The 115,343-nt window shown below is 53.6% G+C and carries 106 protein-coding genes and 1 other annotated feature (2 of these 107 only partly in view); of the genes, 44 read left to right on the top strand and 62 right to left on the bottom strand.

The window, feature by feature from the left end:
- The 10 genes from ACRDCA_RS19100 to ACRDCA_RS19055 form a co-directional block, all read right to left on the bottom strand.
- Positions 1–17 carry the start of an efflux RND transporter periplasmic adaptor subunit gene (locus ACRDCA_RS19100; RefSeq protein WP_438690935.1) on the bottom strand. 1,330 nt of this gene lie to the left of the window's left edge, so the window shows 17 of its 1,347 coding nt (coding positions 1–17); its start codon is at positions 15–17; the stop codon falls past the left edge of the window.
- A 35-nt stretch (positions 18–52) separates the two neighbouring features.
- Complete coding sequence (locus ACRDCA_RS19095) at positions 53–1,042, bottom strand: hypothetical protein (RefSeq protein WP_438690934.1); 990 nt, start codon at positions 1,040–1,042, stop codon at positions 53–55.
- Positions 1,043–1,102: 60 nt separating this feature from the next.
- The gene (locus tag ACRDCA_RS19090) at positions 1,103–2,149 is read right to left on the bottom strand and encodes a hypothetical protein (protein ID WP_438690933.1); all 1,047 of its coding nucleotides are present in this window, start codon (positions 2,147–2,149) and stop codon (positions 1,103–1,105) included.
- A complete protein-coding gene (locus tag ACRDCA_RS19085) occupies positions 2,130–4,535 on the bottom strand; it encodes a nitroreductase family protein (protein WP_438690932.1) in 2,406 nt (801 codons plus the stop codon). Before ACRDCA_RS19085 ends, ACRDCA_RS19090 begins: the two co-directional genes overlap by 20 nt.
- Positions 4,536–4,573: 38 nt before the next feature.
- Entirely contained in the window at positions 4,574–5,245 is a 672-nt protein-coding gene (locus ACRDCA_RS19080; protein WP_438690931.1) for a hypothetical protein, read from the bottom strand.
- 58 nt (positions 5,246–5,303) lie between these two features.
- Entirely contained in the window at positions 5,304–6,647 is a 1,344-nt protein-coding gene (locus tag ACRDCA_RS19075) for a YcaO-like family protein (RefSeq protein ID WP_438690930.1), read from the bottom strand.
- Positions 6,644–7,582 (bottom strand): thiopeptide-type bacteriocin biosynthesis protein, encoded by a 939-nt coding sequence (locus ACRDCA_RS19070; RefSeq protein WP_438690929.1) that lies wholly within the window; start codon positions 7,580–7,582, stop codon positions 6,644–6,646. The genes ACRDCA_RS19075 and ACRDCA_RS19070 overlap by 4 nt, the downstream gene beginning before the upstream one ends.
- Positions 7,579–8,694, bottom strand: coding sequence for an ABC transporter permease (locus ACRDCA_RS19065; RefSeq protein WP_438690928.1), 1,116 nt, complete (start codon positions 8,692–8,694; stop codon positions 7,579–7,581). Before ACRDCA_RS19065 ends, ACRDCA_RS19070 begins: the two co-directional genes overlap by 4 nt.
- A gap of 96 nt (positions 8,695–8,790) precedes the next feature.
- On the bottom strand, positions 8,791–9,738 hold the full coding sequence (locus ACRDCA_RS19060) for an ABC transporter ATP-binding protein (protein ID WP_438690927.1): 948 nt from the start codon (positions 9,736–9,738) through the stop codon (positions 8,791–8,793).
- Positions 9,739–10,187: 449 nt separating this feature from the next.
- A complete protein-coding gene (locus tag ACRDCA_RS19055) occupies positions 10,188–12,653 on the bottom strand; it encodes a hypothetical protein (RefSeq protein WP_438690926.1) in 2,466 nt (821 codons plus the stop codon).
- A 758-nt stretch (positions 12,654–13,411) separates the two neighbouring features.
- On the opposite strand from ACRDCA_RS19055, the gene ttcA reads away from it, so the two are divergent.
- Positions 13,412–14,353, top strand: a complete 942-nt coding sequence (gene ttcA, locus ACRDCA_RS19050) for a tRNA 2-thiocytidine(32) synthetase TtcA (RefSeq protein ID WP_438690925.1) — start codon at positions 13,412–13,414, stop codon at positions 14,351–14,353.
- A gap of 142 nt (positions 14,354–14,495) precedes the next feature.
- Positions 14,496–14,894, top strand: a complete 399-nt coding sequence (locus ACRDCA_RS19045) for a VOC family protein (protein ID WP_438690924.1) — start codon at positions 14,496–14,498, stop codon at positions 14,892–14,894.
- A gap of 301 nt (positions 14,895–15,195) precedes the next feature.
- Here ACRDCA_RS19045 and zntB read toward each other — a convergent pair whose 3' ends face one another.
- The 3 genes from zntB to ACRDCA_RS19030 form a co-directional block, all read right to left on the bottom strand.
- Entirely contained in the window at positions 15,196–16,179 is a 984-nt protein-coding gene (gene zntB, locus ACRDCA_RS19040; RefSeq protein ID WP_438690923.1) for a zinc transporter ZntB, read from the bottom strand.
- Positions 16,180–16,319: 140 nt separating this feature from the next.
- Positions 16,320–17,954 (bottom strand): peptide ABC transporter substrate-binding protein, encoded by a 1,635-nt coding sequence (locus ACRDCA_RS19035; RefSeq protein WP_438690922.1) that lies wholly within the window; start codon positions 17,952–17,954, stop codon positions 16,320–16,322.
- A 162-nt stretch (positions 17,955–18,116) separates the two neighbouring features.
- Positions 18,117–18,467, bottom strand: a complete 351-nt coding sequence (locus tag ACRDCA_RS19030) for a hypothetical protein (RefSeq protein ID WP_438690921.1) — start codon at positions 18,465–18,467, stop codon at positions 18,117–18,119.
- Positions 18,468–18,615: 148 nt separating this feature from the next.
- Between ACRDCA_RS19030 and mpaA the strand changes: the two genes are divergently transcribed.
- Positions 18,616–19,323, top strand: coding sequence for a murein tripeptide amidase MpaA (mpaA, locus tag ACRDCA_RS19025; RefSeq protein WP_438690920.1), 708 nt, complete (start codon positions 18,616–18,618; stop codon positions 19,321–19,323).
- Here the strand turns inward: mpaA and ycjG are convergent.
- Positions 19,320–20,291, bottom strand: a complete 972-nt coding sequence (gene ycjG / locus ACRDCA_RS19020; protein ID WP_438690919.1) for an L-Ala-D/L-Glu epimerase — start codon at positions 20,289–20,291, stop codon at positions 19,320–19,322. The genes mpaA and ycjG overlap by 4 nt on opposite strands.
- 167 nt (positions 20,292–20,458) lie before the next feature.
- Between ycjG and tpx the strand changes: the two genes are divergently transcribed.
- Positions 20,459–20,962, top strand: coding sequence for a thiol peroxidase (gene tpx, locus ACRDCA_RS19015; RefSeq protein ID WP_025119164.1), 504 nt, complete (start codon positions 20,459–20,461; stop codon positions 20,960–20,962).
- A 64-nt stretch (positions 20,963–21,026) separates the two neighbouring features.
- Here tpx and tyrR read toward each other — a convergent pair whose 3' ends face one another.
- On the bottom strand, positions 21,027–22,598 hold the full coding sequence (gene tyrR, locus ACRDCA_RS19010) for a transcriptional regulator TyrR (RefSeq protein ID WP_438690918.1): 1,572 nt from the start codon (positions 22,596–22,598) through the stop codon (positions 21,027–21,029).
- Between the two features lie 355 nt (positions 22,599–22,953).
- Here tyrR and ACRDCA_RS19005 point away from each other — a divergent pair, with 355 nt between their 5' ends.
- A complete protein-coding gene (locus ACRDCA_RS19005) occupies positions 22,954–23,319 on the top strand; it encodes a hypothetical protein (RefSeq protein WP_438690917.1) in 366 nt (121 codons plus the stop codon).
- Between the two features lie 44 nt (positions 23,320–23,363).
- Here the strand turns inward: ACRDCA_RS19005 and ACRDCA_RS19000 are convergent, their stop codons facing one another.
- From ACRDCA_RS19000 to pspA, 8 genes are all read right to left on the bottom strand, one after another.
- Entirely contained in the window at positions 23,364–24,647 is a 1,284-nt protein-coding gene (locus ACRDCA_RS19000) for an MFS transporter (RefSeq protein WP_438690916.1), read from the bottom strand.
- Between the two features lie 143 nt (positions 24,648–24,790).
- Complete coding sequence (locus ACRDCA_RS18995; RefSeq protein WP_438690915.1) at positions 24,791–25,978, bottom strand: M20 aminoacylase family protein; 1,188 nt, start codon at positions 25,976–25,978, stop codon at positions 24,791–24,793.
- Positions 25,979–26,212: 234 nt separating this feature from the next.
- Entirely contained in the window at positions 26,213–27,271 is a 1,059-nt protein-coding gene (locus ACRDCA_RS18990; RefSeq protein WP_438690914.1) for a TIGR01620 family protein, read from the bottom strand.
- On the bottom strand, positions 27,268–28,665 hold the full coding sequence (locus ACRDCA_RS18985) for a YcjX family protein (protein WP_438690913.1): 1,398 nt from the start codon (positions 28,663–28,665) through the stop codon (positions 27,268–27,270). The genes ACRDCA_RS18990 and ACRDCA_RS18985 overlap by 4 nt, the downstream gene beginning before the upstream one ends.
- Positions 28,646–28,912, bottom strand: a complete 267-nt coding sequence (gene pspD, locus ACRDCA_RS18980) for a phage shock protein PspD (protein WP_438690912.1) — start codon at positions 28,910–28,912, stop codon at positions 28,646–28,648. Before pspD ends, ACRDCA_RS18985 begins: the two co-directional genes overlap by 20 nt.
- Positions 28,913–29,000: 88 nt before the next feature.
- Entirely contained in the window at positions 29,001–29,429 is a 429-nt protein-coding gene (gene pspC / locus ACRDCA_RS18975) for an envelope stress response membrane protein PspC (protein ID WP_438690911.1), read from the bottom strand.
- Positions 29,429–29,656 carry an envelope stress response membrane protein PspB gene (gene pspB / locus ACRDCA_RS18970; RefSeq protein WP_021182064.1) on the bottom strand — a complete coding sequence of 76 codons (228 nt, stop codon included), beginning with the start codon at positions 29,654–29,656 and terminating at the stop codon, positions 29,429–29,431. The genes pspC and pspB overlap by 1 nt, the downstream gene beginning before the upstream one ends.
- 57 nt (positions 29,657–29,713) lie before the next feature.
- Positions 29,714–30,379 carry a phage shock protein PspA gene (pspA, locus tag ACRDCA_RS18965; RefSeq protein WP_025119173.1) on the bottom strand — a complete coding sequence of 222 codons (666 nt, stop codon included), beginning with the start codon at positions 30,377–30,379 and terminating at the stop codon, positions 29,714–29,716.
- Between the two features lie 184 nt (positions 30,380–30,563).
- Between pspA and pspF the strand changes: the two genes are divergently transcribed.
- Complete coding sequence (gene pspF, locus ACRDCA_RS18960; RefSeq protein ID WP_438690910.1) at positions 30,564–31,568, top strand: phage shock protein operon transcriptional activator; 1,005 nt, start codon at positions 30,564–30,566, stop codon at positions 31,566–31,568.
- Here the strand turns inward: pspF and ACRDCA_RS18955 are convergent.
- Positions 31,565–32,458 (bottom strand): LysR family transcriptional regulator, encoded by an 894-nt coding sequence (locus tag ACRDCA_RS18955; RefSeq protein ID WP_438690909.1) that lies wholly within the window; start codon positions 32,456–32,458, stop codon positions 31,565–31,567. The two genes, pspF and ACRDCA_RS18955, sit on opposite strands and share 4 nt — an antisense overlap.
- A gap of 88 nt (positions 32,459–32,546) precedes the next feature.
- On the opposite strand from ACRDCA_RS18955, the gene ACRDCA_RS18950 reads away from it, so the two are divergent.
- From ACRDCA_RS18950 to sapF, 6 genes are all read left to right on the top strand, one after another.
- Positions 32,547–33,323 carry an NAD(P)H-dependent oxidoreductase gene (locus ACRDCA_RS18950; protein WP_438690908.1) on the top strand — a complete coding sequence of 259 codons (777 nt, stop codon included), beginning with the start codon at positions 32,547–32,549 and terminating at the stop codon, positions 33,321–33,323.
- 348 nt (positions 33,324–33,671) lie between these two features.
- Positions 33,672–35,327 carry an ABC transporter substrate-binding protein SapA gene (sapA, locus tag ACRDCA_RS18945; RefSeq protein ID WP_438690907.1) on the top strand — a complete coding sequence of 552 codons (1,656 nt, stop codon included), beginning with the start codon at positions 33,672–33,674 and terminating at the stop codon, positions 35,325–35,327.
- Positions 35,324–36,289, top strand: coding sequence for a putrescine export ABC transporter permease SapB (sapB, locus tag ACRDCA_RS18940; protein ID WP_438690906.1), 966 nt, complete (start codon positions 35,324–35,326; stop codon positions 36,287–36,289). The genes sapA and sapB overlap by 4 nt, the downstream gene beginning before the upstream one ends.
- On the top strand, positions 36,276–37,166 hold the full coding sequence (gene sapC / locus ACRDCA_RS18935; RefSeq protein WP_438690905.1) for a putrescine export ABC transporter permease SapC: 891 nt from the start codon (positions 36,276–36,278) through the stop codon (positions 37,164–37,166). The genes sapB and sapC overlap by 14 nt, the downstream gene beginning before the upstream one ends.
- The gene (sapD, locus tag ACRDCA_RS18930; RefSeq protein ID WP_021806551.1) at positions 37,166–38,158 is read left to right on the top strand and encodes a putrescine export ABC transporter ATP-binding protein SapD; all 993 of its coding nucleotides are present in this window, start codon (positions 37,166–37,168) and stop codon (positions 38,156–38,158) included. Before sapC ends, sapD begins: the two co-directional genes overlap by 1 nt.
- Position 38,159: 1 nt before the next feature.
- Positions 38,160–38,972, top strand: a complete 813-nt coding sequence (sapF, locus tag ACRDCA_RS18925; protein WP_438690904.1) for a putrescine export ABC transporter ATP-binding protein SapF — start codon at positions 38,160–38,162, stop codon at positions 38,970–38,972.
- 310 nt (positions 38,973–39,282) lie between these two features.
- On the opposite strand, the gene ACRDCA_RS18920 is transcribed toward sapF, so the two are convergent.
- Complete coding sequence (locus tag ACRDCA_RS18920) at positions 39,283–39,432, bottom strand: hypothetical protein (protein ID WP_438690903.1); 150 nt, start codon at positions 39,430–39,432, stop codon at positions 39,283–39,285.
- 100 nt (positions 39,433–39,532) lie between these two features.
- On the opposite strand from ACRDCA_RS18920, the gene ACRDCA_RS18915 reads away from it, so the two are divergent.
- Positions 39,533–40,711 (top strand): CMD domain-containing protein, encoded by a 1,179-nt coding sequence (locus ACRDCA_RS18915; RefSeq protein WP_438690902.1) that lies wholly within the window; start codon positions 39,533–39,535, stop codon positions 40,709–40,711.
- On the opposite strand, the gene ACRDCA_RS18910 is transcribed toward ACRDCA_RS18915, so the two are convergent.
- On the bottom strand, positions 40,669–41,586 hold the full coding sequence (locus tag ACRDCA_RS18910; protein ID WP_438690901.1) for a LysR family transcriptional regulator: 918 nt from the start codon (positions 41,584–41,586) through the stop codon (positions 40,669–40,671). The genes ACRDCA_RS18915 and ACRDCA_RS18910 overlap by 43 nt on opposite strands.
- A 201-nt stretch (positions 41,587–41,787) precedes the next feature.
- Here ACRDCA_RS18910 and ACRDCA_RS18905 point away from each other — a divergent pair, with 201 nt between their 5' ends.
- The 3 genes from ACRDCA_RS18905 to ACRDCA_RS18895 all read left to right on the top strand — a co-directional run bounded on the left by ACRDCA_RS18905 (position 41,788) and on the right by ACRDCA_RS18895 (position 48,518).
- A complete protein-coding gene (locus ACRDCA_RS18905; RefSeq protein WP_438690900.1) occupies positions 41,788–44,094 on the top strand; it encodes an FdhF/YdeP family oxidoreductase in 2,307 nt (768 codons plus the stop codon).
- Between the two features lie 181 nt (positions 44,095–44,275).
- On the top strand, positions 44,276–46,210 hold the full coding sequence (locus tag ACRDCA_RS18900) for an exoribonuclease II (RefSeq protein ID WP_438690899.1): 1,935 nt from the start codon (positions 44,276–44,278) through the stop codon (positions 46,208–46,210).
- Positions 46,211–46,451: 241 nt separating this feature from the next.
- Entirely contained in the window at positions 46,452–48,518 is a 2,067-nt protein-coding gene (locus ACRDCA_RS18895) for a carbon starvation CstA family protein (protein ID WP_438690898.1), read from the top strand.
- Between the two features lie 159 nt (positions 48,519–48,677).
- Here the strand turns inward: ACRDCA_RS18895 and fsa are convergent, their stop codons facing one another.
- Positions 48,678–49,343 carry a fructose-6-phosphate aldolase gene (fsa, locus tag ACRDCA_RS18890; RefSeq protein WP_438690897.1) on the bottom strand — a complete coding sequence of 222 codons (666 nt, stop codon included), beginning with the start codon at positions 49,341–49,343 and terminating at the stop codon, positions 48,678–48,680.
- A 147-nt stretch (positions 49,344–49,490) separates the two neighbouring features.
- Between fsa and ACRDCA_RS18885 the strand changes: the two genes are divergently transcribed.
- Genes ACRDCA_RS18885 through ACRDCA_RS18875 form a run of 3 tightly spaced genes read left to right on the top strand, consistent with a single transcriptional unit; the run spans position 49,491 to position 53,625 of the window.
- Entirely contained in the window at positions 49,491–50,393 is a 903-nt protein-coding gene (locus ACRDCA_RS18885) for a glycyl-radical enzyme activating protein (RefSeq protein ID WP_438690896.1), read from the top strand.
- 4 nt (positions 50,394–50,397) lie between these two features.
- Positions 50,398–52,830, top strand: a complete 2,433-nt coding sequence (locus ACRDCA_RS18880; RefSeq protein ID WP_438690895.1) for a formate C-acetyltransferase/glycerol dehydratase family glycyl radical enzyme — start codon at positions 50,398–50,400, stop codon at positions 52,828–52,830.
- Positions 52,831–52,878: 48 nt separating this feature from the next.
- Positions 52,879–53,625 carry a DeoR family transcriptional regulator gene (locus ACRDCA_RS18875; protein WP_438690894.1) on the top strand — a complete coding sequence of 249 codons (747 nt, stop codon included), beginning with the start codon at positions 52,879–52,881 and terminating at the stop codon, positions 53,623–53,625.
- Between the two features lie 32 nt (positions 53,626–53,657).
- Here ACRDCA_RS18875 and araD read toward each other — a convergent pair whose 3' ends face one another.
- Entirely contained in the window at positions 53,658–54,353 is a 696-nt protein-coding gene (gene araD, locus ACRDCA_RS18870) for an L-ribulose-5-phosphate 4-epimerase (protein ID WP_438690893.1), read from the bottom strand.
- Between the two features lie 502 nt (positions 54,354–54,855).
- On the opposite strand from araD, the gene osmB reads away from it, so the two are divergent.
- Positions 54,856–55,074 (top strand): osmotically-inducible lipoprotein OsmB, encoded by a 219-nt coding sequence (gene osmB / locus ACRDCA_RS18865; protein WP_025119192.1) that lies wholly within the window; start codon positions 54,856–54,858, stop codon positions 55,072–55,074.
- Between the two features lie 152 nt (positions 55,075–55,226).
- Here osmB and yciH read toward each other — a convergent pair whose 3' ends face one another.
- On the bottom strand, positions 55,227–55,553 hold the full coding sequence (gene yciH, locus ACRDCA_RS18860) for a stress response translation initiation inhibitor YciH (protein ID WP_024529279.1): 327 nt from the start codon (positions 55,551–55,553) through the stop codon (positions 55,227–55,229).
- Between the two features lie 10 nt (positions 55,554–55,563).
- A complete protein-coding gene (gene pyrF, locus ACRDCA_RS18855; protein ID WP_438690892.1) occupies positions 55,564–56,292 on the bottom strand; it encodes an orotidine-5'-phosphate decarboxylase in 729 nt (242 codons plus the stop codon).
- A 328-nt stretch (positions 56,293–56,620) separates the two neighbouring features.
- Between pyrF and bhsA the strand changes: the two genes are divergently transcribed.
- Complete coding sequence (bhsA, locus tag ACRDCA_RS18850; protein WP_438690891.1) at positions 56,621–56,881, top strand: multiple stress resistance protein BhsA; 261 nt, start codon at positions 56,621–56,623, stop codon at positions 56,879–56,881.
- A 36-nt stretch (positions 56,882–56,917) separates the two neighbouring features.
- Here the strand turns inward: bhsA and ACRDCA_RS18845 are convergent, their stop codons facing one another.
- Complete coding sequence (locus ACRDCA_RS18845; protein ID WP_438690890.1) at positions 56,918–57,868, bottom strand: LysR family transcriptional regulator; 951 nt, start codon at positions 57,866–57,868, stop codon at positions 56,918–56,920.
- 163 nt (positions 57,869–58,031) lie between these two features.
- Here ACRDCA_RS18845 and ACRDCA_RS18840 point away from each other — a divergent pair, with 163 nt between their 5' ends.
- Positions 58,032–58,319, top strand: coding sequence for an Arc family DNA-binding protein (locus ACRDCA_RS18840; protein WP_438690889.1), 288 nt, complete (start codon positions 58,032–58,034; stop codon positions 58,317–58,319).
- Positions 58,320–58,459: 140 nt separating this feature from the next.
- Here ACRDCA_RS18840 and lapB read toward each other — a convergent pair whose 3' ends face one another.
- The 11 genes from lapB to ACRDCA_RS18785 form a co-directional block, all read right to left on the bottom strand.
- Positions 58,460–59,632: a lipopolysaccharide assembly protein LapB gene (gene lapB, locus ACRDCA_RS18835; protein ID WP_438690888.1), complete on the bottom strand. Its 1,173-nt coding sequence runs from the start codon at positions 59,630–59,632 to the stop codon at positions 58,460–58,462.
- A 6-nt stretch (positions 59,633–59,638) separates the two neighbouring features.
- Positions 59,639–59,941, bottom strand: a complete 303-nt coding sequence (locus tag ACRDCA_RS18830) for a LapA family protein (protein ID WP_438690887.1) — start codon at positions 59,939–59,941, stop codon at positions 59,639–59,641.
- 346 nt (positions 59,942–60,287) lie between these two features.
- A complete protein-coding gene (locus ACRDCA_RS18825) occupies positions 60,288–61,085 on the bottom strand; it encodes a glucose 1-dehydrogenase (RefSeq protein ID WP_438690886.1) in 798 nt (265 codons plus the stop codon).
- Complete coding sequence (locus tag ACRDCA_RS18820; protein WP_438690885.1) at positions 61,082–62,605, bottom strand: FGGY family carbohydrate kinase; 1,524 nt, start codon at positions 62,603–62,605, stop codon at positions 61,082–61,084. Before ACRDCA_RS18820 ends, ACRDCA_RS18825 begins: the two co-directional genes overlap by 4 nt.
- On the bottom strand, positions 62,598–63,662 hold the full coding sequence (locus ACRDCA_RS18815) for an ABC transporter permease (protein ID WP_438690884.1): 1,065 nt from the start codon (positions 63,660–63,662) through the stop codon (positions 62,598–62,600). The genes ACRDCA_RS18820 and ACRDCA_RS18815 overlap by 8 nt, the downstream gene beginning before the upstream one ends.
- Before the next feature lie 10 nt (positions 63,663–63,672).
- Positions 63,673–65,172, bottom strand: coding sequence for a sugar ABC transporter ATP-binding protein (locus tag ACRDCA_RS18810; protein ID WP_438690883.1), 1,500 nt, complete (start codon positions 65,170–65,172; stop codon positions 63,673–63,675).
- A gap of 9 nt (positions 65,173–65,181) precedes the next feature.
- Positions 65,182–65,799 (bottom strand): DUF2291 family protein, encoded by a 618-nt coding sequence (locus ACRDCA_RS18805; protein WP_438690882.1) that lies wholly within the window; start codon positions 65,797–65,799, stop codon positions 65,182–65,184.
- A 58-nt stretch (positions 65,800–65,857) separates the two neighbouring features.
- Positions 65,858–66,781 carry a D-ribose ABC transporter substrate-binding protein gene (locus ACRDCA_RS18800; protein ID WP_438691014.1) on the bottom strand — a complete coding sequence of 308 codons (924 nt, stop codon included), beginning with the start codon at positions 66,779–66,781 and terminating at the stop codon, positions 65,858–65,860.
- Between the two features lie 71 nt (positions 66,782–66,852).
- A complete protein-coding gene (locus ACRDCA_RS18795) occupies positions 66,853–67,653 on the bottom strand; it encodes a GolD/DthD family dehydrogenase (protein WP_438690881.1) in 801 nt (266 codons plus the stop codon).
- A 10-nt stretch (positions 67,654–67,663) separates the two neighbouring features.
- Positions 67,664–68,572, bottom strand: coding sequence for a transketolase family protein (locus tag ACRDCA_RS18790; RefSeq protein ID WP_438690880.1), 909 nt, complete (start codon positions 68,570–68,572; stop codon positions 67,664–67,666).
- A gap of 2 nt (positions 68,573–68,574) precedes the next feature.
- Positions 68,575–69,378, bottom strand: coding sequence for a transketolase (locus ACRDCA_RS18785; protein WP_438691013.1), 804 nt, complete (start codon positions 69,376–69,378; stop codon positions 68,575–68,577).
- 380 nt (positions 69,379–69,758) lie between these two features.
- Between ACRDCA_RS18785 and ACRDCA_RS18780 the strand changes: the two genes are divergently transcribed.
- Positions 69,759–70,553, top strand: a complete 795-nt coding sequence (locus ACRDCA_RS18780) for a DeoR/GlpR family DNA-binding transcription regulator (protein WP_438690879.1) — start codon at positions 69,759–69,761, stop codon at positions 70,551–70,553.
- A 14-nt stretch (positions 70,554–70,567) separates the two neighbouring features.
- Here the strand turns inward: ACRDCA_RS18780 and pgpB are convergent, their stop codons facing one another.
- A complete protein-coding gene (gene pgpB / locus ACRDCA_RS18775; RefSeq protein WP_438690878.1) occupies positions 70,568–71,326 on the bottom strand; it encodes a phosphatidylglycerophosphatase B in 759 nt (252 codons plus the stop codon).
- A gap of 276 nt (positions 71,327–71,602) precedes the next feature.
- Between pgpB and ribA the strand changes: the two genes are divergently transcribed.
- Positions 71,603–72,193 (top strand): GTP cyclohydrolase II, encoded by a 591-nt coding sequence (gene ribA, locus ACRDCA_RS18770; protein WP_438690877.1) that lies wholly within the window; start codon positions 71,603–71,605, stop codon positions 72,191–72,193.
- Positions 72,194–72,249: 56 nt separating this feature from the next.
- On the opposite strand, the gene acnA is transcribed toward ribA, so the two are convergent.
- The 3 genes from acnA to topA all read right to left on the bottom strand — a co-directional run bounded on the left by acnA (position 72,250) and on the right by topA (position 79,096).
- The gene (gene acnA, locus ACRDCA_RS18765) at positions 72,250–74,922 is read right to left on the bottom strand and encodes an aconitate hydratase AcnA (RefSeq protein WP_438690876.1); all 2,673 of its coding nucleotides are present in this window, start codon (positions 74,920–74,922) and stop codon (positions 72,250–72,252) included.
- Between the two features lie 232 nt (positions 74,923–75,154).
- Positions 75,155–76,129, bottom strand: a complete 975-nt coding sequence (gene cysB, locus ACRDCA_RS18760) for an HTH-type transcriptional regulator CysB (protein WP_438690875.1) — start codon at positions 76,127–76,129, stop codon at positions 75,155–75,157.
- Between the two features lie 360 nt (positions 76,130–76,489).
- On the bottom strand, positions 76,490–79,096 hold the full coding sequence (topA, locus tag ACRDCA_RS18755) for a type I DNA topoisomerase (protein WP_438690874.1): 2,607 nt from the start codon (positions 79,094–79,096) through the stop codon (positions 76,490–76,492).
- A 425-nt stretch (positions 79,097–79,521) separates the two neighbouring features.
- Between topA and ACRDCA_RS18750 the strand changes: the two genes are divergently transcribed.
- Positions 79,522–79,773, top strand: coding sequence for a YciN family protein (locus ACRDCA_RS18750; protein WP_438690873.1), 252 nt, complete (start codon positions 79,522–79,524; stop codon positions 79,771–79,773).
- Positions 79,774–79,811: 38 nt separating this feature from the next.
- On the opposite strand, the gene sohB is transcribed toward ACRDCA_RS18750, so the two are convergent.
- Complete coding sequence (gene sohB, locus ACRDCA_RS18745) at positions 79,812–80,858, bottom strand: protease SohB (protein WP_438690872.1); 1,047 nt, start codon at positions 80,856–80,858, stop codon at positions 79,812–79,814.
- 383 nt (positions 80,859–81,241) lie between these two features.
- Between sohB and ACRDCA_RS18740 the strand changes: the two genes are divergently transcribed.
- Together ACRDCA_RS18740 and cobO are read left to right on the top strand one after the other, a co-directional pair.
- Complete coding sequence (locus ACRDCA_RS18740) at positions 81,242–82,003, top strand: YciK family oxidoreductase (RefSeq protein WP_438690871.1); 762 nt, start codon at positions 81,242–81,244, stop codon at positions 82,001–82,003.
- Between the two features lie 13 nt (positions 82,004–82,016).
- On the top strand, positions 82,017–82,607 hold the full coding sequence (cobO, locus tag ACRDCA_RS18735; RefSeq protein ID WP_438690870.1) for a cob(I)yrinic acid a,c-diamide adenosyltransferase: 591 nt from the start codon (positions 82,017–82,019) through the stop codon (positions 82,605–82,607).
- Positions 82,608–82,786: 179 nt separating this feature from the next.
- On the opposite strand, the gene rluB is transcribed toward cobO, so the two are convergent.
- From rluB to rnm, 3 genes are all read right to left on the bottom strand, one after another.
- Positions 82,787–83,695, bottom strand: coding sequence for a 23S rRNA pseudouridine(2605) synthase RluB (gene rluB, locus ACRDCA_RS18730; protein ID WP_438690869.1), 909 nt, complete (start codon positions 83,693–83,695; stop codon positions 82,787–82,789).
- Between the two features lie 151 nt (positions 83,696–83,846).
- On the bottom strand, positions 83,847–84,467 hold the full coding sequence (locus ACRDCA_RS18725; protein WP_021181255.1) for an L-threonylcarbamoyladenylate synthase: 621 nt from the start codon (positions 84,465–84,467) through the stop codon (positions 83,847–83,849).
- 48 nt (positions 84,468–84,515) lie between these two features.
- Entirely contained in the window at positions 84,516–85,403 is an 888-nt protein-coding gene (rnm, locus tag ACRDCA_RS18720) for an RNase RNM (RefSeq protein WP_438690868.1), read from the bottom strand.
- 258 nt (positions 85,404–85,661) lie between these two features.
- Positions 85,662–85,766: a sequence feature (Trp leader region), on the top strand.
- Between the two features lie 28 nt (positions 85,767–85,794).
- Between rnm and ACRDCA_RS18715 the strand changes: the two genes are divergently transcribed.
- The 7 genes from ACRDCA_RS18715 to ACRDCA_RS18685 all read left to right on the top strand — a co-directional run bounded on the left by ACRDCA_RS18715 (position 85,795) and on the right by ACRDCA_RS18685 (position 92,893).
- Complete coding sequence (locus ACRDCA_RS18715) at positions 85,795–87,354, top strand: anthranilate synthase component 1 (RefSeq protein ID WP_438690867.1); 1,560 nt, start codon at positions 85,795–85,797, stop codon at positions 87,352–87,354.
- Positions 87,354–87,935 carry a glutamine amidotransferase-related protein gene (locus ACRDCA_RS18710; RefSeq protein ID WP_438690866.1) on the top strand — a complete coding sequence of 194 codons (582 nt, stop codon included), beginning with the start codon at positions 87,354–87,356 and terminating at the stop codon, positions 87,933–87,935. Before ACRDCA_RS18715 ends, ACRDCA_RS18710 begins: the two co-directional genes overlap by 1 nt.
- Positions 87,936–87,951: 16 nt before the next feature.
- On the top strand, positions 87,952–88,950 hold the full coding sequence (gene trpD / locus ACRDCA_RS18705; RefSeq protein ID WP_438690865.1) for an anthranilate phosphoribosyltransferase: 999 nt from the start codon (positions 87,952–87,954) through the stop codon (positions 88,948–88,950).
- Between the two features lie 3 nt (positions 88,951–88,953).
- Positions 88,954–90,315: a bifunctional indole-3-glycerol-phosphate synthase TrpC/phosphoribosylanthranilate isomerase TrpF gene (gene trpCF, locus ACRDCA_RS18700; protein WP_438691012.1), complete on the top strand. Its 1,362-nt coding sequence runs from the start codon at positions 88,954–88,956 to the stop codon at positions 90,313–90,315.
- Between the two features lie 38 nt (positions 90,316–90,353).
- The gene (trpB, locus tag ACRDCA_RS18695) at positions 90,354–91,544 is read left to right on the top strand and encodes a tryptophan synthase subunit beta (protein WP_438690864.1); all 1,191 of its coding nucleotides are present in this window, start codon (positions 90,354–90,356) and stop codon (positions 91,542–91,544) included.
- Complete coding sequence (trpA, locus tag ACRDCA_RS18690; protein WP_438690863.1) at positions 91,544–92,350, top strand: tryptophan synthase subunit alpha; 807 nt, start codon at positions 91,544–91,546, stop codon at positions 92,348–92,350. Before trpB ends, trpA begins: the two co-directional genes overlap by 1 nt.
- A gap of 228 nt (positions 92,351–92,578) precedes the next feature.
- Positions 92,579–92,893, top strand: a complete 315-nt coding sequence (locus ACRDCA_RS18685; protein ID WP_438690862.1) for a BON domain-containing protein — start codon at positions 92,579–92,581, stop codon at positions 92,891–92,893.
- Positions 92,894–92,938: 45 nt separating this feature from the next.
- Here ACRDCA_RS18685 and ompW read toward each other — a convergent pair whose 3' ends face one another.
- The gene (ompW, locus tag ACRDCA_RS18680; RefSeq protein ID WP_438690861.1) at positions 92,939–93,571 is read right to left on the bottom strand and encodes an outer membrane protein OmpW; all 633 of its coding nucleotides are present in this window, start codon (positions 93,569–93,571) and stop codon (positions 92,939–92,941) included.
- A gap of 284 nt (positions 93,572–93,855) precedes the next feature.
- Here ompW and ACRDCA_RS18675 point away from each other — a divergent pair, with 284 nt between their 5' ends.
- Both ACRDCA_RS18675 and ACRDCA_RS18670 read left to right on the top strand, forming a co-directional pair.
- Positions 93,856–94,296, top strand: a complete 441-nt coding sequence (locus ACRDCA_RS18675; RefSeq protein WP_438690860.1) for a YkgJ family cysteine cluster protein — start codon at positions 93,856–93,858, stop codon at positions 94,294–94,296.
- 31 nt (positions 94,297–94,327) lie between these two features.
- Positions 94,328–95,122 (top strand): YciC family protein, encoded by a 795-nt coding sequence (locus tag ACRDCA_RS18670; RefSeq protein ID WP_438690859.1) that lies wholly within the window; start codon positions 94,328–94,330, stop codon positions 95,120–95,122.
- Positions 95,123–95,171: 49 nt separating this feature from the next.
- Here the strand turns inward: ACRDCA_RS18670 and ACRDCA_RS18665 are convergent, their stop codons facing one another.
- Positions 95,172–96,875 carry a SulP family inorganic anion transporter gene (locus ACRDCA_RS18665; RefSeq protein ID WP_438690858.1) on the bottom strand — a complete coding sequence of 568 codons (1,704 nt, stop codon included), beginning with the start codon at positions 96,873–96,875 and terminating at the stop codon, positions 95,172–95,174.
- A 222-nt stretch (positions 96,876–97,097) separates the two neighbouring features.
- Between ACRDCA_RS18665 and ACRDCA_RS18660 the strand changes: the two genes are divergently transcribed.
- Complete coding sequence (locus ACRDCA_RS18660) at positions 97,098–97,637, top strand: septation protein A (RefSeq protein ID WP_025119233.1); 540 nt, start codon at positions 97,098–97,100, stop codon at positions 97,635–97,637.
- Positions 97,637–98,059: an acyl-CoA thioester hydrolase YciA gene (gene yciA / locus ACRDCA_RS18655; RefSeq protein ID WP_438690857.1), complete on the top strand. Its 423-nt coding sequence runs from the start codon at positions 97,637–97,639 to the stop codon at positions 98,057–98,059. Before ACRDCA_RS18660 ends, yciA begins: the two co-directional genes overlap by 1 nt.
- 103 nt (positions 98,060–98,162) lie before the next feature.
- Here the strand turns inward: yciA and tonB are convergent, their stop codons facing one another.
- Positions 98,163–98,909, bottom strand: a complete 747-nt coding sequence (gene tonB, locus ACRDCA_RS18650; protein WP_438690856.1) for a TonB system transport protein TonB — start codon at positions 98,907–98,909, stop codon at positions 98,163–98,165.
- A gap of 294 nt (positions 98,910–99,203) precedes the next feature.
- Here tonB and ACRDCA_RS18645 point away from each other — a divergent pair, with 294 nt between their 5' ends.
- Complete coding sequence (locus ACRDCA_RS18645) at positions 99,204–99,500, top strand: YciI family protein (RefSeq protein WP_438690855.1); 297 nt, start codon at positions 99,204–99,206, stop codon at positions 99,498–99,500.
- Positions 99,501–99,613: 113 nt separating this feature from the next.
- Here ACRDCA_RS18645 and ACRDCA_RS18640 read toward each other — a convergent pair whose 3' ends face one another.
- Positions 99,614–100,171, bottom strand: a complete 558-nt coding sequence (locus ACRDCA_RS18640) for a TetR family transcriptional regulator (protein WP_438690854.1) — start codon at positions 100,169–100,171, stop codon at positions 99,614–99,616.
- Between the two features lie 121 nt (positions 100,172–100,292).
- On the opposite strand from ACRDCA_RS18640, the gene ACRDCA_RS18635 reads away from it, so the two are divergent.
- Together ACRDCA_RS18635 and ACRDCA_RS18630 are read left to right on the top strand one after the other, a co-directional pair.
- Positions 100,293–101,783, top strand: coding sequence for an MFS transporter (locus ACRDCA_RS18635; RefSeq protein ID WP_438690853.1), 1,491 nt, complete (start codon positions 100,293–100,295; stop codon positions 101,781–101,783).
- A 154-nt stretch (positions 101,784–101,937) separates the two neighbouring features.
- The gene (locus tag ACRDCA_RS18630) at positions 101,938–102,429 is read left to right on the top strand and encodes a Dps family protein (RefSeq protein ID WP_438690852.1); all 492 of its coding nucleotides are present in this window, start codon (positions 101,938–101,940) and stop codon (positions 102,427–102,429) included.
- Positions 102,430–102,477: 48 nt separating this feature from the next.
- Here the strand turns inward: ACRDCA_RS18630 and ACRDCA_RS18625 are convergent, their stop codons facing one another.
- Entirely contained in the window at positions 102,478–102,654 is a 177-nt protein-coding gene (locus ACRDCA_RS18625) for a YciY family protein (RefSeq protein ID WP_004945296.1), read from the bottom strand.
- 235 nt (positions 102,655–102,889) lie between these two features.
- On the opposite strand from ACRDCA_RS18625, the gene cls reads away from it, so the two are divergent.
- On the top strand, positions 102,890–104,350 hold the full coding sequence (cls, locus tag ACRDCA_RS18620; protein WP_438690851.1) for a cardiolipin synthase: 1,461 nt from the start codon (positions 102,890–102,892) through the stop codon (positions 104,348–104,350).
- A gap of 56 nt (positions 104,351–104,406) precedes the next feature.
- The gene (locus ACRDCA_RS18615) at positions 104,407–104,730 is read left to right on the top strand and encodes an HI1450 family dsDNA-mimic protein (RefSeq protein WP_021181235.1); all 324 of its coding nucleotides are present in this window, start codon (positions 104,407–104,409) and stop codon (positions 104,728–104,730) included.
- 60 nt (positions 104,731–104,790) lie between these two features.
- On the opposite strand, the gene oppF is transcribed toward ACRDCA_RS18615, so the two are convergent.
- The 7 genes from oppF to ACRDCA_RS18580 all read right to left on the bottom strand — a co-directional run bounded on the left by oppF (position 104,791) and on the right by ACRDCA_RS18580 (position 113,465).
- Positions 104,791–105,789: a murein tripeptide/oligopeptide ABC transporter ATP binding protein OppF gene (gene oppF, locus ACRDCA_RS18610; protein ID WP_025119241.1), complete on the bottom strand. Its 999-nt coding sequence runs from the start codon at positions 105,787–105,789 to the stop codon at positions 104,791–104,793.
- Positions 105,786–106,778, bottom strand: a complete 993-nt coding sequence (locus tag ACRDCA_RS18605) for an ABC transporter ATP-binding protein (protein ID WP_438690850.1) — start codon at positions 106,776–106,778, stop codon at positions 105,786–105,788. The genes oppF and ACRDCA_RS18605 overlap by 4 nt, the downstream gene beginning before the upstream one ends.
- Before the next feature lie 11 nt (positions 106,779–106,789).
- Positions 106,790–107,695, bottom strand: a complete 906-nt coding sequence (gene oppC, locus ACRDCA_RS18600; protein ID WP_025119243.1) for an oligopeptide ABC transporter permease OppC — start codon at positions 107,693–107,695, stop codon at positions 106,790–106,792.
- A 15-nt stretch (positions 107,696–107,710) separates the two neighbouring features.
- Entirely contained in the window at positions 107,711–108,631 is a 921-nt protein-coding gene (oppB, locus tag ACRDCA_RS18595) for an oligopeptide ABC transporter permease OppB (protein ID WP_021181231.1), read from the bottom strand.
- An 82-nt stretch (positions 108,632–108,713) separates the two neighbouring features.
- Positions 108,714–110,351, bottom strand: a complete 1,638-nt coding sequence (gene oppA, locus ACRDCA_RS18590) for an oligopeptide ABC transporter substrate-binding protein OppA (RefSeq protein WP_438690849.1) — start codon at positions 110,349–110,351, stop codon at positions 108,714–108,716.
- A 151-nt stretch (positions 110,352–110,502) separates the two neighbouring features.
- Entirely contained in the window at positions 110,503–112,140 is a 1,638-nt protein-coding gene (locus ACRDCA_RS18585; protein WP_438690848.1) for an ABC transporter substrate-binding protein, read from the bottom strand.
- A gap of 680 nt (positions 112,141–112,820) precedes the next feature.
- Positions 112,821–113,465, bottom strand: coding sequence for a YchE family NAAT transporter (locus ACRDCA_RS18580; RefSeq protein ID WP_021181228.1), 645 nt, complete (start codon positions 113,463–113,465; stop codon positions 112,821–112,823).
- Between the two features lie 519 nt (positions 113,466–113,984).
- On the opposite strand from ACRDCA_RS18580, the gene adhE reads away from it, so the two are divergent.
- On the top strand, positions 113,985–115,343 hold the 5' portion of the coding sequence (gene adhE / locus ACRDCA_RS18575) for a bifunctional acetaldehyde-CoA/alcohol dehydrogenase (RefSeq protein WP_438690847.1). It continues 1,317 nt past the right edge of the window; the window shows 1,359 of its 2,676 coding nt (coding positions 1–1,359); it begins with the start codon at positions 113,985–113,987; its stop codon lies off the right edge, out of view.

The raw sequence follows: 115,343 nt of genomic DNA, 5'->3' as shown, positions 1-115,343 counted from the left end.
CCTACCATTTCATTCATGATGTGTACCATACTTTACCAAGACAACATGCCGGTTATTCTTCATGAGCAGCCACAAAGACCAATTCCGTATCCATACCCGGCAAACTGAACATTTTGCCTGGTGCGACTCTTACTTTAGACGATTGATTGACAACACTATTAGTTTCAACCCCTAAATCAATACGAAAAATTCCTTCACCATACTGGCTTAATCGCTTACTAATGCTATCAGAGAGTTTGGCGTAGCTTGGCGATACCACCTTGAGTTGAGTATCCCCGATTTGAAAGGCTATTAATCCATTCTCATCCTGATCCTTACTTATCAACCCTAGCCAAAAAAAGCGCTTTTCTAAGTTTTCGATTGATTTTACGGCAAACCAAACGGTATTGATCGAAGTCACGCCATTTTTTTGATCCTGCCATGGCCGATCATCAAACTCAGGGCGTTCCTGCCTGACTTTGGCTATCTCGTCTTCAAAACGCTTTATAAAATATATGCCGTTGAAGGCGTACCATGGTGAGTTGATAAACTGCAACTCAAACATCTTTCTTTGTTTTGGATCCCCGCCAACATGTACCGGAACGATAGGAAAAGGCGATAATGCAGAGAGCTGTAAAGAAGCGGCCAACTGATCCATATCGTTAACTTGAATTCCTACCATAAGCGCTTTCACATCGTCAATAGGGAATTGTGTATACGAAGGACTCCAACTGATAATTTCTATTGCTTGTCCCCCCTTGAGCAATACAGAATAAATCTCTTCCCCGCTGGGAAGAGCCCCTAACGACCATACCTTAAATCCCAGCTCCTCACGGAATCTTGTGGCCAGTTGACCCGGATTTTTCGCAATCAACCGCACTGCAGCAATTTTCTGATGATTACCTTGCGATAATGAAGGCGCATTACTTCCTTCGACCTGTAATAAGTCGAGTCTTTGTTTTTCTTTCGAGATAATAGGATTTCCTGCCGTCACAACCGTTGCCCATAAACCTAAAAAAATCATTAAAAAAAACGTCACCCCACACTTTATTATACCTTTCATATTTGCATCCTTATATGATAATCAAGAAAATCAAAGAGGTACCTATATACACTAAAGGTTTCAGGTAAGCATGAATGGAAGTGCCACCTGAAATACCACTGAGATAACTAGCGTAATAAAAATCAGAACATAACAGAAAATAACGATCCGATAGTGCCCTACCACTGCGGCATCTTGCCTGTCATGGTTTATTTTCATCATTGCCTTTCGTCGCAATTCCGGATCGCGTGCAATCGCTTGTAGCATCAAAGCCAGGTCGCTCTCTTTACAAGGGTTTATATTTGACATCAGCATAATCATTCCAAAGATGATAATAAGATGTACGCCACCAGGTAGAACCGGAAGAAAAAGTTCAGCCCCTAACAATAACGCCAGTATAAATACATCAAACAGAGGTCCAGCTAGTGCGATCTGAGCATGCTTCCATCGATCAATAACCCAGGCTCGTCTCGTATCGACAAACGGCAAGGGCAACATTCCCCCGAATCGCTTAACACCCCACGCAGATATGCTTACACCGTGGGTTCCAGCAAAAAATATATGAGCCAACTCGTGCACAGCCAGCCATGAAAAGACTCCGATAATCAATACAATAATGTCGGCTATATCAGGTGCGCTGGCTAATTTCACCTCACTAATATTGATGTTGAACATCAACAGTCCCCATACCAAGAGAAACAGGGTAATACAGCTTGATAGCATCCCTAAATAGAGGCCGCGCCCGGACTGGCTTTGGACATTGCGCATAGCTGTTCTTACGAAAACCTGATTAATGCTGGAAAGCAACCAGCCATTTCCTTCATGAGTCTGTTGTTCCTCTGATAGAAAAAGATTGCGACGAGTTAATTCTGCCAGCAATCTATTAATCATGTTCCTGGCATCGCACTTATCAGTGTACTGTCTTTTCAAATCCTCTTCTATTGCATCGAATGACAGGCCGAGATAGATACCACGAACAATATTAGCCGGAGGACCGCTGATCTTTAACATCTGTTCCCCTAAATGGGGAATAATAAATACTAAATCCCCCTTCTGCATGACTACTGTTCCAACGCAAAACAACGGTAAATGCTGTTGTGCCGCAGCATTACTTTTCCGGATATCCAAAACAAATGGCCCCTAAAGGTTGATATTCATTGTCAGAATCAGGTAAAAGAGCGGCGAAATTTTCTGCGATCACCCCCCCGGCGATACAGGATTTATACCCTTTATGCTCTAAAACCAATCCACAGTGATGAAGCGCTGCGCCAGCACATTGATAAGCCACTTTCAAACCTGCGGCCCCCAGTTCGCTGGCAAGTGCTTTGATGTTGGTGCCAACGATCAATGCAGCAGGTGCACGGAGAAATAACTCTTGATTGAAAATGCGTTCGGAACCCAAGGGAGAATGTATCAATTGTGCAGTACTGACATCGTAGCGGCATAGCTGCTTACGCTGATTGTCGATAGTCCAATAAAACAGATGGTTCACAGCAATTTTTACATAATGTTGGCTCGCAGCTCGCAGCGCCTCGACCAGTAGACTAGCTAGTAATGACTCAGGGAGTGTGCATTCCGCAAACTGGCGAAAACTTCTGCGTGATTTAATCAGCGAAATAAAGTCATTGAGAACTGGAGTTGAGGCAAGTTCCGTAGTTTGAACAGGGGCTTCGGGCAGAGAGCATTTCGCTCTTTCCAACAGGCAGCGAGTGACATGAAAGCTGTTGAACTCCTCGACCTTCCATACGTTATCTGCAAACAATATTCCGCTGTTGTGGTTTAATCGCTGTTTATTCGCTCTCCGTTGCAGGGTGCCAGCACAGCTATTGTTGCGATCTGTGATTTGTAACAGTATGGCCGTAGAGTAACGCCCTTCCCCCCATGGCAAGGGAAGTTCATCCTCTAATTTGGCCAGATCGATCTCAGGTACAGTGGTGATATCTACGCAACAATAATCAGACGCCCAACGCATTGCACTGGAAGCGACACCCACATCCAAGTTGATAATTTTAAACGCCCCTGAGTAGTACTTTTTATAGACCCGCTGAAAAAGCGATACCTGTAGAAAGTGCGCATAGACATGTTGCATTTGGCCAAACTCATGGGGCAAATCGGCCAGCCTTTCTAAGCAATGGTGTTCTGGCCGGTAGCGATAGACACCTGGTATAAACGCATATGTTGAAGATGTGCACGCCTTATCGTTAAGGAAGACAATGAGTTCCGTTGACCCCAGTCCTCCTCCTGTAGGAGTTAAGCGCTTGTCATTATCTTTACCAAAACCACTGTAGCAAAGTATCGATAAACGATGCTCAGGCATCAAGGGGACTGACTGACTTTGCTCTATGCTGGGCAGCTTAACTATCGGCACACCATAAAATTGTTCCCGTGGGCTATTCGTCAACTTAATATTCTGTGCAAAATAATGTTTACGATGTACCCGTGGCGACGTGTACTTCGCGGGTAACATTTCACCGGCACTGAATGCTGCCCCGGTCAGCAGTATTTCACATGCCCGATCTTCGTCATCAGTCTGTTGCCAATCTCTTGGGCCGAAGTAAGACGATACGGCATAAAATTGCTGTTCAACACCAGCACCACCTGCATCAAAAGTTATCATGCTGACAGCTTCATAAATAGTTACGTCACCGATACCTGTAACAATATTAAACAATGCAGATGCAGCATATACTGCTCTCAGATCTCCACTTGCAGGGTCGGTTAGATAAGCTGGTCGACAACGGTTGATATACCAGGGCAACCAATCAATAAATTTTTCGGCACGTCGATGATGAGTTATGGGGCCGAAGAGTAGATGCTGATTAATAAAACCAACAAACAGCACATCTCGTTCTAGAGTAGTGCATTCACTTAAATTATTTATACAGGTTAACGTGTGATAAGCACTTTTTAGTTCAGCTTCATTTTCATAGAGCACTATTAATAATGTTGCCTCTTTCGCATCCACCAGTTGGATACCCGCCTCAGTTAAGTATGATGCAAAATGGGGTAACCAGGTGTCACTGCCCAAAAGGGTGACACGGGTGGCAGAGAGCTGTTGCCACATAAATTGACGATTAGGGTATAGCCCGCTGGCTGCACACATTCTGCCAAGAAATGCCCGTGTATTGACGGAGATATTACCGGGCATTTCCTGTAGCTGCTCGTTACCCTCTTCCAACAGACCCAAGTCATGTAAACTACAAATTAACTCAGCAATGCTGTCATAACTGAATTCATACGGTTTCAGGCGCGAAACCGCCTCTGCCTCAATCTGGTTAATTTCGCGTGTGCCATTCATCAACCCCAGAAGATAGCGAAAACTGGCAATATCCAAACTACTTTTGATCGCATGCCGCTCCACAGAACCGAGTACCAGAAACGTATCCTGGCCAAATGGAATAACGTAGTATTCGACCGGAAAAATCGGCTTAACCGGTACAAAACGCCTAAGTTCCGCATCTTCTCTATAGCGTTTTAAAATATCGGAAGATTTGTTGGTCGTAACGATACTCATGATTATCCCCTCACCAAAAGATCCATTGTTTTAGATAACTACGCTGTGGGTTGCGCCTTGTCAGGTTGAGAGCATAAGCTCTGTAATCGCCGATAATATCTCTCTGCATCCACCTCATTATTCCGACACTGACAACCATGTAATGGAAGAATATCGCTCGTATTGATAGAATGAGTCACTGCTGAAACATAAAACGCTTGGTTTATATAGGGATCAGGTTTTGCGATAACTTTTAAAAGATGCTCGACCGCCATGCTTGGGAACAAAGGTGGATAACCTGATACGCCTTTTGAAGGATCCGCAGCCAGATGTCGCTCTATCGTTTTCTCCCACGATGCCAGGTTGCTATCCATCAGATGTGTCATCCTTCGGTGTCGGAAACACTCATAACATCCAGGACTGTCCAGCCTAAAGTTTGGGCCAAGAAAGAGCGAATTTTCCAGCAATAAAACAAAATGCAACCAAACAGAACACTTTCGTAATCGCTGATACAATGTGGTATTCAGCTCAAACAATTCTGTTTGGCTCGATACAATGACATGCTCAAAATCACTCAATGACTGCGGTATCTCCAAAAGACCATCATTAACGGATACTATAGAGTATTGCCAGTTGAGCCTCTCACTGTTCATAATACGCTCTGCGAATTTATCAACCACTGCAGCAGCAAAATCTCCATTGTGTAATAGTAGTATGTTCTTTTTTTTCATTTACCCCATTCTCCTTCCCATAACTTACGCGATACCTTTATTATCCTGTCGCCAAAACCTAAGCAAAAGGCTGCGGATATGGATTTAAATCCGTCACTTTGGGTCGACCAAAGCCGGCTTTTTCGGGATAGTCATACAGCCGATCATGCCCCTTAAAACGAGTCGCTGGAGTAAAATCCAAGGGCATCAAATCCGAACAAATAGCCCGGAACACAGTTAAACCCGCATCCTTGAGATCGTCGGTGGTCAATTCAACCAGAACCAACTCGAAATTTAACGCACGAAAACGCTCCACTAACCACAATAACCGCTCTTGCGGTGAGTTGATTGGTGGCGCTTTCATCTGGCTAATCGGGATAGAGTTACCTGATGACAATAGAAAATTGAACGCCTCGTGCTGGCTGGCTTGCCCCATGTAGTGGGCTCCATCTTCCAGTGAATAAAATTGATCCGGTTGTTCGGGGACTTTACGTTCAAACTCTAGACTGGTTCGGCCATTGATTGCTTCCCTAATCACTTTGTTGCAAGCGTCCCAAGGATTGAATTCAACACTGCAGGCCACGAAATTTGACGCTTTTGGATGCCCTTCCATGATCTGTAGCGAATAAACAATGGGAATGCCAAAATCTGTCGTAGCATCAAAAAAACACTGCTGTAATGGCATACGCTCAAGCGTCCTAAACTCAGCTGCAGTACTTGCTGGCGGCACAGTATCAAATTCAATACGCGAAAGAGGTAGTTTGGCGAGCCACGTTAACGCAATAGCATCTCGCTCAATTAATTCACATATTGCGTTCACCGCAGCCTGATAGGGATCTGTATGTGCGGCCACCCCTGTCGTGATGGGTAGCCAAAACATCTCGTCAATGGCTTGATCATAAACGATATGGCTCATCACTAACGGTACCCAAAGGGGTCGCTTTGCAATTGCAGAATATCCACGTATCCAGCGGATTGGTTTGTTTGGATCAAATGGACGTAGTAAAGCATGTGGATTAGCATACTCCTGCGCGCTACATTTTGGAAAACGACGATAGTCTATTGCCTCGTTGCCGAGTTCCTGTGCGGTGGCGATACAGACCTCATCGGGAACAAAGACAGAAGTGGCATACCGTTCTGCGGCTTCGGCTACTGCGCGCACACAACCGGTATAAGGATCATTGCCGCTACCAGCACCACCAACAACGTCGGTACCAATATTGCTTCCATCGTTTCGCCGTATCCATGGATAGCTCAAGCTTAGATCGCCTAAATTAGCGAACATTCCATGATAAGACGGCACACCGAGCTCGCGGGTTTCAATTTGGGAAAATCGCCCTACAATCCCCCCCAGTGGATCAATAATTTTTGCAAAAGAGCAATGGCGGCGGAATTGGTAAGAATCAAATATCCAGTAACTCATATGCGGCGTCCATAAAAATAAGCTGTCACCCGAGCAATGTATGCCTCTTCAATCACAGAAAACCCCAAGCGATTAAATAATAAATGTGACATATTGAAAATCAGGTTATCGCGTAAATTACGACTTTTCCCAATGTCTTTTTTTGTCGAGCTAAGTACGGCGCGTAACGAACCGCGCCACTGCTCAAGCAGTGCGCATTCCTGAGGCAAAAGATGAGACAGCGCAGTGGGATCAAACTGTTCTGATTCAACGCGTTGAATATTGCGATCAAAATCAGGCAAATACTCAGCACCGTTTAACATAGAATAGAGCCAGAAATCTGTGTAATCCTTAAGAAAATCGGCTGCTTCACGATGTATACTAATGGCCTTAACCACTTCTAGCATTAAAGGGCAGGCAATCCATTTTCTCGATCGCTCTTGATATAATTCAGCATAAATAATCTCTTGGGCAATTTTACTGGACAAATCGAAATGGCTTTCAATCAAAGATAACATATCGCCATGGCCATATTTATCAAATTCAGGCTCATACATTGCTTCCACTAAACGTGGAGCGGGTAGTCCAGAGTGAATAATGCTTTTATCATGATCACCTAACATTGACGTATAGGTACTTTCTGGAATCAGTGGAAACTCATAGATGGCATTCTGTAAGATATTTGCAAGTTGTTTTGCAGTCTGCTCTCTCACAGCAATGCTATCGGTTAAAAAACGGACTCGAAGCTCTAACCCGTCATTTTCCAGAATGCGCACAAAAAAACACTTCTTAAATCTGACATTTTTTGAAATCAAAGGTAATACATTACAAATGACGTGGTCACAAACATAATAATACCTGCCAAATAGCACTCTGAAATATACCCAACAAGGATCCGCTTCATCACGTTCCCTGTGGTTAAACTCCGTATTGTCCATACGTGAAAATTTATTCATAGTTCACCATGAAGATCATATTTAAAGGTTTTAATTGAAAAAGTAACCAAACATAAAGTCCAGGCAAGCAAAACGGAAATATTCATAAACAAAGAAAAGCTGCCTTCAACTCCTGTCACTGCAGTCTTCAAACCATCAACTAGATATCCTATAGGTAACGCATATGAAATTACGCCTGCCCACCCCTCATAGTTACTGGTAATGAAAATACCTCCAAACCCGAGCATTAAAAAATTCAAAATAAGGATAAAGAAGGTTCCAACCTGGGCATTACGCATAAAGCCACCAATCGCGAATCCCATAGAAACAAAACATAAAGTGCCACACATCAACAACATGACAAACCAAAAAACACTGCCATCAATAGTAAGCCCAAGAAAGTAATGACCGATGAGAAACATCACCAACATCTGAAGAGCGGCCATGATTAAACGTACAATCAGTAATGAGGAAATCAAAGTTACTGAGGAAATAGGCATAATCATAAAGTGGCGTAATACGGAATTAGCCCGCTGCTGTAATAAGGGTGCTGAAGTACCAAAAAGACCGATTTGTAGCAGTGCCATGGCAAAAAACGCAGGCAATAACTGATAAACAACCGGCTTATCTGGCTGCAAAAGTTGCCATTGGTACTCAAATGCAGGTTTGCTATCTAAATAAATAGTTTCCGCTGCCTGGAACGCTGTTTTGAGATACCCATCCAAGGCTCGCCAACCTAATACCTGTACCACCAACTTACCATGATCGTCAGTAGTAAAATGGATAACAGCGGCGTCACTCGCAGCAAGTACGTTTTGCCGCATCGCCGTCTGGTCCGAGGTTACGTTATTACGAACAGTAACGACGTTGTATAGGCTGAATACCGGAACGTCTCTTAATGCCTTGATGACTTCTTGCGCTTGCGAATTCTCAATTTGTCCAGATATTTTAATTCGCATTTTTTGTGGCGTTGATTGTGAATTACCCGTTGCAGAGAAAATAACAATGAATATTAGTGGAAAAATAAAGGTAAAGAAAGCCGAGGTAAAATCCCTAACGTATTCGAGTATGTTATTTTTAACCATAACAACTAACACTGACAATTGATGATTGCGAAATAACAGTTGTAACATATGAGTCAACCACCTATTCATATTAATAGACGTTAATTTTAAACCCAATGGTTTATAATCTCAGATTTGACACATCAGACCGCAGAATCACAAAAATTAATTCAAATCAACTCCGGTTACCGCAATAAAAACATCCTCTAGCGTGGGCACATATTCACGTTGTCGTTCTATAGCAAAACTATCATTGCCTATCAACTTTGTTACCTGGGCTAAACGATCCTTGGTATAAACAACATGAGCCCCATCGACACTCAATTCGGAAATCAGCGATGGTCTGAGGACATCATCTAAAGTTGACAACTTATCTTTAAAAAGATCCATATTTTTAATGGGCACGCTTATCTGGTGTTTGGGACAATGTTCGTTTATCAACTGCTTCGGCGTCCCCTGTGCCACAATACTCCCTTGATGCACAATCAGTACCTTGTCACTTAACTCTGTTGCCTCACGCATATCATGACTTGACAGTAATACTGCCGAAGGCCGAGTAGACTGCAAACACAATCTTTTAAGATCGTTCCAGACGCAAAGCCGTGCATAGGGATCAAGGCTGCTCGTTGGTTCATCCATGATTAACAATTCCGGCTTAGACAATAACGCTGCATAAACAACCACCTTTCTCAGTTGCCCACCTGATAACTGGCCTATCTTGGTATTCCATAGCTGATCGATATCCAGTTTTTCGCTGAGGTCGCTCTTTTTTGCGTGAATATTATAAGCTGTAGCAATAAGCTTAAGGTATTCGCCCACTTTCAATTTAACGGGTAGCCCCTGGGATTGAAGGACAACGCCCATACGCGCTCTCATTTTCTGATCCAACTGATTGGATTGCTGCCCAAGAACGGTGATCGTCCCCTTATCAACTGTGCGGATACCTAAAATCATTTCTAACAGCGTGGTTTTCCCTGCTCCATTTGGGCCTAGCAGGCAAATAAATTCGCCAGGGTGCACTGTAAAAGATATTTCTTTGATAACCTGATGGTTGCCATAGCTTTTTATCACTCGGTCTAGTGATAAACTTGTTTTTATCTGCAAAGCATTCATGCCACTCTTCCCAAACCATTCTTCATTGTCATTACCTATATGTCGGTTATCACTTCCATGCAGCCTTGTCTATAAATCAGATGGGCAATAGGTATCGGTTCTGATAGATTTCATATTGCAGCCTGAGAGGCTGCAATATGAAAAACCAAAGATATATATTGCCAAAAACAGCAGGGTTTAAAGAAGTCCGTTAACGCTAATGACAGCCATCACAACCACCACCGCCGCCGCCTCCACTTCCGCCAGTGCTGGCTACACTACCCACACTTGAAAATGACCCTATGCACCCTCCTGCCGAAGCAAATGAACTTGCCGATGATAAGCAATCACTTGTGGATGCTCTACTATGAGAAATATCAATTTCCTCTATATAGAGCTCAAACTCTACAGAATGGCTTTTATCTATATCCAGAATATGCCTCATACATCTCTTCCTTTAAATTGATGGGTTAACGATCCAACAACGATAGTTCCTCACGCGTTAGTACGGGTGTTTCAAAAATAAAGGTCACGGCTATACTTAATAGCGCTACTGCAACCATTGAAGCCGCAATAGAAAACACCACGTAATAATCAAGAATAGAAATTCGATATGAAAAATTACCCAACCAAAAAACACTCATTACGATGGAACTGGGTACAGAAAACAGCGCCCCCAAGCAAATCGGCCAAGAGAAACATTTAAGGTAAAATGGAAGAAGCTGACTCACTTTAGCCCCCGTCAAACGGCGTATAGCAATTTCCCTTTTGCGACTCAGAGTTAAAAAACGCGTAGCCCCATATATTGCAGCAAGAACACCTAATAATGCTATACAACAACTCAGAAGTACCAGACGGCTTACTACCCACATGCTTTTGTTGTAACTCTTATAATAATCAGCCAAGAGATATTTTTTATACTGTATCGTCGGTAGCGTAGCATTCATTACTCGGTCTATCTCACCACTCATTCCCTGTGCATACCTACCATCATATTGTATGACCAGTTTGTTATAAAGCTCAGGTCGTTGATAAATGAGCAACGGAGCAATGGGTTCAATCGGCGGCAGATAGTGGAAATCTTCAACCACTCCACGAATACGTAAGGCAAGATTAATATCATCTGAGTTAAATATTGCCAACGGTTGTTGAACTGTTTCGGCCGGGTTATCAAACCCCAACAGGGTCGCTGCGCTACGATTAATAACAACATTATTTGTCGTCTTTTGCGTTTTACTAGTATCATTCGATACGTACTCCCCAACAAGTAGCTCGACACCTAGCATCGATAGTAACTCAACCTCTGCCGCAACAGCCTGAACCCGATGATTTCTTAAATTAGTGCGGTCATACTGACGCATTTCAATAAATTCAAATTCGTTATCACCCGGGATACTTTTCGTCGCAGCCACTGCATTGACGCCAACAATTGACCTCAACTCACGTTTAATAAGCTCGAGCCGTGGGGCCAGTATGCTACGATCATCAATATCCACAACATACTTATTGTTTAAATTAAAACCCAATGGTTTCTTGACAAGATACTGCTGCTGCATAGCAAAAACGACCAACACCCCTGTCGCAAACAGTCCGCTGGCGAATGCCAAACTACTGAGTACCTTTTGGACTCGCTGTTTAGACACCTTATTGGCACCATACAGACCGACCATTGAAGCAACGATCAGAGATAAACTTACCACGAACACAAAGTAGAATTCAAATTCAAAACCAATGTTATAGTTGATGCTCATTAATCCAAAATATTTGGAAAGCAATGGCGATACCATTTTTCCGAGGAGGATACCAATTAATACTGTCAGCGGTAAAAATATAATAGTCAACCCTATAAATAAACGATAGAAGTAGAATCTAGGTATCCCTATCCTTGTCAGGGAGTTAAACAAGGCCTCCAGTGAGGTGCCAGTTATCGCAAAGCAAAAACAGACAACAACAATACTGGATATGACTAGTAGTATCATCACCGTTGCCAACAACATCAGTGCCGAGGGTGTCACGATTTCAGATAGATTATCATAAATACCTGCTGTCAAACGCGCTTCAATCGCCGAACGTGCAATAAATTCAGGTTGCCACCCACCCAAATTTGGAACGTTTTTTACTAAACTTCCCATAAGAATTGACATATCGCGTTCCTGATTACGAAATGCCCAACGGCTCAATAGACGATTCGTAGGCTGACTATCTGCTGCTTGTTTTATAAAGGTATAAACATTTGGTTTAAACCATTCAACAGGTATTCCCCGCAAACCATCACGATGTATTGTAGACAGGTTTCCTTTCTGGGCATCAACGATTACGATAAGCTTTGGTTGAAATAACGCATTGCCAGGAAATGATTTTATCACTGTTCCAACAGTAAATGTCTTCTCTTTTTTTTCAAGGTTAATTTTAAAGCTTTTTCCCAGCACCGACTCGTTACCTTTGCCAAACAACCTCTCCGCTTCCTCCTGAACAATCAGTGCTTGCCCAGGTTGCAGAAACTTGGGTTGCTTACCTGCAAGCACATCCCAGTTAAATACATCCAGCGTTGTGCCTTCATTTGAGAATGCTGCATCCCGGGTATGGAAAATTTCATCAACCTGAATGTTAGAGCGGATCGGCATAAAAGATGAAACCAGAAAACTCCCCTCAAAACCAGAACGGATCATTGCCGCTAACGGTGCAGGACTGGTAGCCCAAATGCCACTTTCACCACTGACTGGAGAAATCCAACGTGTTTCAATACGCCAGATAGAGCACTGCTGTTTCCGATAACATCCATCGTCCAATTGATAGGCGAGATAGGTAGCCAAGTTAAAAGCCCCGGCAATACAAACAATGGCCGCCACTACCAACACGAATAATAGCCACTGCACATTGATTAAACGTCGGTAGATGAGCGTTGCTGTGCTCTGAAGCAAATTTAAATAAATCATGACTTATCTGGATTTTCCTTATGGTGAATTTTTTCAATATCCTATTGAACTAGATTCATGGACCCATCTCAGTACTCACCATGAAAAGCATTCGCTACCAAATTCACTCGCCCCTGCATCTCAAAAAGAAATTTTACCGCTAACTATATATGGAACACTCTATCTGTTGACTGTTATTTATTCTATTTTACCATCACATTGAATACAAGTGATAATCATTACCATTAGCGTTTTAGTGGGTTTGATCACACTTTTCCATTTTGGTTCACTATTGTGTCAGTGACATAATAATAAACGGCGGCCAATTCATTTATTATGTGAATAAATCATCTTAATTTAACTCGCTTTAATTATACAACGCGTGCCAATCACCCTCATAAATGATCAATGTTCACACGCTTTTGCACACAACATAACGCCCAACGGCCAGCAACAAAAATCATTCTAAAACAAGGCGTATTTATCGTCATAACGCCTTCAGTAACAACGATGCGGACAACCGTAGTGGGTTAGGATAAAGCGCACTTCGCCAGGAAAGGAATACGCTTGTAAGCACTCCGGGTCATACTAACCCAAGCTGAGACCATTAAACCGATGTTAGCCTCCAGGCTGTGATAGAACGTAGAGGGCCTTGGAAGATGGCAAATATGCAGCGATCAAATGAATAATGAACAGATCCCCCCAGAGAATGCTAAACTTGCCCGCTAAAAGTGTCATACCGCCAATGCGCACCCAATTTGAGAACGAGTACGATTTAAATGTCAGAAAATCAAACGATTAGCCAAAAAGAGCAGTACAACCTCAACAAATTGCAAAAACGCCTGCGCCGTAACGTGGGTGAAGCGATCGCGGCCTACAACATGATTGAGGAAGGCGATCGCATCATGGTTTGCCTGTCTGGCGGGAAAGACAGCTACACCATGCTGGAGATCCTGCGCAGTCTGCAAAAAAGCGCTCCGGTGAACTTCTCACTGATCGCGGTAAATCTCGACCAGAAGCAGCCCGGCTTCCCTGAGCATATCCTGCCCGCCTATCTGGAAAGCCTGGGGGTGGAATACAAGATCGTCGAAGAGAACACCTACGGCATCGTGAAGGATAAAATTCCAGAAGGTAAAACCACCTGCTCCCTGTGCTCGCGTCTGCGCCGCGGTATCCTTTACCGTACCGCTACCGAACTGGGTGCTACCAAGATTGCCCTTGGCCATCACCGCGACGACATTCTACAAACGCTGTTCCTTAACATGTTCTACGGCGGCAAGCTGAAAGGTATGCCACCCAAGTTGATGAGCGACGATGGCAAACACGTGGTGATCCGTCCGCTGGCCTACTGCCGCGAGAAAGACATCGAGCGTTTCTCGGTTGCGAAAGAATTCCCGATTATCCCGTGCAACCTGTGTGGTTCTCAGCCTAACCTGCAACGTCAGGTGATCGGCGATATGCTGCGCGACTGGGACAAACGCTACCCAGGCCGTATTGAAACCATGTTCAGCGCCATGCAGAACGTGGTGCCTTCGCACCTGTGCGATACCGAGCTGTTTGACTTCAAAGGTATTCACCACGGCAGCGAAGTGGTCGATGGTGGCGATTTGGCTTTTGACCGTGAAGATATTCCGCTGCAACCGGTAGGTTGGCAGCCGGAAGACGCGGATGATAACGGTTCACCCACGTTTGAACGCCTGAACGTGTTGGAAATCAAATAGTCCCGTCCCTTCTCCGCCTGCCCCGCAGGCGGAGGTTTTCCCCACGCAATTTTCGATCCTGTTCACAATTCACACATAAAATACCTGACAGTGCGGTTTTTACCTTATACTGTGTTTTTATACAGCCATAAGGAGACCGACGATGAACATCACCCCTTGCCTTTCCCACGTATCGCTGGGAACCAACAACTTTGATGCCGCTGCACAATTTTACGACCAGGTTCTTGGCGCTCTGGGCTGTCGACGTGTAATGGAACATCCTGGTGCTATCGGTTATGGCCGTGACTATCCCGAGTTTTGGCTGCAAGTGCCGATAGACGGTAAACCCGCCTGTACCGCCAACGGCGTGCATATTGGTTTCTTCGCCACCAGCAAACAGCAGGTTGATGAGTTTTATCAGCAGGCGGTCGCCGCTGGGGCACAGGGCGACGGTGAACCGGGTTCACGCCCCCATTACGGTGCCGCCTATTACGGCTGTTTTGTGCGCGATCTGGATGGGCATAAGATAGAAGCCAGCTTCTGGGATGAAAGCGCAGCTTAATCTGATAAGGGCGCGGATCGGGCGCAGCATGTGAACTGACCCCAAGTGGTTAATGGAATTACGAAGCTTAGGAAGGATAGAACGAAGGAAAAAGCATAAAAAAATGCCGGTGGTTAGACCGGCATCGTATTGAATTAAATGTGCTATGCAATAATTCTAAAAATAAGAAAGTAAAACAATTATGGAGCGCAACGCCCATCGCTTGACGTTGCATTCACCTGCGAGAGTAAGGATGCCGCAGTTCGCGTTAGCAAATGTTGATACTGCTCAACTTTACTCGTGTTATCGCCACTAATTGTGTTTATAGCCAGCGGCTACGCCGCAGCCACCAGGCAACGCCCCCCACCAATGCCACCAGCATAAAGCAGAAAGAGGCAAACGCCAGTGGGCTACCACTGCCCGGGATGCCCCCCAGGTTGACTCCAAACAGCCCGGTCAAGAAGGTGGTTGGCAGAAAAACCATCGCCATCAGGGACATGGTGTAAGTACGGCGGTTCATGGCCTCGGCCATTACGGTGGTAATTTCATCGGACATGATGGCGGTACGGGCAATGCTGCCATCCAGATCGTCCAGCCCACGCCCCAGGCGGTCGGCTATGTCCTGCATGCGGCGGCGCTCATCGTCATTCATCCAGGGCAGGCGTTCGCTGGCCAAACGTGAAAATACGTCACGCTGCGGTGCCATGTAGCGGCGCAGAACGATCAGTTGTTTACGGATCAGTGCCAGTTGTCCACGCTCTGGAGTCTGCTGTTCCAGCAACGCATCTTCCAGATCGATGATCTTGTCGTGCAGATCCTCGATGAATTCGCTGGTGTGGTCGGTGAGTGCATCTGCGATCTCTACCAGCCAGCTACCGCAATTGGTTGGCCCCCGCCCATTCTGCAATTCATTGACCACCTCATCAATAGAATAAACCTTGCGATGCCGGGTGGAGATAATCATCTTGTCGGTGATGTAGACACGGAACGTCACCAACTGATCGGGCCTTGAATCCGCATTGAAGTTGATGCCACGCAGCGTGATCATGGTCCCTTCACCTAGCCGATACACGCGCGGGCGAGTGCTTTCGCCTGAAAGCGCCTCTCTGACCAAATCAGGGATCAGTGGTGTGGTCGCCAGCCAATCGGCGCTGGCTGGGTGGGTATAGTCCAGATGCAGCCAGCACGGCTCTTCGCTGGTGATCTTATCGGCAGCATCAATAGACGTAGTACCGCCCTTGCCGTCGAGTTGATAGGCATAGACCGCGTCAGGCACCTGTAACTCGCGCCCCTCAATGACATCCATTCAAAACCCTCATTATTTTACCATTGCTACAGAGTCTAGCGTTATTGACCAGGGGATCACAGCAACAAAGCCATAACTGGATCTGAAAATAAAAACCCCCGCGTTGGCGAGGGCTTTGGCAGGCAACATTGCGCTGAACATTAGTGTTTCAGGATGTACATTTCCTGGCTATAGGCAACATCTTCAGGGTTAGTGATCGGATAACCTTTCACCCAAGGTTTGATCAGACGCCCGTTGGTATATTGATAGATTGGGGCAATCGGTGCTTCGGCGGCGATCATCTGCTCGGCCTTGTTATAATCGGCGGTTAACGCCGCAGGCTTGGTCTCGCGGCTGGCGTCGGCCAACAGTTGATCGTATTGCGGGTTGTTGAATTTGGCGATATTCCCGCTGTGTGAAGAGGTCAGCAGCGACAGGAAGGTCGAAGCCTCGTTGTAATCGCCAACCCAAGAGGCACGCACCACGTCGAAATTACCGGTGTTGCGGCTGTCGATATAGGTTTTCCACTCCTGATTTTGCAATTTAACATCTACACCCAGGGTTTTCTTCCACATCGACGCCACGGCAATGGCAATCTTTTGGTGGCTCTCCGAGGTGTTATACAGCAGGGTCAACTTCAGGGGATGGTTCGGGCCGTAACCCGCCGCCTGCATCAGAGCCTTGGCTTGCTCGTTCAGCTCTTCCTGAGACTGTTGCTGCAACAGGCTGGTTTCCGGCTTAAAGCCAGCGGTGACATCCGGCGTGAAGTGATAGGCCGGTTTCTCGCCGGTACCTAACACTTTCTCAGCAATGACCTTGCGATCGATAGCGTAAGACAACGCTTTACGCACCCGTACGTCATTGGTTGGCGCGCGCTGGGTATTGAAGGCGTAGTAATAGGTGCCGAGCTGATCCGGTGTGTAAACCTGGTCTGGAATATCCTTCAACAGTTTCTGGTACATGTTTTTCGGGAAGGATTCGGTAATATCGATGTCACCAGCCTGATAGCGCTTGGTCGCGTTGGATTCCTGGTTGATGGGCACAAAGGTCACCTTGGTCAACACGGTGTGCTTATGATCCCAATAATGGTTGTTCGGCACCAGCACCAGCTTTTCGTTAACCACGCGCTCTTGCAGTTTGAATGCGCCGTTACCGACCAGATTGCCCACCTTGGTCCAATCGTTGCCATATTGCTCAACCACGGCTTTAGGCACGGGGAACAGGCTGAAATTCGCCGTCAGGCTGACAAAGTAAGGCACCGGCTTGTTCAGTTGAACTTTTAACGTATGGTCGTCCACCGCCACCACGCCCAGCTTATCAATGGGCAACTTGCCGGCGATAATCTCTTCGGCATTCTGGATGCCGGCTAGCTGGGCAAACCAGGCAAATGGCGACAGGCTTTTCGGATCGACCAACCGCTGCCAGCTGTAAACAAAGTCTTTCGCCGTGACAGGGTCACCGTTTGACCAGCGGGCATCTTTACGCAGGGTGAAAATATAGGTTTGGTTATCCGAGGTTTGCCAACGCGTGGCAACGCCAGGGATCACTTTGCCATGCGCATCCTGATTCACCAGCCCTTCAAACAGATCGCGGGCAACCTGCGCTTCTGGCAGGCCTACGGCCTTGATCGGATCGAGCGAAGCTGGCTCATCTTTGATATGCCGCACGATCTCCTGTTTCTCCGCCAGCACGGTACCTGGGGGAACCTGGGCAGCCACTGCGCCGCCAATACTTGCGCTGATGGTGAGTGCGCAAAGCGTTAAACGAAAACTCGCCACAATTGTTTTTCTCGTCATTATTGATATGCCCCAGTTAACCCTATGAATTTTTTATCATATAGCACAAGGCTGTCCGCCACCTATAGCCCGACGTAACAAGAATGTAAAAAGTGGATGTTTGATCCAAAAAAAAAGCCCACAGGCGTTATCGGCACTGTGAGCTGATGTGGTCAGACGAGATCAGTCGTAAAGATGAATACTGGCGATCTTGTAGCTGAACTCTTCGCCTTCTTCTTCATCGAAGATGGTGAAATAGCCTTTCTCTACCAGCGGGTTGAGCTGGATATCGGTCTTTTGCAGCTGGCGGGATTCGGCGTCGTCAAAACCATAGTCGAGGTAAAACTCCCCTTTCTGATGATCCACGTGCAGGGTGAACGGATAGTTGGACTCGTCACCGCGTCCGTCGTCGTTTTTCACCACACCAAACCACTCACCCTGACGGATCTGGTTTTCTTCATCCACGCCGCACAGTAGGGTGATGGTGTCTTTTTCGTTTTCGCTGTAATGCGCAACTACTCTGGCAACTGGCATGTTAAATCCTCTTTATTGTTAGCTATCTGCCGATAGTATAACAATCGGCGTCACTTTATTCGCTTAACCCACTGGGAAAGATCGCCCAAAGCGTAATAGACTGAATCACATCGCAATCATTTCTGACTTTGGCATACAGGGAACCCCCATGATCCAACACAGACCGCGCAGTGAGCGTGGCCAACTGGCAGTTGCAGGTGAAACTTACGGTAAATCGATGTTAGGTGCCCCGCTGTTGTATTTCCCAGCGGCCAAAAGCGGTCCGGATACCGGGTTGGTGATTGCAGGCACCCACGGTGACGAAACGGCCGCCGTGGTAACGTTATCCTGCGCATTACGCAGTATCTCCCCCGCCCAACTGCGCCATCATGTGATCCTGGCGGTCAACCCGGATGGTTGCCAACTGGGGTTGCGCTCCAATGCCAACGGCGTCGATCTGAACCGCAACTTCCCGTCTGCCAACTGGCGATCTGGCGATACGGTCTACCGTTGGAACAGTGCAGCAGAGGCTCGCGACGTGCGGCTGTCAACCGGTGGCAGGCCCGGTTCAGAACCGGAAACTCAGGGGCTGTGCCATTTGATCCATCGCCTGAAACCACGCTGGGTGGTGTCCTTCCATGAGCCATTGGCCTGCATAGAAGATCCGGATAGCTCCGCGCTGGGCGTCTGGCTGGCCCACAAGTTTGCCCTGCCGCTGGTGACCAGCGTCGGCTATGAAACGCCGGGTTCATTCGGTAGCTGGTGTGCAGACCTGTCGTTGCCCTGCATTACCGCCGAATTCCCACCGATTTCTGCCGACGCCGCCAGTGAAAGCTACCTTGCCGCCATGGTGGAGTTGCTGACCTACTCAGACTAGCGTGAAAGCTCGATCACGCCGCATTCGAAGGCCAAACCTGGTTCTACATCTTTTGCCAGCCAGGTTGGGCCATCGAGATCGACAAAGCGGGCGCCAGGCACCAACGGCAGCGCCGCAGTAATGGCTCTGGAGGTGCAAAGCATGCAGCCAAGCATGATCTCGAAGCCTTGTGCCCGCGCCTGTGCGGCAAGCTGTAGCCCTTCGGTCAGCCCGCCGGTCTTATCCAGTTTGATATTGACCATCTGATATCGCCCCACCAACCGAGGCAGATCGCCGCTGGTGTGGCAACTTTCATCGGCACAAATCGGCAATGGATGGATGAAGTTTTCCAAGGCGCTGTCGTTGCTGGCGGATAAAGGTTGTTCAAGCATTGCCACGCCTAAATCTGCCAGCAGCTGGCAACGCGATGCCAGCCCTTCTGGTTGCCAGGACTCATTGGCGTCGACGATCAGCGTCATTTGTGGCACCGCTGTGCGGATCGCGATCAGCCTTTCGCTGATCAGGTGATCGTCGAGCTTGATTTTCAGCAGCATCGCGCCCTGTTGTTCCAGCTCTTTGGCGGCAAACGCCATCGCTTCCGGCGAGCCGATGCTGAGCGTTTGCGCCATCACAACGCGTTCAGGTGCGCTCATCCCACTCAATTGCCACAGATCTTTGCCAGCCAGGCGACATTCCAAGTCCCACAGCGCCGAATCGACCGCGTTGCGGGCCGCACCGGCAGGCATCAGGCGTTGCAGTTCTTGTCGTGTTGCCCCTTGCGCAATGGCCGTTGACACCTCGGCCAATTGCTCCATCACCGAGGTTTCGCTCTCACCATAACGCGGATACGGAGTGCACTCACCGACACCACGCATACCCTGCTGTTCAATCTCTACCACCACCACTTTGGCTTCAGTCCGGCTGCCGCGTGCGATCACAAAGGCGGTGTGTAACGGCCAGGCTTCAGGGAAAAAACGCATGCTTCTCATAACGGCTCCCGAGCGAAAAAAGCACATAAAGTCAGTCCACTATACCTGCAGTTTACAAACTTTATCTATCCAAGGTGCGATTGTTGACATAAACTGCTTCGAGATTGTGAACCCGGTGTTAATCGGGTTTGCATCATTGTATAAACATCGTAGAAAGGAACCGAGCAATGACTCAGACCGTACATTTTCAAGGCAACCCTGTCACTGTAGCAGGCAAACTGCCACAGCAGGGCGAGCAGGCAAAAAGCTTTACCCTGGTTGCCAAAGACCTGTCAGACGTTGCACTGAGCAGCTTCGTGGGTAAACGCAAAGTCCTGAACATTTTCCCAAGCATTGATACCGGCGTTTGTGCCGCATCGGTGCGTAAATTCAACCAGTTGGCAAGCGGCCTGGATAACACCATGGTGCTGTGTATCTCTGCCGACCTGCCGTTTGCCCAGTCCCGTTTCTGTGGTGCAGAAGGCCTGAACAACGTGGTTACGTTGTCTACCCTGCGCGGCGGTGAATTCAAGCAGGCTTATGGCGTAGAAATCGCCGAAGGTCCATTGGCTGGTCTGACTGCGCGCGCCGTTGTGGTGCTGGATGGTCAGGACAACGTGCTGTATAGCGAGCTGGTGAACGAAATCACCACCGAGCCAGACTATGATGCCGCATTGGCAGCGCTGAAATAAGTCTATAGCAGTCAAAAGCCCGGTGGTTAAGCCGGGCTTTTTTATGTCTGAAAAACGGTGGGGGTTATTCTTCGCTCTCATCGGTGAGCTTGCGGTTGCTCAGCCCATATTCCCGCAGCTTGTTGGCAATTGCCGTATGCGAGACACCGAGGCGTTTAGCCAGTTTGCGGGTGCTGGGATAAGTGCGGTACAGACGTGTCAGCACCGAGCGTTCAAAGCGCTTGCTGATATCATCCAGCGAACCTTCCATCACTTCATCCCCCAGCGCTATCTCCACCTCAAAATCAGGCAGAATGATGTCTTGCGGACGCAGTTCGTAACCATCCGTTTGGGTCAACGCGCGATAAATGGCATTCTTCAATTGCCGCACGTTACCCGGCCAGCCGTATTTGCACAGGAAGCTGTTGAGATCGCTGGCCAGTTTCGGCCTGGCGACCCCTTGCTCATCGGCAAAGCGCGCCACAAACAGCTCGGTGAGTGGCATGATATCCTGCGGGCGTTCGCGCAACGGCGGGATGGTGATGGTCAGCACGTTCAACCGGTAATAGAGATCTTCACGGAATTCACCACGCTGCACCAGTTCGGTCAGGTTTTTCTGTGTGGCACAGATCACCCGCACGTCCACATGCACCTCATGCTCTTCCCCTACCCGGCGGAAGGTACCATCGTTGAGGAAACGCAGTAGTTTGGTTTGCATGCGTGGCGACATCTCGCCAATCTCGTCCAGCAGCACCGAGCCGCCGTTAGCCTGCTCAAAGAAGCCCTTCTTGCCTTCCAACGCATTCGGGTAAGCGCCTGGCGCATGGCCAAACAGTTCACTCTCCATCACCTCGTCCGGCAATGCGGCACAGTTAAGCGCCAGGAACGGTTGTTTACCACGCGGGCTACGCAGGTGGCAGGCTCGCGCCAGAATATCTTTCCCGGTGCCGGTATCGCCAACAATCAGCAATGGGGCATCCAGCATGGCCAGTTTGCGCGCCTGCTCCAGCACGTGGCGCATTTTCGGGCTGACGGCGACAATATGGTCAAACTCGGTATCGTCATTCACCGACAGGTTCTGCAACTGGCGGCCCATGCGGGCGGTGGATTTAAGCATCACCACGGCCCCCACGGTGGCATTCTGCTGCTGTTCGTCTTCCAGATAGATCGGGGTGATATCCATCAGGAAATCCTGGCTGCGGATCACCACCCGCTCGGAATGCGGCTTAGTCTCTTCGCTTTCCAGCCAGCGGTTGAAGTTATATCCACCTATCAGTTGAGTTGCCGTCTGATTGCGGATCTTGTCTTCACTGAAGTTGAATAGCGTCTGTGCCGCCGGGTTGGCCAGTTCCACCTTGCCTTTCATATCGATGGAAAATACCGGTTCTGGCATCGATTCCAGCAGCGCACGCAACGCACGGTGCTCACGCTCGGAAGGCATAAAGTTAACGGTGCGCACATCGGTCACACCGCTGATCCGCCGGATTTCTGCCATCAGCGCGCGGAAGGTATCAAAATCCAGCTGGGAAAAATTCAGGTAAATACGGCCGATAGGATCAATTTCGATACCGCGCAGATCGATACCGCGCGAGACCAAAAGATCGAGTAATTCTCGAGTGAGACCGAGACGGTCTTCGCAAAATACTTCCAAACGCATCAGTATTGGCCTTATCTCTGCAAGTGCGGGGGAGGTCTGGTGATGATGATACGCTCTCCCCACGGACGGAAGAAGCGATCTGTCAGCAAAAGTTGACAGAGCTCCAGTTTATCACTGCTTTTGGCGGTTTTAAACGCTACCCAATAACACCATCAGCGTAATTTTAGCCCATTTCCAGAGAGTTATCACATTCAGGATTATTTTGGCAGCGGATTATAATGTCGTCACAGGGGGATATTCTTTCGTCAATCTGTGGTTACAAACCGCGAAAGGGTCACTCGATGGTTACAAATGATAGTAATTCTCGTCTGACTGTTTTATAGTTGCGCGGCGTAACTATAACGGAAAATTAACCATGCGTAGAAAGCATATACTGGCAGCATTCTGCTGCACCACGCTGTTGTTGAGTGCCCCAACCCTGGCGCTGGATCTCTCCTACCAGACACCGGAGCCCAGCATTAAACCTGCACCCGCTCCCAAAAGCACACTGGGGCCCGCAGAAAAGACAGCCAAGCCACCTCTGGCCTGGTCAGAATCAGAAGAGGAAACCGGCTTGCGTGTTGATCTTGAATGCGACCACCCAAGCTGTAGCCGCCCGCACGACAAATCCTATTCGACGCTTAATCGCCCAGTGAAAAAAACCGATCGTCGTCGTCAGTCCGATCCCTACTCCACCAATCAGGATCCTGATTACAGCGTAAACATGGGCTATAAGTGGTAATAGCACTTTAGCCCCTCTCACTGAATAAGGAGAGGGCGGGATAATTAATTGAGCGGCTGCTGGCTGGTTTCCTTGATGTACAGGAAGGCAAACAATGATAAAACGCAGCCTGCAATCACATAGAACGCAGGAGCCGTAACATTGCCGGTTAACTTGATCAGGTAGGAGGAAACCGATAAGGAGAAACCGCCAAAAATCCCTACCGCAACGCTATACACCAGCGAGAGTCCGGTCGTTCTTACCCGTCGTGGGAATATTTCTGGCAGAATGGTGATGGATGGTGAAGCACCAATAATATTGACGATGCTCAATATAATCATAATCACCAACAGCATTTCGACGCTGGGGTGGCTACTGAGTAAATAGAAGGCCGGGTAAATCAGCACAATGATCGCTATTCTTGCCCCACCAATCAGGCGGAGCCTGCCGATCTTATCGGACCACATGCCCGCCAACGGCCCGCCGATCAGCGTAATCAAACCGGCAATGGCACCAATTAACATGCTATAGCTGGTATCCAGCTTTAATATGCTGATGGCATAATTGGGAATATAGAACATGATGATCATATGCGGGATGGTTCCCCCCATCGTCAGCAATATCCCCGCCAAGGTTTCTTTATAATAAGTAGTGATAACTTCCAACAGGGGGATTTTACTGACGCTTTTACTGGCCGTAGGTAAGGTATGAGTGGCGGTTTCTTCCAGTTTAAAGCGAATATACAGCCCCACCGGAACAATCACGATGCCAAACAGGAATGGGATGCGCCAGCCCCAGGCTTGCACACTCGCCTCTGGCATGCAACTGACCAGGATCACCAAGGTCATCGCGGCAAATACGTTACCTGCCCCCTGGCTCGCCACCTGCCATCCGCCGTAAAACCCCCGGTTATGGGGTTTGGCATACTCCACTAACAGAGTGGTTGATGCGCCTAACTCGCCACCAGCGGAAAAGCCCTGTATCAGCCTGGCAAAGCTAATGATGATCGGGGCTGCAATCCCGATACTGTCATAGGACGGGGTGATGCCAATGGTCAGGGTGCTGAGCCCCATCAGCAGGAACGTCAGCGTCATTGCAGGCTTACGCCCTTTTTTATCGGCATAATGCCCGATAACCAATGCCCCCAACGGCCTGGCCAGATAGCCCATACCAAAGATCAGGAAAGTTGTCGCCATGCTGACTAACGGATCGTCGGCAGGAAAATAAGCCTTTGCTATGTAGGTAGCAAAAAATGCGTAGAGCACCAAATCGAAAAACTCTAATCCATTCCCCAACGTCGTCGCCACAATGGCCCTTGCCGGGGACTTTCTTTCCTTGACGCTATCCATGGCCTTTCCTTTTCTGTAGGGGGTTCAGCGCTACGCCCATTTGATTCATACCGCGCCGTCCAGATAAGCGATATTAATTCAGGGTCGAACATACTCGACCCCTACAAATTCAGCAGTATCAGCAAATGATTATTGGCCGAGATTTATTCCTTTAAAAACTCCTGCGCCAGTGCGCTCCAATAGGCGATCCCTCTGATAATGATCGCATCATTAAAGTCGTAGCCAGGGTTATGCACCATGCAGCTATTTTCCCCCTGCCCGTTACCTAATAATAAATAACTGCCCGGACACTGGTTGAGCATAAAGGCAAAATCCTCGCTGCCCATCAAGGGTTCAGGAATATCGATAACCTGCTGCTGATGGTTTTCGCCGATTAGGTTTTGCGCCACCTGCTTGGCAAAGCGGGTCATTTCCGGCTGGTTGACCAATACCGGATAGGTATGATCGTAATCAATATCGATGCTGGCACCAAATGAGGCCGCCTGGGCCGCCACCAGCGTCTTGATGCGCTCTTCCAATCGTTCCCGGACTTGCGGATCCAACGCGCGTACGCTTAATTTTAATACCGCATCGTCGGCGATAACGTTGCTGGCAATGCCGGACTGGAATGAACCGACGGTGATCACACCCGATTCTTGCGCTCCCAGATTACGAGCAATAATCGTCTGCAACGCCATCACGATGCTGGCACCGACGACCACGGCATCAACGGTGCCCTTAGGCATCGCGCCGTGTCCCCCTTTGCCGTGAATGGTGATGGTGACCGTATCGCTGGAAGCCATAAACGCGCCCTCACCAAACACAAACTGCCCTTGCGGGAATCCCGGCATGTTATGCATGGCAAAAACGGCGTCACAAGGGAACTGCTTAAACAACCCATCGTCGATCATCTTCTGGGCACCGGCCAGCCCCTCTTCTGCGGGTTGGAAAATGACGTGCAGAGTGCCATCGAAAGCAGAGTTATCGGCCAGATAATGTGCCGCTCCGAGCAACATGGCAGTGTGTCCGTCATGCCCGCAGGCATGCATGACGCCATCGTGCTGGCTGCTGTAAGGTAATTGCGTATTTTCCAGGATCGGCAGGGCATCCATATCAGCCCGGATGCCCAGCGTGCGGGGGCTACTGCCTCTTTTTAACGTACCCACCAGGCCGGTGATGCCCAGCCCGCGCGTCACCTTATAGCCCCACTCCTCAAGCTTTCTCACCACCAGATCGGCGGTTTGCCGTTCCTCAAACCCTAATTCTGGGTACTGATGAATATGCTGGCGGAGGGTTTGGCTTTCTGCGGCATAGGGTTGGAAGGTTTCTAAATTTGGCTCACGGTGCGACATTTCGCTGCCTCCTGTCCTTGGGATAAGTAATATGCAGATTAACGCTTGGATTGAATATACCGCTTTATCTCACGCTGTCTGCGGCATTTTTCGTGACCTGTCGCTCAAATTAAACATGCAAGCAACCTTTTATTAACAAGTTGTAATCCTTTGATATCTGAGCGGGGAAGTTTTGCCAGCAATCCGAAAGGTTGCCGTGAGGTGGCTGCGCCGCGCTGGCGCAGCCTAGAGGAGTCAGGCTTTGCTTTGGCCCTTTTTCATGGTGTCTTTCAGTTGGTTGACCAATTGGCCACGAAAATCACCCAGTTTTGGCTTGTCGCCTTCTAACCAGGGTAATGGGCGGCATAATTCCATCGCCTTGATGCCCAGGCGCGCCGTCAACAAACCGGCCCCAATGCCTTGCGCGGCTCGTGCTGACAACCGCGCCGCAATATCCTGTGACATCCAATCCATGCCCACTTCCCGCACCAGTTCGGAGGCACCGGCAAAGGCGATATTCAACAATACCAGCCGGAACAGGCGCAGACGGCTGAAATAGCCCAGTTCGATGCCATACAGGGCCGCAATGCGGTTAATCAGGCGAATATTGCGCCAGGCGATAAAGGCCATATCCACCAAGGCCAACGGGCTGACGGCAATCATCAACGTCGACTCTGCGGCCGAACGGCTGATTTCGCGCCGCGCCTGATTATCCAGCACCGGCTGCACCAGCTTGGCATACAGCGCGACCACTTCACGGTCGTTCTGGGTCTCATGCAATGACGCCTGCCAGCGTTGCAATGCCGGGTGCCCTTGATCCAATCCGGCCTGACGCGCCAGCTTTTCACAAAACTCGCGCCCTCTGCCCAAACCGTGGCTGTGCAACAGTTCACGGGCTTCATCGCGTTCTTCCGCCCGTTGGCGTAAGCGATACAGCCTGCGCCATTCCCCCACTACCGAACCGATGCCTGCGAAAACGATCAGCCCACCAGCGATCCCACCACCTAGCGCGATCCAATCCTGCTGCACCCAGGAGGTATGCACCCACTGGACGCCTTGTGCCACCACGCTGACGCCAAACAGCATCAGCCCGGCGTTGACCATTTTGCGCCACAGGCTGCGCTTAGGCTTCAACGCGGCGTTAACGATCCCTTCCGCGCGCCCTTCTTCTTCTTCCTGTTCCAGCTCCGGTGCCGCCGGGTAGAATTTTTCGGCCTGTAATTCGTCAAACTCCAAGCCAGCACGCAGTACCGGTTCTTCCAGCGGCAGCAACGGCTCTGCAAAATCGATACGCGGTTTTAACGGCTCGCTCATCGTAATTTATCTCCCAATAAAAACTCCATCACCGCATCCAGACGGATATGCGGCAACGGGCTGTCAACGCTCATCTGCCGTGGGCGGAACTGGTCAAAGTGGAATCCTTGCTGCTGCCAGAATGCCGGCCCAGGCAAGCGTGCAGGCACTTCGCCGGGGAACACCGTCAACGGCGCACCATCATCCAGGCGATGGCCTTTCAGGGCCGGGATCGGCTGCCCATGATGATCGACAATACCGCTTTCGGTCGCCTGCACCGAGGCCAGTCCGACGCAGTCCATGCTGATGCCTTCAAACGCGGCGTTCTGCCAGGCTTCCTGCACCAGTTGCTGTAACAGTGAAACCAGATTGGCGTGCTGATCGGCGGTTATGTGATCCGCCTTGGTCGCCGCAAACATCAGTTTGTCGATGGTCGGCGAGAACAGGCGGCGAAACAGCGTGCGCTTACCGTAGTGGAAGCTCTGCATCAGCTGTGTCAGCGCTAATCGCATATCGTTGAACGCCTGCGGCCCGCTGTTGAGCGGTTGCAGGCAGTCCACCAGAACGATCTGGCGATCAAATCGCACAAAGTGCTCTTTATAAAACGCCTTGACGATCGACTGGCAATAATAGTTAAAGCGAGCGCGCAGCATGCCAGCGTTGGTCTGCTTGTCTGCCTGTGCCAGGCGAGATTCCCCTACCGCATCGACGTTTGGCCAAGGGAAGAACTGCAACGCCGGCGCACCGGCCATATCCCCCGGCAACACAAAGCGCCCAGGTTGGATAAAGTGCAGCCCCTCGGTCTTGCAGCGCAGCAGATAGTCGGTATAAGCCTGGGCGATCGCCGCCAGCTTGTTTTCATCCGCCGGGGCCAGCGGATCGAGATCTTTGCACAATGCCAGCCAAGGCTCGGCCCAGCGTGCGCGGTCACCCTGCAATAGCCCGGCCATCTGCCGTGACCAGGCCAGGTAATCCTGTTCCAGCATCGGCAAATCCAGCAGCCATTCGCCGGGATAGTCGACAATTTCCAGATACAGCGTGGAGGTTTCTTTAAAATGGCGCAGCAGCGAATCGTTGGAACGGTAGCGTAGCGCCAGGCGGATTTCGCTGACTCCTCGCGTTGGCGTTGGCCAGCTTGGCGGATCGCCATACAGCTGTGCCAGACCTTCGTCGTAGGTAAAACGCTGAATACCGAGATCGCGTTGAGGGATACGCTTCACGCCCAGCAGGCGTTCTTCCCGCACCGGGGAAAACAGCGGCATACGCGCGCCGCTGTGAACATGAAGTAATTGATTGACCAATCCGGTGATAAACGCCGTCTTACCGCTACGGCTCAAGCCGGTCACTGCCAGACGCAGATGGCGATCCATCCCGCGATTGACCAGCGACGTTAACTCATTTTGCAGTCGTTTCATTTTTCTCCTTCGCATAACGCCCGAAAACCTTGTTCAACCCTTTGCGAAACAGCGGTTCCAGCAACAGGGCCAGCACGTAACGCAGCGGCTTGCGGCTGACGGTTTTCAGCAGCCAGGCGGTTGCACCCGCCGGGCCATAGCTCATTAACGCTATGATGATGACTTTAGACAAGGTCTTCAACAATGCACCGACTCCCCACTTTGGTGAAGCGCTTTTTGGCGCATTAATCGCAAAGGATTTACTCATGGCGGATGCCCTCTGGCAAATGTTGGGGGAAAATTCGGTGCAATGCCTGACCTGCGGCTCGCGCAGGCCCATGCATCGTCAAGTGAGGTTACAGATGGCGAAAGCGGCTCTGTACGCCGAAGGTATCAGACGTGACGTAGCGTTCGACTTTGCGCAATTGCTGCTCCCCGCTACTCAGTTCATATTCCAGCCTATCGAGCAACTGGCGAGGTGTCGTTTGATGTTCGTCTTGATAACGGCTGGCTGGAGCTTCATCGAGCACGAAAACCAGGGCGATATAGGCGATCACCGTGATGAAAAACAGCCCGAAGAACAGCGACAGCACGGCAATCACCCGAATCAAACGCACGGGGACGTCAAAATAGTGGGCAAGGCCAGCGCAAACGCCCTTCACCATGCCTTCTTCTGGCACACGGTACAGTTTTTTACTGCCTAGCGTGTTGCCCTGGAATGAACGGCTATCATCGCTGTAGTGAGCACGATCGCCATACTTTCCACGGTCCTGGTCTCTTCTCATTACGACTGCCTCCAATTCGGGTGTTCCGCATCAAGAATGTCTTCCAACGCCTGAATACGATCGCGCATCCGTGAGGCCTGTTCCGCCAGTTGCGTCAGACGTTGCATCTCCTGATGACTCAGTTGAACGCCGCTCTGTTGCCGGTTGCTATAATGCAACCAAAGCCAAATCGGTGCGACAAACAACACGAAGATTGTCAACGGGATGGCAAGTAATAGAGCACTCATTTCAATTCCTTCTTGTTGGCCGTAGTGTGGCGGCCACGCTGGGTGGCCGCTTGAGCATTATTCCGGGCGGTTCATCTTGGCTTTCATTGCCGCCAGTTGCTCACTGATGGCGTCGTCCGCTTGCAGTTCGGCAAACTCCTGATGCAGGCTTTTCTTTTTGCCTATGCTGACGCTTTCCGCCTCGGCTTCCATATGGTCGATACGGCGCTCAAACTGCTCAAAACGCGCCATCGCCTCATCCAGTTTACCGCTGTCCAGTTGGCGGCGCACATCCCGTGAAGAAGAAGCTGCCTGATGGCGCAGCGTTAATGCCTGCTGGCGTGCACGCGTTTCGGTCAGCTTGTTTTCCAGCTCGCCAATTTCACTCTTCATACGGGCCAGCGTTTCTTCTACTGTAGCCACTTCCTGGCTCAGGGTGGCGATCAAGTCGGCCACTTTCTGTTTTTCGATCAACGCCGCTCGGGCCAGATCTTCTTTATCTTTACGCAGCGCCAGTTCGGCTTTTTCCTGCCAGTCGCTGATCTGGTTTTCACCCTGCTCAATGCGACGCAGCAGCTGCTTTTTCTCCGCCAGGGCACGCGCTGAGGTAGAGCGCACTTCAACCAGCGTGTCTTCCATTTCCTGGATCATCAACCGCACCAGCTTTTGCGGATCTTCTGCTTTATCGAGCAGAGTATTGATGTTGGCGTTCACGATGTCGGCAAAACGAGAAAAGATACCCATAATTTACTTCCTCTTGGTTCTGAAGGCGTCTGAAGCGCCGAGTTAAGTTATACAACTTGCCCAGATAGTTAATCAAGAAGCGTGCCAACTTTTATTTTATTGAAAAACAACGATTATTTATTTTTGACTCTCGCCACGCTTGCTGTAGAGTGAGTGTTTTCACCAAACATTGGCAAATTTCATCATGAGCGAACCGTTAGAGAACCTGTTGGGCGAGGCCAATGCCTTTGTTGAGGTGCTGGAGCAAGTTTCACAACTGGCCAAACTCAACAAACCGGTATTGGTGATCGGCGAGCGCGGCACCGGTAAGGAGCTGATCGCCCACCGTTTGCATTACCTTTCCAACCGCTGGCAAGGGCCGTTTATTTCCCTCAACTGTGCGGCGCTGAATGAAAACCTGCTGGACTCGGAGCTGTTCGGCCATGAGGCTGGCGCTTTTACCGGCGCACAGAAGCGCCACCTTGGCCGCTTTGAACGAGCGGACGGCGGCACTCTGTTCCTGGATGAATTGGCCACCGCACCGATGCTGGTGCAGGAGAAGCTGTTGCGGGTGATTGAATACGGTCATCTGGAGCGCGTGGGCGGTAGCCAGCCGCTGCGGGTGGATGTTCGGTTAGTGTGTGCCACCAATGACGATCTGCCTGCGCTGGCTGCTGCCGGTAAATTCCGTGCCGACCTGCTGGATCGCCTGGCATTCGATGTGGTGCAACTGCCGCCGCTGCGCCAACGCCAGCAGGACATCATGTTGCTGGCAGAGCATTTCGCCATTCAGATGTGCCGCGAGCTGTCGCTGGCGCTGTTCCCCGGTTTCAGTGAACATGCGCGGGAGACGCTGCTTGATTATTCCTGGCCGGGTAACGTGCGTGAACTGAAAAACGTGGTGGAGCGTTCCGTTTACCGCCATGGTTCTAGCGAGGATGAGCTGGATGAGATTATCATCAACCCCTTTGCCAAGCGCCCAGAACCGCTTGCAGAGGCAGCCGTGCCAACCGGTGATTTACCCGCTTTGCCGCTGGATTTCAAAAGCTGGCAGCATCAGCAAGAGAAAAGCTTACTGGAAATGGCGCTGAAACAGGGCCGCTTTAATCAGCGTAAAGCCGCCGAACTGCTGGGGTTAACCTATCACCAACTGCGCGGCATGTTGAAAAAGCATGCGCTGATGCAAGGTAGCGATGGTGAGAGCACTTAAACCGACTGGGCGATCAGCTCGCGTAGCCATTGATGAGCGGGATCGCGATGCGAACGCTCATCCCACAGCATTGCCAATTCATAGCCAGGGATCACCACCGGGGGTTCAGCAATCTGAATATCAGAGCTGTCGCGCACCAGACGTTCCGGCAGCATCGCCACCAAATCCGTCTTGCCGATCACCGATTTCACAAACAGAAAATGCGGGACAGAAAGTACCACCCGGCGCGCCAGTCCAACCTCCTCCAGCGTTTGATCGGTGATGCCGCTAAATCCCCCGCCGTTTGGCGACACCACCACATGCTCCAGTTGCTTAAATTGCGCCAGCGTCACAGGCGTTTGTAATGCGGGATGACCGATGCGGCCCACCAGCACATATTTCTCCTTGAACAGTACGCGCTGACGCATCCCCGGCGGCGCACAGTCCTGAGTGTGAAAGGCCAGATCGATCTCCCCCATCTCCGCCTGCCGGGCAATCCTGGCCGGCACCATCTCCAACACCGCCAACCGGCTGTTGGGGGCCGCCTGACGCAGCTGTGCCATCGCAGGCAGCAGCGCGGTGGATTCCCCATAGTCAGTAGCGGCAACGCGCCAGGTGATATTCGTGGTCGCCGCCTCAAAAGGACTGGCCGGTGAAACGGTTTGTTCGAGCACTTCCAGCGCCAGCCGCAAAGGTTCGCGCAGTGCCTCCGCTCGGGCAGTTGGCCGCATTCCTCTTGGCCCCGGTAGCAGCAGCGGATCGTCAAAAAACTCCCTCAGCTTGGCCAGATGTGTACTCACCGAAGGCTGAGATAGCGACATTCGCTCCGCCGCGCGCGTGACGTTATGCTCCATCAGCAACACATCCAGCGTCACCAGCAGATTGAGATCCAACCTTCCGAAATTACTCATACCAATACCTGCCATTATTTAAATCAATTTTAACTATACCTGGCAGCAAACTACTCTGTTCCTCTCTTTTCAGCAATGGAACACAATCATGAATATTCTGCTGGTCTACGCTCATCCAGAAGCCCTATCGCTTAACGGCTCACTGAAAAATTTTGCGGTCAAACATCTGGAGGACGCCGGGCATCAGGTACAGGTTTCCGATCTGTACGCCATGAAGTGGAAAGCAGCCCTGGATGGCAACGACCGTACGGATCGGGACAGCGCTGCGCGCTTTAATCCGGCGAAGGATTCCAGGATCGCGCTGGAGCAAGGGACGCAAAGCGCCGATATTGCGCGGGAGCAGGAGAAGTTACTCTGGGCCGATACCGTGATCCTCCAATTCCCACTGTGGTGGTTTTCGATGCCAGCCATCCTCAAGGGTTGGGTAGAGCGCGTTTATGCCTATGGCTTCGCGTATGGCGTCGGTGAGCACTCGGATAAACATTGGGGAGATCGTTACGGCGAAGGTACGCTGGCCGGAAAACGGGCCATGCTGCTGGTGACGACCGGCGGATGGGAACCTCATTACAGCCCGCGCGGTATCAACGGCCCAATAGAGGATATTCTGTTCCCTATTCATCATGGCATCCTGTTTTACCCTGGCTTTGACGTGTTGCCGCCGTTTGTGGCGTACCGTACCGATCGCTTCGACGAGGCGAAATTCCCCGAACTGTGTGCAGCTCTGGGGGAACGGTTGGATACACTGGCAACTACCGAGCCGTTGCCCTTCCGTCAACAAAACGCGGGGGATTATGATATTCCACAATTGACGCTACGGGAGGAGATCGCCCCAGGGCGTGCCGGCTTTGCCGCTCACCTGAAATAAAGGCAAAAAAAAGCCAGCACCCGAGCTGGCTAAATAAACACTGGAAGCAATGTGAGCAATGTCGTGCCTTCCACAAAGGGCCACAAGGTGTGGCCCTCCGTGAACTGCCAAATGATGATAATGGTTATCAGTATCATCTGTAAAGCACTTTATTGAGAATTTTTCTCATTACCATGCTAAGTTTGGGTGATTATCCACCAGCACTGATCCAGCAGGAGCCTGGCTCACCAGAATTTAGCGGCAAGCTTGAGCAAACAGCCGAAATTTCAGCCATTTCACGCAAGGAATTGGGCTGTTGGTCAGAGTGCGATACACTAACGTTATTGCTTAATAACCCATGAAGCGTCTATGCGTGGTTTACCTCTTTGGATCATGTCGCTCGGCTGCCTGGCAACCTCCGCCCTGGCCACGACACCGGCTGTGCCCAGCGCAGCAGCCCCACCGCCAGCAGATATTCGCCAGAGCGGCTTTGTCTATTGCGTTAGCGGTATTCTCAATACCTTCAACCCGCAGATGGCCAGCAGCGGGCTGACGGTCGATACCCTCGCCGCCCAGCTGTACGATCGGCTGCTGGATGTCGACCCTTACACTTACCGCCTGATCCCGGAACTGGCGGAAAGCTGGGAAGTGCTGGACAACGGCGCCACCTACCGCTTCCACCTGCGCCGGGACGTGCCCTTCCAGACCACCGCCTGGTTCCAGCCCACCCGCAAAATGAATGCCGACGATGTGGTCTTCAGCTTTCAACGGGTGTTTGACCAGAAGCATCCGTTCCACAATGTGAACGGCGGTGAATACCCGTATTTCGACAGTTTGCAGTTCGCCGACTCCGTACAAAGCGTGAAAAAGCTGGATCAATACACCGTCGAGTTCCGCTTGCAGGCACCGGATGCCTCTTTCCTGTGGCATCTGGCAACCCATTACGCGCCGGTGTTATCGGCAGAATATGCCGACAACCTGACGCTGGACGGTACGCAGGAGCTGATCGACCGTGAGCCAGTCGGCACCGGCCCGTTCCTGTTAAACGAATACCGCTCCGGGCAATACATCCGTCTGGCGCGTAATGACGTTTACTGGAAAGGGAAACCCCGCATGCCGCAGGTGGTGATCGACATGGGGGCCGGGGGAACGGGCCGCTTGTCCAAATTGCTGACCGGTGAGTGCGATGTGCTGGCCTATCCCGCCGCCAGCCAGCTTTCGATCCTGCGCGACGATCCGCGTTTACGCCTGACGCTGCGCCCGGGGATGAATATTGCCTATCTGGCCTTCAATACCCGCAAGCCACCGCTGGATAACCTGAAGGTGCGCCAGGCCATTGCGTTAGCCATCAACAACCAGCGCCTGATGCAATCGATCTATTACGGCACCGCAGAAACCGCCGCTTCGATCCTGCCGCGCGCCTCCTGGGCCTATGATAACGATGCCCACGTCACCGAATACGATCCGGCCAAGGCGCGGGAAATGCTGCGCGAAGCCGGTGTGGGGCCTCTGGATCTGAAGCTGTGGGTACCGACCGCCTCGCAATCCTATAACCCAAGCCCGTTGAAAACGGCGGAGTTGCTACAGGCTGATTTGGCTCAGGTCGGCATTCATCTCACCATCGTGCCGGTTGAGGGCCGCTTCCAGGAAGCCCGGTTGATGGAGATGAACCACGATCTGACCCTGACCGGTTGGTCAACCGACAGTAACGATCCGGACAGCTTCTTCCGCCCGTTGCTGAGCTGTGCGGCAATCCGTTCGCAAACCAACTATGCTCACTGGTGCGATCCCGCTTTTGATGAACAGTTGCAGGACGCCCTGTTATCACAGCAGTTATCACAACGTATCGAGCATTATCAGCAGGCGCAGAAGATCCTCGAGCAGCAGTTGCCCGTGTTGCCATTAGCGTCCTCTTTGCGTTTGCAGGCATACCGTTATGATATTAAAGGACTGGTGTTGAGCCCGTTCGGCAACTCATCATTTGCCGGGGTATACCGTGAACCGGCGGAGGCCGCGAAAAAGTGATTATCTTTACCTTACGCCGCATCCTGCTGCTGCTGATCACGCTGTTCTTCCTGACGCTGGTCAGCTTCAGCCTGAGCTACTTTACCCCACGCGCGCCGCTAAACGGTGCCGCCTTGCTGGATGCCTACCAGTTCTACTTTGTCAGCCTGCTGCACTGGGACTTTGGCGTCTCCAGCATTAATGGCCAGGCGATCAGCGAGCAACTGCGCGAAGTGTTCCCGGCCACCATGGAGCTGTGCATTTTAGCCTTCACCATGGCGCTGTTCATCGGTATTCCGCTGGGCATTATTGCCGGTGTGATGCGTGGCAAGTGGCAGGACACGGCCATCAGCACCTTTGCCCTGCTGGGCTTTTCCATCCCGGTATTTTGGCTGGCGCTGCTGCTGATGCTCTATTTTTCGCTGCATTTGGGCTGGCTGCCGGTGTCGGGCCGTTTCGATCTGCTGTATCAGGTCAAGCAGGTCACCGGTCTGGCGTTGGTCGACGCCTGGCTGTCTGACTCACCGTATCGCAATGAGATGATTGCCAGCGCGCTGCGCCATATGGTGCTGCCGATTGCCGCACTGGCGGTGGCCCCGATCACCGAGGTGATCCGTTTGATGCGCATCAGCACCGACGATGTTCTCAGCCAGAACTACATCAAGGCCGCCGCAACCCGTGGCCTGTCGCGCTTTACCATCATCCGCCGTCACGTGTTGCACAACGCGTTACCGCCGATCATCCCAAAACTCGGGCTGCAATTTTCTACCATGCTCACGCTGGCCATGATCACCGAGGTGGTGTTCAGTTGGCCAGGGCTGGGGCGTTGGCTGATTAATGCCATCCGCCAGCAGGACTACGCCGCCATCTCCGCAGGCGTGATGGTGATCGGCACACTGGTGATCACCATTAACGTGCTGGCCGACATTCTGGGTGCGGCTACCAACCCGCTGAAACATAAGGAATGGTATGCCCTTCGATAACGTCTACCGCGAAAAGAAAATGCCTAGCCCGCTGCTGTATACCTGGCGGATTTTCTACGGCGACACGCTGGCAATGGTGGGCTTTTATGGGGTGATCGGCCTGCTGCTGCTCTCTCTGTTCGGTAGCCTGCTGGCACCTTACGCTCTCGATCAGCAGTTCCTGGGATATCAGTTGCTCCCCCCTTCCTGGTCACGCTATGGCAACGTGTCCTTCTTCCTGGGCACCGACGATCTGGGGCGCGATATCCTCAGCCGTTTGTTGACCGGCACCGCCGCTACCTATGGTTCGGCGTTGATTGTCACCATCGCCGCCGCGCTCTGTGGGGTGATCCTGGGCGTATTTGCCGGGGTGACACGCGGTTTGCTGTCTGCAATGCTCAACCATATTCTCGATACCCTGCTGTCTATTCCTTCACTGCTGCTGGCCATTATCGTGGTGGCTTTCCTGGGGCCGAAGCTGGAGCACGCCATGCTGGCCGTCTGGCTGGCGCTGTTGCCACGGATGGTTCGTACCATCTACAGCGCGGTGCATGATGAGCTGGAAAAAGAGTACGTAGTCGCCGCCCGCCTGGACGGTGCCTCAACCATGCAGATCTTGTGGTTCGCCGTGATGCCGAACATCGCCGCCGTACTGATCACCGAGTTTACCCGCGCGCTGTCGATGGCCATTCTCGATATCGCGGCGCTGGGCTTCCTCGATTTAGGGGCGCAGCTGCCTTCCCCGGAATGGGGAGCCATGTTGGGCGATTCGCTGGAGCTGGTGTATGTCGCGCCCTGGACCGTCATGTTGCCCGGTGCCGCCATTCTGATCAGCGTATTGCTGGTTAACCTGTTGGGCGACGGAATACGCCGCGCGATCAATGCGGGAGTGGAATAATGCCGTTACTCGATATCCGCAATCTGACGATTGAATTTATGACCGCCGAAGGGCCGGTGAAGGCCGTCGATCGCGTCAGCATGACGCTGACCGAAGGTGAAGTCCGTGGCCTGGTGGGCGAATCCGGCTCAGGAAAAAGCCTGATCGCCAAAGCCATCTGTGGCGTGACCAAAGATAACTGGCGCGTCACCGCCGACCGCTTTCGCTTTGACGACATCGATCTGTTGCAGCTCAGCCCGCGCGAACGGCGCAAACTGGTGGGCCACAACGTTTCAATGATCTTCCAGGAGCCGCAATCCTGTCTGGATCCTTCCGAAAGCATTGGCCGCCAGTTGGCCCAGGCCATTCCCGGCTGGACCTACAAAGGCCGGTGGTGGCAGCGCTTTAACTGGCGCAAACGGCGGGCGATTGAGCTGTTGCACCGCGTGGGTATCAAGGACCATCTCGATATCATGGGCAGTTTCCCCTATGAACTGACCGAAGGGGAATGCCAGAAAGTGATGATCGCCATTGCGTTGGCCAATCAGCCAAGATTGCTGATCGCCGATGAACCTACCAACGCCATGGAACCCACCACGCAGGCGCAGATCTTCCGCCTGCTGGCGCGGCTGAACCAAAACAACAACACCACGATCCTGCTGATCAGCCACGATTTGCAGATGATGAGCAAATGGGCCGACCGGGTTAACGTGCTGTATTGCGGCCAGACGGTAGAAAGTGCGCAATGCGAAGATCTGCTCGCTGCACCTCATCATCCTTATACTCAGGCGTTGATCCGTGCCATGCCTGACTTTGGCCGCTCGCTGCCGCACAAAAGCCGCCTGAATACGCTGCCAGGAGCAATCCCCTCTTTGGAACATCTGCCCATTGGCTGCCGCCTGGGGCCACGCTGTCCGTACGCGCAAAAACAGTGTATTGAAACGCCGCGCTTGCGCCCGGTGAAAAACCACCTGTTTGCCTGCCACTTCCCGTTAAACATGGAGGAGCAATAACATGGAAACGCTGTTGGAAGTGCGCAACCTGACCAAAACCTATCGCTATCGCACCGGGCTGTTCCGCCGCCAGCATGTGGAAGCGGTCAAGTCGGTCAGTTTTACCCTGCGTGAAGGCCAGACGCTGGCGATCATCGGTGAGAACGGCTCGGGCAAATCGACGCTGGCGAAAATGCTTTCCGGCATGGTGGAGCCCTCGTCCGGTGAGGTGCTGATCGACGACCATCCGCTGGCCTATGGCGATTATCGCTACCGTAGCCAGCGTATCCGCATGATTTTCCAGGATCCGAGTACCTCACTCAACCCGCGTCAACGTATCGGTCAGTTGCTTGATGCGCCGTTACGGCTGAATACCGACCTGGAAGCCGCCGAGCGCGAGGTGAGGATCAACCAGACTCTGCGTCAGGTGGGGATGCTGCCAGATCATGCGTACTATTATCCGCATATGCTTGCCTCGGGACAGAAACAGCGTGTCGCACTGGCGCGTGCGCTAATCCTGCAACCCAAGGTGATCGTTGCCGATGAGGCGTTGGCTTCGCTGGATATGTCGATGCGTTCGCAGATCATCAACCTGATGCTGGAACTCCAGGAAAAACACGGGATTGCCTATATTTATGTCACGCAGCATCTGGGCATGATGAAGCATATCAGCGACCAGGTGATGGTGATGCATGAAGGGGAAATCGTGGAGCGTGGCAGCACCGCAGAGGTGCTCGCCTCACCGCTGCACGATCTCACCAAGCGACTGATCGCCAGTCATTTTGGTGAGGCGCTGACGGCGGATGCCTGGCGGCGTGACGGCGGCAGATTCTAGGTATCCCCCTCTCCCTAACCCTCTCTACAGGGAGAGGGGACCTAACGTGCCTCGGTTTATTGCAGCGCCCCTCTTTTAGTTACAGATTAACCTCTACACCTGACCACCACGCCGGGCTGACCTCTTTGCCCTTTGGGAGAGGGGACTGAATGTGCTACAACTTTATTGCGGCCCCCTCCTGTAGTTAAAGATTAACGCCGACACCTGACCACCACGCTGGGCTGACCCCCTCGCCCTTTGGGAGAGGGCTGGGGTGAGGGGAAGAGAGCAATCCTCGGTATTCCATCCAGTTATTAATTAGCACGTAACATTATTTTATCTCGCCAATCGAATCGGTGAGGATATCCCCTACGTTGCACCATGCAAACAACAGGATATCGCGCTGATGAACCATACCCACCACCAACGCTTCTCGCAACTGATACTCATCCTTGCCGCCGGCTTCGCTATTTATGGTCATGGTCTATGCAGCCATGACTGACGCCTGCCCCTGTCCCTTTACCCTGCCGCCGTTGCCAACTGCCACGCTGGCTTGTTGTATTGATTAAGGATTTTATCCGATGGAACATCGCCTACACCCTTTCCAGTGGTACCACGAAACCCAGCGCAGCTCTGGTCACGGTTCGCCACTCGAGCCTGGTGCCGCGAGCCTTCGGGATCGCTTCTTGCTGGGCCTGGGGACCTTTACCGACCCAGCTTTGAACGTTGCACTCAGCGATCGTGTCGATGTTTTTACCGCGTCATCGGCGAGCTATCCGGTGCTGTTTCCGGAACGGGTTCCGTTTTCGCGGGAGGTGACATTGTCACCTTACGATCGCCTGTCTACCGCCTTGACGGTGGCTCAGGTCACCGGCGTGCAATCGCTATGTAGCCATTACGCCGCCCGCCTCGCGCCCTTGGACAGCCCCGAGGCCACACGGGAGAGTAATGTCCGCCTGGCTCAGATCACCCAATACGCCCGCCAACTTGCCAGCCAACCTACCCAGATTTGCTCTAAAGCATTACAACAGCTCAGTGAGGTTGGCCTGAGCACGCAGGATATTGTGACCTTTTCGCAAATCATCGGCTTTGTGAGTTATCAGGCGCGAGTGGTCGCTGGTATTGCCGCGCTGGCAGGCAGACCTGCGGTGGTGCTACCAGGTTTCCCTACCGTTGAAGATGCCGAACCGGCAGGTTTTTCCTGTGCGGCACGGTTATGGCAAGCTCGACTGCCGGAGATCGTAGCCGAACAGGCCCAGGCCCGGCAGCTCGACATTCTGGACCAAAGCCACCCAGATGCCCGCAACGAGCCTTATTACCTGCTGCTGGCCCATGACGCACCCGCCTTGCATGAACGCAACGCGGTATTTAACGGAATTGAACGCCACGCCGACGGCCTCTCCCCCCGCCTGAAGGCTTTGGTTGCCTTGGTCGCATCACGCATTAATGGCAGCCATTACTGTTTCGCCGTTGCAGCCAATCACCTTGCCGATCAACAGTTGGCGCAGGCTTTAGTGACTGGGGTAGACAGCGCACGAGAGATGGCAGGCGATCCGCAGACCACTGCCGTGATTGGCGTGACAGCCGAACTGACACGCACACCTGAGAAATTTACGGCACAAAGCGTGCAGCCGCTGTTCGACAGCGGGCTGGATGGCTTACAGGCGTTGGACGTGATTTTGACTGGCGCGCTGCATGCCTGGGAAAACCGGTTGCGTTACAGCCTTGGCAATACGCTGGACTCTAATAACCAGATCTGAGCCGCATCAAAGAAGTTTTGCGCCAGGGGCGTGGCTCTGCCCGGCTCGGCAATCACCAGGGCGGCATGACGTGACATCGGCGCAATGGCCACTTTGCGCCGTTGCAGCTGCGGCATCATTTCCATCTGTAGATTACCGCTGGGGAACAGACCGCATCCCAAGCCGACAAAGATCCCCTGCAACAGTTGGAAGATCGAGGTGGTTTCCATCCGGGTATGCAGCGTCAAGTTCGCCTCCCGGAAATGCTGATCCAGATAGCGGCGGAAGTAACGCGTTGGCTCCGCCAGGCATAATGGCAGCGCTGCCACGGTTGCCAGCGTCAGCGGCGTTTCCCCCACCAGCTCGGGGAAATGCTGAGGATGAAACACCAGGTCGATGCCGCTGTCGGCCAAAGACTGCGATTGGAAATGCAGTTCTTTGAGCGTCGGTAGTTCAAAGAAACCGATGCCGATATCCACCGTGTGCGCGGTTAGCGCTTCCAGCAGCTGGTCGGCACTCAATACCGCGACGCGATAGTCCAGCTGCGGATAACGCTCGCTGACCGCCTTCAACATCTGCGCTAACGAAATGCTGCACTGCGGGACGGTGCCGATGCGCAACGTCCCGTTCAGGCCATGTTTCAGCGACTCCACTTCCAGCTTCAGCCCCTGATAAACGGAAACAATTTCCCGCGCCCAAGCCAGGACGCGCTCACCTTCAGCGGTAAAGCCTTCAAAGTTGTTACCGCGATTGATCAATGAGACACCCAGCTCTTTCTCCAGGTTTTTCAGCCGCATGGATAAGGTCGGCTGGCTGACAAAGCTGGCCTCTGCGGCACGGCCAAAGTGGCGTTCCCGCTCAAGATTACACAGGTAGATCAGTTGCTTGATATCCATGTATTGGCTCGAAAAATGGTTTCTACATCAAGTATATCATTTGCAGCCGCCTTGCTGGCAGCGGCGATAAGCGTCGTCTATCCCATCATTGCTCTATTCGATTAGACGCCCAGCCCTTACGCCCCTAGACTTGCCACATAAATACTCAAAATGCTTAAAAAAGCATTTACCTTTTAGCTACAATCACCTGCGAAGATAATCATGAAATTTAAACCGTCAATCAAGCCATATCGCGGCGCGGCGGGCGGCTGGGGCTCATTGGAAGCCACCACCCGCTATGTGTTCGACAGTAAACAGGCGCTGAAGAATCTGCGCAACCTGATGCGTGTAAACAAAGCGCGCGGCTTCGACTGCCCCGGCTGTGCCTGGGGCGATGATAATCACAGCACCTTCAGCTTCTGCGAGAACGGTGCCAAAGCGGTCAGTTGGGAGGCCACACGTAATGCGGTCGAACCCGCCTTCTTTGCGGCCCACACCGTCAGCACTCTGCGTGAGCAAAGCGACTACTTCCTGGAGTATCAAGGCCGGTTAACGCACCCGATGCGCTACGATACCAAAACCGATCGCTATCAGCCCATCTCCTGGCCGGATGCTCTGAAGCTTATCGCCAGCCATATCCAGGCGATGGATAACCCCAACCAGATCGAGCTGTACACCTCCGGCCGTGCCAGCAATGAAGCCTCTTATCTATATCAACTGTTTGGCCGCATGCTGGGCACCAGCAACTTCCCAGACTGTTCCAATATGTGCCATGAAGCGAGCGGCGTTGGCCTTAAGCAGGGCATCGGCGTCGGCAAGGGCACCATCCGTATGGATGATTTCGAAAAGGCCGATGCGATCTTCGTCTTTGGCCAAAACCCCGGCACCAACCATCCACGTATGCTGCACAGCCTGAAGCACGCGGCCAGTCGTGGCGCACACATCGTCAGTTTCAACACTTTACGTGAGCGCGGTTTGGAAAGGTTTGCCGACCCGCAAAACCCCATCCAGATGTTGACCCCCAAGTCCTCTCCGATCAGTTCCGCCTATTTCCAGCCCAACCTGGGCGGTGATATGGCAGCGGTGCGCGGCATGGTGAAAGCGTTGCTGGAAACTCATCGCCAAAGGTTAGCCGCCAACCGGCCTGGGCTGTTCGACCAACCGTTTATCGATCGGCATTGCGTTGGCATTGAGGATTATCTGGCGCAGGTGGATGCCACTACGTGGCAGCAAATCACCACGCAATCCGGTTTGAGCGAGAGCCAACTGCGCCATGCGGCGGCGATTTACCAAGGCGCAGAGCGTGTGATCTGCACCTGGGCAATGGGCGTCACCCAGCATAAACACTCCGTGCCGACGGTACGCGAAATCACCAACCTGCAACTGCTGTTCGGTCAGTTAGGCAAACCAGGCGCAGGCTTATGCCCGGTACGCGGCCACAGCAACGTGCAAGGCAACCGCACCATGGGCATTGATGAGAAAGCCCCCAAGGCGCTGCTCGATAGCCTGGAACAGCATTTTGGCTTTAGCCCGCGCCGCGAGATCGGCCACAATACCGTCGAAGCCATTGAGGCGATGCTGCGCGGTGAGGTCAAAGTGTTGATTGCACTGGGTGGCAATCTGGCAGCGGCAGCCCCAGATACCGAGCGTACCGCCCAGGCTTTGCGCCGGTGCGATTTGACCGTGCATATCAGCACCAAGCTGAACCGCAGCCATCTGATCACCGGTAAAGACGCGCTGATCCTGCCAACGCTGGGGCGTACCGAGTTGGATATGCAGGCCAGCGGCCCGCAATACATCACGGTGGAAGACTCCTTCAGCATGGTGCATGCCTCGGAAGGCATCGGCAAACCGTTGGCAGACACCCAGCGCTCGGAAACCGCGATTGTCTGCGGCATTGCCGACGCGGTGTTAGGCAACCAACCACTGGATTGGCTGGAGCTGGCCGATGATTACTCGCTGATCCGTCAGCATATCCAGGCCACCATTCCCGGCTTTGACGACTTCAACCTGCGCTGCGAACAGCCTGGGGGATTCTATCTGGGTAACGCCGCTGCCGAATTACGTTTTGCCACACAGAGTGGTAAGGCCCAGTTCAGCGCCGCCCCGCTACCCGAGACCTTATTCCCGCAAATCGGGGCGGAAAAAGCGCCGTTTGTACTGCAAACCCTGCGTTCACACGATCAGTACAACACCACCATTTATGGCCTGGACGATCGCTATCGTGGCGTTTACGGCCAGCGCGAGGTGCTGTTTATTCATCCGGAAGATTTGGCCGATCTTGGGTTGCAAGATGGCGAGTTGGTGGAGATCGAAACCCTGTGGAACGACGGCGTAACCAGAAAGGTCAGCGGCTTCAAGCTGGTCAGCTACGATATCCCACGCGGTAATCTGGCGGCCTATTACCCTGAAACCAACCCGCTGGTGCCGCTGGCCAGCTTTGGTGACGGTACCGGCACGCCAACCTCCAAATCGATTCCGGTCGCTATTCGCCGCTGTGCTCAACCACCCACACTGCGGATTGTTTAATTTCAACGGGCGCACATGCGGCGCCCCTACGGCAATATCAGCATGGCTTTTTAATGCGCAATGCATTGATTATCGCAGGCCAACGTTGGAAAACCATGACGTTTGGCTTGCCCGCCAGGGGTGATTCGCGTAAAACTGTCAGCCGCAAATCTTGCCACTCACAACCCATTCACTGGACGATATGTTTCAAGATAACCCGCTGCTGGCGCAGCTTAAACAGCAACTTCACTCTCAAACCCCGCGTGTTGAAGGCGTAGTAAAAGGGACTGAGAAAGGTTTTGGCTTTTTAGAAGTCGACGGTCAGAAAAGTTACTTCATTCCGCCGCCGTACATGAAAAAAGTCATGCATGGGGATCGTATCGTCGCCACCCTGCACACCGAAAAAGATCGCGAGATCGCTGAGCCGGAAACCCTGGTTGAGCCGTTCCTGTCGCGCTTTGTCGGCCGGGTGCTGAAAAAAGACGATCGCCTGTCGATCATCCCCGATCATCCGTTGCTGAAAGACGCCATCCAATGCCGTCCTGCGCGTGACGTGACCCATAATTTCGCCGCCGGTGACTGGGCTGTCGCAGAAATGCGCCGTCACCCGCTGAAAGGCGACCGCGCTTTCCAAGCCGATCTGACGCAGTTCATCACCGACGGTGAAGATCACTTCGCGCCATGGTGGGTCACGCTAGCTCGCCACAATCTTGAAAAAGAAGCGCCAGACATGGTCGCTATCTCCGATCTGGACACCGGTCTGGTGCGTGAAGATTTGACCGCACTGGACTTCGTGACCATCGACAGCGCCAGTACCGAAGATATGGATGATGCGCTGCACGTGCAAGACAACGCCGACGGCTCGCTGCTGTTGACCATCGCCATTGCGGATCCGACCGCCTATGTCGAGCAAGGCAGCAGTCTGGATGATATCGCCCGCAAGCGCGCGTTCACCAATTACCTGCCGGGCTTCAATATTCCGATGTTGCCACGCGATCTGTCCGACAACCTGTGCTCGCTGCGCCCGAATGAACGCCGCTCGGTGCTGGCTTGCCGTGTGACCATCGCCGCAGACGGTGCGTTGGGGAATGATATCCGTTTCTTCGCCGCCGAAATCCAGTCCAAAGCCAAGCTGGTTTATGACGAAGTTTCTGACTGGCTGGACGGTATCGCTGGCTGGCAACCGCCAAGTGAAAACATCGCACAGCAGATTACCTTGCTCAAACAGGTTTGTGATGTACGCAGCGCCTGGCGTCATCAACATGCGCTGGTGTTCAAGGATCGTCCAGACTATCGCTTTGTGCTTGGTGAGAAAGGCGACGTGCTGGACATCATTACCGAACAGCGCCGCACCGCCAACCGTATCGTGGAAGAGTGCATGATCGCCGCCAACGTCTGTGCCGCCCTGGTGCTGCGCGATCGTCTGGGCTTTGGCATCTACAACGTGCATAACGGCTTCGATCCCGCGCTGGTTGAACAGGCCGTCACCGTGTTGCAGGCCAATGGCGTTGAAGCCGATGCCGAGAGGCTGCTGACTCTGGAAGGATTCTGTGAACTGCGCCGTCACCTAGACTCGCAGCCAACCCAGTTCCTGGACAGCCGCATCCGCCGCTTCCAGACCTTTGCCGAGATCAGCACCACGCCAGGCCCACACTTCGGCCTGGGGCTGGAGGCTTACGCCACCTGGACCTCACCGATCCGTAAGTATGGCGATATGGTCAACCACCGTCTGCTGAAAGCCATTATCAGCGAGCAGGCGGCGGAAAAACCGCAGGACGACGTTACCGTGCAACTGGCGGAACGCCGCCGCCTGAACCGTATGGCAGAACGTGACGTAGGGGACTGGCTGTATGCCCGTTTCCTGAAGGACAAGGCCGGTACCGATGAGCGCTTCAACGCCGAGATCATCGACGTGACCCGCGGTGGCCTGCGTGTGCGCCTGCTGGACAACGGCGCGGTAGCCTTCATCCCTGCCCCATTCATCCACGCGGTTCGCGACGAGATGGTGTGCAGCCAGGAGACCGGCACCGTACAGGTGAAGGGCGAAGTGGTTTATCGCCAGAGCGATACCATCCAGGTGAACATTGCCGAAGTGCGCATGGAAACCCGCAGCGTGATCGCCAGACCGGTTGCCTGACGCCTCCGGTTCACGATCAGGGCGATACTTCGGTATCGCCTTTTTTTATGTCCGCAATAACCTATTTCGCCTCCGCATCACAAGCTTCTTTCAGCAAATCCCAACTGAGTTCACATTTCTGATCCGACCAGCCGCCGTCCGCGGTTAAACCTCCTACGTTTAATGGGTCGTTAACTTTTTGACGTACTCACAAACTAAAAAAATCGCCTTTCTACCTCTGCACAACAAGGAGTTGCGGAACATGAAAAACGTCAAGTCCGCCATAATCTGGCTCGCGGTGGCGCTGGTTGGTGCCTTCGCTTTCGGCATGTTGGCTTTGAGCCGCGGGGAGCACGTCAACGCTGTCTGGCTGGTGGTGGCTTCCGTCGCCTGCTACAGCATTGCCTACCGCTTCTATAGCCGGTTTATTGCCAAGAACGTGTTTGAACTCGATGACCGCCGGTTAACGCCTGCGGAACGTCATAACGACGGTCTGGACTATGTGCCGACCAATAAATGGGTGCTGTTTGGCCACCACTTCGCCGCGATTGCCGGCGCTGGTCCACTGGTAGGGCCGATCCTGGCGGCGCAGATGGGCTTCCTGCCTGGCACCATCTGGATCCTGGTCGGGGTCATGCTGGCCGGTGCGGTGCAGGATTTCCTGATCCTGTTTATCTCCACCCGCCGCGACGGACGCTCTTTAGGGGAAATGGCCAAACAGGAGCTAGGTGCCTTTGCTGGCGTCGTGACCATGTTGGGTGCGCTTGGGGTGATGATCATTATCCTTTCTGCACTGGCTCTGGTCGTGGTCAAAGCCCTGGCCGACAGCCCATGGGGTCTGTTCACCATCGCCGCCACCATTCCAATTGCGCTGTTTATGGGCGTTTACATGCGCTTTATCCGCCCAGGCAAGATTGCCGAGGTTTCGCTGATCGGCTTTGTGCTGATGATGATGGCGATTATCTATGGCGGTAACATCGCTCTGCATCCTTACTGGGGACCGTTCTTTACCCTGCACGGCACCACCCTGACCTGGGTGTTGGTGATTTATGGTTTTGTCGCCTCGGTGCTGCCAGTGTGGCTGTTGCTGGCCCCACGCGACTATCTCTCTACCTTCTTGAAAATCGGCGTGATCGTTGGGCTGGCGGTGGGCATTGTGTTCGCCATGCCGGAAATGAAAATGCCAGCGGTCTCTCGCTTTATCGATGGCAGCGGCCCGGTGTTTGCCGGTTCACTGTTCCCGTTCCTGTTTATCACCATCGCCTGCGGCGCGATCTCCGGTTTCCACGCCCTGGTTTCCAGCGGCACCACGCCGAAGCTGGTTGAGCGTGAGAGCCACATTCGCTTTATTGGCTACGGCGGCATGTTGATGGAATCCTTCGTGGCCATCATGGCGCTGATTTGCGCTTCGGTGATCGACCCAGGCGTCTACTTTGCCATGAACTCACCGGCGGCGCTGATCGGCACCACGGTGGAGAGTGCTTCACAGGCGATCAACAGCTGGGGCTTTATGGTCACCCCAGAAATGCTGACGCAGATTGCCCACGATGTGGGTGAGAAGTCGGTACTGTCCAGAGCCGGTGGTGCGCCGACCTTCGCCGTTGGCATGGCCCATATTATCAGCGAGGTGTTTAACAGCCGGGCGATGATGGCTTTCTGGTATCACTTTGCCATCCTGTTTGAAGCCCTGTTTATCCTCACCGCAGTAGATGCGGGTACCCGCGCCTGTCGCTTTATGGTGCAGGATCTGGTTGGCGTGGCCATTCCAAGGCTGGCGAACAACCGTTCCTGGTTTGGCAACCTGGCGGGCACCACCGTGGCCGTAGCCGGTTGGGGTTTCTTCGTCTATCAGGGCGTCGTGGATCCGTTAGGCGGAATTAATACGCTGTGGCCGCTGTTCGGTATCGGTAACCAGATGCTGGCCTCAATGGCGCTGATCCTGGGCACCGTGGTGCTGTTCAAGATGAAGAAGCAGCGTTACGCCTGGGTGACCATTCTGCCGACCATCTGGCTGTTTATCACCTCGATGACGGCGGGCTGGCAGAAGATTTTCCATGAGAAACCGAGCATCGGCTTCCTGGCGCAGGCGAAGAAATTCTCTGCCGGGATTGAGTCAGGCACGGTTATCGCACCAGCTAAATCCATTGCGGATATGCAGACCATAGTGTTCGCCAATCAGATTAACGCCGCGTTGTGCGCCTTCTTTATGCTGGTGGCGGTGACGATGCTGGTTTCAGCCTTCCTGGTGATACGCCGTGCGTTGGGTTCCAAAACGCCAACGGTACGTGAAAGCACGATCGTGCTACGTGAGGAAACCGGTCGGGTCTGATATCCCCCCCAATCCTCCCACAGGGAGAGGGAGCTGACCCTGCGTAGCTGTCAGGTGCAGGAGTCAATTTGTGACATGGTGAGGTATAGGTAGAACGTAGAAATAAAGTTGTAGCACGTACAGTCCCCTCTCCCTTTGGAGAGGGTTAGGGTGAGGGGCTTAGCTCATTAGCGTCGTGCCGAAAGCCCCTTGCCAATCCTGTTCAAACTTCTCTACCGCCGCCTGTACCGCCGGGGTGGTAATAAACTGCTCCGCCACATCGACCGGTAAAGTGATCGACTGACACCCTGCCAACAAACACTCCAGCGCCTGACGTGGCGTTTTGAAGCTGGCCGCCAGCACCTTGGCGTGAGGAGCATGCAGTGACAACAGCTGTTGCAACTCGTGCACCATTTCAACCCCATCGCCACCCTGCGCGTCCAGACGGTTTACATAAGGTGCCACATACTCTGCCCCGGCCAACGCCGCCAACAGCCCCTGGCCTGCGCCATAAACGGCGGTACCCAAGGTCGGGATCGACATGGATTTCAGTTTCTTGATCGCTGCCAGCCCTTCTGCGGTCGTAGGGATTTTCACCACCAGGCCAGGCACACGTTGGCTCAGCAGGACAGCTTCGGCAACCATACGTTCCGCGTCGTTAGCCATCACCTGGGCAAACAGCTTGCCGGTTCCGCCCAGCGCATCACGCAAGGCCGGGAGCACTTCCCAGATCGGTTTGCCTTCTTTGGCGACAATGCTTGGGTTGGTGGTCACACCATGCAGCGGCAAAACGCGCGCCAGACGTTTCACTGCGCTGACGTCGGCAGTATCGAGATACAGTTCCATAACCTTCTCCTGATTCTTTTGTGGGCAGATTCAAACTCTGAACATAATAAGCGAATAAAGCCCTCATCATTTGATTAAAATCAAATCAACTTTCATTCGAAACCTATTTAATTTACGTAAGAAGATTTTAGACTTCACAGGTGACGAATGCTTTTCAATCTACAGCGCTACTCAACGCATGACGGCCCGGGCATCCGCAGCGTGGTGTTCCTTAAGGGCTGCTCACTTGGCTGCCGCTGGTGCCAGAACCCGGAAAGCCGTTCGCGCCAGCAGGAGTTGCTGTTTGATGAGCGTCTGTGCCTGGCGGCCTGTACCCTGTGCAGCGAGAGTTGTCCGCACGCCATCACCCGCATCGATGATAACACCCTGAGCCTGGAACGCGCGTTACTGACTGCCGCCGATTATGACGCATTAAACGGCTGTTGCCCAACCGGAGCGCTGAGCGTCTGTGGCAAAGCTCTCGACATTGATGCGGTAATGGCCGAGGTGATGCGCGATAAGCCTTTCTACCTGCGTACCGGCGGTGGCCTGACGCTGTCCGGCGGTGAGCCATTTATGCAGCCGGAAGCCGCCGCAGAGTTGCTCAAACGCGGGCGCGAAGCCGGTATCCATACCGCAGTGGAATCTTGCCTGCACACGCCCTGGTCCTATATTGAACCTTCTCTGCCCTGGCTCGACCTGATGCTGGCCGATCTGAAACACGTCGACGAAGTGCGCTTCAAACAGTGGACCGAGGGTTCCGCCAAGCGGGTGATGGATAACTTCCGGCGTTTGGCTGCTGCGGGTACCCAGATCACCGTGCGAGTGCCGCTGATCCCCGAATTCAACGCCGATCGCGACTCGATCCGCGCCATTACCGACTTTGCTGCCGATGAAATCGGCGTCAAAGAGATCCATTTTTTGCCGTATCACACGCTGGGGATGAATAAATACCATCTGCTCGGCGCGCCTTATTACGCTTCCCGTACTCCCCTGGACGACCCCGAACTGCTGGCCTATGCCGAAGATTACGCCAGCGCCAAAGGTCTGACCGCCATTTTGCGAGGATAACACCATGACAACGCTGGATCTGACAACCCTGACCGAACGCACGCTGGCGCACAAGAACGCGCTGATCCATATCGTCAAGCCACCGGTTTGTACCGAACGCGCACAGCACTACACCGAAACCTACCAACAGCAGCAGGATAAACCGCTGCCGGTAAGGCGTGCCATGGCGTTAGCCAATCATCTGGCCAAGCGAACCATCTGGATCAAGAATGATGAGTTGATCATCGGTAACCAGGCCAGTCAGTTACGTGCCGCACCTATCTTCCCGGAATACACCGTCAGTTGGATCGAGAGCGAAATTGACGAGTTGGCCGATCGCCCCGGTGCCGGCTTCTCCGTCAGCGAGCAGGATAAAGCGGTGTTACACACCCTGTGCCCATGGTGGCGTGGCCAAACCGTGCAGGATCGCTGCTACGGCATGTTCACCGATGAACAGAAAGCTCTGCTGGCTACCGGTATCATCAAAGCCGAAGGCAACATGACCTCTGGTGATGCGCACCTGGCGGTCAACTTCCCGCTGTTGCTGGAAAAAGGCCTGGATGGCCTGCGCGGGAAGGTGTCAGAGCGCCGCGAACGTCTGCACCTGACCGACTGGGACGATTTGCACAAGGAACAGTTCCTGAAGGCCGTCGACATCTCGCTGGACGCCCTGAGCCTGCATATCCTGCGCTTTGCCCAGTTGGCCCGTGAAATGGCTCAGAGTGAACAACGCATCTGGCGGCGTGAAGAGCTGCTGACAATGGCGGCCAACTGCGAGTTGATCGCGCATCAACCGCCACAGACCTTCTGGCAGGCGCTGCAACTGTGTTACTTCATCCAACTGTTCCTGCAGATCGAATCCAACGGTCACTCGGTCTCCTTTGGCCGCCTCGACCAATATCTGTATCCGTGGTATCGCCGTGACGTGGAGCTGGAACAGAGCCTGCCGCGTGAAAAAGCCATCGAAATGCTGCACAGCTGCTGGTTGAAACTGCTGGAAGTGAACAAGATCCGCTCCGGCTCGCACTCCAAAGCCTCGGCCGGTAGCCCGCTGTATCAGAACGTGACCATCGGCGGTCAGAAGCTGGTTAATGGCCAGCCTTGTGACGCGGTCAACCCGCTCTCTTACACCATTCTGGAGTCCTGTGGCCGTCTGCGTTCAACGCAGCCCAACCTCAGCGTGCGCTATCATGCCGGGATCAGTAATGATTTCCTCGACGCCTGTGTACAGGTGATCCGCTGCGGCTTCGGCATGCCGGCGTTTAACAACGATGAAATCGTTATTCCCGAATTTATCAAACTGGGTGTCGAACCTCAGGACGCTTACGATTACGCCGCCATCGGTTGTATCGAAACCGCCGTTGGTGGCAAATGGGGCTACCGCTGTACCGGCATGAGCTTTATCAACTTCGCCCGCGTGATGTTGGCCGCACTGGAGCAAGGGCGCGATGCCACCTCCGGCAAGGTTTTCCTGCCGCAGGAGCAGGCGCTGTCTCAAGACAACTTTAGCCGGTTCGATCAGGTGCTGGATGCCTGGGATACGCAGATCCGCTATTACACCCGCAAATCGATTGAGATTGAGTGCGTTGTCGATACCGTGCTGGAAGAAAATGCCCACGACATCGTCTGCTCAGCCCTGGTGGATGATTGCATCGAGCGTGGTAAGAGTGTCAAACAAGGCGGCGCGAAATATGACTGGGTATCCGGCCTTCAGGTCGGGATCGCCAACCTGGGTAACAGCCTGGAAGCGGTACGCAAGCTGGTGTTCGAGCAGGGGATCATTGGTCAGCAACAGTTGGCACAAGCCCTGGCCAACGACTTTGCGGGCCTAGACGGCGAACAGCTGCGCCAGCGCCTGATCAACGCCGCGCCAAAATACGGCAACGACGTGGATGATGTCGATCAGTTGCTGGTACGTGCCTACCAGACCTATATCGACGAACTGAAACAGTATCACAACACCCGTTTTGGCCGTGGCCCGATCGGCGGCACCTATTATGCGGGGACCTCCTCCATTTCGGCCAACGTGCCGTTTGGGGCGGCTACCATGGCCACGCCAGATGGCCGTAAAGCGCATACGCCATTGGCAGAAGGCGCCAGCCCGGCCTCCGGTACCGACCATCTTGGCCCAACGGCGGTATTCAACTCGCTGAGCAAACTGCCCACCGAGTCGATTCTGGGCGGGGTGTTGCTCAACCAGAAGCTGAACCCGTCAACGTTGGAGAACCCACGTGACCGCGAAAAACTGATGCTGATGCTGCGTACGTTCTTCGAAGCCTACCACGGTTGGCACGTGCAATATAATATCGTGTCGCGGGAAACGCTGTTGGCTGCCAAGCAACATCCTGACCAATATCGTGATTTAGTGGTACGCGTGGCTGGATATTCTGCCTTCTTTACCGCATTATCCCCAGATGCGCAGGACGACATTATCGCGCGAACCGAACATACTCTTTAAACAGTGAATAGTTGCGGTCACCTTCTGGTGGCCGCCTATCAGGCCGCTATGAATTCAAGACAACAGACCATTTTGCAGTTGGTGAATGATCGTCGGCGCATCAGCGTCGGCGAGCTGGCGCGCGCCTCTGGCGTTTCCGAGGTGACGATCCGCCAGGATCTCAATCTGTTAGAAAAGCGCAGCTATCTCAAACGCGTACACGGCTCTGCCGTGGCGCTGGAAAGCGACGACGTCGATGCCCGCATGATGTCCAACTTCACGCTCAAGCAGAAGCTGGCGCAATATGCTGCATCATTGGTCAACGATGGCGAAACCATCTTTATCGAGAGCGGCAGTGCCAACGCCCTGCTGGCCCGCTATCTGGCCGAACGTAAGCAGATCACCATCATCACCGTCAGCCATTACATCGCCCATCTGCTGAAAGAAACCTCGTGCGATGTGATTGTGCTCGGTGGCATGTACCAGAAAAAGAGTGAAACCGTGGTTGGCCCGCTGACCCGCCTGTGTATCCAACAGGTGCATTTCAGCAAGGCTTTTATCGGGGTGGATGGCTATCAGGCAGAGACCGGCTTCACCGGCCGCGATATGATGCGTGCCGACGTGGTCAATGCGGTTTTAGCCAAAGGCGTGGAGAACATTGTGCTGACCGATTCGTCAAAATTCGGCCAAATCCAACCTAACCCGCTGGAGCCAATGAATCAGATCGGGCGCGTGATCACCGATTCACGCATCGCCAACGACTACCAGCAGTTGCTCAAACGTCAAGGCATCAAATTGGATCTGGTGAACGAATAATGACTACGGGGCCATGCGGCCCCGTGATGAGATTATTGCCCGTAGTAAGCATGCGCGCCATGTTTGCGCAGATAGTGTTTGTCCAACAGCGTCTGTTGCATATTGGCCAGCCCTGGCGCTAACTGACGCGAGAAAATCCCCATATAGGCCAACTCTTCCAGTACGACGGCGTTATGCACCGCGCTATCTGCGTCTTTGCCCCAGGCAAAAGGACCGTGGGAGTTGACCAGCACCGCCGGTATCTGAGCGGCATCCAGGCCACGCTGTTTGAAGGTTTCAACGATCACCTGTCCGGTTTCCCACTCATAACGCCCGTTGATCTCTTCGTCACGCATGAGCCGGGTGCAGGGAATATCCCCATAGAAATAGTCGGCATGTGTCGTCCCCCACGCTGGGATAGCCAATCCGGCCTGGGCCCAGATGGTCGCGTGGCGCGAGTGGGTGTGAACAATCCCGCCAGCGGCAGCAAAGTTCAGGTACAGCACCCGGTGGGTATCCGTATCGGAAGACGGTTTTTTATTCCCCTCCACCACTTTGCCGCTTTCCAGCTCGACCACCACCATGTCGTCGCGGGTCATGCCGTCATACTCTACGCCGGAGGGTTTGATCACCATCAGCCCTTGTTGACGATCTACGGCACTGACGTTGCCCCAGGTAAAAGTGACCAGATGATGGCGCGGCAGCGCCAGGTTGGCTTCCAGCACCTGTTGTTTGAGTTCGTTTAGCATGGTCTTGTCCTTGTTGCGGCACTACTGCTATACCCTATGGATTTCAAGTTGCAGCTAGGCGACAAGCTATCTCATCCTCAGGAGCTTACTTTTCGTAAGTGACTGGGGTGAAATAGCGCAGGTAACAACGCTGCAGCTTGAAAGACGACGGGTATATTGTCAGTAGGTAAGCAACCAGCCGGTATGGGATAGATCGCTAAAGACCACGTAGAATTCTGCTGGATACTAAAAGATGTGCGACGGCGAATTCGGAATAATCGCCTGCCGGCCCGCCGCTAATTAAGACTATTTCCCTATTTATTCGCCACCAGAGATTTATACTGAATTAAGGCGCTAAAACCGCCCTATCTTTTTTGATTGCCCCATTTGGTGCAATAAATGCCATTTTTTATTTCAAGGCCGTTGGGTGGGTAGTGATAAGCCGGATTGGCGATTACTGCCTATACTTACGCTGTGCTATGCCAGCAAAGTAGTTCCATACAGCCGATGCTGAGGAGAATTGATTATGATCATTAACAAACGTTTTGCCACCGCCGCCGTGGTGATCACTCTGGCTCTGTCACTGAGTGCCTGCTCGAATATGTCTAAACGCGATCGTAACACGGCGATTGGTGCGGGTGCAGGTGCGGTAGGCGGTGCAGTACTGACCGACGGTAGCGCCCTGGGAACCCTGGGTGGGGCTGCTGTTGGTGGCATCATTGGCCACCAGGTGGGCAAATAAGCCACGGCTTGCTGATACCTCTGCCGATAGGCTGACAAAAGCGTTCGCGCTTTGACGTCTAATTGAAAAAAACTTTCAGGTCTATTTAACCATTTGTCACTTTCGATGAATGCTGCCGCAGTGACCTACTGCGGCATATTTCATTTCGCGTCTCAACCGCCTGCCAGCTTGACCTTCATGCCCTTGGCTTCCAGTAATTGCTTTAGCAGGTCGCGTTTATCGCCCTGAATTTCGATCACACCGTCTTTTACCGAGCCGCCACAACCGCACTTCTTTTTCAGTTCAGCAGCCAGCTTGTCTAATGCCGCATCATCCAGATCGACTCCAGTGATCAGACAAACACCCTTGCCCTTTCTACCGCTGGTCTGACGCTGAATACGCACGATGCCATCGCCTTTGGCGCGCTCTGGCTTGGCTTCTTCCTGCTTGATACGCCCGCTGTCGGTGGAATACACCAGGCGGCTGTTATCGTCATTCATACTGGACTCCTTAAACCAGTGAGGCTCGGATGGCGCCAAGCGCTGCCGCTGGGTCGGCGGATTGGGTAATTGGGCGGCCGATCACCATATAATCTACCCCGGCGGCCAGAGCCTGCACTGGCGTCATTACGCGGCGCTGATCGCCTGCGGCACTGCCTTCAGGACGAATACCAGGGGTAACCAGTTGGAACTGGCTGCCACAGGCGGCTTTCAGACGTGAAGCTTCCTGTGCAGAACAGACCACGCCATCCAGGCCACAGTCGCGCGTCAGGCGAGCCAATCTTTCTGCCTGTTCTGCCGGGCTGAGATCGATACCGATGGCACGCAGATCTTCTGCCTCCATACTGGTGAGAACGGTTACCGCGATCAATAACGGCGCATCCGCGCCATAAGGCTGCAACGCCTCTTTGGCGGCGGTCATCATGCGAGCCCCCCCGCTGGCATGAACGTTGACCATCCACACCCCTAACTCTGCCGCAGCGGCTACGGCATGTGCCGTGGTGTTCGGAATATCATGGAATTTCAAATCGAGGAAAACGTCAAATCCGCGCTGATGCAGGTCGCGCACAATCTCAGGCCCGAACAGGGTAAACATCTCTTTGCCCACTTTTAGCCGACAATCTTGTGGATCGATACGATCGGCAAAGGCCAATGCGGCAGAACGGTCGGCGTAATCCAATGCCACGATGATGGGCGATGATTTTAAGTCATTGTTATTTGAATTATTTTCAGACGTCATTGCTTCTACCTTGTGTGAAATGGACAGACATTTGTGAGCCGCCAGCAAAACTGACCGCCGCATTCTACATGCCGAGCAGCGGAAATCCCAGTCACGCAGCCCGTTAGCGTTACGTAATGTTAATGCAGCGTTCGTCATCGACTGTCAATAACGCTCCGCGCCCTTAACCAAGGGTAAGTAAAGCGCAGTAAAGAAGCGTAAATTGTTAATCAAATATTTTGATTAATATACTCAAGCCTATCCAATTTCATTCAATTAAAAATGCTTTATTATTCAATCCATCGAAAGCGGAAACACTTTCATCATTAAAACGAAATTGGAGATAGTTATGAAAGGCATCAAATATTTTGCAGCAGCTACCGTTCTGACCCTGACCTCATTTGCCAGCCTGGCCGCTGAGCCAGTCAGCCAGCAGCAGGCACAAAGCCTGACTGAAGTGGGTGTCGTTTCTGCCGGTGGTGTCACCACGTTGAGCAGCCTGGAAGCCAAACTGGCGGCCAAGGCCGCAGCCCAGGGTGCCAGCAGCTACCGCATCGTCGCTGCCGGTGGTAACAACATGCTGCACGGCGACGCGGTTATCTATAAATAAGCATCGATTTATGAGCGGGCGCATCATATAGCGCCCCTACGTTTTGAGACCGGAGGGTTTGTCAGGCACCATCTGGCGACAAACGCTCAGCACCAATTGCCGTAACCAACGATGTGCCGGATCTGCCTCGGAGCGTGGATGCCACAGTTGGGATATCGTAATAGGCATGGTGGTTACCGGCAGTTCAAAAGCCCAGAGAGTAGCAGCAGCCCCCACGTTATCTGTCATCGGTTGGTTGATAAGGAATGTGGCAGGCACCAGCGCCACCAAATCGGACGCCTGAGCCACCGCCAAGGCAGCCGGGAAGCTCGGCACTACGGCGGCAATATTGCGCTGTAAACCCAGTTCAGCCAATGCCTCGTCTACCGGCCCGCTGGTACGTTCACGCCGGGAAGCGACAACGTGGCCCAAAGCCGCATACTGGCTGGCCGTCATCTGTGGCTCCAACCTCAGCGGGTGCCCCGCTCTTACCACGCCAACAAACCGATCCCTGAACAGCGTCTGCAGGCGTATTTCCGGCCCCATTGTCCCCAACACGCCAATCTCCAGATCAACCAATCCTTCACGTAAATGCCTTGAAGTTTTCTCTGGCTTGGGCGAAAAACGCAGGCGCACCAACGGCGCAGCCTTCGCCGCCGCCGCAATCAGTGATGCACCAAATGCCTCAACGAATCCCTCATTGGCACGAATGATAAAGGTCCGCTCCAGCGTGACAAGGCTCAATTCTGAAACCGAAGGCCGCAGCACCGAGCGCGCCGCAAAGACCGCATTTTGCGTACGTTCCCGCAGCTGTTCCGCATAAGGTGTCAACACCATCTGCCGCCCGGCTCTCACTAGCAAAGGATCTTCGGTAACGGCGCGTAGCCGGGTAAGCGTGCGGCTCATGGCCGATGCGCTTAGGCCCAGACGGCGTGCGGCTCCTGCAACGCTGACTTCGGCGAGCAGTGCATCGAGAGCGATAAGTAAATTGAGATCGGGTTCAGTCATGGCTCATAGTATCCCGACCGGAAAAATCAGGAAAGCCACCCGCTAAAAGAATGCTGGATGTCCACTCACCTTGTTACAACATTATTAAATTTTTATTACACACTAGACAGATCCGTGCGGCTGACTTAGCTTGATGGAAACCTCCAGCGCAAAAGGCAGCAAAATGAGCGAGATATCGACACTGACCATCAAAATCCCACTGGCACTGAAAGAACAAATCAAGGCGATGGCCTTGGAGAACCAGCTTTCATTGAGTGCTGAGGTTTGCCAACGGCTGGAAGACAGTTTCGCGGTACCGGCCAAAGCCAGCAAGAAAGCGGCTCCGCTGCATCATGACGATATCGATAATCAGGGGACCGAAGAAGAGATTGAACAGCCACTGAGTCAGAAAGAGCTGAAGAAGCTGCGTCAATTGTTGAAGGGCGGCGTGAAAAACAGCAAGAAGAAATAACACCGAGCAAATCAGTAGACGTTAGCTCAGCGCAACTCCCCTCACCCTAACCCTCTCCGCAAGGAGAGGGGATTTTACGTGCTACAAATTGACACCAGCGACTTATGCTAACGCCCTTGCCTTGTAGAAGGGGGAAATTGTTATTGCCCGTCCAGCCCGCGGATAGGTTTTACCGAAGACCAGGCACGGCATGAAGGACAATGCCAATAAAGGGAATGGGCGGTAAAGCCGCATTTGTGGCAGCGGTAGCGCGGCTTGGTGCGGATCTGTTCGCCCACCATATCCCGTAACAACAGCAGGCTTTCCTTGGCGCGCCCGTCTTCCGCATCTGCCAGATGGTAATCCATCAGGCGATAAAATACGCGCATGGTCGGATGACGTTGCAACTGGCGATTGATATACACCTGCACCACATCGCTCCCTTCCCGCTGCTCGATCACTTCCGCCAGCATCAGTTCCGCCGTGGCACCGGTATTTTCCGCCACGCAGCGTTTGAGGAAATCGGCCCACTCTTGCTGCTGTTGAGGCAACTGCTGATAGCATTCTTGCAGCATCGGCAACGCTTCACTGACCAGCTCTTTGTCTTGATCGAGCACGCGCGTCAAGGTCTCTACCGCTTTGACATATTCCTGTTGTGCCATAAAGATGCGCCCAACCATGATTGATACACGAGCACACTGTTTATCCGCCGACGCGGCACGCTTGAGCAGGCTCATCGCCTTGTCCAGATCGTCGCTGCCCATCGCCTGCAGGGCCAGCTCACAATAAAAATGCGCGATCTCGATACGTTGCTTGTCCTTGCCCAGTTTGACCAGTTTTTCTGCTACCTCGATGGCCTTCTGCCAATCGCTGGTTGCCTGGTGGATCACCAGTAACTGTTGCAGCGCGGAAACACGGAAGTCTTCTTCGTTGATCAACTGGCTGAACATGTCTTCGGCACGGTCATACAACCCGGCGGCCATGTAGTCACGCCCCAGTTGCTGTATCGCCAGCAGACGCTGTTCGAAGGTGAGAGAGGCGCTTTCCATCAAGGCCTGGTGGATGCGGATGGCACGATCGACCTCACCACGCGAGCGGAACAGATTGCCTAACGTAAGGTGAGCTTCAACGGTGTTGCTGTCCTCTTTCAACATGTCGAGGAACAGATCGACCGCTTTATCCTGCTGGTTGGAGAGCAGGAAGTTAACCCCCGCCACGTATTCACGCGACAGGCGGTTGGCTTCCTGTTGTTTATCCTGCTGAGCACTTCTGCGGCCCATGTACCAACCGTACGCGGCAGCTACAGGCAGCAACAGAAACAGCAGCTCTAACATAACAGATTATTCCTTGCTGACTGCGGGCAATGATGCCGGCTCGACAGGTACTTCGAGCTGCAGTTCCAGCCTTTTGATTTTCCGCTCGGCACGCCCAAGAGCGATGCGTGTGCGCAGATAAAACAATCCACAAATAATCCAACCCAGCACAAAGCCAGCACCAAACAGGGTGGCCAACAGGGTAGATACCGGATATTCGCCCTGAGCAACCAGATAGTTAAACGTCACCACCTGGTCGTTATGCGCGCCCAGCGTGATTGAAGCCACGAATATCACCAGAACCAATAAAAAAATCAGCAAATATTTCACATTCTTTCCCGCAATGCCGAGTGAATCGGATGAACTCTACCCCAGGGGTCACAAATTACAGCCCAAAACGGCTTTTGCTTCACCTCGAGTAATTGCCATTAAGTGGCGTCCCTGTTACTTAAGTTAGCATTTCCCGTCGTGGCAGGGAAACCCTGGCAGACGATAAAACCGCAGATCTGCTGGGTTATTCACCAAGAAATGCTGCACCGGCGCAAATTAATGAGAAAGCTTCTCAAAATCACGGGTTTGATAAGATATGGGGGCGAAAGTGCAGATTGCAATGCGGGGTAAAATTCAGCGTTAATGCGGCCCCAGGTTGGAGCCGCCAATATGTGACAATGTCACATCATGACATAATCAAACCACCATCGACGTTGATGGTCTGGCCGGTAATATAACAGGCATCGTCAGAGGCCAGAAACGCCACCAGTCCGGCGACATCTTCAGGCTGTCCGGCACGTTTGAGCGGGATGCCCTGTACCCACTCCGCCATCAGTTCTCCTTTGCCGTACCGTTTTTCCGGCGTACTGAGAATTTCACCCCACACGCGATCGTTGTAATCCCACATTTCGCTTTCAATGATCCCCGGGCAGAACGCATTGACGGTGATATTGTGGCAGGCCAACTCCAACGCCAGGCTCTGAGTGATACCAATCACCCCCATTTTACTGGCGGCATAATGTGGCGTATAGATAAAACCATTACGCCCCTGGCCGGAGGAGGTGTTGATCAAGCGGCCACCGCCCTGCTTCACCATATACTTGGCGGCTTCACGGCAGCATAGCCAAACGGCGGTGGTGTTGACCGCCAACACCTTGTCAAAATCGCTTTTGGGCATTTCATCGAAACGGTCGATGGTGATCACTCCGGCATTTTGAATCGACACGTCGATACGGCCAAAGGTTTCCCAGGCTTGCAGATACATATCACTGACCTGGGCCTCATCGGTAACATCCAGCTTCACCGCCACAATCTGCACTTGATGCCGCTGACGCAACTGTTCTGCGGTTGCAAAAATCCGATCGCTGTTAGAGGCTATCACCAGGTTGGCCCCCCGCGCAGCAAACCGCTCCGCTATGCCCGCACCAATCCCCCGGCAGGCGCCGGTCACTACCACCGTTTTATCGCTAAATTGCTGTTTCATACTGATCCCTCGGTTAGGCAAAGTGTCGATTCTGGCTGCCATAGCGTGCGCTGTACCGCCTGCTGCCAGCCTAGATAGCTCTCTTGCAGCGCCAGATGCCGCTGCATATCGGGTTGGAATTGATCATGTTCGGGTAGCAAGGCCAGCAATTGCCGATCCTCCAGGGCAAAGCATTGCCGCATGGCCAGCAGTGCTGCGCCGATGGCCGAAAGCTCTGGCGTATTGCTGCGCGCTACCGGGCAACCCAGCAAATCAGCCTGGAACTGCATTAGCCAGTCGTTGCGGCTTGGTCCCCCATCGGCCATCAGGCAGTGCAGTTGAAAACCCGGGTGCTGGTGTAATGCTCCGATCACATCGGCAATCTGATAGGCCACCGCCTCCAGCGAAGCCCGGATCACATGAGCGCGCTGTGTACCACGGCTCAAGCCGCAGATAACCCCGCGAGCACGGTCATCCCACCAGGGAGCGCCCGTGCCGGTGAGTGCCGGTACAAAGTAGACTCCTTCGGTGCTGGCAACGCTGGCTGGCAGTTCACTGAGTAATCGCTGATCGGTCATCTCCATGTGCGTGATACCCAACATCCAGGCCACGGCGTCGCCGGTGTGGGGGATGTTGCCTTCAAGGGCATATTGCGGACGATTACCGTCATGCCAGGCAATAGTGGTGGCCAACTGGGTGATGCCATAATGCAGATCGTCAACCGGAGCCATCACCGAAGATCCGGTGCCATAGGTCGCTTTGACCCTACCTGCCAGCCCTAATCCGTGCCCATACAGTGCAGCGTGGGAATCACCGATCATGGCGCAAATGGGAATACCGTCGGCGATCCCAGCAACCCCCTGCGTCACACCAAAGTAATGGCTTGAAGGACACACCTGTGGCAGCGCCACTTCGGGAATGCCGAACAGCTTAAGCATACCGTGGTCCCAATGCCCGCTAGCCAGGTTAAGCAATTGCGTCCGGGCCGCATTAGAGCGGTCGCAACAAAATTGCTGGCCGCCAGTCAGATGCCACAGCAACCAGGCGTCCACCGTTCCCAGGCACACTTCGCCCTTTTCTGCCAACTGCTGCCCTTGCGGCGTATTGTCCAGCAGCCAGCGCATTTTGGAGGCGGAAAACAGCGGTGCAATCGGTAACCCGGTCACCTGACGGATCAACTCATCTTGTCTGTCGCGGCGCAATTGGTCGCAAAACGCTGCGCTGCGCGAACACTGCCAGGTAATGGCGGGACCGATCGGTTGGCCGTTATGGCGATACCACCCCATCGCCGTCTCACGTTGGTTGCTGATGGCGATGGCGGCGATTCGGGCTTCGCCAACCTGAGCAATCGCCTCGCGTAACACAATCAACGAAGCCTCCAGCAACGCTTCCCCTCGCTGCTCTACCCAGCCAGCCTGCGGCGTCTGTAACGTCAGGGGACGGCTGCTGGCGGCAATCACTTGCCCCATGGCATTCACCACTACCGCTTTGGCATTGCTGGTTCCTTCATCCAATGCCACCACACAATCGCGCTTATCCATGGCTCACCTCGGCCAGCGGCTGTGCCGCTTTCTTCTCATGGCGCTGCATCAGGGTAACTTTGCTCTGCAACCGTTGCTGGAACTGGTCGATCACTACGGCGGTCACTATTACCAGCCCTTTGATCACCATCTGCCAGAACTCGCTGACGCCCAGCATCACCAGGCCATCCGCCAGGAACACGATCACGAACGCACCAATGATTGAGCCAAATACCCGCCCACGCCCACCGCTGAGCGCGGTTCCGCCCAGCACGGTGGCCCCAATGGCGTCCATTTCAAACATGTTGCCGGTCATCGGGTGTGCCGTTTGCAGCTGCGAGGCGATCACCAGCCCAACCAACGCGGCACACATGCCCGAAAACGCGTAGACAAACATCTTTACTTTCACGATGGGCACGCCGGAAAGCCGCGCCGCCGACTCATTGCCGCCAATGGCATAGATATAGCGACCCAGCGGCGTTTTCTTGGTGATATAGATGCCCAGCAATACCACCACCAGCATCAGCCAGATCGGGTTGTAGATGCCGAGAAATGTGCCGGATCCCAGCGTAGCAAAACCGGTATTACCCAACGCCTCCATGCCGACCAGATTAGGATAGGTTTTGCCGTCGGCGGTCAACAGTGCCGCGCCACGAGCCACATACATCGCCCCCAAGGTGCAGATAAACGGTGCCACGCCCAGCTTGGTGATCAGGGTGCCGTTAACCAGACCAATAGCGATGCCGGCAATAGCCACCACGATAAAGACTTCATACACATTGAGAAACAACAGGTTACCGCCGCCGATCGGGATCCCGACGGTCAACAGTGCGCCAGCGATCATGCCGCAAACGCCCGCCACGGCTCCCACGGAAAGGTCGATCCCGCCGGTCAGGATCACCAGCGTCATCCCAACCGCCAGTAAACCGGTAATGGCCACGTGTTGGGTCATGATCAGCAGGTTGGACACCGTCAGGAAGTTGGGCACCATGCTGCTGAAAAACAGCACCACCAGCAGCAAGGCGATGAAGGTACGCGCCTGTAGCAAATACATATACAACCGGTATTTGGTTTGCATCTTGTTATCCTTAAGCATGAGGGGTAGAGGCCCGGATCAGCAGTTCGCGATCGGCTTGTTCACGGGGAAGATCGGCCGTGAGCCTGCCATCCGCCATCACCATCACCCGGTCCGCCAGCGACACCACCTCATCCAGTTCAGAAGACGAAAACATGACCGCCAGCCCCTGGCGCGCCATGGCCCCGATCAGGTGATAAACGTCGGTTTTCGCTCCCACATCGATGCCACGTGTCGGTTCATCGAGAAACACCACCTGCGGCCCGGTCAACAGCGCCTTGCCCAGTACCACCTTTTGCTGATTGCCGCCGCTCAGTGAAGTCACCGGCAGCCCAGCATCGCTGACCTTGATCGCCAGCTTTTCGATCATGCCGTTGACGATGTCGGTTTCACGTTGCGCACCAATCGGCTTGACGGCGTTTCGACCCAGGCTGGATAGCGTCATGTTGGCCTGGATCGACATCATCTGAACCAGTCCTTCCGCTTGCCGGTCTTCCGGCACCAGCGCCATGCCGCCGCGCATCCGCTCACGAAAGCTGGTACGTTCCACGTTTTTGCCGTTCAGCAGGATCTGCCCGGCGGTCTGGCGCATGACGCCGTTGATCACCTTGAACAGCTCGGTCCGTCCGGCCCCGAGCAGGCCATAAATGCCGATCACCTCGCCCCGCCGTACCGAAAAACTGACGTCTTGCAAACGATAGCCGCCGTTTTCATGCGGCAGCGTCAGGCCGTTCACCCGCAATACTTCTTCACCCTTTTCGGCCGGGACATAGTCGAAATGCTTTTTCTTCTCGCCGACCATTTTTTCGATGATCCAGGGAATGCTGACGTTGGCGATCTGCTCCGCCGCCACAAAGCGGCCATCACGGAACACCGTCACCTGGTCGCCAATCTCCATCAGTTCTTCCAGACGATGGGAGATGTAGATCAGCGTGACGCCGCGCTTTTTCAGATCGGCAATCACCTTGAACAGCGTGCGAACCTCCACCTGGCTGAGCGCCGAGGTAGGCTCGTCCATGATCAGCACCTGCGTATCTTTCGCCAGCGCGCGGGCGATTTCGACCAGTTGCTGATGGCCAATTGCCAGGCTGCCCAGCAAGGTATGAGGATCGACATTCAGCTCCAGCCGCTCCAGTAAGGACTTGGCCAACTGGTACTGATATTCCACGTTGATGCGGCCACGCTGGAAAAACTCGTTCCCCATAAAGATGTTGTCCATCACCGACATGTTGGGGAACAGGTTCAGCTCCTGAAAGATGATGCTGATACCGTGCTTCTCCGCCTGATGCGTGGAATGCAGCTCGATTTGTTGTCCGTCCAGTTCGATGCTGCCGGAAGAAGGCCGTTCCACCCCGGCCAGCAACTTCATCATGGTGGATTTGCCAGCGCCGTTTTCACCAATCAGCACGTTGACCTGATTGCGATACACCTGGTAGTTGACGCTGTCGAGCGCCGTGACGCCGGGATAGCGCCGCGAGACGTTATGGGTCTGGATAATGACAGGGTTGCTCATAACCTCTCCTCAGGGTTGGATGCGTACCGGGGTGATCAGCAAGGGTTCCGCAGGCAGTTGCCAACTGGTGAACACGCCGTACACGGTGATTTTGTCGCCCACCTTCGGTACAAAACCGGCCAGTTCAGCGATCGAGGCCTGATTGATGGACTTGGCGAAATCACCAAACAGGGTCTGATCGTTAAAATCGCCATAGCCCAGGCCACGGTAGCTATCGCGCAGTACCGTGCCGCGATAAACCGGGCCAATCTGCACGTCGACACTGCCGATCGGTCCATCGGTCAGTTTGAGCGTCAGGCGACCACTGCGGGACTGTGTATTGATCGCCGTAATTTCCCCGCTGACCTGAGTGCTGAAATGGCAAGGGAATTCCGGCTGTGCACGGTAACCAAATTGTTGGCAGGCAGTATCAAAATCCTTTGCCTGCTCAATCTGCGCGATCAGCCTGGCCAGCGGCACAGCGCTTTTCATCACCTGTGGCACCATCTGTTGGTGGTAAAGCGCCCCGGCCTGAGCCAGATGCGGGTTAACCGGGCTTTGCAGTGCCGCCAACTCCTGTTGTGAAACAACGCGACAACCGCTCAGCACCATCACAGCAGCAATTGCCAGCGCAAGACGCTTGGACATAAAACCTCCAGTTACACCCCGCGGTAACGGGGTGTAGAAATTGCCATTACTCTGCTGGTTACTGCTTGTAGTTGAACTCGTTGACTTTGCTGGCATTCTTCTGGTCGATCAGAATGCCGCGGAACATGATGCGCTCCTTGCCGGTATAGTTACCGGACTTGAAGTAGCCATCCAGGATCTCCACCCCCTGGCTAGCGATGGCCTGGGCTTGCAACATCACGCTGGCGTATAAATCGCCGTTGAGGATCGCATCACGTTCATCGTTGCTGCCGTCGATGCCGACTACCGTCACATCCTTACGTCCAGCCGCCTTCAGTGCGGCGACAACGCCAAGTGCCACAGGACCGTTGCCACAGATGACGCCCTTGATATCCGGGTGAGCCTGCAAGATGCTGTCCATAATACGCTTGCCTTCCAGCAGGTTACCCTTGGCATCCTGGCGCGCGACGCTGACCATCTCAGGATACTGGTCGATGACGTTGTGGAATGATTGTGACCGTGTCACGCAGTTGTTATCGGCCAGGTTGCAGGTCAGCTCAGCGTATTTGCCGGTTTCCGCCATTTTCTCGACGAACTGGTTGGCGACGTCGGAACCGGCCTGGAAGTTGTTATGGGTGATCTGTGCCAGCGCCACACCGTCAACCGGGATCTCGCGGTTGATCAACACCACCGGGATCCCGGCATTCTTGGCCTGCTGCACCGCCGCAACGCTGGCCTGAGAGTCAGCATTATCGAGCACGATACCTTGTACCTTACGGCCAATAACCAGGCTGATCAGTTCCCCCTGGCGTTTGACATCCTCACCGTGGGACAGCACCAACGTGCTGTAACCCAGCGCTTTGGCTTTGCTTTCCGCCCCTTTGGCTTCGGCAGAGTAATAAGGGTTATCCAGGGAGTTCACCAGGATGGCGATGGTCCCTTTTTCTGCGGCCTGAACAGGCATCAGGGCACAACTGGCAAGTAGGGTCAGGTAAGTGGCTATCTTTTTCATGATGGTGTTCTCTTATCGTTGTGTTGAACATCGTCTGGTGTTGGTGACCGGTGCGGTGCCGCTTACCAAATGGTAAAACCGCCGTCGATCATCAGATCCGCACCGGTGATCATGTCGCTGCCGTTACTGGCAAAGAACAGGATCGCCGCTGCAATTTCATCGGTGTATGCAAAACGCCCTAACGGGATCAATTTCTTCATCTCTTCACCCTTCGCTCCCCGCCAGGCTTTTTCCCCCATTGGCGTCAGCACCACGGTGGGCGACAGTGTGTTGACCGTGATCCCATACGCGGCCCACTCTTTGGCCATCACTTTGGTCATGCCCAGCAAACCGGCCTTGGCCGAGGTATAGGCACAGTGATTATCAATGGCGATCGAAGCGGCCTGAGAGGCAATGTTGATCACCTTGCCGCCGTGCTTAGCCGTAATAAGCCGCTGAGCGAAAGCCTGCGCACACAGGAATGGCCCGGTCAGGTTAACGGCGAGGTGTCGCTGCCATTCGGCAAATGAGATCTCGGTGGCGGGCTGCAAATTGACGTATCCCGCGCAGTTAACCAGAATATCCAACCGGCCCCAGCACTGTTGGGCGGCACTAAAGGCCGTGGCCACGGACTGAGGATCGGCGACATCGCACACCTGATACGCGACTTTCTCCTCGCCGAGTTGCTGTTTGATCGCCGCGACTTTTTCCTGCTCGAAAGCGGGATACATCAGTACCAGCCTGGCGCCTTTCTCTAACAGCATCTGGTTGGCCGCCATGGCAATGCCGCCAAGACCACCGGTCACCACCGCCACCTTGCCTGCCAACGACATTTGCGTGTCGACACCGTAGCGCAAATTCACGTCGTATTCGTTTTGGCTCATCCCGTTCTCCTTATTTATTCAGTTGCTGATGCAAACCTGCGGCGTCTATCGCATATTGCCGGCGCAATGCGGCGCGGCTGCTGCTATGGGTAAACTCATAGGCGGGAACGCCCAATGGCACGAAGGGCTGGCGTAGTTGATGTTTGAGTAGCAGTTCGCTGATGATGGTGGCCAGACCGCCGCTGAGCACGTGTTCTTCCATGGTGATCACCCGCTGGTGCTCGCGGATCAGCGCCACCACCGCCAATTCATCCAATGGCCACAGCGAAGGTAACGACACCAAGGTAGGATCATCTCCCATCGCCAGCACTTTCATCGCTTCATGCGCGATGGTGCCCAGGCAGAACACCACGTTGCCCGTCCCTTCATGCAGTACTTCTGGTTGTCCCGGGCGGAAGCGGTAGCCTTCCTGGTGAAGTAGCGGAAGTTTGTCGCTATCCATGCGGATATAAGCCGGGCCAGGGTGCGCGATCACGTGGCGCACAATCTCTGCTGCCTGCCGCCCATCGGCCGGGGCATACACCGCCAGATTACCCAACGTGCGAGCAATGGCGATATCATTCATGCAGTGATGGGTGGCGCCCAGCGGGCCGTAGCCAAACCCCGCGTTCAGCCCCAGCATTTTTACGTTGGTTGCTGAGTAGCAAACATCGTTCTTCATCTGTTCGTTAGAACGGGCAAACAAGAACGGCGCTGCGTTGGCGGTGAAAACGGTTCTTCCGCTAAGCGCGATCCCTGCGGCCATGCCGACCATATTCTGCTCGGCGATACCAACGTTAATCACTCGTTCCGGATAAGCCTGCTCGAACGGGCCAATTTTTGAGGTGGAGGTAGAATCTGCCACCATCACGCTCAGATCCGCGCCGGCCTGTTGTTGCTCAATCAGCGTGTTGATCACTGCATCACGTAAGTCCTGCATGATTACTCCTCCAGTTCTGCCAGCGCCTGCGCCAGCTGTTGATCGTCAGGAACGGCGTGGTGCCAGGCCGGGACATTGGTCATAAATGACACGCCATGCCCTTTCTCGGTATTTGCCAGGATCACCCGTGGTTTATCCTGGCCAGGCCGGTTGATGGCCTCGATCAACGCCTGCGGATCGTGCCCATCGCACTCGATCACCTCAAAACCAAAGGCTTGCCATTTATCCGCCAACGGCTCCAGCGGCATGATGTCTTCGGTTTTGCCGGCCAGTTGCAGCCGATTGCGATCGACGATGGCAATCAGGTTATCCAGTTTGAATTTGCTGGCGGACATGGCAGCTTCCCAGTTGGAACCCTCTGCCAGTTCCCCATCTCCCAGCAATACAAAGGCACGGCGGTGAGAGCGCCCCGCCAGTTTGTTGCCCAGCGCTAATCCAACGGCTATCGGTAGCCCATGACCCAGACCACCGGAGTTGATCTCTACCAGATCGGGCAGTTTCTGATGGATTGGATGCCCTGCCAGCAGAGTGTCGTCCCCCATATACTGATCGAGTACCGCGGGATCCAGCAGACCCATGGCGGCACAACTGCAATAAAATCCCCCAGCGCCGTGGCCTTTTGACAGGATGAAGCGATCCTGATCGGGGCGAGCCTGGCTACGATCCATCACCGCCATGTACAGCGTGCAGATGATGTCGATTTCTGACAGATCGGCACCGGTGTGGCCCTTGCCCGCTTTATGGTTCATGGTCACAACGTAACGGCGGGCCTGTCGCGCCGTGTGGTTAATCGTCTGAATGTCCATCATCACCTCATGTTGGCTTTTCGTTTCACCGCCCTGACACCATGAACAGTCGATAAAAACGAATCATTGATTTTCGAACGAAATCATATATCGCCAATTCGATAATTGTTGTGGCGTAGATCAAATTTCAAACAAAAACGAATGATTGCCATTTTATGAATAAAAACAGCAGAATGGCACTTTCACATCGATTTAATCGGCAAATAAATCACGACAAGGACGCCTTTAATCGCCTTTTATCAATCATTCATTTTCAAACGAAAACCAATATTGTATCCTGCGTTATCAATGGCTTTATCATTTCAAGCGGGCTAAAATCCTGCGCATTGGCGGTGATACACGACACCATGCAGCCCATGGCATGCGAGGGAGTATTTCGATTGAAAAGCAAAAGTGAACAGCTGGCGGAAATGCAACAACGGCGGGAAAAGATCCTCGACATGATCCGTGAGGACGGATCGGCCACGGTAAAAATGTTGACGGAAACCTTCAATCTTACCGAGGCCACTATCCGTACCGATTTGCGAGTGTTACAGCAGCAAGGCTATGTGCAGCGCTTTCATGGTGGAGCCACGCTGGTGGATGGGAAACAGAATACCCACGCATTACTGTTAGAGCGGCAGATCAATCTGGCGGAAAAGGATCGCATTGGGGCATTGGCGGCCAGCTTTATTGAACCGGGCGATACCATCATCCTGGATTCTGGCACCACCACCACCGCCATTGCCAACCACCTGAGCCATATCAAAAAGCTTTCGGTGATCACCACCGGGGTCAATATCGCTTTGCAACTGGGCGGCGAACCCGGGGTCAATATTTTGCTGACCGGCGGTTCATTCAAGTTCCCGACGCTGTCGACCTCAGGCGACAAAGCCGCCAGCTTTTTCGAAAATGTGCTGGCGCAAAAGCTGTTTCTGGCCACGGCCTGCATTTCACCGCGCCTGGGGCTGAGCTTTCCGAGCGAGACCGACATCAAGGTCAAGATGGCGATGATCAACGCGGCCAATACGGTGTATGTGGTGGCAGATTCCAGCAAAATCGATAAGGTTTCGATGTTTGCGCTGCCCTGTGACTGGAGCCATATCAACTACCTGATCACCGATGCAGGGATCAGCCCTACGGCGGTGCAGGCATTTGAAAAGCTGGGGGTGAAGGTGCTGATTGCAGGCGCGTGAAGAGCGCCTGCCGCTTACTTCTCGCGCTCGCTGATTTCCTGCTGCTCCTGCGGCAAAATGGTGAGTGGCCCAAACCAGCGCTGTGCCAGCCAACTGGCCACGGCCACCAGCAGCCAGCTAATGACGATCGCCATCGCCAGATCCCGCGGCCAATGCATACCGAGCACCAGACGGCTCGCCATCACGCCAAACGCCCATACCATCAGCACCGCGACGGTTTTAAAATGCCGCCGTGGCCACAGCAGTCCCACCCCCAGCAATGCCCAGGATGCAGCAAACATGGTGTGGCCTGAAGGGAATGAAAAGCCGGTTTCAAACTGCCAGTGTTTGCTCAACCACTTTGGTACCAGCGTCTGTTCCTGCAACTGCTCTTTGACCAAGGCGCTACGCTGCTTCCTGTCCAACGAGTAGAAGTATTTGTTATCAAGCTGATGGGTCGACTCCAGCCACATGACAAACGGCCTAGGTGCCTGCACCTGCTCTTTGATGGTGGATTTGACCGCCTGGCCAATCCCGATCGCCGCAGACAGCAGGATAAACACCCCCACCGCCGGTTTCAGCCGAAAGCGTAAACACCACAAAAACCAGGCCGACAGGATCAGGCTGGTAAGGATGCCCCACGGTGCGGTGACGGTCTCCGTCACCCAGAACAGCGCTTTCAACAGGCTATCATTGCCACCGGGTTGCCACTGCCACCCAAACAGCCAGGCCGCCAGCGGCAGCAACATCAGCACAATGGCCCCGCCCGCCGTGCGTTTTACTATCTTTAACATCCAGTTATCCTTCAACCAAGGGTAACTCGCAGTGTAACAATCTTGCGTTCTCAGCAAAACAAGAGAAATGAGGACACTCACTGGCCTATTGCAACAATAGGGGCGCTAAAACACCGGTTGCTGCTTTGCTGAGCACCGTTCGGCCAGAAGTTATGGCAAAATAGCGATAACGAATGTAATAACGATCGTCGCCGTCTGTTTTAAAGCTGGTCAGTCCCCTGTTCCAGTCGTACGATGCACGCAGCGATTTGACAGGAAGTGTTTTTGGAGAGTGACATGCAGCTAAAACGTGTGGCGGAAGCCAAACTGCCGACGCCATGGGGTGATTTCCTGATGGTGGGATTTGAAGAACTGGCCACCGGGCACGATCATCTGGCACTGGTTTTCGGTGATATCTCTGGCGAAACGCCGGTGCTTTCACGGGTACATTCCGAATGTCTGACCGGTGATGCGCTGTTCAGCCTGCGTTGTGACTGTGGTTTTCAACTGGAAGCCGCGTTGGAACAGATCGCTGAAGAAGGCCGTGGCATTCTGCTGTATCACCGCCAGGAAGGCCGTAACATCGGTCTGTTAAACAAGATCCGTGCCTATGCCTTGCAGGATAAGGGCGCGGACACGGTAGAAGCTAACCACCAGCTAGGGTTTGCCGCCGATGAGCGTGACTTCACCCTGTGCGCCGATATGTTCAAACTGCTGGGGGTGGATGCGGTGCGCCTGCTGACCAACAATCCGAAGAAGGTCAATATCCTGAGCGAGGCGGGGATTAATATCTCCGAACGCGTACCTTTGATCGTTGGCCGTAACCCGAAGAACGAGCGTTACCTGGCGACCAAGGCCGCCAAAATGGGCCATCTGCTGGACAGATAGCCCTCACCTTAACCCTCTCCCACAGGGAGAGGGGACTGTGTGTGCAACAAATTAACTTACAGCATTTTGCGGATAACGTAGTGCAGAATGCCGTCGTTCTGGTAATAGGTCAGCTCATTGCCAGTATCAATGCGACAACGGGTATTCAGCACCACCTGCCGGCCATCGGCATAGGTGATATTGACCGCGACCGTCTGGCCGGGTTGCAACGCCTGCAAACCGCTGACATCGATCTGCTCTTCCCCCGTCAAACCCAGCGTTTTGCGCGTTATCCCCTGCGGGAACTCCAGCGGCAAGATGCCCATGCCAATCAGGTTGGAACGGTGGATACGCTCGAAGGACTCGGCAATGACCACTCGTACCCCCAATAAACGCGGGCCTTTGGCTGCCCAGTCGCGGCTGGAGCCGGAGCCATACTCTTTACCGGCGATCACCGCCAGTGGCACCTGCTCCTGCTGATACTGCATGGCGGCATCATAGATCGCCATCTGATTCTGCGAAGGCAGATGCCTGGTATAACCGCCCTCCACGCCCGGAACCATTTCGTTACGGATACGGATGTTGGCGAAGGTGCCCCGCATCATCACTTCGTGGTTACCGCGGCGCGAACCGTAGGAGTTGAACTCTTTCGCCTCGACGCCACGTTCGCTCAGGTAGCGTCCCGCCGGGCTGTCACGCTTGATGTTGCCCGCAGGGGAGATATGGTCAGTAGTGACGGAGTCAGCCAGGATCGCCAGAATACGTGCGCCGTGAATATCCTGCACCGGATCCGGCTGTGCCTTCATGGTACTGAAGAATGGCGGATGGCGAATATAGGTAGAGTCGGCTTGCCATTCATAGGTCGCGGAGCCGGTCACCTGGATCGCTTGCCAATCGGCGTCGCCGTCAAACACTGCGCCGTATTCCTTATGGAACATTTCGGTGCTGACCTGAGCCACCGCCTGGGCGATCTCCTGGCTGGTTGGCCAGATATCCTTCAGATAAACCGGCTTGCCGTCACGGCCAACGCCTAGCGAATCTTTGGTCAGATCAACCTTCATGTTCCCTGCCAGCGCATACGCCACCACCAGCGGCGGTGAGGCCAACCAGTTGGTTTTCACCAAGGGATGAATACGTCCTTCAAAGTTACGGTTACCGGACAACACGGCACCGACGGTGAGATCCCCTTCCTTAATCGCCTGCTCGATCGGGTCCGGCAACGGGCCAGAGTTACCGATACAGGTCGTGCAGCCGTAGCCAACCAGGTTAAAGCCCAGTTGCTCCAGGTACGGCGTCAGCTTGGCGCGGTCGAAGTATTCGGTGACCACTTTGGAACCGGGCGCGAGCGAGGTTTTCACCCATGGTTTGGTTTTCAACCCCTTTTCAACGGCCTTTTTCGCCAATAACCCGGCGGCCATCATTACGCTAGGGTTGGAGGTGTTGGTACAGGAGGTAATGGCGGCGATCACCACCGCGCCGGTATGCAGATCAAAACTTTTGCCACCCAGCGTGAAGCTTTTAACGTCCTGTTTATCTTTCTGACCGCCAATCTCCAGCTCGGTCGCGGCAGTAAATGCGGTTGGCACCTTCGGTAGCGCCACACGATCCTGCGGGCGTTTTGGCCCTGCCAGACTGGCCTCGACCGTCGACATATCCAACGACAGCGTGCTGGTAAATACCGGCTCATCGCCTGGGTTACGCCACATCCCCTGGGCCTTGGCATAAGCTTCCACCAAGGCAATCTGTTCGGCGCTACGGCCACTTAATTGCAGATAGCCTAACGTCACGTCATCTACCGGGAAGAAGCCGCAGGTGGCGCCAAACTCTGGCGACATGTTGGCGATGGTCGCCCGATCCGCCAACGGCAAATCGGCCAGTCCATCCCCATAAAATTCAACAAACTTGCCCACCACGCCGTGCTTGCGCAGCATTTGGGTGACGGTCAGCACCAGGTCGGTGGCCGTGATGCCCTCGGCTAACTTACCGCTAAGTTTAAAACCCACCACATCCGGGATCAGCATCGACACCGGTTGGCCCAGCATGGCGGCTTCGGCCTCAATACCGCCAACGCCCCAGCCCAATATGCCCAGGCCGTTGATCATGGTGGTGTGGGAGTCGGTACCCACCAGGGTATCGGGGTAAGCAATGCGTTGGCCATTTTCCTCGGTGTGCCAAACGGTTTGCCCCAGATACTCCAGGTTCACCTGATGGCAGATACCGGTGCCGGGCGGCACCACGCGGAAGCGGTTGAAGGCCTTTTGCCCCCAGCGCAGGAAGGTGTAGCGTTCGTGGTTACGCTCCATTTCGATACGCACGTTTTCGCCAAAGGCGGCATCGTCGCCAAACTCATCGACGGTAACCGAGTGGTCGATAACCAAATCGACCGGTGACAACGGGTTCACCTGATCGACCTTCCCGCCCAGGCGCAGGACGGCTTCACGCATCGCCGCCAAATCGACAACGGCTGGCACGCCAGTAAAGTCCTGCATCAGCACCCGCGCTGGGCGATAAGCAATTTCCCGATCGGCATGACCGGTTTGCAACCAAGCCACGATCGCCTTGAGATCGTCAACCTGTACCGTATCACCATCCACATGGCGCAACAGGTTTTCCAGTAACACTTTCATCGACTTCGGCAGCCGGTCAATATCCCCTAACTGTCTGGCCGCCAGTGGCAAACTGTAATAGTGATACTCACTACCCAGTGCGACCAGCTTATCCATACTCGTTTTGCGAAGATCGGACGACATAGCTCCTCCATTTTTTTATTGTGTCAAACCAGGGTCATTTCTGAAGTCTTCTTTAAAGATAACACAAACCCCACGTAACGTTTTGATAACAACACGTTTTGATCATAACGATAGGCAAGAGCAATCAAAGGCAGGAAGATACAGACAGGTCAATGAGTTAGCAGAAAAATTATCCACAAAAAAACCGCCACGCGGGCGGTTTAGTCTGATCAAGACGATTTGACTCGGCAGCTTATTTGGTCGGCAGCTTGATGTCCTTGAACATCGCCTCGATCTCTTCATTGGTACGCAACGCGACGGCGGTATCGACCACGTCACGAGTCAGATGTGGAGCGAAGCGCTGGATAAAATCGTACATATAGCTGCGCAGGAAGGTGCTGCGACGAAAACCGATCTTGGTGGTGCTATAGGTGAAGATATCGCGAGCATCAACCATCACCAGGTCTGGATCCTGCACCGGGTCGACCGCCATGCTGGCGATCACCCCAACCCCCAGCCCCAGGCGGACATAGGTCTTGATCACGTCAGCATCGGTAGCGGTAAACACAATGCGTGGCGTCAGCCCCGCGCGATTAAACGCCGTGTCCAGCTCTGAGCGGCCCGTAAAGCCGAAGGTATAGGTGACGATAGGATACTCGGCCAATTCTTCAATAGTGATGTGGCTCTTGCCCGCTAACGGGTGATCGGGCTTCACGACTACCGCCCGGTTCCAGTGGTAGCACGGCAGCATGATTAAATCGTCATACAGGTGCAGTGCTTCCGTGGCAATGGCAAAGTCTGCCGAGCCTTTGGAAACCGCTTCGGCAATCTGCGTTGGTGAGCCTTGGTGCATATGCAGTGAAACGCGCGGGTAACGCTCGATAAAGCCTTTGATCACATTGGGCAAGGCGTAACGTGCCTGGGTGTGGGTCGTCGCCACGTATAGCGAACCTTTATCCGGGTAAGTGTGCTCACCGGCAACGGCCTTGATGGCCTCGACTTTAGACAGCACTTCACGGGCAATGCGGATAATTTCCTGGCCAGCGGGCGTCACCTGGGTAAGATGCTTGCCGCTACGGGCAAAGATCTGGATGCCTAGCTCATCCTCCAGCATCCTCACCTGCTTACTGATACCCGGCTGCGAGGTATAGAGACCTTCGGCCGTGGAAGAGACGTTAAGGTTATGATTCACCACTTCTACGATGTAACGAAGTTGCTGCAATTTCATATTTGAATACCATCCTAGGTTAAAACACTGCGGCCTGCCGCAGCCAGGTATCTCGGTGTTGCCCCGGTATGCTTAATTATCACAAGCCTTAAACACAGTGATTTCGCCCAGATGCCGATGAAAACGCCGTTGCTAATAAGCTTTAATCATAAAAAACGTTTTTATATAACCATTATATCATGTCACGGCATCAAGTATAGAGCTACGTCACAAGATGGTAACGATCTTTTCGCATGATTATCAACGCCGAGCCTGGTCGATAAAAATAAGAAAAAGCACGCAAGAATAGATCCGCCAGCCGATTTCCGCCAATAAAAAACCAGCTCGTTGAGCTGGTTTTTTGCTTGCCTTGCGTCGGCCTTACTTCTTGCCTTCAACCCATTTGCCATCAACGAAGAAGGCGGACCAGCCGGTGGCCTTGCCGTCTTTCTCTGATGAGACATACTGTTGCTTGGTTTTACGGCTGAAGCGCACCATGGTCTTGTTACCTTCGGGATCGGTCACCGGCGCATCGGCCAGATAGCTCAATTTCTCCGGTAAACGATCTTTGAAGCGCAGCAACTCTTCCACTAACGGCGCACGGGTTTCGCGTGATTTAGGGAAGGTGTTGGCCGCCAGGAACACGCCAGCAGCCCCATCACGCAACACAAAGTAGGCGTCCGACTTCTCGCACGGCAACTCTGGCAGCGGGACCGGATCCTCTTTCGGCGGAGCAACTTCACCGCTGCGCAGGATCTTACGGGTGTTCTTGCAGTTTTCGTTGGTACAACCCATGTACTTACCGAAGCGGCCCATTTTCAGGTGCATTTCGGAACCACATTTCTCACACTCAACGATCGGGCCGTCATAACCTTTCAGACGGAATTCGCCCTGCTCGATTTCGTAGCCGTCACAGGCCGGGTTATTACCGCACACGTGCAGCTTGCGCTGGTTGTCGATCAGATAGCTGTCCATCGCGGTGCCGCACTTCTGGCAGCGCTTACGTGCACGCAAGGCGTTGGTTTCTGCATCATCCCCTTCGAGGATATTCAGCACTTCCGCTTCCGGCACCAGGTTGATGGTGGTTTTACAGCGCTCTTTCGGCGTCAACGCATAGCCTGAACAGCCGAGGAACACGCCGGTACTGGCAGTGCGGATGCCCATCTTGCGGCCACAGGTCGGGCAGTCAATGCTGGTCATCACCATCTGGTTCGGGCGCATACCGCCCTCTTCAGGGTCTTTCTCGGCGGTCTCCAACTGCTCGCTGAACTCGGCAAAGAATTCGTCCAGCACCGCTTTCCATTCCGCCTGATTGTTGGCAACCTGGTCCAGGCCGCTTTCCATGCGCGCGGTGAAGTCATAATTCATCAGTTCACGGAAGTTTTCTTCCAGGCGGTCGGTGACGATCTCGCCCATTTTTTCCGCGTAGAACCGGCGGCTTTCTACCCGCACATACCCACGATCCTGAATGGTCGAGATGATCGAGGCGTAGGTAGATGGACGGCCAATACCACGTTTTTCCAATTCTTTAACCAGTGAAGCTTCGCTATAGCGTGCCGGTGGCTTGGTAAAGTGCTGGCTCGGGATCAGTTTTTGCAGATCCAGTTCCGTGCCCACTTCCACAAACGGCAGGGTGCGATCTTCATCGCCCTTACGCAACGCAGGCATGACCTTGGTCCAGCCATCGAAACGCAGCGTACGCCCTTTGGCACGCAGCAGGAAATCACCGGCTTTTACCGTCAGCGTGGTGGAATCGTATTGCGCCGGTGTCATCTGACAGGCAACAAACTGACGCCAGATCAGCTGATACAGTTTCTGCGCATCCGCTTCCATATCTTTCAGCTGTTCAGCCAATACGCTGACATCGGAAGGACGGATCGCTTCGTGCGCTTCCTGGGAGTTTTCTTTGTTGCTGTAATGATTAGGCGCCTTCGGCAGGTACTTGTCGCCGAAGTTATCACCGATGTAACCGCGCACCATGTTGACCGCATCCTGGCTCAGGTTGGTGGAGTCAGTACGCATGTAGGTGATATGACCGGCTTCATACAGGCGCTGAGCCATCATCATGGTTTTCTTCACGCCGAAGCTCAGGCGGGTACTGGCAGCCTGTTGCAATGTGGAGGTGATAAACGGCGCACCCGGCTTGCTGCTGGTCGGTTTGTCTTCACGATCCAGCACCGTATAACGGGCTTTTTCCAGCAGGTTCAGCGCGGCGTGCGTCTGCTCACGATTAACCGGTTTGAACGGCTTATCGTTGGCATGAGTCACTTCCATCTGCAGCGCGATTTCACCCTTCGCCAACAGATCGGCATGCAGTTCCCAGTATTCTTCTGGTACGAATGCCTTGATGTCGCGCTCACGCTCCACCACCAGCCGTACCGCAACGGACTGCACACGGCCAGCGGACAGGCCACGGGCAATTTTTTTCCACAGCAGCGGCGACACCATATAGCCCACCACGCGGTCCATAAAGCGACGCGCCTGCTGTGCGTTGACACGATCGATATTCAGCTCGCCTGGCGCTTGGAACGCCTGCTGGATCGCATTTTTGGTGATTTCGTTAAACACCACGCGGCTAAAGCGTTTGTCGTCCCCACCGATCACTTCCCGCAAGTGCCAGGCGATGGCTTCCCCTTCGCGGTCAAGGTCGGTTGCGAGGTAAATGTGGTCAGCGTTTTCGGCTAACGACTTTAACTCGGCGACGACTTTTTCCTTACCGGGCAAAATCTCATATTGCGCTTCCCAACCGTGGTAAGGATCGACGCCCATGCGATTGACCAGCGCGGTCTTTTCATCTTTCTTGACTTTCTTTTTGGCTTTGTCTTTGGTTTTGTCTTCGCTGGACTCAGCGCTCTTTTTGCTTGAGCCACTGGTCGGCAAATCACGGATATGACCGACGCTGGACTTCACCACGTAGTCATTACCTAAATATTTATTAATAGTTTTGGCTTTTGCCGGGGACTCAACTATTACGAGAGCTTTGCCCATAATTACCTTTACCTGAATTTAAAACTTCTAAAAAGAAGCCATTTGTCTCGCCGTACCGCGGCAATTCGTATCTCTTATTTATATTGCGGTACTCTGGCAAGAGATCAACATGTTTTTTTCTAATGGTTGCCTAACTGGTCAACCTGAACGCATTCTGTCAGTCTGAGCCGTTCACGCCAAATCCCAGTATCCAGGCCAGCTATGACCTGCGTTAGCGTAAACAAATCCTTCCACCGGAAGCCGCAAAATCCCACACTCTACCTGATAACAAACGCTACGCAACCTAATTAGCTCGGAAAGCCACATTTCGCCATGCGCGGTCTAATCACTGGCCATCCAGACGGCAAGTAAACTTTAGCCGGTTTGCGGACAAACGCGAACCCGCGCTAGAATACGCGCAGAATTTTCGTTTGCAGGAGAAATAAATGCGTAACAATACTCAACCCATCGAACGAGCAGCTTTGCTGATTGAAGCAAATAACATCATTCGCCAACACGAAGATTATATGCACGGCATGGTGGCCACCGACGTTGAGCAGAAAGGCAGCGTGTTGGTTTTCCGCGGCGAGTTTTTTTTAGATCCCGAAGGGCTGCCAACGGCAAAAACCACCGCCGTATTTAATATGTTCAAGCACCTGGCCCATGTGCTTTCTGAGAAATATCATCTGGTGGATTAGCCATTAAAAACGGGGCCCGTTGGCCCCGTATTATCGACTTACAACAGCGGTTTCTCACCGCGTTGCCACCAGCGCAACAACAGGCGATCGGCGCTTTCTGCCGCACTGCCGGTAAAGCGATCGATCAGGCGTTTACGACGGGCATAGCGCACCCCCACCACCTCATGGTTCTCCATTTCGGCAATCAGCAGATCGTCACTGGTGCCAACCGCATCGACCAGACCTTTGTCTTTCGCCTGGGTGCCGTACCAATGCTCGCCGGTAGCGACCTCTTCGATCGCCAATGAAGGACGTTGCTGCCGCACAAACTGTTTGAACAGTTCGTGGGTTTCGTTCAGGTCTTCGCGGAATTTTTCCCGCCCTTGTTCGGTATTCTCACCAAACAGGGTCAAGGTGCGTTTGAACTGGCCAGCGGTATGCAATTCCACATCGATATTGCTCTTTTGCAGCAACCGATGGAAGTTGGGGATCTGTGCCACCACGCCGATCGAACCAATGATCGCGAATGGCGCCGCTACAATGCGATCGGCCACGCAGGCCATCATGTAACCCCCACTTGCCGCGACCTTATCCACCGCCACCGTCAGGCGGATACCGCCCTTGCGCAGGCGTTCCAGCTGCGAGGCTGCCAGACCATAGCCGTGTACCACCCCACCAGGGCTCTCCAAACGCAGCAATACCTCGTCCTTGGCCGTGGCTACCGCCAACACAGCAGAAATTTCTTCACGCAGTGAGCTGACCTCATGGGCGTCCATGCTGCCCTTGAAGTCCAGGACATACAGGCAAGGTTTGGTAGCCTCAACCGCACCGGCCTTGGCACGCTGCTTTTTCAGCTTGTCGTCGGCCTTGTTCTGTTTTTTAAACTGCTTGCTCCAGGCCTTTTGTTCTGCCGCGCCCATGCGTGCCAGGCGCATTTCCCGTTGCATTTCACGATATTGCTCACCCAGGTCGGTAAGCTGTAGTTCCCCTTTCTGCTGGCTCTTGCGTTGCCCAAGGCTGACCGCCAGCAACGCCAGTGCGGCAATAGCAATCACCACCGTGGCAACTTTGGCCAGGAAAAGGCCATAAACAGATATAAACTCCACAGATACCGCCTTTATTTACAGTTTGTTAGTGTGACTCCGTTCATTTTAGCCAATCGTCTGCGGGGCTGTCGCGGCTAAATGAAAATTCACAAGGATTTGCGTGCACAACATGCTGCGCATCTACGTGTTATGGGGCTTTCCGTATCGGTAACCAAGCCGCTATTGTACCGTTTTTGTTACAAAAGAATGCCGTTTCTGGGGGTTACTCATTGAAAATGCGATCCATTTCAGGCATATAACACTCATTATTCATTAAATTGCCGACAAAAATTCGCTGTGGATCGCCAAAGTGGTCGAGCATCCCTGCTCCTGCCAGCGCTCCACTCTCTACCCGAGCTCTCAGCCATAGCGCGAGAGCCGCCAACCAGGCGCGAGGAACTATTGTGCATTACCAACCGAAACAGGATCTGCTCGAACAACGAATTATTCTGGTGACCGGAGCGGGCGACGGCATTGGCCGTGAAGCGGCGCTGACCTACGCTCGTTACGGTGCGCAACTGGTGTTACTTGGCCGCACGGCAAGCAAATTGCAGGCCGTGCAGGCCGAAATTGCCGCCATTTCCACCGCCCCGACGCATATCGTTACGCTGGATTTGCTGCACGTCACGCCAGAACAGTGCCAAAGCCTGGCGGAAGATCTGGCCACGAAGGTGCCACGCCTGGACGGTGTACTGCAAAACGCCGGTCTGTTGGGCGACATCGCCCCCATGGCCGAGCTTTCTATGCCCATGTGGAACGACGTTATGCAGGTCAACGTCAATGCCACCTTCATGCTCACCCAGGCGCTGCTGCCGTTGCTGCTGAAATCGAATGCGGGTTCGCTGGTTTTCACCAGTTCCAGCGTTGGCCGCACAGGCCGGGCCAACTGGGGAGCCTATGCCGTTTCCAAGTTCGCCACCGAGGGGATGATGCAGGTGCTGGCCGACGAGTATAAAAACCGTAACTTGCGGGTAAATTGCATCAATCCAGGTGGAACTCGCACCAAAATGCGCGCATCAGCATTTCCGCAGGAAGATAAAAACAAGCTGAAAACCCCGGCCGATATCATGCCGCTCTACCTGTATCTGATGGGTGATGACAGCCGTCGTAAAACCGGTATGAGCTTCGATGCTCAGCCCAACCGTAAACCCGGCGCCGCCGAATAAGGAAGCTTTTAACATGGCTGAAGATCGTCACCAGCAACGCCAACAACGGCTGAAAGAACAGGTAGATGCCCGCATTGCCGCTGCGCAGGAAACCCGGGGTCTGCTGTTGGTGTTTACCGGCAATGGCAAAGGCAAGACCACCGCCGCATTTGGCACCGTCACCCGTGCCGTCGGCCACGGTATGCGGGCCGGAGTGATCCAGTTTATCAAAGGCCAGTGGCCCAACGGCGAGAAAAATCTGCTGCAACAGCACGGTGTGGAATTTCAGGTGATGGCGACCGGTTTTACCTGGGAAACGCAGGATCGGGAAAGCGATACCGCCGCCTGCCAGGCTGTCTGGCAACACGGTAAACGGATGTTGGCCGACAGCAGCCTGGATCTGGTGCTGATGGACGAGTTGACCTATATGGTGACCTACGGCTATCTAGAGCTGTCAGAGGTGCTGGAGGCGCTTGAGCAGCGTCCTGCACACCAGACGGTGATTATCACCGGGCGTGGCTGTCATCGCGATTTGCTGGAGCTGGCGGATACCGTTACGGAGATGCGGCCGGTGAAGCACGCGTTTGAAGCGGGGATCAAGGCTCAGCAGGGAATTGACTGGTAACAGAAGAACCGTCTCCCCTCACCCCGACCCTCTCCCAAAGGGCGAGGGAGCTAGTCCAGCGTCATGGTCAGGTTATGTGACACTTCGGCCGCGCCCGTGTTGAAGCCAAATTCATAAGTCAATAATGGCACGTTCAGTCCCCTCTCCTTGTGGGAGAGGGTTAGGATGAGGGGAGATTTTTAATTACGCTTGGAAGACTTGGCCGGTTTACCGGGTTTGCTGCTGCCTGGCGCGCCACGACGGCTGCCGGGAGCAACCTGGCTGTGGCGTTTTACCGCACGACGGATCTGGTTGGCTTTCACACGGCGGCGATCGCGTTCCACCGGCAGTTTGCTGACGGTTTCCGGTTGCAGTTCTACCAGCTCACGCAAATAGTTGGTTGCCTTCAGATCCAGCTCGGTATAGCCGCCACGAGGCAAGCCTTTTGGCAGATCGATATCACCGTAACGCACGCGGATCAAACGACTGACCTGCACGCCAACGGCTTCCCACAGGCGACGCACCTCACGGTTACGGCCTTCGGTCAGCGTGACGTTGTACCACTGGTTGATCCCTTCGCCACCCTGGAAACTGATGGTGCGGAAGGCGGCCGGGCCATCTTCCAGCTGTACGCCTTTGCTCAGTTGCTTGAGCTTTTCGTCGTCGATCTGGCCGAACACACGCACGGCGTATTCGCGCTCGACTTCACGGCTTGGGTGCATCAGGCGGTTAGCCAGTTCACCGTCGGTGGTAAACAGCAACAGGCCGGACGTATTCACGTCCAAACGCCCTACCGCTACCCAACGTGAACCACGCAGTTTTGGCAGGCGATCGAAAACCGTTGGACGGCCTTCCGGATCGCTACGGGTACAGAGTTCGCCTTCCGGCTTGTAATAAGCCAGCACGCGGCAAACCGCTTCTTCGGATTCTCTGATCGAGACAACGTGACCGTCCAGGCGAATTTTCATGCCTGCAACGACTTCAACGCGGTCGCCAAGTTTGGCAATTTTGCCGTCGACGCTGATGCGACCCGCTTCAATCATGGTTTCTATTTCACGACGCGAGCCATGGCCGGCATTCGCTAAAACTTTCTGTAACTTTTCGCTCATTGAGCAACCTCTAGTGTCGCCTTCACAGGCGTCGGGGGGACTTTGCCGCCACGATCCCGAGGAAAGGCGGCCACAAAGATTAGCACTTGGTTAAAACCAACCGCTTATTATACAGTCTTTATCCCTCCTTGGCACTTACTTCATCGGCAGTTTAGCGGAAAGGTGCCGGATCGCCTGCGCCTTCACGGATCACTTCCGGTGAGGATTCGGTCAGGTCGATCACCGTGGTCGGCTGCTGGCCAAGGAAACCGCCGTGGATCACCAGATCAACCTGCTTGCCCAGGTGTTCGCTGATCTCTTCCGGATCGGATTCAGCAAAATCATTGCCTGGCAGCATCAGCGTGGTCGACATCATTGGCTCATTGAGCACTTCCAGCAATGCCAGAGCGATCGGGTTGGATGGCACGCGCAAACCGATGGTTTTACGCTTGTCATTCATCAGGCGACGAGGCACTTCTTTGGTCGCTTTCAGGATGAAGGTGTAATTGCCGGGCGTATTGTTCTTGATCAGGCGAAACGACGAATTGTCCACATAGGCATAGGTCGACAGCTCGGACAGATCGCGGCACATCAGCGTAAAGTTGTGGTTGCCGTCCAACTGGCGAATGCGGCAGATACGCTCCAACGCCGTCTTCTCTTCAAGTTTGCAGCCCAGCGCGTAGCCAGAGTCTGTTGGATAGACGATCACGCCGCCCTTGCGCAGTACCTCTACGGCCTGATTGACCAGGCGCGGCTGCGGGTTGTCCGGGTGAATATAAAATAGCTGGCTCATCTCTAACTCCTGAAAATGATGCACGCGCAAAACAACGCCCGTGTTAAATCAATCTACTAAGTTCTGTTGGGGCTGTGGCCAATCGCGCCAAATCGGCTCAACGCCGCCGGGTAACCACAGTTTGCGCCCCAACTCAATCCACGAACAAGGCTGATGAAAATCAGAGCCCTGCGACGCCAATAATTGATAGTCCTGGGCATATTTTGCCAACACCGTACGCTCATGGGGGGCTTGCTGACACTGCGCCACCTCCATCGCATCGCCGCCGTGTTCGGCAAAATAGGCCAACAGGCGCTTGAGCCACTTGGCCGTCAGATCGTAACGGCCCGGATGTGCCATCACCGCTTGACCGCCGGATTGATGAATGACATCAATGGCTTGTTTTATTGTACACCACTGCGGCGGAACATAGCCGATTTTCCCTTTGGCGAGATACTTCTTGAATACCTGCGCCATGTTGTCAGCCATGCCCTGCTGCACCAGAACACGGGCAAAATGCCCCCGGGTTACCGCTCCCTCACCCGCCAACTGTTGCGCTGCGGCATAGGCATCAGGAATGCGCGCCTTCGCTAACCGAACGCCGATTTCTTGCGCACGCAAATTACGGCGCTCGGTTTGTTCGGCCAGCAGTTGTAACAGCGCAGGATGGGCCGTATCGATCCCCAGCCCGACAATGTGGATCTCATGGTTTTCCCACAGCGTAGAAATCTCCACGCCGTTGACCAATTGCAAGGGTAAGGCAAGATCGGCGATCGCCGCTGCGGCCTCTGCCAATCCGTTGGTGGTGTCGTGATCGGTAATAGCCAGCACGCCAACACGCATCTCAACGGCACGCTGCACCAACTGAGTCGGGGTCAAATACCCGTCCGAAGCGGTGGTGTGACTATGGAGATCGTACAGGGTAAAAGCGGTGGGTTGTGGGCTGCTGTCTGTCAAAAGAATGTCCTGCGATGGCTTGGCTTTCTATCATACCCGGTATGGCTGGCCGGACGGAAATCTATTCTACCGATAGCTTTCCCAGAAGATTATACATTTCGTACAGTTCGCTAACATATTGTGTAAAAAGAGAGTTGACATTGCCTTCTCGTTCCAGTTAACTAGTACACAAGTTCACGGCAGTGACATTGACCGTGTTAGATGAAAAAGCTGGATGACAAAACAGAGAGCAACATGATGACTAAGCACACTTCTCTTCTTCGCTGGTGGCGTACTTCCCAATCAAGGGTCGAGTAATCACGCATACCTGTCATCTGACACTGCAGATTCCCTAGGCCCGCTCATCATAGCGGGCTTTTTTATGGATAAGAGTTAACTGGAACTACCGAAGATGAACCTCAAACCACAGCTTAAACTACTGACGGCACAAGCCGGTTACCGCAGCGACCCCACGGCGATTTTTCACCAGCTGTGTGGCGCTCGCCCTGCCACCCTGTTGCTGGACTCGGCGGAAATCAACAGCAAGCAGAACCTGAAAAGCCTGCTGATTGTCGACAGTGCCTTGCGCATTACCGCATTGGGTCGCCAGGTCAGCCTACAGGCGCTCACCGCCAACGGCGCGGCCCTGCTGTCGCTGTTGGATGAAGCCTTGCCTGCCGAAGTACAGATCCACGCTCTTCCTAATGGCCGCGAATTGACCTTCCCGGTGATTGATGCGGTACAAGACGAAGATGCCCGCCTGCGTTCATTGTCGGTATTTGATGCGCTGCGCACTATGCTGACGCTGGTTGATGCTCCAGCCGATGAGCGTGAAGCCATGATGCTCGGCGGCCTGTTTGCCTATGACCTGGTTGCCGGGTTTGAAGATCTGCCGGAGCTGTGCCAGGACCAACGCTGCCCGGACTTCTGTTTCTATCTGGCAGAAACGCTGCTGGTGCTGGATCACCAACGTGGCGTGGCTCGCTTACAAGCCAGCGCTTTTACCGGCGATAAAGCTGAAACCCAGCGTTTGCAACAGCGCCTTGAGCAGCTTCAGACTCAATTGCAGCAGGCCCCGGTCGCCATTCCTCAGCAAAAACTCGAAGACATGCAGTTGAGCTGCAACCAGAGCGATGAAGAGTACGGCGCGGTCGTCAGCCAGTTGCAGCAAGCCATTCGCCATGGGGAAATTTTCCAGGTGGTGCCTTCACGTCGCTTCTCACTGCCTTGCCCTAACCCACTGGCGGCTTACCAGACGCTGAAGGAAAACAATCCCAGTCCTTATATGTTCTTTATGCAGGACAACGAGTTCACGCTGTTCGGTGCATCTCCGGAAAGCGCGCTGAAATATGAAGCCACCAGCCGCCAGATCGAAATCTATCCGATTGCCGGGACTCGTCCGCGCGGACGCCGCGCCGATGGCTCGCTGGATCTGGATCTCGACAGCCGCATCGAACTGGAAATGCGCACCGACCATAAAGAGCTGGCCGAGCACCTGATGCTGGTCGACCTGGCCCGCAACGATCTGGCTCGCATCTGTGAAGCTGGCAGCCGCTACGTTGCCGACCTGACCAAGGTTGACCGCTACTCCTTCGTAATGCACCTGGTTTCCCGCGTGGTCGGTAAGCTGCGTAACGATCTCGACGTACTGCACGCCTATCAGGCCTGTATGAATATGGGCACGCTGAGCGGTGCACCTAAAGTGCGCGCCATGCAGTTGATTGCCGCCTCCGAAGGCACCCGCCGTGGCAGCTACGGTGGCGCGGTGGGCTACTTTACCGCTCACGGCGATCTCGATACCTGTATTGTCATCCGCTCGGCGTATGTTGAAGACGGCGTTGCTACCGTGCAGGCCGGTGCCGGTGTGGTATTGGATTCTGTTCCTCAGGCGGAAGCCGATGAAACCCGTAACAAGGCACGTGCCGTGCTGCGAGCTATCGCCAGCGCGCATCAGGCCAAGGAGATTTTCTAATGGCCGATATCTTACTGCTCGACAACGTCGACTCCTTTACCTACAACCTGGTCGATCAGCTGCGTGCCAGCGGCCATCAGGTCGTGATTTACCGTAACCAGATTGCCGCCGAGATCATCATTGCGCGCCTGCAACAGATGGAGCAGCCTGTGTTGATGCTGTCCCCAGGGCCAGGCACTCCTGCCGACGCCGGCTGTATGCCAGAGCTGTTGCAGCGTCTGCGCGGTCAGTTGCCGATTATCGGTATCTGCCTTGGCCATCAGGCGATTGTGGAGGCCTATGGCGGCCATGTGGGCCAGGCCGGTGAGATCCTGCACGGCAAGGCATCTTCGATTACTCACGATAACCAGGGAATGTTTGCCGGGATGGCCAACCCGCTGCCGGTTGCCCGCTACCACTCGCTGGTAGGCAGCAATATCCCCGCAGGACTGACCGTCAATGCCCGCTTCGGCGAGATGGTGATGGCAGTGCGTCATGATGAACACCGCGTATGTGGTTTCCAATTCCATCCAGAATCCATTCTGACGACCCAAGGCGCACGTTTGCTTGAGCAGACTTTAGCCTGGGCGCTGGCGAAATAATCAAGGGGAACCGACTATGCAACCTATTCTTGAAAAACTGTATCGTTCGGAGTCGATGAGCCAGGAGGAAAGCCAGCAGTTGTTCAGCGCTATCGTGCGCGGCGAGCTGGAGCCTAGCCAACTGGCAGCGGCACTGATCAGCATGAAGGTCCGCGGTGAACGTCCGGAAGAGATCGCCGGGGCAGCCAAGGCATTGTTGGCCGATGCCCTACCGTTCCCACGCCCGGATTATGCCTTCGCAGATATCGTCGGTACCGGCGGTGATGGCACCAACAGTATCAATATTTCCACGGCAAGCGCCTTTGTTGCCGCGGCCTGTGGGGTCAAGGTGGCCAAACACGGCAACCGCAGCGTCTCCAGCCGTTCCGGTTCGTCCGATCTGCTGGCCGCTTTTGGGATCCGTCTGGATCTGCCTGCGGAAGAATCTCGCCAGGCGCTGGATGACCTGGGCGTGTGTTTCCTGTTTGCGCCGCAGTATCACACCGGTTTCCGTCACGCAATGCCGGTACGCCAACAGTTGAAGACCCGCACGGTGTTCAACGTACTTGGGCCGTTGATTAACCCAGCTCGCCCACCGTTGGCGTTAATTGGGGTCTACAGCCCGGAGTTGGTGTTGCCAATCGCCCAAACCCTGCGTGTACTGGGTTATCAACGCGCCGCCGTCGTTCACGGTGGCGGCATGGATGAAGTGGCGATCCACACTACCACTCACGTTGCCGAGTTGAATAACGGCGAGATTGAAAGCTATCAGCTGACGCCGCAATCCTTCGGCTTGCACAGTCATCCGCTGGGTTCCCTGCTGGGTGGCTCACCGGAAGAAAACCGTGACATTCTGGCAAGGTTGTTACAAGGTAAAGGCGAGCCAGCGCACGCCGCGGCGGTTGCCGCCAACGTTGCGCTGTTGCTGAAACTATTCGGACAGGAAGACCTGCGCCACAACGCGCAGCAGGCATTGGACATGATCCACAGTGGGCAGGCTTACCAGCGTGTCACTGCTTTGGCAGCAAGAGGATAAATGATGCAGGAAACCGTGCTCAACAAGATTGTTCGTGACAAAGCGCAGTGGGTCGCGGCACGCAAGCAACAACAACCCTTGGCCAGCTTTCAGAACGACATCGCGCCAAGTGGCCGTAGCTTTTATCATGCGCTGCAGGGTACCAGAACGGCATTTATTCTCGAATGCAAGAAAGCCTCACCCTCCAAGGGGCTGATCCGCGAGAATTTTGACCCGGTGGAAATCGCCTCGGTGTATAAGGACTTCGCCTCGGCGATCTCGGTACTGACCGACGAGAAATACTTCCAGGGTAGTTTCGATTTCCTGCCGCTGGTGAGCAACACCGTGACCCAGCCGGTGCTGTGCAAAGACTTTATGATCGATCCTTACCAGATCTATCTGGCTCGTCATTATCAGGCCGACGCCATTTTGCTGATGCTGTCAGTACTGGATGACGATCAATATCGCCAACTGTCGGCGGTGGCACACAGCCTGAATATGGGCGTGCTGACCGAAGTCATCAGCGAAGAAGAATTACAGCGTGCGATACAGCTCGAAGCCAAAGTGATTGGCATCAATAACCGCGATCTGCGCGATCTGTCTATCGATCTGGATCGTACCCGTACCCTGGCTCCTCGTGTACCACATGGTGTGACAGTAATTAGCGAATCCGGCATCAACAACTATGGCCAGATCCGTGAGTTGAGCCGCTATGCCAACGGTTTTCTGATCGGCAGTGCGTTAATGTCGGAAAGCAACCTGCGTAGCGCCGTGCGCCGCGTGATCCTGGGCGATAACAAAGTCTGCGGTCTTACCCGCCCGCAAGATGCCGCCGCCGCCTATCAGGCCGGCGCCAATTTCGGTGGTTTGATTTTCGTTGGCCGCTCGCCACGTAACGTCGATATCGCCCGCGCCAGGGAAGTGATCGCCGGAGCGCCGCTGAAGTACGTTGGCGTATTCTGTGATGCACCAATCGCTATGGTGGCGCAAACTGCCGAACAGTTGGGCCTGTATGCAGTGCAACTGCACGGTGCGGAAGACCAGGCTTATATTGACGCGTTGCGCGGCGAACTGCCGGCCAACTGCCAGATCTGGAAGGCCTTGAGCGTGAAAGACAGCCTGCCTGCTCGCGATCTGCAACATGTCGAACGTTATCTGCTCGACAACGGTGCAGGCGGTACCGGCATTCGCTTCGACTGGTCGGTTTTGCACGGCCAGACGCTGGACAACGTAATGCTGGCCGGTGGCCTGAGCGCCGATAACTGCGTGGATGCGGCCCTGCTGGGCTGCGCGGGCCTCGATTTCAACTCTGGCGTAGAAAGCCAACCCGGCATCAAGGATGCCGAGCGTTTGGCGGCGGTGTTCCAAACCCTGCGCGCCTACTGATTGCGAACCTCATTTAACGGATAATAACGGGAAAAATAATGACGCTGCTTAACCCTTACTTCGGCGAATTTGGTGGCCAGTATGTGCCGCAAATTTTGATGCCAGCCCTGAAACAACTGGAAGAAGCCTTCGTCAGCGCCCAGCGTGACCCAGAGTTCCAGGCAGAGTTTATCGATCTGCTGAAAAACTACGCGGGCCGCCCAACGGCACTGACGCTGTGCAAAAACCTGACCGCCGGTAGCAAAACCAAACTCTACCTGAAACGTGAAGACCTGCTGCACGGCGGTGCCCATAAGACCAACCAGGTATTGGGCCAGGCGCTGCTTGCCAAACGCATGGGCAAAACCGAGATCATCGCGGAAACCGGTGCAGGTCAACATGGTGTGGCCTCGGCATTGGCCTGTGCCCTGCTCGGCCTGAAATGCCGTATCTACATGGGTGCCAAGGATATTGAACGCCAGTCACCTAACGTATTCCGTATGCGCCTGATGGGAGCCGAAGTGATCCCGGTGCACAGCGGCTCCTCCACGCTGAAAGATGCCTGTAACGAAGCGCTGCGCGACTGGTCCGGCTCGTACGAGAAGGCCCACTACATGCTGGGTACTGCCGCAGGCCCGCACCCGTTCCCAACCATCGTGCGTGAATTCCAGCGCATGATCGGTGAAGAAACCAAAGCCCAGATGCTGGAGCGCGAAGGCCGTCTGCCGGATGCCGTGTTGGCCTGCGTTGGCGGCGGTTCCAACGCCATCGGCATGTTTGCCGACTTTATCGATGATGCCAGCGTGGGTCTGATCGGTGTTGAACCCGCTGGTTTGGGGATCGAAACCGGCCAGCATGGTGCACCGCTGAAACATGGCCAGGTAGGGATCTACTTCGGAATGAAATCACCGATGATGCAAACCTCCGAAGGCCAGATCGAAGAGTCTTACTCTATCTCCGCCGGTCTGGACTTCCCTTCCGTTGGCCCTCAGCACGCTTATCTGAACAGCATCGGCCGCGCAGAATATGTGTCGATTACCGATGATGAAGCACTGGAGGCTTTCAAGGACCTTTCCCGTCACGAAGGGATTATCCCGGCGCTGGAGTCTTCCCATGCCCTGGCGCACGCGCTGAAAATGATCCGTGAAGAGCCGCAGAAAGAACAGATCCTGGTGGTTAACCTGTCCGGCCGCGGCGACAAAGACATATTTACCGTTCACGACATTCTGAAAGCACGGGGAGAAATCTGATGGAACGTTATCAACAACTGTTCAAGCGGCTCGAAGCCAATAAAGAAGGCGCTTTCGTGCCGTTTGTCACCCTTGGTGACCCAAACCCGACGCTATCGTTACAGATCATCGACACGCTGGTGGAAAACGGCGCAGATGCCCTGGAGCTGGGGATCCCCTTCTCCGATCCACTAGCCGATGGCCCAACCATTCAGAGCGCAGCGCTGCGCGCCTTTGCTTCCGGCGTCACGCCAACGCACTGCTTTGAAATGCTGGCGGCAATCCGTCAGAAACACCCTGACATGCCGATTGGCCTGCTGATGTATGCCAACCTGGTGTTCCACGGCGGTATTGACGAGTTTTATCAGCGCTGTGCGCAAGCCGGAGTGGATTCGGTATTAATTGCGGATGTGCCTTTCGAGGAGTCTGCACCTTTCCGTGCGGCGGCAACACGCCACGGTATTGCACCAATCTATATCTGCCCACCAAATGCAGACGAGGATTTGCTGCGTGAAATCTCTTCCCACGGCCGGGGTTACACTTACCTGCTGTCACGCGCCGGGGTGACCGGGACGGAAAGCCGAGCACAGTTGCCATTACATCACCTGATCAACAAACTGCGCGAATATCATGCGGCACCACCGCTGCAAGGCTTTGGTATTTCTGAGCCTGCACAGGTCAAAGATGCGTTGCAGGCCGGTGCAGCCGGGGCGATCTCCGGCTCGGCCATTGTGAAAATCATCGAACAGAACCAGGCACAACCGGCAGAGATGTTGAGCAAGCTAGGCAAATTCGTTCGTGAAATGAAAGCCGCAACCCGCGTTTAATTTCCCCCCGCCTCCGATCACCGGATACAGAAAGTCTGTGTCCGGTGATAACACTTTGTTTACGTTCAAGCTTGCCACAGATTTTTTCGCAAACAATTTGAACAAACCAGCAACCTGCCCCACAATCATAGTGGCCGCTCTCTATTCGGTGGTTCAGTGCATATGATCCGTTAGCTGATTGAAATCAGCCTGTAGTATCAACAATAACATTTGCAAGGAGAGTCATTTATGAAGCTATTTAAAACCCTTTCGGCGCTGTGCATGGCGGGTATTTTGGCTATGGCAGTTTCTGCCTGCGCTCCAACGGCAAAATCCGAAGGCACTGGCGGCTATATTGACGATACGGTCGTCACGACCAAGGTGAAATCTGCACTGTTAGCGGATAAAAGCATCAAATCCACCGAGATCAGCGTCGAAACCTTTAAAGGCAAGGTTCAGCTAAGCGGCTTTGTCAGCTCTAGCGCCGATGCCAATCGAGCTGTTCAGGTAACTCGCGGCGTGGCGGGTGTGAAATCAGTAGAAAACGATATGCGTATCAAGTAACTGAAGAGGGAGGCGCCGAACAGCGCCTCCTTATTGCAGGTAGACTTAGAAGCGGTAACCCGCACCAAACATAAACACAAATGGGTCCAGCCGTGTATCAATGCTCTGACTTGGACCACCGGCAACATCAAATCGGGTCTTGGTTTCGATATTCATCCACCAGACCGACATGTTCAGCATCCAGTGCTCATCCAGGTTGTAATCCATCCCCGCCTGGGCAGCAACACCCCAAGAATCTTTCAGATCCAGGTTGCTTAAACCCGCGCTTTTACCGTAGTCGTTGAACTTCTCATCGAAGAACGTGGTGTAGTTTACGCCAACACCCAGATAAGGGCGTAGTTTGTCCTGCTTGTCACCAAAATAGTACTGTGCCATCAGCGTTGGCGGCAGTTGGTGAACGGTTGCAATATCCTGGCCCGCCAAGGTAACTTTATGACGGAATGGGGTAGCTGCCAGCAGTTCAACACCGATATTGTCGGTCACCATATAACCGAACGTCAGGCCGAGCTGAGTGTTGTTTTTAGCATCGAGCGTCCCCAGCCCTAAGACGTTATCCGAACCCGCATTTGGACGAACCGTTGCAGTGCCTGCACGGAACAGGAAATCCCCTGCTTGATGCGCACTTGCAAACATAGGAGCCATCAGAGCCCCTAACACCACCAGAGTTGTCTTTTTCATTATCCATTCCATTTGTGTGGTTTATAGTCCCGATGAATATACCTATTAACAGGTATTTATGATCCAATCGAGATCACATCTTAAGTGTAAAAATTTAAATTCCCACCAAAAACAAAGCCACCTAAGCTGTTAATAAATCGATAATTGATCTGAATCAAAAAACGCATTTTGTTGCATATTTGATGCATGTTTAAAAATCAGTTGCTAAAAAAAATAGCGCTGAGTAATTTCTTTATTCCTGTTGGTTTTGGTTGGTGGCCGGTAAGGAGTCGGTGGCAATCAAGATGAGCGAAATTCAAAATCCCTGTACCCGCTGCGGCGCCTGCTGTGGTTATTTCCGAGTATCATTCTATTGGGCCGAAGCGGAAGATGGCGGCGGCGTGGTGCCTATTGCGGCAACGGAACCCTTGAGTCCTTTTCTGCGCTGTATGCAGGGGACCAACAGTAAATCTCCGCGTTGCACCTCGTTGGTCGGTGAGATAGGCCAGGCGGTTTCCTGTTCGATCTATCTCAATCGCCCTAGCCCTTGCCGTGAGTTCGATCAATCCGGAGAAAACGGTCTACGTAATGAAGCCTGCGATCGGGCCCGTGAGCGCTACGGTCTTCCCCCCTTGCCGGTCCCGCTGCCATTATCGCTGGCAGAGACCATAATTGCCCAAGAAATCAGCACGGTGCCATTCACGGGGTGCCACAGCGGCGCAGAACAGGGTACAATCGCCCACTAGTTTATTATGTCCCCGACGCCAAGGAGTTTGCATGCCAATCACGGCCAACACGTTGTACCGTGACAGTTTTAACTTTTTCCGTAATCAGGTTGCCAGCATTGTGCTGTTGGCACTGCTGACCGCGTTCATTTCGGTACTGCTCAATCAGGCTTTCAGCCCCGATATCGAGCAGTTGAAGATCCTGACCGCAACGGAAAGTGATTTGGCCTCCAACGCCGGTGCCGGCATGGGGATCCAGGAAATCATTCAGCAAATGACACCTGAACAGCAAATGGTGCTGTTGAAAGTGTCCGCCGCCGCCACGATTTCCGCTTTGGTGGGGAACGTGCTGTTGGTGGGGGGGATGTTGACGCTGATCCGCCTGGTTTCTGAAGGCCAGCGCACCAGCGCGCTGCGGGCTATCGGGATTTCTGCCCCGCTATTGCCGCGTTTGCTGCTGCTGTTGTTTGTCTGCACCTTACTGACCCAGCTTGGCCTGACGCTGTTCGTCGTGCCTGGAGTGATCCTGGCGATCTCATTCTCGTTGGCCCCGGTGATTTCCGTTGCCGATGGGAGAGGCCTCTTTGCCTCGCTGAAATTGAGCTGCAAGCTGGCCTTTGCCAACGCCCGGGTGATCGTACCGGCGATGATGCTGTGGCTGGCGGCCAAGCTGCTGGTGCTGTTTATGGTCAGCCACTTGTCGGTGTTGACACCGCACGTTGCCAGCGTGGTGCTGACCGCACTGAGCAATCTGGTTTCTGCCCTGCTGCTGATTTATCTGTTCCGCCTGTATATGTTGCTACGTGACAATACGCCCGCGGCTGGCGTGTCCTTAGATAAGAGATGAACAGAATTGATTAACGTTGAAGGGCACGCTTTTGGCGTGCCCTTTTTATTTACGCAACCGTGGCAGGTTCAGCCTGTTCCTTACTTTGTATCAGCTTGAGTGCCAGATAGAGATCGGGTACCAGGATCAGATCTTTATCACGGCCCACCTGATTGAGACGGAACCAGCGCGTCAATTCGGTACGCCGCCCGGCCAGCACCAGCTTTACGTTACGCTGTAACAAATCACGTTTTAGCTCATCAATCGCCGCCAACACGCTGATATCCGCATGGGTAAAGCTGGCCACCGCATCCACCACCACCCAACGGGGCTGGAACGGCGTGCTATCGACCAGATTGAGAATGCGCCGTTTGAAGTAGGCCACGTTAAAATAGGTCAAGGGCGAGTTAAACCGGTACATCATCACGCCCTGCACCGCTTTCACCCCGTTATTATTGCCCATGGAGTGGATCATGCCTTCCTCATTGACCCCGAGCAATTGTTCCGTTGGGCGGAACACGGTGCGCAGAAACTGCATCAGGCCAAGCAATACCGCCAAGCCAATACCGCTAATCACCCCCACCAGCAGCACGCTGATGAAAGTAAAGGCCGCCAGATAAAACGCCTGCGTATTGCGCCGGCGCAAAATCCAGAGGCCACGGATATCGAGTAGTGACCAGGCGGCATACATCAGCACCACGCCTAACCCGGCCACCGGAATAAATTGCAGCGGCGAAGTCAGGAACAACAGCACAATGCCGATCACGATGGCGGCAATAATCGATACCAACTGGCTTTTACCACCGTTGGCATCATTTACCGCGGTACGCGAATCGGCCCCGCTGATAGCAAACCCTTGTGACAGCGCGGAGACGATGTTGACCAGCCCCAGCGCACGAAATTCCGCATCGGCATTCACCTCGTAGCCATTTTTCGCCGCAAAGCTGCGCGCCGTAAGCATCATGCTGACAAAGCTGACCACCGCCAGGTTGAGCGCCGGGATCACCATGTCACGCAGCAATCCTGGCTGGAAGTCCGGCCACTGGACGATGGGCAACATACCGCTGAAGCCCCCCACGGTAATGATGCCGTGCTGCTGCAAGTTACCCGCCCAGGTGATAAAGGCAACCAGCACGATGGCAAACAGCGGCGCTGGCCAGTTAGGCCGGAGTTTTTTAACGCCTACCAGCATCAGCAGCGTGAGCAAGGAAATGCCCATCGTCAGCCCGTCGCTGTGCAACAGATTGCCGGGTAAGGCATAGATACGTTCGATCAACTGCGCCGGATGCATACCGAACCCCAGCACTTTACCGATCTGATCGACGATGATGGTGATCGCCACGCCATTGAGCAGTCCGCTGAGGATTGGACGTGAAAGCAGATCTGCCAAAGCACCGAGCCGAAACCGGCTGGCCAACAGACACCAAGCGCCCATCATGGCGGTCATCATGATGGTCAGTTGCCAATGCAACTCCATGCTTCCTGCGGCTAAAGGGGTGACAACGGCGGCGATCACCGCACAGGTTGCCGCATCCGGCCCGACAATCAGCTGCCGTGACGAGCCGAAAATAGCGTAGGCGATCATCGGTAAAATGCAGGAGTAAAGCCCGACCACCGGGCTGACACCAGCCAGTTCCGCATAGGCTATTGCCACCGGCAGCGCTACTGCGGCAACCGATAACCCCGCGCGAATATCCGGCTTCAACCAACTGCGTTCATATCCTAACAAATGCGTCAAACCAGGCGTCCACGCCCGGAGAGATTTCCACTGCATAGCTATTTTCCATGGTAAATAATGCGGCTATTATTATGCTTAATATGCGATGTAGGCCCTGCTGTTGCAAATGACCCACGATGACAATCGTAAGTTTATGCAAATTCTCCTGTTAATAGCAGAAATCTGGCGGACAAACACCGATAATCTGCACCTTCGTTCGGTACACAGATCGCGCCAAATCCGGTATAGTCGCCCGATGAACCTATGATGGATTGATTTATGAAGCAGTTTCTTGATTTTCTACCCCTAATTGTCTTTTTTGCATTTTATAAGCTTTACGATATCTACGTTGCCTCGGGTGCTCTGATTGTTGCCACCGCTCTGGCACTGGTCTTTACCTGGCTGAAATATCGCAAGGTCGAGAAGATGACGCTGATCACCTTTGCCATGGTCGCCGTATTCGGTACCTTGACTCTGGTATTCCACAACGACCTGTTTATCAAATGGAAGGTGACGGCCATCTACACCCTGTTCGCCCTGGCGTTGCTGATCAGCCAACTGGTACTGAAAAAACCGCTGATCCAACGCATGCTGGGTAAAGAACTGACCCTGCCGGACAAGGTCTGGAATAACCTCAATATTGCCTGGGCCCTGTTCTTCCTGGCCTGCGGCTTAGCCAACATCTATGTGGCCTTCTGGTTGCCGCAGGACGTTTGGGTCAACTTCAAAGTGTTTGGCCTGACCGTGCTGACGCTGGTCTTCACCCTGTTGAGCGGCGTCTATATTTACCGTCATATGCCAGAAGAGCAGAAGAAATAATGACAGAACAACGACCTTTGCCTAGCGGCGAGCTGGTACTGCGCACGCTGGCCATGCCGGCAGATACCAATGCCAACGGTGATATCTTTGGCGGCTGGCTGATGTCGCAAATGGACATCGGCGGCGCGATCCTGGCCAAAGAAATTGCCGAAGGGCGCGTAGTGACCGTGCGGGTTGACGGCATGACCTTTCTCAAGCCGGTTGCCGTGGGTGACGTGGTGTGCTGTTATGCCAACTGCATCCGTAGTGGCCGCAGTTCCATTACCATCAATGTGGAAGTCTGGGTCAAGAAGGTCTCTTCTGCCCCAATCGGCCAGCGTTACCGTGCCACGGAAGCGGTATTTACCTACGTTGCGGTAGATGACGGCGGTAGCCCTCGCGCCCTGCCTGACGGCAAAATGAATTTCCACGTCGGCGAGTAACCCGACGCCAGAAAGCAAAAAGGTCGCAATCGCGACCTTTTTTATCACCTAAACCAGACGAGCGCAGCATGCCACGCCCCTGATTTATCCAATATCTACCGTCTTATTCTACCGTCGAACCTTCCATTTTAAATACGATGGTCTTCGTCAGGTTCTGCGCGGCTTTGGCCTCATAACGCCATTTACGCATCGCCAGCTTTACCTCGCGCTCAAAAATATTACGGGGTTGCGCAGACAGAATACGCACGTTAGTAACTCGCCCATCGCTATCAACATCGAACTGCACCTTGACGTTGCCTTCAATCTGCAATGCCGAGGCCCGCGTTGGATACATCGGCTTGCCGATACTCAGGGCTTTCGGCCCTAGCTCGCGGGACGTCCCCGGCGCTGGCGCTGATGGAGCCTGTTTAACCGGAGCCTTGTTGATCGGCTTGGCATCGGATGGATTATCGAACGGTGAAGGTTCCCGTACTTCGGTCTTCTTCACTTCGCGCTTGACCGGTTTCTCGACCTTCGGCTTCGGTTTTGGCTTCGGCTTGGGTTTTTCCGGTTCCGGTTTAGGGATGGCTACCGGCACCGGCGGTGGCGGCTCTGGCTCCGGGATCGGTTCCGGCTCAGGTTCAGGCTCGACCTGCGGCTCTGGTTCTGCCGCAGCCGGCGGTGGCGGTTCTGCCAGCGCAGCCATATTCACCATCATGACGCTGATAGGGGCATCTTCCTGCTTAGGCAGCTGCAACACTTCGTTGACGGAAGCGTAGAGCAAGGCGGCCACCAGGGCACTGTGCAAGCCAACGGAGAGGACAATTGGCACGGAAATTCGGCGAATAAGGAACATCTTGTTTAGCGGCATAATGATTCTGTTTCCTCTGGTGCGCCAAGTTTAAATGCAAATAGCAATCATATTCAATAACGAAAGACAAACTATCGCTTTAATCGGCATTATTAGGCGCTAAAACCAGCAAACTCATAGGGATATTAACCTTTAATTAGCTTTTTTTGGGCTTTGCACACGGGTTGTTAACCTTTGTGATACCTCATTCGGCAATCAGTGAGGGGTATTTTTATGCGGATTGGCATTCCCTTGCCACAGGTTTTACGCTACTTTGTGGGTACCGTTCTATGGCAATGATTTTAAAGGTGAAATATGCTTTATCTGATCTACGCACAAGACGTACCCGGCTCGCTGGAAAAACGCCTGGCCGTTCGCCCCGCCCATCTGGCGCGTCTGCAGGCGCTGCGTGATGAAGGCAGATTGGTGGTCGCTGGTCCTAACCCGGCTATCGATAGCAACGATCCAGGCCAGGCTGGGTTTACCGGCTCAACCGTGATCGCCGAATTCTCTTCGCTGGAAGCGGCAAAATCCTGGGCAGCACAAGACCCGTACGTGGATGCTGGCGTGTACGGTGAAGTCACGGTAAAACCGTTTAAACAGGTATTTTAAGCAAAAAAAAGCCAGCACGGAGTGGCTGGCTAAAGTGGGTTCTTCGAGGGAATATCTTTATGCGCTAAAGATACTCGCCGTGCGGGCAGGCCGCCATCTATCAATCTGATAGGTTAGCCCTTGCGAGCCGTCTCGTTCAGAACCCACTTTTGAAGATCGCCAAACATCTCATCCCATTCCCGCTGGTCGATATCCATAAAGCCGAAGAACCGCAGCATAAAAGCGCCTTCGGTGGCCAGAAAGGCCAATCGCGCCTTTCTCCCCTGTTCAGTGGTCAAGTCCAATCCGGCTATCCGGCTGCGATACCATTCTCGCGTGCTGTCGAGGTGTTCCGGCGTCTGGATTAACGTCGCCATCAGTCCGGCAGCCTTGGCGCTGGAAGCCTGATCCGAGCTGCATGTCGCCTGCATATGCGCCTGGACGATAGTTTGCGGGTCTGGCTCGCTACCCGCGATATCGTCAAACACCTGCTGATAAACCTTACCCCAACGGTCAAACATCGCATCGATAAGTGCATCTTTGCTACCAAAGCAGTATTGCACCCCACCCTTGGAGATCCCCATGGCCTTGGCCACCGAATCTATGGTTAGCCCTGCTGCTCCTTGGGTCGCCACAATCTCTTCTGCAGTGTCCAGAACCTTGTCACGATCGATACTCCGTTGACGGCCCATTGAGAAATCCTCTTTTCAATACGTACGCATGGATTTATATTAGTGCAGTATACCATCGCAACTAGCGGATGGTTGCCGTAAGGTGACGCAGCCGCGTCATCGGTTTACTAGGATACTCTTTATGCACGCCCAAAACCGCTGGCTGATCCTGGCAATGATCTCCAGTGCGCTATTTTTAATCATTACCGATATGACGGTGCTTTACACCGCGTTGCCGCGCCTGACACAGGCATTGGATGCCACCGCCTCACAGAAACTGTGGATCGTTAACGCCTACCCGTTGGTGGTTGCTGGCTTGCTGCCCGGTGCTGGCATGTTAAGCGATCGCATAGGCCATAAGAAAATGTTTATTGCCGGGCTGCCGGTGTTTGCCCTGGCTTCGCTATGTGCCGCATTCTCTGCCAGCGCCGAGCTACTGATTGCCTCACGGGCTTTCCTGGCCGTCGGTGCGGCAATGATGATGCCCGCCACCTTATCCATCGTGCGCCACGTCTTCACCGATGAGCGTGAACGTGCGCTGGCAATTGGTATCTGGGCCGCAGTGGCCTCTGGGGCCGCCGCGCTTGGTCCGGTAGTGGGTGGCGTTCTGCTGTCTTACTTCTGGTGGGGGTCGGTGTTTCTGATCAATGTGCCAGTAGTGATGCTGGTCCTGCCGCTGGCGATATATTTGATCCCCCACTGCGGTGGGGACAATAAACGCCCCTGCGACTTTATCAGTTCGTTACAGATCATGTTGGGCCTGGTGGCGTCAATCTATGCGCTGAAAGAGTTGAGCAAGCCCGCGTTCTCCCTGAGTGACTTCGCCATTGCTGCGGCGCTCGGTACGCTGTTCCTGACGCTGTTTGTTCGCCGTCAGCAACGGGCGCAATACCCAATGATCGATTTCTCGCTGTTCCGTAATCGCCTGTTTACCAGCGGCGTCGGCGTGGCGATCGTCTCAATGATCGCGCTGGTTGGGGTCGAACTGGTGTTAAGCCAACGGTTGCAGTTGGTGCTGGGGATGACGCCGTTGCTGGCTGCACTGTTTATTTTACCCATTCCGGTCGCCTCCGCACTGGCAGGCCCGCTAGCCGGAGCTTTGTTGCCGCGCTATGGCGAACGCTACATGTTGGTGGGCGGCTTTATTCTCACGGCATTAGGCATTGCCGGCGTCGCCCTGTGGTATCAAGGCAACGTCATTATGCAGTTGGTTTGCCTGTTTGTGGTGGGCTTTGGCCTCGGCGGAGCCATCACCGCCGCCTCGACGGCTATTATGCTCAATGCTCCCGAAGACAAGGCGGGTATGGTTGCCGCCATTGAAGACGTCTCATGGGAGTTGGGCGGCGTATTAGGTATTACACTGCTGGGCGGCCTGATGACGGCAGTCTATAGCCACAGCCTGGTGTTGCCAGCCAATTTGCCCGCAGGCGATCTAGCCTATGACAGTATTGATGAGGCATTGCGGCTGGCGGGAGCAATGGGCGCAGACAGCGCGGCAAGGCTGACCCAATTGGCTAGAGGTGCCTTTGATCAGGCATTTATTGCCGTACTGATCGCCGCCGCCTTATTGACCAGCCTTAGCGCCGGTGTGCTAAAATTTGCCTTGCGCAAAAAATCGCAGGATTGTTTTTAACCGCTAAGGTTAAGTTTAAAGACGGCAGGTAAATTGGTTTGAGCGATTGAATTGATGCTTACCATCGTCTTTAACCTTATGCTTGATCCGGTTAACCTGTTTTGTATGGATATCAATCTAGATACTCGACACAAATAATCAGGAGAAGATTTATATGGCAACGGCAAAGAAAGCGACCAAGACTCATATCGGCCTGGACACCAAACAATCGGCAAAACTCTCTGAAGCACTGAACGCCCTGCTGGCAAACTACCAGGTGCTGTACATGAACGTGCGCGGCTACCATTGGAATATTTCCGGTCCGCACTTCTTTGAGCTGCACGTCAAGTTTGAAGAGACCTATAACGACCTGCTGACCAAAGTCGACGAGCTGGCAGAGCGTATTCTGACGCTGGGCTCACAGCCCCGTCACGCCTTCAGCGACTATCTGAAAACCGCAGACATCAAAGAAGACACCAATGTCACCGACGACAAAGGCACCCTGCGCGGCTTGCTGGACGGCTATGCCATTTTGTTGCAACAGCAGCGCGAACTGCTGTCGCTGGCCGCTGAGGCTGGTGATGAGGGGACCTCGTCATTGATGAGCGATTACATCAAAGAGCAGGAAAAACAGGTGTGGATGCTCAACGCCTACCTGGGTAAATAACTCAGCTTGGTCAGATAACAAAACAGCCCATAATGGGCTGTTTTGGTTTTACCACTCGTAAGCCACGACGAACAATAAGGCTCTGCGGTGCTGATCGTCCAAACGACGGCGAACACGAATGATATGCCGATTGCTGCACGACTGGCGTTCCAGCCAGCGATGCCTGCGTCTCTGGCTTTGCCGTAGCATCCTCCAGCGGCCCACTTCATTTCTACTGCGTCTCAATTTTCGTTCCCCATCAATGCCAACCGCGGGCATTATAGCCCTTTCAACGCGCGATCCAAGTCGCCCGTTTCTCGCTGTATTGACGCCTACAACAGACAAAGCCGGTTTTTTGTTTTCGGCAAGTCCTTTTGGTCAATCATATTTATGTAACTTAATGGCCTAGAAAAGGTTTCACCTTTGTTGTTCTGTGCGTACACTCATTATTGGTGGCTTACGAACGGAAATTTTTGCCTTTATGACAACCTTTTATACCGTAATTAGTTGGCTCTTGGTGTTCGGCTACTGGCTGCTTATCGCCGGGGTCACATTGCGTATTCTGATGAAACGACGCACCGTACCTTCGGCGATGGCCTGGCTGCTGGTGATCTATATTCTGCCCTTGGTCGGTATCGTCGCCTATTTATCCTTTGGCGAGCTGCACTTAGGTAAACGCCGCGCCGAACGGGCCAAGGCCATGTGGCCCTCAACCGCTCGCTGGTTGAACGAGCTTAAGGGAAGCAGCCGGATCTTTGCTACCGAGTACAGCGAAGTGGCCCGCCCATTGTTCCAGCTCTGCCACCACCGTCAGGGTATTGATGGTGTCAAAGGCAACCAGCTACAGTTGCTGACCACCACCGATTCAACGTTGAACGCCCTGGTGCGGGATATCGAGCTGGCGCGCCATAATATCGAGATGGTGTTTTATATCTGGCAACCCGGTGGGCAGGTCGATCAGGTGGCCGAATCATTAATGGCCGCCGCGCGCCGTGGTGTGCATTGCCGTTTGATGCTGGACTCCGCCGGCAGCGTGCAGTTCTTCCGCAGCCCTTACCCTGGCATGATGCGCAATGCCGGGATCGAAGTCGTGGAATCACTCAAGGTCAACCTGTTCCGCGTGTTCCTGCGCCGCATGGACCTACGGCAACATCGCAAGGTGGTGCTGATAGACAATTACATCGCTTATACCGGCAGTATGAATATGGTCGACCCGCGCTTTTTCAAGCAGGATGCGGGCGTTGGCCAATGGATCGACCTGATGGCGCGCATGGAAGGCCCGGTGGCGACCACCATGGGCATCGTTTACGCCTGTGACTGGGAGATCGAAACCGGCAAGCGCATTCTGCCACCGCCGCCAGACGTCAATGTCATGCCGTTCGAACAGGAAACTGGCCATACTATTCAGGTCATAGCCTCCGGCCCGGGTTTCCCGGAAGAGATGATCCATCAGGCACTGTTAACCGCGGTCTATTCCGCGCGTGAGCAGTTGATCATGACGACCCCCTATCTCGTGCCAAGCGACGATCTGTTACACGCAATCTGCACCGCCGCGCTGCGCGGCGTTGACGTCAGCATTATCGTGCCACGCCAGAATGACTCAATGCTGGTGCGCTGGGCCAGCCGCGCCTTCTTCTCTGAGCTGTTGGAAGCGGGAGTGAAAATTTACCAGTTTGAAGGTGGACTGTTACACACCAAGAGCGTGTTGGTCGATGGCCAGCTCAGCCTGGTCGGCACGGTCAATCTGGATATGCGTAGCCTGTGGCTGAACTTTGAGATCACCCTGGTTATCGACGACAGCGGTTTTGGTGCCGACCTGGCCTGTGTGCAAGATGATTATATCGCCCGCTCACGGTTACTGGACGACAAACAATGGCAAAAGCGCCCGTTCTGGCACCGCATCGTCGAACGCCTGTTTTACTTTTTCAGCCCGTTGCTGTAAAAGCGGCAACGAGCATGGTTTAATAACCTCAAATCATTTGTTATCAGGATTTTTATATGGACTTGAATAATCGCCTTACCGAAGATGAAACGCTGGAACAAGCCTACGACATCTTCCTGGAACTGGCCGGCGACAATCTGGATCCAGCGGATATTCTGCTGTTCAATTTACAGTTTGAAGAGCGCGGCGGTGCCGAGCTATACGATCCGGCAGAAGATTGGCAGGAACACGTAGATTACGATTTGAACCCGGACTTCTTCGCCGAGGTCGTTATCGGCCTGGCGGACAGCGACGGCGAGCCAATCAACGATGTGTTCGCCCGCGTCCTGATCTGCCGCGAGAAAGATAACAAGCTGTGCCACATTTTGTGGAAAGAATAAGTGGGTTAGCGATATAAAAAAACCTGCCAATTGGCAGGTTTTTTATTATCAATCAATTGATTACAGTGGGTCGACTTTCAGGCAGGATACCGCATGGCGGAAACTGCCTTCCAGCAGCGGACGCGTTACGGCGCATTCCGGCCCGGCAATGGGGCAACGGGTGCGGAACACGCAGCCTGAAGGCGGGTTGATTGGCGATGGCAGTTCCCCTTCCAGCAATTGGATCTGCTTTTCCTTCTCCTTGTCAGGATCCGGCACCGGTACCGCCGACATCAGCGCCTTGGTGTAAGGGTGCTGCGGGTTATGATAAACCTCATCATAGGTCCCCAACTCCACCGCATGGCCCAGATACATCACCAGCACCCGATCGGAAATGTGTTTCACCACCGCCAAATCGTGGGCGATAAAGATCAGCGATAAGCCCATCTCGCGTTGCAGTTGCTGCAAGAGATTCACCACCTGCGCCTGAATAGATACGTCCAGAGCAGAGACCGGTTCATCACAAATGATCAGCTTCGGCTCCAGGATCAAGGCGCGGGCAATACCGATACGCTGACACTGCCCACCTGAGAACTCATGGGGATAACGGTTAATCAGGTTTGGCAACAGCCCCACCTTCAACATCATCGCCTTGACCTTATCCTTCACTTCCTGACGCGGCATTTTAGGATTATAGGTGCGCAGCGGTTCGGCGATAATCTCACCGATAGTCATACGCGGGTTCAGCGAGGCCAGCGGATCCTGGAAAATCATCTGGATATCGCTGCGTGTCTTGCGCCAATCGGCATCGCTCATGCCCAGCAGATCTTTGCCCAACCAGGCCACCCGGCCGCTGGTTGCCTTCACCAGGCCGATAATCGCCCGGGCAAAGGTGGACTTGCCACAGCCCGACTCCCCTACCACCCCCAGCGTTTCGCCTTCAAACAGGCGTACGGTAACCCCGTCTACTGCCTTGAGCGTTTTAGGTGCCTGCCAGAACCACTGCTTGTCATCATGAATGTCGAAGTGAACTTTCAGGTCTGCCACTTCCAGCAGCACTCTTTTATCGGTTGCGGTCATACCAACGCCTCCACCGGTTTGAAACAGGCGCGCAAGCGCCCTTCACCAAACTGCTCCAATGGCGGAGCACTCGCGCACTGCTCCATCGCATGCGGACAACGCGGTTGGAACGGACAGCCTTTCGGCAACCGCAACAGGTTCGGCGGGTTGCCGGGGATGGTCATCAGCGCTTCGCCTTCGGCATCCAGGCGCGGTACCGCATTGAGCAGGCCGATAGAGTACGGGTGGCTCGGATGATAGAACACATCACGCGCGCTGCCATATTCCATGGTGCGTCCAGCGTACATCACCAGGACCTTGTTACAGATGCCAGCAACGACGCCCAAATCATGGGTGATCATGATGATCGCCGTATTAAATTCACGCTTGAGTTCGTTAAGCAGCGTCATGATTTGTGCTTGCACGGTCACGTCCAGTGCGGTGGTAGGCTCATCGGCAATCAGCAGCTTTGGCCGACACAGCAACGCCATGGCAATCATCACACGCTGACGCATCCCGCCGGAGAACTCATGCGGATACATACGCATACGCTTACGGGCTTCCGGCATTTTGACCGCGTCCAGCATGCGTACCGACTCTTCAAACGCCTCGCTTTTACTCATTTTCTTATGCAGCATCAGCACTTCCATCAACTGTTCGCCGACGCGCATATAAGGATTCAATGAGGTCATCGGGTCCTGGAAGATCATTGAGATCTCTTCGGCCCGCAATTTGTTCAGTTGTTTTTCCGGCAGATTGAGGATTTCACGGCCATTGAATTTTGCCGAGCCTCCAATCCGGCCATTGCTGGCCAGTAAGCCCATCAGCGCAAACGCCGTTTGTGACTTGCCCGAACCAGACTCGCCGACGATGCCCAGGGTTTCCCCCGCACGCAGGTCGAAGTTGAGATCGTTTACCGCAGTAACGTCACCGTCTGGCGTACCGAACGTCACACGTAGATCTTTGACGTCCAGCAGCAGACCATTTTGTGGTTGAGAATTAATGCTCATGGTTGCACTCCTTAACGATCTTTCGGGTCGAGGGCATCACGCAGGCCATCGCCGATAAAGTTGAAACAAAACAGAGTGATAACCAGGAAACAGGCTGGGAACAGCAGCAACCACGGTGAGACTTCCATCGAGTTGGCCCCGTCGCTCAGCAAGGCGCCCCAACTGCTCAACGGCTCCTGAGTCCCCAGCCCCAGGAAGCTGAGGAAGGATTCGAACAGGATCATGCTCGGCACCAGCAGTGAGGCGTACACCACCACCACGCCCAGTACGTTCGGTACGATATGCCGCAGGACGATATTGCGGGTCGACACGCCACAGACCAGTGCCGCTTCGATAAACTCTTTACGTTTCAGGCTGAGCGTCTGCCCGCGCACAATACGTGCCATATCCAGCCACGACACCATGCCGATCGCCACAAAGATCAGCAGGATGTTTTGCCCGAAGAAGGTCACCAGCAGGATCACAAAGAACATGAACGGGAAGGAGTTCAAGATCTCCAGCAAACGCATCATTACCGAGTCGGTCTTGCCGCCCAGATAACCAGACAGGGAACCGTACAGGGTGCCCAACACCACGGCCACCAGCGCCGCAGCCACGCCCACCATCAGCGAAATACGCCCACCAATAGCCACGCGCACCAGCAGGTCACGCCCTGAGGAGTCGGTACCAAAATAGTGCCCGGACTCCAGGTTTGGCGCAGCGGACATCATTGCCCAATCGGTGTCGTCGTAAGCAAACTGCGACAACCAAGGTGCACAGATCACAAACAGGGTGATCAGCGCCAACACAAACAGGCTGGTCACCGCCGCACGGTTATGCATAAAGCGGCGGCGAGCATCCTGCCACAGACTGCGTCCTTCAACTTCCAGCTTTTCGCTGAAGTTTTCCAGAGCTTCGCTGTTCTTTTTCGTCAACATCTTGCGTGCTCCAGCTTAGTAACGGATTTTCGGATCGATCACGGCATACAGCACGTCGACGATCGCGTTAAACAGGATGGTCAAGCCACCGACCAGAATGGTCAGACTCAACACCAGCGAATAGTCACGGTTCAGCGCACCGTTAACGAACAGCTGGCCAATGCCCGGTAAGCCATAGATGGTTTCAATGACCATTGAACCGGTGATGATCCCTACAAACGCAGGCCCCATATACGACAGCACCGGCAGTAACGCAGGCTTTAACGCGTGGCGCAGAATGATGCGGCGCATCGGCAAACCTTTGGCACGGGCGGTACGGATAAAGTTGGAGTGCAGCACTTCAATCATTGAGCCACGCGTGATACGCGCAATGCTGGCGATATAAGCCAAAGACAGCGCCACCATCGGCAGGATCATGAACTTCAGCGCCCCACCGTTCCAACCGCCACCTGGCAACCATTTAAGCGTAATGGCAAAAATCAGCACCAATAACGGTGCGACAACAAAGCTGGGGATCACCACACCGGTCATGGCGAACCCCATCACCGTATAGTCCCACTTGGTATTCTGATTCAACGCAGCAATGACCCCTGCGCTCACTCCCAGCACCACCGCCAATACGAAAGCGGCAAAGCCCAGCTTGGCAGAAACGGGGAACGAGGCCTTGACCAGGTCATTAACCGAATAATCTTTGTATTTAAACGAAGGGCCAAAATCGCCTTGCGACAGTTGCACCAAATAATGCCCGTACTGTTTCCAGATCGGATCGTTAAGATGATATTTGGCTTCAATATTGGCCAACACTTCAGGTGGCAGCGCGCGTTCACCGGTAAACGGGCTGCCGGGTGCGAGGCGCATCATAAAAAATGAGATGGTGATAAGAATAAATAGTGTCGGGATCGCCTCTAACAGGCGACGAAAGATAAATTTAAGCATTGCCCTAGCCCTGTGCTTCAGCCTGATAACGGCTTATAGTCTTGAAATGGGCTGGCGACCTGCGCCACCAGCCCTTGCCGCATCAATGTTTGATGATGTACAGGTTTTTATCGTAAACGTTATCCAGTGGATCTTTACCCGAGTAACCACCCACGTAAGGTTTCACCAGGCGAGCATTCACATAGTAATAAAGCGGAACGATGGCAGAGTCTTTATCCAACTGCACTTCGGCTTTCTGATACAGCTCGGCACGCTCTTCTTTGGTTTTCGCCGTCAACACGTTGTTCATCAACTTGTCGAACTCTGCGCTCTTATAGTGCGGGGTATTACTGCTGCTGTCGGACAACATCATGTTCAGGAAGGAGCTTGGTTCGTTGTAGTCCGCGCACCAGCCAGCACGTGACACATCATAGGTGCCCTGATGGCGGGTATCCAGGAAGGTTTTCCACTCCTGGTTCACCAGCTTCACGTCCACACCCAGGTTTTTCTTCCAGATAGACGCGGCGGCAATAGCCAGTTTCTTGTGCAGATCTGAGGTGTTGTACAGCAGCGAGAAGGTCAGCGGCTTGCCTGGGCCATAGCCCGCTTCAGCCAACAGTTTCTTGGCTTCTTCGTTGCGCTTGTCCTGAGACCAGCCAAACCATTCTGGCGGCGTCAACTTGGCACCGTCGGTGTAAGGCGGTGTGAAGCTGTAGGCAGGCAGATCGCCCTGGTTCTTCACCTTGTTGACGATAATGTCGCGATCCATCCCCAACTTCAACGCTTCACGCACGCGGGCATCGGTAAACGGTGCCTTCTGGTTGTTGATTTCATAGTAGTAAGTACACAGATACGGATCGACGTGAACTTCGTTCGGGATCTCTTTTTTCAGCTTCTGGAACAGCTCGATCGGCATGTTGTTATAAGTCATGTCGATTTCGCCGGTGCGGTAGCGGTTAACGTCGGTAACTTCTGAAGCGATCGGCAGGAAGGTGACTTTATTAATGATGGTTTTGGCGTTATCCCAATACTCCGGGTTACGTTCCAGCACGATACGTTCGTTAACTACCCAGTCCTTCAGCTTATAAGCGCCGTTGCTGACATAGTTTTGCGGCAGGGTCCACTTCTCGCCAAACTTCTCTACCACTTCTTTGTTCACCGGCTTCATGGCGTAGTGTGGCGTCATTTCTACCAGATACGGCACCGGTTCGGTCAGCGTTACCTGGAAGGTATGATCGTCGATGGCCTTCACGCCCAGCGTCGATTTGTCTTTTTTACCGGCGATGATGTCATCCACGTTTTCCACGTGGGCATATTGCAGGTAGCTGGCATAAGGCGAGGCGGTCTTCGGATCGACCAGACGCTGCCAGCTATAGACGAAATCTTGTGCCGTTACCGGCTCACCATTTGACCATTTGGCATCTTTACGCAGGTGGAAGGTCCACACTTTAAAATCTTTGTTATCCCAGCTTTCTGCCACGCCCGGTACCACTGAACCATCCAGGCTGTTATTCGCCAGCCCTTCAATCAGATCGCGCGTCACGTTATTTTCCGGCACGCCTTCGATTTTATGCGGGTCAAGGGATTGCACTTCGGAACCGTTGTTTTTAACGATTTCCTGCTTGTCCGCCAGCTGTACGCCCGCAGGCACTTCGGCCGCAAAGGCAGTTCCCGCCGCCGTTAATCCTAGCGCCGCCATAATGCCTGCTGCCAGCAGGGACTTCTTCGTGATGTTGGTCATGTGGTTAAACTCCAGTTTTTATTATCACAACTCCGTCGTGGGAGCTGCGTTGCCCGTTAACCGGGTGGTTGCTATGGCTGGACGCCGTGGAACAAACGGCGCTGCCTTTCCTGTGTATTACCGGCCGCTATCACCACCGGTCATACCTTCATTACTCTTTAATCAGGTAGAAATTTTTCAGATCGATATAGTCAAGCGGGTCTTTGCCGGTAAAGCCGCCGACCGCAGGTTTGACCAACCGGGCGCTGACCCGATAATAGACCGGAACCAGAGCAGAATCCTTGTCCAGCAGGGTTTCCGCCTGCTGGTAAATAGCGCTGCGCGCAGCAGCGTCCGGCGCTTGCAAGGTACTGGCCATCAGCGCATCGAACGCCGGACTTTTATAGAAGAAGGTGTTGTTACTGCTGTTGGAAAGCAGCATGTTCAAAAACGCGCTAGGCTCGTTATAATCGCCGCACCAGGTGGCACGGGCTACGTCAAACTGCCCTTCATGACGGCTCTGTAACGACGTTTTCCACTCCTGGTTTTGCAGTGTGACCTGGGCACCGAGGTTTTTCTTCCACATCGAAGCGGCAGCAATCGCCTGCTGCTTATTCTGATCGGAAGTGTTGTACAGCAGGGTAAACTTGAGTGGCTTGTCGGCGGTGAATCCAGCCTGTGCCAGCAGTTTCTTCGCCTCTTCGTTGCGTTTTTCCTGCGTCCATCCCGCCCATTCAGGCTGGCTGAAGTTGCCCCCTTCGGTAAAGGTCGGCGTAAAGCTGTAGGCCGGGATTTGCCCCTGCCCCATGATCTTGTTGGCAATGATGTCGCGATCCAGCGTCAATTTGACGGCCGCACGCACCCGCTCGTCGGTAAACGGCGCGCGCTGATTGTTGATCTCGTAATAGAAGGTGCAGAGATAAGGGTTTACGTGCAACTGCTCCGGGATCTCTTGCTTCATTTTGACAAACAGATTCGGCGGGATGGCGCTGTTAGTGATATTGATTTCACCGCTGCGGTAACGGTTGATATCGCTGACCTCAGAGGCCAACGGCAGGAAGGTTGCCTGCTGGATCACCGTCTTATCATTATCCCAGTAGCTCGGGCTGCGCTCGAGGACGATACGCTCGTTCACCACCCACTGGGTTAAGCGAAATGCCCCGTTCCCCACGTAGTTCTGTGGCAACGTCCACTTGTCGCCAAACTTCTCGATCACGGACTGTTTCACCGGTTTCATCGAAGTATGGGCAAGCATGCTGACAAAATAAGGCACTGGCTCACTGAGGGTGACGTTAAGCGTTTTATCGTCAACGGCGTTGACACCAAGCGACTGAGCCGGTTTTTTGCCGGTGAGAATAGCGTCGATATTATCGATTCTGGCGTATTGCAGATAGCTGGCATAGGGAGAGCCGGTTTTGGGATCCGCCAGACGCTGCCAGCTATACACAAAATCTTGCGCGGTCACCGGAGAACCATCACTCCACACCGCATCTTTGCGCAGGTGGAAGGTCCAGGTCTTATAGCCGGTATTTTCCCAACGTTCCGCTACCGCAGGTGCCAGGTGGCCATTGGCATCGGTGCTGACCAATCCTTCCAGCAGGTTGAGGATAATATTGCTTTCGGGTGTGCCTTCAACTTTATGCGGATCCAACGAAGCAACTTCCGAACCGTTATTGACCACCATGTTCTGGAGGGGTGCCAATTGCACGCCAGCGGGAACCTCTGCAGCCTGCAGGCTCTGACTGGCACTAACCGCCAATACGGCAGCGATGATAACGGCTAACGGTGGGTGCTGCGTGGTTTGCGGCATGGTTCAGGCTCCTTTTCATTGCCAAGCAATAATGATGAAATAGTTATCATGCATTGTTTTAAACGGACACCAGCAAGAATCATTCCTACTCGGCAAGCCAAAGATAAGAAAATTCTTTCGAATAAGTTGCTCGGAAATTAGCAGAAGCAAAAATTCATAGCTAATAATTTTTACAGAAATGTTAAGCATTTCTCTTTTATTGTCGTACCAGCCGACTGATACCCCTGATTTACCGCCGCTCAATCGCAACCTAATTACATGATTTCACTATACAAATCACACCCACCTTGTGCGTGAATTTTTTCGAAGACCCAAAGGCCCATCAAAAGAAACATTCAGTTAACAAAATCGCCAATCAGAGAATAAACACCTGCCTATGCGTGGTTAATCACTAATAACACCTGTGTGAAACGGAGACAAGCCCTACAGAATGATGTGATTAAATTAACACCAGCTTTCACCGCAGGCAGACAGAAAACCGCTATCACGAGGGGGTAATAAGTGCAGAAAATAACATCATGGTGCTTTATCGAGCGATAAAGTGAGATTTGTGCAACATGGTTGGGCAATAGAATGAAAAGCAGGCAGGTCATGCACTTTAATAATGCATTGAGTGAGATAATTTTAAATATTCAAAATTAATTTAAGCCGCGAACAGGGATATTCGCGGCATGCGCTGGTTATAACAACCCGGGGAAAATGGCTTTAATCCCGGTGACAATAAACTCGATGCCCAGCGCCATCAACAGCAGCCCCATGATACGGGTGATGACGTTGATACCGGTTTGCCCCAGCAGTCGTACCAGCAACGGAGCTGCTCGGAACAATAACCAACAGCAAAAGGCGAACAAGGCAATCGCCACGGTAAAACCTAACAGATTCTGCCAGCTGTGGTAGCGGGAGCTCCAGACAATGGTAGAACTGATGGCACCTGGCCCAGCCATCAACGGCAGCGCCAAAGGCACCACCCCGATGCTCTCGCGGATCGCGCTTTCTGACTTTTCCTGCTTGTTCTGTTTATCTTCCCCCAGTTTACCGCTGATCATCGACATGGCGATGGTCACCACCAGGATACCACCAGCAATACGGAAGGAATCGATGGAAATGCCGAACATCCGCAGGATGCCCTCGCCCAGGAACAGCGAAGTCCATAAGATAATAGCTACCGACAGGTTAGCCGTCAGGTTGGTTTTGTTACGCCCGACCTCGGCCTGGTAGCTGGTCATGCTGATAAACACCGGCAGAATACCGACCGGGTTGACCAGCGCAAACAGGCCGACAAAAAACTTGATGTAGCCGGAAAAATCCAACAGAGATTGGCCCACGAAAAACTCCGCATTAATAGCTGTAAAAAGAGACACTGCCGATGCGCGCTAATGTAATGGAATTACGCTAGCTAATCCATCCACCCAGGCAGCATTTTTCCCTACCCCAACAGAATGTTACAAAACAATTATCTATTGTTAATGCCTTGTTTGTCGGCTGCTGTTATTAAGTGTATTCTCGTCATCGATAAGTACACAGTTGATAATCACTCTCAATAATCCTCAGCTGAAAGGTGTCAGCATGCGATTTTTATGATGTACATCACAAAATATCTACTCAGGAATAGTTAAGCTCTAAGTCGTAGTCAAAAGGTAGCACGAGGTATGGATGCCGATTTCTGTCCCGCTTGCCTACTACCAACTTGCACTTGGTAAAGCTCTTTAAGTAAATCAGCAGTATGGGTCGCTAACTGCAGGAAAGGTCTCATTGTTCGACAGACGCCTTCCTGACAGATGTCTATACTAGTTCCTCGAACGGCTTATTTACTGAAAGAGTTTAACATTTATCAGGAGAGCATCATGGCTGTAACGAATGTCGCTGAATTGAACGAGCTAGTCGCACGTGTCAAAAAAGCCCAGCGCGAGTATGCCAACTTCTCACAAGAGCAAGTTGATAAGATCTTCCGCGCCGCTGCCCTCGCCGCCGCAGATGCCCGTATTCCTCTGGCTAAAATGGCCGTTGAAGAATCAGGCATGGGTATCGTTGAAGACAAGGTCATCAAAAACCACTTCGCTTCAGAATACATCTATAACGCCTATAAAGACGAAAAGACCTGCGGGATCCTCTCCGAAGATGAAACTTTCGGTACCATCACCATTGCAGAGCCAATTGGCCTGATTTGCGGTATCGTCCCCACCACCAACCCAACTTCTACTGCAATCTTCAAAGCGCTGATCAGCCTGAAGACCCGTAACGGTATCATCTTCTCTCCGCACCCACGTGCCAAGAACGCCACCAACAAAGCCGCAGATATCGTGCTGCAGGCAGCCATCGCGGCTGGCGCACCGAAAGATATCGTCGGTTGGATCGACCAGCCAACGGTTGAACTGTCCAACCAGTTGATGCATCACCCAGACATCAACCTGATCCTGGCCACCGGTGGCCCAGGCATGGTGAAAGCCGCTTACAGCTCGGGTAAACCAGCCATCGGCGTTGGTGCCGGTAACACGCCAGTCGTGGTTGACGAAACTGCCGACATCAAACGCGTAGTGGCTTCTATCCTGATGTCCAAAACCTTCGACAGCGGTGTAATCTGTGCTTCTGAGCAGTCCGTGATCGTGGTTGACTCCGCATACGATGCAGTACGTGCGCGCTTCGCTTCCCACGGTGGCTACATGCTGCAAGGTAAAGAGCTGAAAGCCGTGCAGGACATCATCCTGAAAAACGGTGGCCTGAACGCCGCTATCGTTGGTCAGTCTGCACCAAAAATCGCTGAAATGGCCGGTATCAAAGTGCCAGCCAACACCAAGATCCTGATCGGTGAAGTGAAACTGGTGGACGAATCTGAGCCGTTTGCTCACGAAAAACTGTCGCCTACCCTGGCGATGTATCGTGCCAAAGACTTTGAAGACGCCGTCAGCAAAGCCGAGAAACTGGTCGCCATGGGCGGTATCGGTCACACCTCTTGCCTGTACACCGACCAAGATAACCAGACTGCACGCGTCGAGTATTTTGGCGACAAAATGAAGACCGCGCGTATCCTGATCAACACCCCTGCTTCTCAGGGTGGTATCGGTGACCTGTACAACTTTAAACTCGCTCCGTCACTGACGTTGGGCTGCGGTTCCTGGGGTGGTAACTCCATCTCTGAAAACGTCGGCCCAAAACATTTGATCAACAAGAAAACTGTAGCGAAGCGAGCAGAAAACATGTTGTGG

Source organism: Serratia sp. (in: enterobacteria) (assembly GCF_051654945.1).
In the GTDB taxonomy this organism is placed as follows: Bacteria; Pseudomonadota; Gammaproteobacteria; order Enterobacterales; family Enterobacteriaceae; genus Chania.
Note: the sequence above shows the minus strand (reverse complement) of the source record. Positions and strands in the feature narration are given on the sequence as shown.

What these genes read in the sequence shown, in the direction of transcription:
- zntB (WP_438690923.1), bottom strand. Translation starts at nt 16,179, where the DNA reads ATGGATGTCATTGAGGGGCGCGAGTTACAGGTGCCTGACGCGGTCTAT.
- ttcA (WP_438690925.1), top strand. Translation starts at nt 13,412, where the DNA reads ATGTCAGAAAATCAAACGATTAGCCAAAAAGAGCAGTACAACCTCAAC.
- ACRDCA_RS19045 (WP_438690924.1), top strand. Translation starts at nt 14,496, where the DNA reads ATGAACATCACCCCTTGCCTTTCCCACGTATCGCTGGGAACCAACAAC.
- ACRDCA_RS18875 (WP_438690894.1), top strand. Translation starts at nt 52,879, where the DNA reads ATGAATTCAAGACAACAGACCATTTTGCAGTTGGTGAATGATCGTCGG.
- ACRDCA_RS19070 (WP_438690929.1), bottom strand. Translation starts at nt 7,582, where the DNA reads ATGAATAAATTTTCACGTATGGACAATACGGAGTTTAACCACAGGGAA.
- ACRDCA_RS18910 (WP_438690901.1), bottom strand. Translation starts at nt 41,586, where the DNA reads ATGGATATCAAGCAACTGATCTACCTGTGTAATCTTGAGCGGGAACGC.
- ACRDCA_RS18790 (WP_438690880.1), bottom strand. Translation starts at nt 68,572, where the DNA reads ATGCAGGACTTACGTGATGCAGTGATCAACACGCTGATTGAGCAACAA.
- ycjG (WP_438690919.1), bottom strand. Translation starts at nt 20,291, where the DNA reads ATGAGAAGCATGCGTTTTTTCCCTGAAGCCTGGCCGTTACACACCGCC.
- araD (WP_438690893.1), bottom strand. Translation starts at nt 54,353, where the DNA reads ATGCTAAACGAACTCAAACAACAGGTGCTGGAAGCCAACCTGGCGCTG.
- ACRDCA_RS18820 (WP_438690885.1), bottom strand. Translation starts at nt 62,605, where the DNA reads ATGGATAAGCGCGATTGTGTGGTGGCATTGGATGAAGGAACCAGCAAT.
- pgpB (WP_438690878.1), bottom strand. Translation starts at nt 71,326, where the DNA reads ATGTTAAAGATAGTAAAACGCACGGCGGGCGGGGCCATTGTGCTGATG.
- pspB (WP_021182064.1), bottom strand. Translation starts at nt 29,656, where the DNA reads ATGAGTGCTCTATTACTTGCCATCCCGTTGACAATCTTCGTGTTGTTT.
- ACRDCA_RS18710 (WP_438690866.1), top strand. Translation starts at nt 87,354, where the DNA reads ATGGCCGATATCTTACTGCTCGACAACGTCGACTCCTTTACCTACAAC.
- ACRDCA_RS18660 (WP_025119233.1), top strand. Translation starts at nt 97,098, where the DNA reads ATGAAGCAGTTTCTTGATTTTCTACCCCTAATTGTCTTTTTTGCATTT.
- sapA (WP_438690907.1), top strand. Translation starts at nt 33,672, where the DNA reads ATGCGTGGTTTACCTCTTTGGATCATGTCGCTCGGCTGCCTGGCAACC.
- ACRDCA_RS19085 (WP_438690932.1), bottom strand. Translation starts at nt 4,535, where the DNA reads ATGAGTATCGTTACGACCAACAAATCTTCCGATATTTTAAAACGCTAT.
- ACRDCA_RS19000 (WP_438690916.1), bottom strand. Translation starts at nt 24,647, where the DNA reads ATGGATAGCGTCAAGGAAAGAAAGTCCCCGGCAAGGGCCATTGTGGCG.
- ACRDCA_RS18985 (WP_438690913.1), bottom strand. Translation starts at nt 28,665, where the DNA reads ATGAAACGACTGCAAAATGAGTTAACGTCGCTGGTCAATCGCGGGATG.
- ACRDCA_RS19095 (WP_438690934.1), bottom strand. Translation starts at nt 1,042, where the DNA reads ATGAAAGGTATAATAAAGTGTGGGGTGACGTTTTTTTTAATGATTTTT.
- pspC (WP_438690911.1), bottom strand. Translation starts at nt 29,429, where the DNA reads ATGAGAAGAGACCAGGACCGTGGAAAGTATGGCGATCGTGCTCACTAC.
- oppF (WP_025119241.1), bottom strand. Translation starts at nt 105,789, where the DNA reads ATGACCGCAACCGATAAAAGAGTGCTGCTGGAAGTGGCAGACCTGAAA.
- sapC (WP_438690905.1), top strand. Translation starts at nt 36,276, where the DNA reads ATGCCCTTCGATAACGTCTACCGCGAAAAGAAAATGCCTAGCCCGCTG.
- ACRDCA_RS18725 (WP_021181255.1), bottom strand. Translation starts at nt 84,467, where the DNA reads ATGAGCCAGCTATTTTATATTCACCCGGACAACCCGCAGCCGCGCCTG.
- yciA (WP_438690857.1), top strand. Translation starts at nt 97,637, where the DNA reads ATGACAGAACAACGACCTTTGCCTAGCGGCGAGCTGGTACTGCGCACG.
- fsa (WP_438690897.1), bottom strand. Translation starts at nt 49,343, where the DNA reads ATGGAACTGTATCTCGATACTGCCGACGTCAGCGCAGTGAAACGTCTG.
- ACRDCA_RS18630 (WP_438690852.1), top strand. Translation starts at nt 101,938, where the DNA reads ATGGCAACGGCAAAGAAAGCGACCAAGACTCATATCGGCCTGGACACC.
- tpx (WP_025119164.1), top strand. Translation starts at nt 20,459, where the DNA reads ATGACTCAGACCGTACATTTTCAAGGCAACCCTGTCACTGTAGCAGGC.
- ACRDCA_RS18990 (WP_438690914.1), bottom strand. Translation starts at nt 27,271, where the DNA reads ATGAGCGAGCCGTTAAAACCGCGTATCGATTTTGCAGAGCCGTTGCTG.
- oppA (WP_438690849.1), bottom strand. Translation starts at nt 110,351, where the DNA reads ATGACCAACATCACGAAGAAGTCCCTGCTGGCAGCAGGCATTATGGCG.
- ACRDCA_RS18905 (WP_438690900.1), top strand. Translation starts at nt 41,788, where the DNA reads ATGAAATTTAAACCGTCAATCAAGCCATATCGCGGCGCGGCGGGCGGC.
- ACRDCA_RS18715 (WP_438690867.1), top strand. Translation starts at nt 85,795, where the DNA reads ATGAACCTCAAACCACAGCTTAAACTACTGACGGCACAAGCCGGTTAC.
- ACRDCA_RS18840 (WP_438690889.1), top strand. Translation starts at nt 58,032, where the DNA reads ATGAGCGAGATATCGACACTGACCATCAAAATCCCACTGGCACTGAAA.
- ACRDCA_RS18950 (WP_438690908.1), top strand. Translation starts at nt 32,547, where the DNA reads ATGAATATTCTGCTGGTCTACGCTCATCCAGAAGCCCTATCGCTTAAC.
- ACRDCA_RS18920 (WP_438690903.1), bottom strand. Translation starts at nt 39,432, where the DNA reads ATGACCATAAATAGCGAAGCCGGCGGCAAGGATGAGTATCAGTTGCGA.
- ACRDCA_RS18675 (WP_438690860.1), top strand. Translation starts at nt 93,856, where the DNA reads ATGAGCGAAATTCAAAATCCCTGTACCCGCTGCGGCGCCTGCTGTGGT.
- ACRDCA_RS18585 (WP_438690848.1), bottom strand. Translation starts at nt 112,140, where the DNA reads ATGCCGCAAACCACGCAGCACCCACCGTTAGCCGTTATCATCGCTGCC.
- ACRDCA_RS18645 (WP_438690855.1), top strand. Translation starts at nt 99,204, where the DNA reads ATGCTTTATCTGATCTACGCACAAGACGTACCCGGCTCGCTGGAAAAA.
- bhsA (WP_438690891.1), top strand. Translation starts at nt 56,621, where the DNA reads ATGAAAGGCATCAAATATTTTGCAGCAGCTACCGTTCTGACCCTGACC.
- ACRDCA_RS18915 (WP_438690902.1), top strand. Translation starts at nt 39,533, where the DNA reads ATGGAACATCGCCTACACCCTTTCCAGTGGTACCACGAAACCCAGCGC.
- ompW (WP_438690861.1), bottom strand. Translation starts at nt 93,571, where the DNA reads ATGAAAAAGACAACTCTGGTGGTGTTAGGGGCTCTGATGGCTCCTATG.
- ribA (WP_438690877.1), top strand. Translation starts at nt 71,603, where the DNA reads ATGCAGCTAAAACGTGTGGCGGAAGCCAAACTGCCGACGCCATGGGGT.
- ACRDCA_RS19035 (WP_438690922.1), bottom strand. Translation starts at nt 17,954, where the DNA reads ATGACGAGAAAAACAATTGTGGCGAGTTTTCGTTTAACGCTTTGCGCA.
- ACRDCA_RS18795 (WP_438690881.1), bottom strand. Translation starts at nt 67,653, where the DNA reads ATGAGCCAAAACGAATACGACGTGAATTTGCGCTACGGTGTCGACACG.
- ACRDCA_RS19055 (WP_438690926.1), bottom strand. Translation starts at nt 12,653, where the DNA reads ATGATTTATTTAAATTTGCTTCAGAGCACAGCAACGCTCATCTACCGA.
- ACRDCA_RS18635 (WP_438690853.1), top strand. Translation starts at nt 100,293, where the DNA reads ATGCACGCCCAAAACCGCTGGCTGATCCTGGCAATGATCTCCAGTGCG.
- ACRDCA_RS18685 (WP_438690862.1), top strand. Translation starts at nt 92,579, where the DNA reads ATGAAGCTATTTAAAACCCTTTCGGCGCTGTGCATGGCGGGTATTTTG.
- ACRDCA_RS18640 (WP_438690854.1), bottom strand. Translation starts at nt 100,171, where the DNA reads ATGGGCCGTCAACGGAGTATCGATCGTGACAAGGTTCTGGACACTGCA.
- ACRDCA_RS19030 (WP_438690921.1), bottom strand. Translation starts at nt 18,467, where the DNA reads ATGCCAGTTGCCAGAGTAGTTGCGCATTACAGCGAAAACGAAAAAGAC.
- ACRDCA_RS18665 (WP_438690858.1), bottom strand. Translation starts at nt 96,875, where the DNA reads ATGCAGTGGAAATCTCTCCGGGCGTGGACGCCTGGTTTGACGCATTTG.
- pspF (WP_438690910.1), top strand. Translation starts at nt 30,564, where the DNA reads ATGAGCGAACCGTTAGAGAACCTGTTGGGCGAGGCCAATGCCTTTGTT.
- ACRDCA_RS18805 (WP_438690882.1), bottom strand. Translation starts at nt 65,799, where the DNA reads ATGTCCAAGCGTCTTGCGCTGGCAATTGCTGCTGTGATGGTGCTGAGC.
- ACRDCA_RS19075 (WP_438690930.1), bottom strand. Translation starts at nt 6,647, where the DNA reads ATGAGTTACTGGATATTTGATTCTTACCAATTCCGCCGCCATTGCTCT.
- trpD (WP_438690865.1), top strand. Translation starts at nt 87,952, where the DNA reads ATGCAACCTATTCTTGAAAAACTGTATCGTTCGGAGTCGATGAGCCAG.
- ACRDCA_RS18785 (WP_438691013.1), bottom strand. Translation starts at nt 69,378, where the DNA reads ATGGACATTCAGACGATTAACCACACGGCGCGACAGGCCCGCCGTTAC.
- ACRDCA_RS18750 (WP_438690873.1), top strand. Translation starts at nt 79,522, where the DNA reads ATGCGTAACAATACTCAACCCATCGAACGAGCAGCTTTGCTGATTGAA.
- ACRDCA_RS18845 (WP_438690890.1), bottom strand. Translation starts at nt 57,868, where the DNA reads ATGACTGAACCCGATCTCAATTTACTTATCGCTCTCGATGCACTGCTC.
- yciH (WP_024529279.1), bottom strand. Translation starts at nt 55,553, where the DNA reads ATGAATGACGATAACAGCCGCCTGGTGTATTCCACCGACAGCGGGCGT.
- acnA (WP_438690876.1), bottom strand. Translation starts at nt 74,922, where the DNA reads ATGTCGTCCGATCTTCGCAAAACGAGTATGGATAAGCTGGTCGCACTG.
- ACRDCA_RS18895 (WP_438690898.1), top strand. Translation starts at nt 46,452, where the DNA reads ATGAAAAACGTCAAGTCCGCCATAATCTGGCTCGCGGTGGCGCTGGTT.
- ACRDCA_RS18885 (WP_438690896.1), top strand. Translation starts at nt 49,491, where the DNA reads ATGCTTTTCAATCTACAGCGCTACTCAACGCATGACGGCCCGGGCATC.
- ACRDCA_RS18605 (WP_438690850.1), bottom strand. Translation starts at nt 106,778, where the DNA reads ATGAGCATTAATTCTCAACCACAAAATGGTCTGCTGCTGGACGTCAAA.
- ACRDCA_RS18825 (WP_438690886.1), bottom strand. Translation starts at nt 61,085, where the DNA reads ATGAAACAGCAATTTAGCGATAAAACGGTGGTAGTGACCGGCGCCTGC.
- pspD (WP_438690912.1), bottom strand. Translation starts at nt 28,912, where the DNA reads ATGAGTAAATCCTTTGCGATTAATGCGCCAAAAAGCGCTTCACCAAAG.
- tyrR (WP_438690918.1), bottom strand. Translation starts at nt 22,598, where the DNA reads ATGCGTTTGGAAGTATTTTGCGAAGACCGTCTCGGTCTCACTCGAGAA.
- pspA (WP_025119173.1), bottom strand. Translation starts at nt 30,379, where the DNA reads ATGGGTATCTTTTCTCGTTTTGCCGACATCGTGAACGCCAACATCAAT.
- oppB (WP_021181231.1), bottom strand. Translation starts at nt 108,631, where the DNA reads ATGCTTAAATTTATCTTTCGTCGCCTGTTAGAGGCGATCCCGACACTA.
- cobO (WP_438690870.1), top strand. Translation starts at nt 82,017, where the DNA reads ATGGCTGAAGATCGTCACCAGCAACGCCAACAACGGCTGAAAGAACAG.
- trpB (WP_438690864.1), top strand. Translation starts at nt 90,354, where the DNA reads ATGACGCTGCTTAACCCTTACTTCGGCGAATTTGGTGGCCAGTATGTG.
- ACRDCA_RS18815 (WP_438690884.1), bottom strand. Translation starts at nt 63,662, where the DNA reads ATGCAAACCAAATACCGGTTGTATATGTATTTGCTACAGGCGCGTACC.
- ACRDCA_RS18900 (WP_438690899.1), top strand. Translation starts at nt 44,276, where the DNA reads ATGTTTCAAGATAACCCGCTGCTGGCGCAGCTTAAACAGCAACTTCAC.
- ACRDCA_RS18670 (WP_438690859.1), top strand. Translation starts at nt 94,328, where the DNA reads ATGCCAATCACGGCCAACACGTTGTACCGTGACAGTTTTAACTTTTTC.
- ACRDCA_RS19060 (WP_438690927.1), bottom strand. Translation starts at nt 9,738, where the DNA reads ATGAATGCTTTGCAGATAAAAACAAGTTTATCACTAGACCGAGTGATA.
- cls (WP_438690851.1), top strand. Translation starts at nt 102,890, where the DNA reads ATGACAACCTTTTATACCGTAATTAGTTGGCTCTTGGTGTTCGGCTAC.
- ACRDCA_RS18955 (WP_438690909.1), bottom strand. Translation starts at nt 32,458, where the DNA reads ATGAGTAATTTCGGAAGGTTGGATCTCAATCTGCTGGTGACGCTGGAT.
- ACRDCA_RS18810 (WP_438690883.1), bottom strand. Translation starts at nt 65,172, where the DNA reads ATGAGCAACCCTGTCATTATCCAGACCCATAACGTCTCGCGGCGCTAT.
- oppC (WP_025119243.1), bottom strand. Translation starts at nt 107,695, where the DNA reads ATGTTGACGAAAAAGAACAGCGAAGCTCTGGAAAACTTCAGCGAAAAG.
- trpA (WP_438690863.1), top strand. Translation starts at nt 91,544, where the DNA reads ATGGAACGTTATCAACAACTGTTCAAGCGGCTCGAAGCCAATAAAGAA.
- ACRDCA_RS18880 (WP_438690895.1), top strand. Translation starts at nt 50,398, where the DNA reads ATGACAACGCTGGATCTGACAACCCTGACCGAACGCACGCTGGCGCAC.
- ACRDCA_RS18995 (WP_438690915.1), bottom strand. Translation starts at nt 25,978, where the DNA reads ATGTCGCACCGTGAGCCAAATTTAGAAACCTTCCAACCCTATGCCGCA.
- rluB (WP_438690869.1), bottom strand. Translation starts at nt 83,695, where the DNA reads ATGAGCGAAAAGTTACAGAAAGTTTTAGCGAATGCCGGCCATGGCTCG.
- mpaA (WP_438690920.1), top strand. Translation starts at nt 18,616, where the DNA reads ATGATCCAACACAGACCGCGCAGTGAGCGTGGCCAACTGGCAGTTGCA.
- tonB (WP_438690856.1), bottom strand. Translation starts at nt 98,909, where the DNA reads ATGCCGCTAAACAAGATGTTCCTTATTCGCCGAATTTCCGTGCCAATT.
- ACRDCA_RS19065 (WP_438690928.1), bottom strand. Translation starts at nt 8,694, where the DNA reads ATGTTACAACTGTTATTTCGCAATCATCAATTGTCAGTGTTAGTTGTT.
- cysB (WP_438690875.1), bottom strand. Translation starts at nt 76,129, where the DNA reads ATGAAATTGCAGCAACTTCGTTACATCGTAGAAGTGGTGAATCATAAC.
- sapF (WP_438690904.1), top strand. Translation starts at nt 38,160, where the DNA reads ATGGAAACGCTGTTGGAAGTGCGCAACCTGACCAAAACCTATCGCTAT.
- topA (WP_438690874.1), bottom strand. Translation starts at nt 79,096, where the DNA reads ATGGGCAAAGCTCTCGTAATAGTTGAGTCCCCGGCAAAAGCCAAAACT.
- lapB (WP_438690888.1), bottom strand. Translation starts at nt 59,632, where the DNA reads ATGTTAGAGCTGCTGTTTCTGTTGCTGCCTGTAGCTGCCGCGTACGGT.
- ACRDCA_RS19080 (WP_438690931.1), bottom strand. Translation starts at nt 5,245, where the DNA reads ATGAAAAAAAAGAACATACTACTATTACACAATGGAGATTTTGCTGCT.
- pyrF (WP_438690892.1), bottom strand. Translation starts at nt 56,292, where the DNA reads ATGACGTCTGAAAATAATTCAAATAACAATGACTTAAAATCATCGCCC.
- trpCF (WP_438691012.1), top strand. Translation starts at nt 88,954, where the DNA reads ATGCAGGAAACCGTGCTCAACAAGATTGTTCGTGACAAAGCGCAGTGG.
- ACRDCA_RS18615 (WP_021181235.1), top strand. Translation starts at nt 104,407, where the DNA reads ATGGACTTGAATAATCGCCTTACCGAAGATGAAACGCTGGAACAAGCC.
- sapD (WP_021806551.1), top strand. Translation starts at nt 37,166, where the DNA reads ATGCCGTTACTCGATATCCGCAATCTGACGATTGAATTTATGACCGCC.
- ACRDCA_RS19005 (WP_438690917.1), top strand. Translation starts at nt 22,954, where the DNA reads ATGCGTAGAAAGCATATACTGGCAGCATTCTGCTGCACCACGCTGTTG.